Genomic DNA, 102,921 nt, shown 5'->3' with positions numbered 1-102,921 from the left:
CTGGCGGTCAAGCAGGAGCCCTATGTTGAAGCGGCGGTCGCGGTCGGCGTGCGCACGCCGACGATTATTTTACGCCACATCATTCCGAACATTGCAGCCCCCATCGTCGTGTTGATGACGCTCTGGGTCGCCTCCGCCATCCGTCTCGAAGCGTCGCTCAGCTTCCTTGGCATCGGCACTCGAGCGCCCAATCCGAGCTGGGGCAATATCATCCGCGATGGTCTCAACAATCTCTTCGGCTCGCCCTGGCCGATCATTGCCGCCGGCTTTGCCATCACCTGCGTGGTGCTGTCCTTCAACCTGATCGGCGATGCGGTCCGCGACATGCTGGATCCGGAGACGAGCCAATGACGTCCAAACCACCGACACCATTGCTCAAGGTTGAAGGCCTCGCCGTCGAATTCGGCCCGAAGGATTCTCCGATCCGCGTTGTGAACGGCGTCTCCTTCGAGATCGAGGCCGGCGGTTCGGTCGGCATCGTCGGCGAATCCGGTTCGGGCAAGTCGATCACGTCGCTCGCAATCATGGGGCTGATCCCCAATCCGCCCGGCCGTATTGCACAAGGCCGCATCGAGCTTGAAGGCGTCAACCTTCTCGATCTGCCGAAGACGAAGCTGCCCGAGATCCGCGGCCGCGACATCGCGATGATTTTTCAGGAGCCGATGAGCTCGCTGAACCCGGTCATGACCATCGGCGACCAGATCGGCGAGGCCATCAAGCTGCATGTGAAGATGAACCGCGGAGAGCGCCGCGCCCGCGTCATCGAACTCCTGAAGCTTGTCGGCATCCCCAATCCGGAGGGGCGGCTCGATGCCTATCCGCACCAATTTTCGGGTGGCATGCGCCAGCGGGTGATGATCGCGATGGCGGTTGCCTGCAATCCGAAACTTTTGATCGCCGACGAGCCGACGACGGCACTTGATGTGACCATCCAGGCACAGGTGCTCGACCTCATGGTGAAGGTGCGCAAGACGCTGAACACGGCCGTGCTGCTGATTTCGCACGATCTCGGCGTCATTGCGGAAGTCTGCGATCGTGTCATCGTCATGTATGCCGGCCACGTGGTCGAAGATGCGGATGTCCGCTCGATCTTCAGCAATCCAAGCCATCCCTATACGCAGGGTCTGCTCAAATCGATTCCGCGGCTCGATGACGATCAGAAGCGGCTCTACCAGATCCCCGGTTCGGTTCCGACCGCGGGCTCGGTCAAGCAGGGCTGTCCCTTCTACGCCCGCTGCGCCAACCGGACCGACAGATGCGCGGTGGAAATGCCGCCCATGTTCACCGTTTCAGAACGCCACAAGGCGGCCTGCTGGGTCACCGCCGGAGCAACAGCATGACAGAGATGATCAGCGTCGACGACCTGTTGACCGTCCGAAACCTCGGCAAGACCTTTTCCGATGGAGGCGGGCTTTTCATGAGCTCTTCCTCGGGCGGCGTGCGTGCCGTGGATGGCGCTTCCTTCTCGGTCAAGCGCGGCGAGACACTGGCGCTGGTTGGTGAATCCGGCTGTGGCAAGTCCACGCTCGGACGGCTGCTGTTGCGGCTGATCCAGCCAACCGATGGGGAGGTGCTGTTCGAAGGGCGCGATATCACGGCTCTCAGCGCTGCCGAGATGCGCATGATGCGGGCCAGAATGCAGATGGTTTTTCAGGATCCGTACGGCTCGCTCAGCCCGCGTCGTTCGGTTGCTCAGATCATCTCAGAACCGCTCGAAGTCTTCGGACTGGTCAAGTCTGCAAGAGATCGGCGCGAGCGGGTGGCTGAACTGCTGACACAGGTCGGTCTGTCGCCGAGCTTCATGGATCGCTATCCGCGCCAGTTCTCCGGCGGCCAGCGCCAACGTATCGGTATTGCCCGCGCCATATCCGTCAATCCGCAGTTCATCGTTGCCGACGAGCCGGTTTCAGCTCTTGATGTCTCGGTGCAGGCACAGATCGTCAACCTGCTGCAGGACCTGCAGGCTGAGCGGAAGTTCTCCTATCTGTTCATCGCTCATGATCTCGCGGTCGTCCGGCATATCGCAGACCGTGTGGCGGTGATGTATCTCGGCAGGATCGTCGAGATCGGACCGAAAAAGTCCGTCTATTCCATGCCGCAGCATCCCTATACGCAGGCGCTGCTGTCGGCAGCACCCGAGCCCGATCCCGATCGCAAGGCAAACCGCATCGTACTGCAGAGCGACGTTCCAAGCCCCTCCCGCGTCCCGCCGGGCTGCAGCTTCCATACGCGCTGTCCGATTGCAAAAGACATCTGCAAGGTCGATCGGCCGGTGCTGCGCGAAGTCTCGCCGAACCAGTTTTCAGCCTGCCATTTCGCCGCGCCCAATCCGCTGTCGCAGGCCGGCTGAAGCTATCGACTTTCAGTGCACCAGGCCTGCCGGTGCATCTTCGATCGTTCCCTCGACGGGCAGATTTATGCCGCTCTCGGTGAGATCCTGCAACAGCGCGCCAAGCGCGAGATCGAGGCAATAGACGGAGAACTCTGCATTGAGTTCCCGGGCGTTCTGACGGGCGTAGGAAACGAGCCGCGCGAGCGAGGCGATATCGCGCAGTCGTTGATCCTTCTCGGCGGTCCCGAGTTCGATGATGTCTTCCGTTGCCATTCTCACTGAGCTCCCCAGACGTGTTGGAAGGAGTTCTAGCGGATGCGGTCGAGGAAAGCGCGTGACACGGGCGTGACACCAGTTTGGATGGCGTATCAGGAGGCGGCAACTCAGTTGAGCTAGGCCGACGGAGCTAGAAGCCTGCCTTTCGCAGAGCCTCGCGATATTGTTCCTTCTGCCACGCCTCCTTGAAGGGCACGAGCGTCAGCCATCTATCGACGTCGAAATCGGGATTGGTTTCGCGTGCCTTGCGCATGTAGAGGCGGGCATTTTTCGCGTCGCCGAGCATCGCCCAGCAGGCGGCTGCAAGCCGGTCGGCCGGCGTGCGATCATCCATTCTGCTGATCGCATCCAGCGCTTCCCTATAGCGGAAGAGGGCAAAATTCGCGCCGGCCTCGGTCCAGAGATAATCGGCGGGGCTCAGCGGATTGAGCGAGATCGCTCGCTCGATCTTGGCGAGCCCATCTGCCGGGCGCGAGGCATGCACCAGTGTATCGGCGTAGCTTGCGATGCCGTCGGCATAATGTGGGCTGAGTTCTTCCGCAACCTTCAGCGCCACCACGCTTTCATCGAGGTCGTTCAGATAGAGCTTGGCGACACCGAGCTGGCGGAAGCCGGAAGCCAGCGACGGATCGGCGACGATCGCCCGGTTTGCATAGTCTTCCGCAAGCCGGATCAGCTCTCCATCGCCACGAGCCGTCAGCAGCCATTCCACCAGGAAGGTGTGCGCAAGGCCGGCGAGCGCCGGTGAGAAGTGCGCGCTGTGCTGGACGGCGTCGCGGAACGCCTTCCGGGCGCGCCGGATGTCCGGCAGGGAAAGCCGCTTCATGTCCCGGAAACCCAGGAGATAGCTGTGATAGGCGGCCGGATTGTTTTCGAAAGCTCCGCGCACGCTCTCGTTCTGGCGGATCTGACTGGAGAGCTCCTTGGCAATCCGTCGCGCGATCTCCCGCCGGTCGGTGATCAGGTCGTATTTTTCGAGGCTGAAGCGCTCGGCCCAGATGACCTCGTCATTGGCGGCATAGACGAGCTGAACGAACAGCGACGGCGTGGCGCCGCCGGCTGTCAACCGCGTGTCGAGCACGTAGGAGATCGAATGGCGTAGGATCATGCCCGACCGATCGGCATGGCGTGCGATCTGTGCGGCGGTATGGGGTGCAACGACCGAGACGCTATTCAAGGCGCAAAGGCCGATGGTCACGTCCTCGATCAGCGCCTCCGAAAGTATCGGCGCGGGACCGGCCTCACCGGCTTCGACCGGCGGCAACAGGACGAGGCGGGGCAAAGGCGCAGCTTTCAGAATGATACCGCTTTCCATCGCCGGCGCGGCGGGCAAGGCCGGCACCCTGCTGGCATCGAAAATCTTGCGCACTTCCTTCAGGGCCTGCAGATCGAGGCCGATATCCAGCGAGTGCTGGAGATCGCGGCTGCGGCTCTCGAAAAGCTGCCTGGCGTTTTCCAGATGCCCTTCGGCCTCATAGGCTTGCAGCAGGATATGTCGGATGTTTTCGTCATCGGGGGCATCGCGGAAGATCCTGAGCGCAGCCTCCTTGATGAGGCCGATATCGGCCCGCGAGTGCGCTTCCGGCAGCGCTCGCTTCAGCGCGTCGACGAGGATTGCCATATGCCGGTTGTGCTCGCCGGATACCCATTCTCGGATGCTGGCGCTTTGATCTGCGAGTTCGGCGAGGAAATCCGGTTGCAACAGGGATACGAGCCTTCGCAGCACGTCGAGAGGATCGGCCGAGGACAGGGTATCAAGTTCAGAGCGGTCAGCGACGAAGGCCTCCCGTCTGATCCGTACACCCGTCGCAGTAAAGACCAGCAGTTCCACGCCGAGTTCTGCCTGCCGCGCCTGGACACGCGAGATCATTTTGCGCAGATTCGCCATGATATCGGGATTGTCAGCGCTGTCCCACAGGAAGCGGGCGAGTGTGCCGCGCGAACATTCGCTGTCAGGCCTGTCGAGCAGATAGCAAAGCGTCAACAAACCCTTTTCAGGGAAGGATACAGGCTCTCCCGCCGCGTTCAGCAGCCGCAATGTACCGAATGACTCGAGCCTGAGGGACATGGGACGGTATCGTCCGCTTTTACTCTGTGCGGGATTCCGGCTCGTCCATTCTTAGCGCGTTCAGCGGAATGTCGCTGCTTTCGGCCTGCGCCATCGCCTTGACGAGTGAGATGATCGTCTCGCGAATGCGCCGGTCCTCGATCTTCACGAAGGCCCTGTTGAGGACGAGACCTTCCTTCGATCGCAGAAATTCTGTGACCGGATCGGCGGGGGCAGACAATTCGAGGCCAGCAAGGCTCGGCGCTTCCAAATCGTCCTGCTCGAAAAAGAAGGCCGGCGAGGTGCGTAGCACTTCGGCGATCTTCTGCAGGCGGCTTGCGCCGATGCGGTTGATGCCCTTTTCGTATTTCTGCACTTGCTGGAAGGTAACGCCGATCTGTTCGGCAAGCCGCTCCTGGCTCATGCCGAGAAGCTGTCTGCGCCTGCGCATACGCATGCCGACATAGGTATCAATCGCGTTCGGTGCCTTGACGTTCATGGCCTACCTTCTGTCTCTTTCGCATTTCAGTCCATTGACTTGTAGACGGCATCGCGCCGCTTTTCTACGATTTGTTTTTGATATCATATGAAGGCTGATCTTGACCGGCTCTGCTTTCTCCGACCCTTCGGTGATCGGGCTGTCTTGCTGTCTATTCCGGTTTTGCCACGCCCATCCTGGAATGCGATGGTGGGGCGTTCTTTTGGAGATTAATTTTCATCTAAATCGGTAGAAAATTGGTATTCCATTCCGCGCTCGGATCACTGGAAACCGCTATCACCTCTCCTGAACAACTCGAATGTCAAATGAGGGAACGCAATGCTTTCGAAATCCTTCGCCGGTCTCTTTGCCGGCGCGATCCTCGCCGCCTTCGTGGGCGCACCGGCACAGGCCGATGCGGTAAAGATCGGCAGCAAGAATTTCACCGAACAGTTCGTTGTCGCCGAGATCTACGCGCAGGCGCTTGAAAAGGCCGGCGTCGAAGTCGAGCGCCACCTCAACCTCGGTGCCACGCTCGTCGCCCATACGGCGCTGACGAACGGCGATATCGATCTCTACCCGGAATATACCGGCACGGCGCTTGCCGCCGTCGTCAAGGGTGACCTGTCGGGCTCTGCCGACAAGATCTATTCCGACGTCAAGGATTACTACGAGAAGAACCTCAAGCTGACGCTTCTGCAGCCGACGCAGATCAACAACGGCTATGCGATCATCACGCTTCCGGAAACCGCCGAGAAGTACAAGCTCAAGACGCTGAGCGACCTCGGTCCAGTCTCCAAGAACTTGACCTTTGGCGCTGAGGGCGGCTTTGGCGAGCGCAAGGATGGCTTGCCGGGGCTGAAGCAGACCTACGGCATCGAGTTCAAGGAATTCAAGATCTTCGCCAAGCTCGGCATCCGCTATAGTGCGCTGACGAGCAAGGATCTCGACGTTTCCTACGGCTTTGCGACCGACTGGCAGATCTCCGACAACAAGCTGGTCGTGCTCGACGACGACAAGCATCTCTTCCCGCCCTATTACCTCGTGCCGGTCGTGCGCCAGGATGCGCTCGCCAAGAACCCGAAAATCACCGAGGTTCTGAACAAGATCAGCCCACTCCTCAACAACGAGACCATGCGCGAGCTGAATGCCAAGGTCGATCGCGATAAGGAAGAGCCGGCAGACGTCGCCGCGGAATTCCTGAAAGCCAAGGGCATCTGATCGAGAGCGACGCGCAAGTTTCGCTTTCCTTGAAGAAAAAATGCGGCGAAGCTTGCAGCTTCGCCGCTTTGTCGTGATCGTGCAGACAGGATTTCTCGCGTTTGAACTGGGCACCCAAGCATATTCCGGAAATCGCGCTTGCCGTCTGGCAGCATCTGGTGCTGTCGATTTCGTCCGTGCTCATCGGCCTTGCGATCGCGCTCGTGCTCGGCATCGTCTGCGCCCGCCGGCCGAGGCTCTATGCCTTCGCGCTGACGGTGACGAACATCATCTTCGTCATTCCGAGCCTGGCGCTCTTTGCGCTGCTGATCCCCTTCGTCGGCCTCGGTATGAAGCCGGCGTTGATCGGGCTTTCCTCCTATTGCCTGCTGATCCTGCTGCGCAACGTCGTTACCGGTATCCGCGGCGTTCCGGCCGATGTGCTCGACGCCGCCGACGGCATGGGCTACGGCCCGTGGCAGCGGCTCTTCCGCATCGAACTGCCGCTCGCCCTGCCGCTGATCGTCTCCGGCGCCCGCATCGCGCTCGTCACCGTCATCGGTATTGCGACGGTCGCTGCCTTTATCGATGGCGGGGGGCTCGGCACGATCATCCTGATCGGCATCGATCAGGAATATGCCGAGAAGATCCTGGTCGGCGGCATTCTGACGGCACTGCTGGCCATCATCTTCGATTTCATTCTCACCCGGGCCGAGCAGGCCCTGGTGCGCTGGCAGTGAGGGCGCGGCGATGCTGAGCACTGCCTTCTTTTGGATCGTCGATCACCAGGACGAATTCTTCCGCGCCCTCGGCCGCCATCTCCTGATGTCCGGCGTGTCACTGGCGATCGCACTCGTCATTGCGCTGCCATTGGCGATCCTGATCGTCAATCACGGCCGTTTCGCCTTCGGCGTTATCAACATCGTCAATGGCCTCAGGACCATTCCGAGCCTTGCGATCCTGGCAATCATGCTGCCGCTTCTCGGCATCGGCATCCTGCCGTCGATCGTGGCGCTGACGGTGCTTGCACTGCCGCCGATCTTGCTCAATGCCTATGTCGGGTTGCGCGATGTCGATGCCGATGCGGTGGAGGCGGCGATCGGCATGGGCATGAGCAGAAGCCAGGTTCTACGCAAGATCCGCATTCCGCTGGCAGCTCCCGCCATGTTTGCCGGCGCCCGCACGGCGGCCGTCCAGGTACTGGCCGGAGCGACGCTCGCGCCCTTCATCGGCGGCGGCGGGCTCGGCGATTTCATCGCCACGGGCATCGGCATGATGGATATGTCGCGGCTCATCGTCGGCGCCGTGCCGATCGCGATCCTGGCGCTCGCCACCGAATTCATCCTCGGCCGCGCCGAGAAGCATCTGTTTGCAGAAAGAACCGCCGCATGATCCGCATGGAGAACGTCACCAAGCGCTATGGCGAAAGTGCCGCGCCTTCGGTGGATAACCTGACGCTTGATGTGCCCGAGGGCTCGACGGTCGCGCTGATCGGCCCGTCTGGCTGCGGCAAGACGACGACGATGCGCATGATCAATCGGCTGATAGAACCGACAGAGGGGCGCATCTTCGTCAATGGCGAGGACGTGACCAGGGCCGATCCGGTCAAGCTTCGCCGCCATATCGGTTACGTCATTCAGAATGTCGGCCTCTTTCCGCACATGACGATTGCCGAAAACATCGCCGCCGTGCCGAACCTGCTCGGCTGGGACCAGCCACGGATCGCAAAGCGCACCGAGCAATTGCTTGATCTTGTCGGCCTCGATCCGAAGGAAATGTTGAAGCGCTATCCGCGCCAGCTTTCCGGCGGCCAGCGCCAGCGCATCGGCGTGGCGCGTGCCCTTGCCGCCGATCCCTCGGTGCTGCTGATGGACGAGCCCTTCGGTGCCATCGACCCGATCGCTAGAACGCGCCTGCAGGACGAGTTCAGGCAGATCCTCAAGCGCGTGCGCAAGACGGTGGTTCTGGTCACCCACGATCTCGACGAGGCGATCCGCCTCGGCGACCGGATCGCCATCATGCGCGCCGGCAAGATCGTGCAATATGATGCGCCGGATGCGATCCTCTCCCATCCGGCCGACGATTTCGTCGCCAATTTCGTCGGTATAGACCGGGCGATCAAGCGGCTCAGCCTGTTTTCGGTTGCCGATGCGATGCGGCCCGGTGCCCCCTCGTCACCCGTCGCCAGTGTCACTGCAAACGTCAATCTGCGCGATGCGCTGTCGCTGATGGTCGCCGCCAACAGCGATGTGCTCTCGGTGGTCGATGGCGGTGGCATTGTTACCGGGCAGCTGACGCGTGACGCGATCTTCTCGATCTGAGTGCAGGAGTTTCTGATGCATCTCGGCTTTTCCCTCACACCTTTTGGCCATCACCTCTCCGCCTGGCGCAATGCCGTAAGGCCTGAACATCTCGGTTTCGATGCGCTGCTTTCTCAGGTTGCAAAGGCAGAAGAGGTGGGTTTCGATTTCGTCCTGCTTTCGGATCGGCTCGGTGTCCGGCCGATCGATGATCTCTCGCCCATTGCTACGCCCTTCGAGCCGACGACATTGGTCGCAGCTTTTGCGACGAAGGTGCGCCGGATCGGCTTGCTGGCTGCTGCCGCAACCAGTCAGCACGAGCCCTATAATCTCGCCCGGCGCTTTGCCTCGCTCGACCAGATCAGCGGCGGCCGAACGGGCTGGGTAGCCCTTCCCGGAACCGGTGAATTCGCACGCGACCTGGAATATCTCGGCCTTGTGAGCGGGCTCTGGGACAGCTTCGAGGATGACGCCTTCATCTACGACAAGGCTGAGGGCCGTTTCTTCGAGCCGCACAAGATGCATGTCCTCAACCATAGGGGTGAGCATTTTACGGTGCGCGGTCCGCTCAACGTCAATCGCTCGCCGCAGGGCAAACCGGTTATCGCCCAGTTTATGAGCGGTGAAAGCAAAGCATTGGCAGCGCACAGTGCTGAAGTCGTCCTGCTTCAAGATCGGACACCGGAAAGTGCGAACGAGACGGCCGCCGATTTCGTGCGCCTGCTCGAAGCGGCTGGCCGCCGACGGCAGGACGTTCGGATCCTGGCAAATATAGTGCCGATCATCGCAGAGACGTCCGAAGCGGCGCAGGCGGCAAGCGATGCGCTCCGATTTGGTGAGGCCGACCGGGCGAGCCAACCACTGTCTGCTTCACGTCTCGTCGGCACACCCGCTGAAATCGCCGATGCCCTGCAGGGATGGCTTGGCCTCGGCCAGGTCGACGGTTTCACGATCCTGCCGCCGACGGTCGCGATTGGACATCTGTTCTTCACGGAGGTGGTTCCGGAATTGCGCCGCATCGGGCTGATCAACGCGATGGCCGGCGGGACATTGCGTGATCGTCTTGGTCTTGCCCGTCCGGCTCATCCGGCGGCAATGTTGGAGCATGCGTCATGAGTGGCGATCGCAAGATGAGACTTGGCGCCTTCCTGATGGCGGGCGGCCATCACATCGCGGCCTGGCGGCATCCTGACGCCCATGCCCCGGCCGGCGTCGATATCGACCATTTCATCGAGCTTGCCCGCATCGCCGAGCGCGGCAAATTCGACATGCTCTTCGTGGAGGACGCCGCCGCCATCCGCGAGCGCAATCCCGAGATGGCAAGCCAGGCGGCGCGCTCGACGGCTTTCGAGCCGTTGAGCCTGCTTGCCGCCCTTGCCGTCAACACCACGCATATTGGCCTCGTGGCGACCGCATCAACGACCTATAACGAGCCCTACGGCCTTGCTCGCACCTTCGCCTCGCTCGATCAGTTGAGCGGCGGCAGGGCAGGGTGGAACCTCGTCACTTCGGCAAGCGAGCTCGAGGCGGAGAATTTCGCAAGCAGCGGGCTTCGGCCGCACTCCGAGCGCTATGAGCGGGCCGAGGAATTCGCCGATGCAGCGCTTGCGCTCTGGGACGGTGTGGAGGAGCGGGCCTATCTGCCGCAGGGCGGAGCGGCCTTTGCCGATCGCGCCAGACTTCATCCGGTGCATCATCGCGGCAAGCATTTCACCGTCGAGGGCGTCCTGGAAAGCCCACGCTCGGCGCAGGGACGGCCGATCATGGTGCAGGCGGGCGCCTCCGATGTCGGCAAGGAACTTGCTGCCCGCACGGCGGATGTCGTTTTCGCCGCCTCGCAGACGCTTGCCGAAGCGCAGGCCTATTATACGGATGTGAAGTCGCGCCTTGCCAAATACGGGCGCAAGCGCGACGACATCAAGATCATGCCTGGCATATCGCCGATCGTCGGCGCGACGGAAGCCGAGGCGAAGGCAAAATACCGCGCGTTGCAGGAACTCATCCCGGACGCCGTCGGCGTCGCCCTGCTTGCAAGCTATCTCAGCATTCAGGACCTCTCGGCCTATCCGCTCGACGGGCCGCTGCCTGACATGCCGCAGACCAACCTCATCCAGAGCCGCCAGCAGCTGATCATCGATCTCGGCAGGCGCGAGAACCTCTCAATCCGCGAGCTCGCGCGCCATTTCGCCGGCGCACGCGGCCACTGGCAGGTTGCCGGCACGCCGGCGCAGATCGCCGATGCGATGGAGGAACGCTTTGCCGAAGGTGCTGCCGACGGCTTCAACGTCATGGCGCCGCTCTTTCCCTCGGGGCTCGAGGATTTTGTCACCCACGTGTTGCCGGAACTGCGTCGCCGCGGCCTCTTCCGGCAAGACTATGAGGGCCGCACGCTTCGCCAGAACCTCGGCCTCAGTGCGCCCATCAAACGATAAAACGAGATGACAATGGATCCGATCTATATCGACTATCTGAATGCCTTCGACATCGAGGCGCTCGACCTGACCAACGATGAAATCCTGGCGGCGATCGAAACCTCGCTAGCCGCCCAGGGCAGGGGGCAGACGGTGATCGAGCCGCGCGTCCATCTCGAGCCGGATGCGAGCTTTCACGGCCATTTCAACGTGTTGCGCGGCTATGTGGCGCCGCTTGGCTTGGCCGGTGTGAAGGTCGTCGGCGACTATGTCGACAACTACAAGCTCGGCTATCCCTCCGAATTCGGCGTGCTCAACCTCTTCGATCCGCGCACCGGCGTCCCGAAGGCGATCCTTGATGCAACCGTTATCACCGACATGCGCACCGGCGCCGTCACCGCGCTCGGCGCTCGGCATCTCGCCCGCAAGGGCTCGAAGGTGCTCGGCCATATCGGCGCGCGCGGCACCGCGTATTGGAACGTCCGCCTGCTCGATCATCTCTTTGATTTCGACGAGATCCGCGTGCATTCGCGCCGGCCGGAAAGCCGCGACGCCTTTGGCGCCAAGCTGGAGGCCGACCTCGGCAAGAAGATCACCGTGGTCGACAACTGGCGCGATTGCGTGGAGGGGGCCGATATCGTCGTCGAGGCATCACGGCTATCGCAACCCGAGCCGCTTCTGAAGACGGAGTGGATCAAGAAGGGCTCCTTCGTCGTGCCCTACGGCACGATGAGTGCCGTCGAACTATCGTTGACCGACATCATGGCCAAACTCGTCGTCGACGACTGGGGTCAGTGCAAGACCGGCAAATTCGGCTCGCTGCGCGCCCATGTCGAGACCGGCAGGCTTTCCGAGAAGACGCTGCATGCCGAACTCGGCCAGGTCGTCGCCGGCCTGAAGCCGGGCCGTGAGAGTGACGACGAGACCATCCTGCTCTGGCACCGTGGCCTGTCGCTCAGCGACATCGCACTTGGCCACGCGCTGCTTTCCAAGGCGCGCTCGGCCGGTATCGGCCAGAGGCTGCGCTTCGCATGACGGAAATCCTGCTGACCGGCTCCGGCATCACCATTGCCGACATCGTAGCGATCGCCCGTGGCGATGCCACCGTCGAGGCTTCCGATGAGGTTCGTGAGCGGCTGATTGCCGCGCGACGCATCCTGGAAGGTGCCGCAGCGGCTGGCCAGCAGATCTACGGCATGAACACCGGGCTCGGCGCCAATCTGAAGACAGCGGTGACTGGCGATTTCGAAGCCTTTCAACTGCAACTGATCCGCGGCCGTGGCATGGCGGTCGGTGAAGCGCTGCCGCGCGATGCGACGCGTGCGGTCATCGCCGCCAGGCTCTCGATGCTGGCCGTTGGCGGATCCGGCATTTCGCTGCCCGTCTTCGAGGCGCTGCTTGCCATGCTGAATGCCGGCGTTCATCCGGTGATGCCGTCAATCGGCTCGATCGGTGCGGGTGACCTCGTGCTGCTGTCTGCAATGGCCCGCGCCCTGGTCGGCGAGGGAAAGGCCGAATATCGCGGCATCGTCTATCCGGCGAATGAAGCTCTTGAGCTTGCGGGCCTGGCGCCGGCGAGCCTTCAGCCAAAGGACGGGATTTCGCTTCTCAATGCATCGGCCGTCTCCGTTGGTCGGGGCGCTCTCGTATTGCACGACGCCAAACGACTGCTTGATGCCCAGCGCCGGGCGGCTGCTTTGAGCTTCGAAGGCCTTGCCGGCAATCCACTCATCCTCTCGCCGGCCATCCAACGCGCCCGGCCAGCGGTGGGCCAGGCAGACGAAGCCAGCCGGCTACTGCGGATGCTTGAGGGCTCGACGCTCTTCGAGACGAGCGCCGCCATCCAGGATCCGCTCAGCCTGCGCTGTCTTGCACCCATCCATGGGGCGCTTGCCGATGCGCTGTTGAAGGCGATCGAAGCCGTCGAGATCGAGCTGAATGCCGCGGCCGACAATCCCGTTGTTCTCCTGGAAGAGCAACAGGTGTTGTCATCAGGCAACTTCCAGACGCCGGCGCTTTCGCTTGCCTTCGAGACATTGGGGCTCGCTGTCGCTCAGGCAGCTGCGGCATCCGCCGCACGTTTCATTCAGCTGACGGGCTCGGGTCGCAACGGCCTGCCGCGCTATCTCTCCCCGTTCGGCGGTCCATCGGCGGGCTTCGTGCCGATGCAGAAGACAGTTGCGGCGCTGATGGCCGATATCAGGCACAAGGCCAATCCCGTCATGCTCGACTTTCTTGCGGTGTCGGAAGGGGTCGAGGATCATGCAACGCAATCGTCCCTTACCGTGCGCAAGCTCGGCGAGATGCTGGAGCTGTGGCGCCTGGTCATCGCCTGCGAAATGCTGGCGGCTGCCCAGGCTGTCGACCAGCGTCCCGGACACCGCTGTGGACAGGAGACGAGAAAGACCCATGCCTTCGTTCGAGGCCTCGCGCCGGTCATGACCGAGGATCGTTCGCTCGGCGAAGACGTGGCCGTCCTTGCCTCGCACCTGCTCGACGAACAGTACGGCGAGTGAAGAGCATGCATCTTGCCAGCCTTGCAATGTATGTCACGCCGCAACCGCTTGCGGAGGCCACCACCGAACTCTGGTCGTTCCTTCGGCACTATCTTGCGCAGGCCGGGCTTTCGGATCTGCCAGAGAGCCTCGACACCACGATTCCTTATGACGAGGCCTGGCTACGCGAGGACCTGCTGTTTTCCCAGACCTGCGGCTATCCCTATGTGAAGCGATTGCGTGGCAAGGTGCGCCTCGTTGCCACGCCTGTCTACGGTCATCCCGGCTGCAACGGTCCCCTGATGCGCAGCTTCATCGTCGTGCGCCGCGCTTCGACCTTCGCTTCGCTGCCAGACTTGCGCGGCGCGATAGCCGCCATCAATAGTCCTGACAGCAATTCCGGGGCAAATCTGCTTCGAGCGGCGGTCGCTCCGCTTGCCCGCAATGGCCGCTTCTTCGGTAGCACGGTCGAGACCGGCAGCCATGGCGGCAGCATCGATGCCGTGTCGAGCGGGCAGGCGGATTGCGCAGCAATCGACTGCATCACCTTTGCCAATCTCCTGCGCTTTGATCCAGATCGTGTGGAAGGCGTCCGCATCCTTGCAGAGACACCCGCAACACCGGGTCTGCCCTTCATTACCGGAGGAAAGGTTTCGGATGCGGATGTGGCATTGATGCGCGAGGCACTTGTCGCAGCGATCACCGCACCATCGCTTTCCGGTGCGCGCGATATTCTCGGCCTCGCCGATATAGCGATGCTTACGGATGCCGACTACGAACCAGTTCTGTCGCTTGCCCGAGGCGCGCTTGAGACAGGTTACAGCGACTGGATCGATTGAAGCCTCCAAGGACGCCAACTCGTAAGACCGGTTATCCGCCCATCACGGCTGAACGTTCAGGTGACCAGAAAAACATCAACAAATTTGTGATATTGTGATTTATACTTGTTCCAATTTTGTGATTATGCGATCCTTTCTGGCACCGAAGCCAACGATTTCGACGTGTCTCACGTGTGAGGGGAGAGTGTTCAATGGCGCGCATCACGCTCAGGCAGTTGCTGGATCACGCGGCGGAGGAGGGCTACGGCGTTCCCGCCTTCAATATCAATAACATGGAACAGGCGCTCGCCATCATGGAAGCCGCGGATGCGGCCCGCGCGCCCGTCATCATGCAGGCATCGCGCGGCGCGCGCGCCTATGCACATGACATCATGCTCAAGCACATGATGGACGCGGTCGTCGAAATCTACCCGCATATCCCGGTTTGCGTGCATCTTGACCACGGCAACGATCCGGCCAGCTGCATGACCGCTATCCAGGCGGGCTTTACCTCCGTGATGATGGATGGCTCGCTTAAAGCGGATGCGAAGACACCCGCCGACTGGGACTACAATGTCGGCGTGACGAAGAGAGTGACCGAGATGGCGCATCTCGGCGGCATTTCCGTTGAAGGCGAGCTCGGTGTACTTGGCTCTCTGGAGACGGGCATGGGAGAGGCCGAAGACGGGCACGGCGCCGAAGGCAAACTGTCTCACGATCAGCTGCTGACGAACCCGGACGAGGCGGCGAAATTCGTGCGCGAAACACGGGTCGATGCACTGGCGATCGCCATGGGCACCTCGCACGGCGCTTACAAATTCACGCGCAAGCCTGATGGTTCGGTGCTGGCGATGAATGTCATCGAAGAGATCCACCGTAAGCTGCCAAACACGCATCTCGTCATGCACGGCTCGTCGTCAGTTCCAATCGAGCTGCAGGATATCATCAACAAATATGGCGGTCGGATGGAGCCGACATGGGGCGTGCCCATCGAGGAAATTCAGCGCGGCATCAAGAATGGCGTTCGCAAGGTGAATATCGACACTGACGGCCGGATGGCCATGACCGGGCAGATCCGCCGGATATTGCAGGAAGATCCGAGCGAATTCGATCCCCGCAAATATCTGAAGCCGGCAATGGCCGCGCTGACCAAGCTTTGCAAGGAGCGCTTCGAGCAGTTCGGCACTGCCGGTATGGCGGAGCGGATTACGCCCCTTCCTGTTTCGGCGATGGCAAAGCGCTATGCGTCCGGTGCGCTCGATCCGGTCTTTTCCTAAAGCGTGTCGCGCATGTCGCTATCGCAAAACCGCTGCACAGTTTTGCGCGACATGCTTTAGATCTCATCGGCTGACGGGGCGGGCACTTTTTCCCGGTTGGATGTCCGGAGTGCCGGCTGCCAGCGTCTGGCCGTGAAACGCCTTGAGCAGGGAGACGACATCGTTGATCTCATGTTCGACACGCGGAGCGTCCCAGCCGAACGCTTTCGCAGCGATGCCTGCAATATCGACCAAACCTTCGTAGGTCAGCTGGCCCTCGATCGCGATCGTCGTGCGCCGCAAAACGATATCCGAGAGATGGACCACAAGCTCATTGCGCGCGATCCAGTCTATTTCCCGAAAGCTGTAATGTGCGGCTCCCGACAGGCGCCGCTCGTCGGAATGCTCGGAGGAGAATGTCGCCACCGCCTCGACCGTCGTTCCGTAGCGGTTCAGAAGCTGTTCTGCGCGCGCGGCCGTCATGCCTGCAGCCTTCGCGATCCTGTCAACGAAGACCCGTCTTGCCTGCGCGTCGGCCGGAAATGCCTTTCCGCCACCGATCGCAAGGTAGCGGGTCGACTGCTTGCGCGAACGCTCCAGCCGGGAAAGAACACTGTCGGCAACCTCCTCGGCAAAACCACGAAACGTCGTCCACTTGCCGCCGACCAGCGACATGATGGCAAAAGGCCGCTTGCCATCCGCTTCGATGACCGGCGCTGAATGGTCGCGGCTGATCAGGCCGGGCGCTGTTCCATCGGAGGCGGGAAGCGGCCGAATGCCGCTATAGGTGTAGACGATCTGGTCGCGATCGAAGCGCAATGTCGGCAGCAGTGATCTGAGGCTCTGCAGGAAGTAATCGATTTCGGGTTCCTCGCAGCGCACAGTGTCGGGATCCCGGCTCGGGATATCCGTGGAGCCGACGAGCGCAAGCCCGAGATAGCCGTACACCAGGCAGATGCGGCCGTCATCGGCTTCAAAATAGATCATGTGGCCGTTGAGGCTGCGTACCAGTTCGGGATGATCGATCAGGATATGCGAACCCTTCGTGCCGCCGATCAGGTGCGAGGGCGCGCCGAGCGCTTCGTTGACATGATCGATCCACGGGCCTGCCGCGTTCACGACGAGCCTCGGACGCACCGAGAATTCCGCGCCATCCTCCCGTTGGAAGTTCAGACGGCCTTCCGAGCAGGCGGTCAGCGTGACGAAATTTGCCGCGGCACAATGCGGGTTCGCCTCCAGCCCATCCTTAACGAGTTCATAGACGAGGCGTTCCGGCCGGCTGATTTTTGCGTCGTAGTAGATGCCCCCGGCGACAATCGCCTGAGTCACATGCGGCATTTCCCGCCTGGCCTTCTTTTTCAGGATCAGCCGGTGGCGCGGCATTACGCGGTCGCGCGAACCGAAGAAGTCGTAAAGGGAAAGACCGATCTTGATGAGAACGGCGCCGCGACTGCGGGGCGCCGTCTTGGAGCCGAACAATGTCTGCAGTGCCGCCCAGATGCCGCGTGTCCACGAAAAGATCGGAATGAATGTCGGCAACGCTTCGACGCAATGCGGCGCGTTTTTCAAGAGCAGATTACGCTCCAGAGTGGATTGGGCAACCAAGCCGAATTCTCCGGTTTCCAGATATTTCAATCCACCGTGAATGAGGCGAGACGGCGCAGCACTTGTCCCGGAACCAAAGTCCGATTTGTCGACGATCATGCAGCTGACGCCCTGATCCGCGAGGTCGCGAAACAGTCCGGCGCCATTGATGCCTGCTCCAAGGATCACGACGTCGACATCGTGCTCGCGGATATCCGGGCTGCGCCCAAGCGTGTCGGGGGTCATGGTGTTGTTGTCCTAAACTGCGGCCTCTGCCGCGCTGTCCTTCGCAAGGCCGGCGATCTTCGGCCAAAGCGGCGTCATTGTTTCTGCAATTTCGAGGAAGAGGCGGTAGCGCTTTTCGTAATCGGCGCTGCGGGCAGCGTCCGGGTTGCAGGTCTTGCCCTGCTTGTCCTTTGTTGGAGCGCTTTGTGGGTCCGGGTAAACACCGGCGCCAGCGCCAGCGCAAATGGCAGCCCCCCAAGCCGCCGCCTCGTCGGTGCCGGTTACCGTCACCGGCATTGCAAGCACATCGGCAAATAGCTGCGCGACTGCGGGGTTGCGTGACACGCCGCCGGCAAGGCGCGCCTCCTTGACTGCAAAGCCGTTACGCAGGGCATCGACATGGATGCGATGGTTGAACGCGATGCCTTCCATGACGGCCCTCAGCATGTCGCCGCGGTCATGCCAGCCGCCGAGCCCGAAGAAGCTTGCGCTTGCCGATGCGCCGTAAGGAGAGCCGAAGAGATAGGGGTGGAAAAGCACCGATGACGGGCGGTCAAAAGCTGCCTCGATCTCCGATGCCAGCAAAGCGTGAATGGACGTGCCCTTGGCTTCGCAGTCCGTCCATTCGCGGCCACATAGTTTTTCGATGAACCATTCGTAGTTCGCGCTCGATGCGGGCGAAATCGACATGCTGTTCCAGACGCCTGGCGCAATTCCATTGCGGCAGAACCAGCGTCGATCGACGCGCGGTTCGAAAGACAGCGTCTCATTGATCGAATAGGTTCCAGCGATGACGGCGACGATGCCGTCGGCATAACCACCCGCGCCGAGCGCCGAAGCGGTCACGTCATGCAATCCGGCAGCCACGGGCGTGCCCTCAAGGAGGCCCGTCAACCGCGCTGCATCGGCCGTTATTCGTCCAACGATCTCATCCGAACGCGAGGCCGGAGGCAGAGCTCTGGCAAGCGCCTGCAAGCCGAACAGGCGCAGGGCGTCCTCACTATAGTCTTGTGTTCTGACATCGGTGAAGGAGGTGCTCGCTTCGGTGCGATCGGTACCGACGGTGCCGGTCAGGCAAAATCGCAGCCAGTCCTTGCAGCTCATGATGTGGCCGATACGTTTAAACCGTTCCGGCTCATGATCCCGGATCCAGGCCAGCAGCGCCGACGGGGCGGAGACATGGGGCACCTGACCTGTGAGCGCGATCGCCTCGTCGGCGACCTTGTTGTCAGTCCATTGATCGACGATATCACCCGCCCGGCTGTCCAGGGATACGATACCATTGCCAAGTGGCTCCTGCGCCTGATCCAGCACATAAATGCCATCGCCATGCGCCGTTGCCGCCACGGCCTGGATATCGCTTGCCGGCCGGCCACTGAGGACGACCGCCTCGCGGATCGCCTCAGCCGTCGCGGTCCATAATTCGCGCATGTCTCGTTCCACGAAACGCGGCCTCGGGATGAGCTGGCTAACGCGCCGCCGGGCGACGGCGATCGGCGTGCCGTCGATGTCGAAAATGACGGCCTTCGTGACAGTCAGGCCACTATCAATCCCGAGCAGACTCGGCATGCGCATTCACCTTTCTATCGCGACCGAGCGGGCCGCTCACATGCGCCCGTTGCCGGTCCTGGCAACGACGACGTTGATATCCCTGGAGCGCATCCGGTCGATGTGCACGGGCAGGGTCTTGTCGTCGACGATGACGACGTCGAATTCATCGAGCGCCGCGAAGCTGTGAAGCGCGCGCCGTTCGAATTTGGTGTGGTCGGCAAGCAGGATGCGTTTGACGGAACAGTCGAACATGGCGCGCTTCGTATCGACAGTCTCGGGCGACTGATGCAGCACGATGCCGTCGTTAATGGCCGACATAGAAATAAACGCGATATCCGCCCGCAATCCCCTGATCTCGTTGATCGTCATGCGTCCCATGAAAGCATTGCACCAGTTGTAATACTGGCCGCCGAGCGCGAGCAGGGTGACGTCGTGCATGCCGGTCAACGCGTTCATCAGCGTCAGCGAATTGGTGATGGCAGTGATCGGCACCTTCGAGGAGAGATGCGATGCCATCTGCAGGACAGTCGTGGAATCGTCGAAAAAGATGGCCTGTCCCGGTTCGACGAACTGCATGGCAGCCTCGGCGATCACTTTCTTTTCCGCTGACTGCCGGCTCGAGCGGTAGACATCGCTGGATTCGATAAGGTTGGTGGCAGCCGCCGTAACGATGCCGCGTGTCTTCCGGAAGATCCCGCGGCTCACGAGCTCATCCACATCGCGATGCGCCGTCATGAGGCTGATGCCGAAACGATCGGTCAGATCCTCGATCCGCATCGAACCTTCGCTCATGACGGCCTCCGCGATCATCCGCCGGCGCGCGACCTGGCGTGTCTGACGGCTGTCGCTGGTCAGCTGATCCAACAGCTCATCGCCCTGATTGGTCTTCTGTGTCACGGGTCACCCTTGTCGCTGAATTCCATATCCCAGCTTCGTATAGTGATTGCCATGCCAAGGCAAAGAAGGCGAAGGCGGCTTGATGCGGTCGAAAAGGTCAAGGAGGGCGCCCGGTCGAGCGCCCTCTTTCTCATTAATGTGACAGAACGAACGGGCCGGTATACTTGTCGATATTGTCCTTGGTGATCAGGAGGCAATCAAACAGCTGCTTTTCGCTCTTGGCGCCGGTGCTGCCCGTCTTGATGACGTTGTCAGCCTGCTTGACGGCTTCCTCGGAGAAGACGGCGACGGGCTGCAGGACGGTATATTGCAGTTCGCCCGCCTTGATCGCGGCGACCGCATCCGGCGAACCGTCGAAGCCGCCGACCTTGATGTTGGCGAGCTTGCCGGCTTCCTTCAGTGCGGCGATGGCGCCGAGCGCCATTTCGTCATTGCCGGAGATTACGCCGATAATGTCGGGATTGGCCTGCAGCATGGACTGCATCTTGTTGTGACCCTGGGTGCGGTCCCAGTTGGCAACTTCCTTGGCGACCTTCTGGAGATCGGGGTACTGGGTCAGAACGGTCTCATAGCCGTTCGAGCGCGTGGCGGCATTGTTGTCCGACGGGGCACCGAGGAGCTCGGCATACTTGCCCTTGTCACCGACCGCTTCGACCCACTGCTGCGCACCGATTGCGGCACCCTGGGCGTTGTTCGAAACGAGCTGAGCCTTGGCGAGGCCTTCCTGGTTGATCTCGGCATTGACGAGGATGACCGGGATACCTGCGGCAACTGCCTTCTTGACCGCGCCGATGGAACCGTCGGCATTTGCCGGGTCAAGAATGATCGCGACCGACTTGTTGGTGATGGCGGTATCGATCATGTTGCTTTCGGTGTTGGTGTCGCCCTTATGCGCACTGACCGAGGCGGTGTAGCCGAGCTTTTCGGCTGTCGCCTTGGCGACATTGCCCTCCGTCAGCCAGTAGGGGTTGGACGGATCATTGACGATGATCGTCATCTGGCCTGCCGCCCAGGCGGAGCTGACGAGGATCGGGGCGACAGCCGCGGCTGCCAGAAGAATGCGCATGCCTTTCTTAAACATAGTCTCTCTCCCATTTGTGAGTTCAGGTGCTGCCGGAAACCGGCGGTGCTTTCCGCGATCGGCTTTCTGGAAATCCAGTTGCCTTCGCGGATAAGTTCTGCTGCGGACGTCAGGATGATTTTGCCCGGCGCCCGTATTGGATGCTGTTCATGAGGACAGCGAGGACGATGACCGCGCCGGTGAAGACTGTCTGCCAGTAGGCCGAGACGCCGATAATGACGAGGCCGTCCGACAGGAAGCCGATCACAAAGGCGCCGAGCATCGTGCCGCGCACCGTGCCACGACCGCCAGTCAGCGCCGCGCCGCCGATGACCACAGCTGCGATCGCCGTCAATTCGTAGGTCGTGCCGGCCGTTGGACCGGCGGAGGTCAGCTGCGACGACAGGACCAGACCGGCAATTGCCGCGCAGACCCCCGAGAGGACATAGACGATGATCTTGACGCGCTTGACCGGCACGCCCGAGAGATCGGCCGCACGCTCGTTGCCGCCGGAGGCATAGAGCCAGCGACCAAAGGCCGTGCGGCTCAAGACGATGCCGCAGATGATCGCGAGCACGGCGAGCACGATGACGCCGATCGGAATGCCCGCGAGGCGGTTGAAGCCGAGCCAGTCGAAGCCGGTATTGCCAAGCTCCGGGCGGCCGCCGAGATTGTTGTAGGTCAGGCCATTGGTCATCAGCAGCGCAATGCCGCGGGCGACATAGAGCACGCCAAGCGAGGCGACGAAGGCCGGAACCTTCAAGTAAGCGACCAGCACGCCATTGACCGCGCCGACGACAGCGCCGAGAACGCAGGTAATGATCACCACGGCCCAGACCGGCGGATAAAGAATGACGCCGAAAGCACTCAGCGTCACGCCCTGCATGAGGAAGCCGGCAATGCAGCCGGCAAGCCCGAGCGTCGAGCCGACCGAAAGATCGATGCCACCATTCAGGATCACCAGCAGCATGCCGATCGCCAGGATGCCGAAGATGGCAACATGCGAGGCCATGGTCAGGAAGTTACTGAGGCTGAAGTAATAGGGTGACAGGAACGAGAAGACCGCGATGATGACGATGAGCGCGAAGAAGGCGCGGCCTTCCAGGATAAGGCGCACGAGGTTGGTGTTGCGCTTCTGCCCATGCGACACTGACTTCTTTTCGGTGATGTTCGTGACTGACATAATCAGTGCTCCATAATTCCGGGCTAGTGCGCGACCACAGCTTCGCCTGAGGCGGCCATGATTTTTTCCTTGGTGACGTCAGCACCGAATTCAGCCGAGATCCGGCCGCGATGCATGACGATGATGCGGTGCGCGATGCTCAGGCATTCGTTGACCTCGGAAGTCGAGTAGACGACAGCGAGACCCTGCCGGGCACGTTCGGCCAGCAGCTTGAAGACTTCCGCTTTGGCGCCGATGTCGATGCCGCGGCTCGGCTCGTCGAGAAGAATGACCTTCGGGTCTGTCGCCAGCATCTTGCCGATAACCACCTTCTGCTGGTTGCCGCCAGACAGCGAGCCGATGRCGGCCTCTCCTCCATCGGTCTTGACGCGGACTTTGCGAATGGAGGCATCGACAAGCTCGCGCTCGCGACGGCCGGATGTGAACAGTCCCTTGGTAAAGGCGCCGATGCTGGCGAGCGACAGGTTGGAACCGACCGTCATCGTCTGGACGAGGCCGTCGCGCTGGCGATCCTCGGGCACCAGCACGAGGCCGCTTGCGATGCGTCCGGCGATGCTCAAATGCCCGACATCGTGGCCCTCAAGCCGAATGGCGCCGCTGCTTGCGCGCAACCGTCCGGCCACGCATTCCAGAAGCTCGGTGCGTCCGGCGCCCATCAGGCCGTAGATGCAGACGACCTCCCCGGCGCGCACGTCCAGCGAGAGACGGTCGACGGAATTGAAGGCCGATCCGGAAGGGCCAGGAACCGTCAGATTGTCGATCGACAGCGCAGCCTTGCCGAATTCGTAGCCTTCGGGCGGATTGCCGAGATCGAAATTGTCGCCCACCATGTTGCGGACGATCCATTCGAGATCGATGTCCTTGCGTTGCGCATAGGCCGTCATGGTGCCATCACGCAAGACGACGGCGTGATTGGTAATCTGCAGCGCTTCCTCAAGGTGATGTGAGATGTAGACGATCGACACGCCGCGATTCGTCAGATCGTGGATGACCTTGAAAAGCACTTCGACTTCGGCGGCGCTGAGCGCCGAGGTCGGCTCATCCATGATCAGGATACGCGAATTGACGGATAGCGCCCGGGCAATTTCGACAATCTGTTGCTGGCCGAGACGCAGATCTTCCACCTTGGTCAGTGGATCGATCTCCTCTTCCAGTTCTTCCATCAAAATGCGCGTCTGGCGCTCTTCTTCCGCGAAATCGACCACGCCGCCCTTGATGATCTCGCGGCCCATGAAGATGTTGTCCCGCACGCTGAGATTAGGCGCGAGGCTGAGCTCTTGGTGAATGATCGAGATGCCGCATTCGCGGGCATGGGTCGAAGAGTTGAAGCTGATCGGCGCGCCGTCGAGAATGATTTCGCCCGACGTCGGCTGGACAACGCCCGAAAGGATCTTCATCAACGTCGATTTGCCCGCCCCATTCTCACCGAACAACGTGGTGATCTGGCCGCGATGGATATCGAAATTGACGCCCTTGAGGGCATGCACGCTGCCATAGGATTTGGCGATATTGCGGGCAGCCAGGACGACCTCGCCAAGGACTTCAGGTGTGGAAATCGGCTGGCTCATTTGACGTCGACCTTGACCGGGGTTACGAGCCAGTTTTTCTGGTTGATGAGTTTGAAGACGCCGACGACAGTTGCCGTCTTGCCATCGAGCTGGTCCGGGTCAAGGCCAGCGAATACGGCTTTCTTCATCTCGTTATTGATTGCCGAGCCGGCATCCTGATACTGTATCTGATTAGTGAACTGACCGAATTCGATCGTGCCTGTGGCATCGCGGAGGTCCGTGCCATTGACCGCAGGGCCGGTCTGGACACGGACCACCGTCTCGGGAGGTAAGCCGTCGATCTTCATTTCATTGGTATTGGATTTGCGCGCGCCGAAGGTGCCGTTCAGCGTCACCGGGATGACCGGACCGGTGCTCGTAGCAACGCCGTATTTCTCGCCGGCAGCCTTCTTGTCCGCCACGATCGCCGTCGCCAGCTCAGACGCAGCCACGGCCCTCTTTTCGACATCCGCCTGGATCTTCGGAAACTGCTCAGCGCCGAAGGTTTCCGGAGAAAAGGCCTGCTGCCGCACATCGCTCTCCGAGCCGATCTTGACGACCTTGGTGTCGAGCGCGATTGCGCCGATGACCACGATTGCCGCAATGGCACTGACGATGATCTTCAAGTTGCCTTTGCCTGGCGCGGATGCTGCATGAGCGGGCTGAGTATTCATTGCTGACGACCTTTGCGGCTGGTCGGATCTATGTCGGAAGAGGATGAATCTGGCGAAAGCCTTGCGGCTGCGTCATCGAAGACGGGGCGCTTCGAAAACCGCATTGAGGTGCGGAAACCTGCCGAGCCTGGCAGCGTGATGATGAGCGGGAAAAATGCACATCTGAACCTCCTCCATGTCGGACCGGCGCTTGTCTCCTCCAACCGCCTGGGCCGCAATTCCTCTCAGCAGCGATGCCTGCGTGATAGGAAAATGGTGTTTATGCCAAAAATCATGTTATCAAATTGTCCGTCTGTCAACAGGCGTTTTGTTAATTTGCGCTCACAACATAACATTCTAAGTGTGCATGACGCGACGAGAAGAGGCCTGGTCTTAAACGTGTGCGCCGGCTGGGAAGGTGTCCATTCACCGAGGTGCACGGAAATATATACTTGATTTTAAAAGGGAAATTAACCTGGAGTAAGCTTTCATGGCATGCAGCCGTCGCCGCAAATCGCTGAGGCTGTCACCAATGCTCGTCGCGTTGGTTGGTTCTATTTTATCTGAAAAAAATTTCATTGCGAGAAAAATCTTACTGGAACAATGATATCTTTGTGTTATCTTTTTGATGAGGCTTATGGGAGGTTTTGAAAAGATCGGGTCTCAAGCTCTCGGACCGCGATCTGTGCACCAGCTGACTTGCCCGTGAATTAGAAGTGTGGTCGCCTGCGCCCTTTGCTGGCGGTGCCGACCGGGAGGATATGAGACATGAAATCGACGCGCGTTTTGCCCCTCGTGACGCTCGACGTGATTGCCGGATAATCCGCGATGGATGTCAGCCAGCAGATCATCATCGGTATCGATGCGGGAACATCGGTCATCAAGGCGGTTGCCTTCGACCTTTTCGGCCGTCAGATCGCGGCCGCATCCGTTCGCAACAAATATTCAAGCGGCAGCGATGGTTCGGCCACGCAATCGCTCGCGCAGACCTGGGAGGATTGTGTCGGTGCGCTTCGCGGCCTTGGCGGGAAGGTCGAGGATCTTGCATCGCGCACCGCGGCGATCGCGGTGACGGGGCAGGGGGATGGAACATGGTTGGTGGGTTCCGGAAATCAGCCTGTCGCCGATGCCTGGCTCTGGCTCGACGCGCGTGCCGCGCCGACCGTGGTGTCACTTGCGGGCCAAGAAACAGACAGGGCGCGTTTCGAGCAGACGGGCACGGGACTGAATACCTGCCAGCAGGGCGCGCAACTCGCTCACATGGATCGGGTGGCGCCGGAGCTTCTGGACCGGGCGGAAACGGCGCTGCACTGCAAGGACTGGCTCTACCTCAATTTTACCGGTGTGCGGGCGACCGACCCTTCGGAGGCAAGCTTCACCTTCGGTGATTTCAGGACGCGGCGATATTCGCCCGTTGCCATCGACGCGCTCGGGTTGACGCATCGCCGCGCGCTTCTGCCCGATATTGTCGACGGAACAGAAATCAGCCATCCGCTGACGGCGGAAGCGGCGCGGGCCTGCGGCCTGCTGGCCGGCACGCCGGTCAGCCTCGGTTATGTCGACATGGTGATGACGGCGCTCGGCGCCGGTGTTCGCAGCGGTGGGCGCAACGCGGCCTGTTCGACGATCGGTTCGACCGGCGTGCATCTGCGTGCAAAGTCGGTGGCCGACGTTCAACTCAACCTTGAGGGCACGGGCTACGTCATTGCCCTGCCGCTCCCGGGCACCGTTACCCAGGTGCAGACCAATATGGGTGCGACGATCAATATCGACTGGCTGCTGGAGATGGCCGCCTATCTGATGGCGGAGGTCGGGAAGCCTGCCACCCACCCCGAGCTCGTTGCCAGGATCGACCGCTGGTTTTTCGAAAGCCGGCCCGGATCGGTTGTCTATCATCCCTATATTTCCGAGGCTGGAGAACGTGGCCCCTTCGTCAATGCGCAGGCCCGGGCAGGCTTTTCTGGTCTTTCGGTTCGTCACGGGTTTCCGGACCTCGTTCGCGCGGTTGTCGAAGGTCTGGCGCTGGCGACGCGCGATTGTTACGCCGCCATGGGCGATATGCCGGAAGAGCTGCGCGTCACCGGCGGCGCCGTGCGCTCGAGCGCGCTGCGCCGCTCCCTGACCGCCTCCCTCAAGGCGCCGATCCGCCTGTCCCGCCGTGAAGAAACCGGAGCGGCTGGCGCCGCGATGATGGCTGCTGTGGCGATCGGTGCCTACAAGACAATGGACGAGTGCATCGCCGACTGGGTCACGCCGCTGCTCGGCGAAGCCGAGGAGCCGATCGGTGAGGAGGCGGCCCGTTTCGATCTGCTTTTTTCCGCTTATGCCGATATCCGAAGGGCCATGCCCGCTGCCTGGGAAACACTGGCCCGAGCCGCGGCGATGCCGCCCGCAGAATGAATCGCTGATGCAAAAGGCATCCGAGGGAGCATGACATGACCGAACCCGAAATCCTGGATCTTTTCGTCATCGGCGGCGGTATCAACGGCGCGGGAATTGCGCGCGACGCCGCCGGGCGCGGCTTGAAAGTCGCCTTATGCGAAAAGGACGACCTGGCGCAGGGCACCTCCTCCCGCTCGGGCAAGCTCGTGCATGGCGGCCTGCGCTATCTGGAATATTACGAATTCCGCCTGGTGCGGGAGGCGCTGATCGAACGCGAGGTGCTGCTCAACGCGGCCCCGCATATCATCTGGCCGATGCGTTTCGTGCTGCCGCACAGTCCCGAGGATCGCCCCGCCTGGCTCGTCCGGCTCGGCCTCTTCCTTTACGATCATCTCGGCGGTCGCAAAAAGTTGCCTGGCACCCGCACGCTCAATCTGCTGCGTGATCCCGAAGGCACGCCCATACTCGATCAATATACCCGCGGTTTCGAATATTCGGATTGCTGGGTGGACGACGCGCGCCTCGTCACCTTGAATGCGGTGAGCGCGGCCGAGAAGGGCGCCCTGGTGCTCACCCGCTCGCCGGCGGTGTCGGCGCGCCAGGAAAACGGCCACTGGACGATCACGACGAAAAGCAGCACGAGCAGCGAGACGCGGACCTTCCGCGCCAAATGTCTCGTCAATTGCGCCGGCCCGTGGGTCACCGACATCATCAACCGGGTCGCCGGCTCTAATTCCAGCCGCAATGTGCGTCTCGTCAAGGGCAGCCACATCATCGTGCCGAAATTCTGGGCCGGCTCCAACGCTTACCTAGTTCAAAACCACGACAAACGCGTCATCTTCATCAACCCTTATGAGGGCGACAAGGCGCTGATCGGCACGACCGACATCGCCTATGAGGGCCGGGCTGAGGATGTGGCGGCCGATGAGGCGGAAATCGACTATCTGCTGAAGGCGGTGAACCGCTATTTCAAGGAGAAGCTGCGCCGTCAGGATGTGCTGCACAGCTTCTCCGGCGTGCGCCCGCTGTTTGACGACGGCAAGGGCAATCCTTCGGCGGTGACTCGCGACTACGTGTTCGATCTTGACGAGACCGGGGGGGCGCCGCTTCTCAATGTCTTCGGCGGCAAGATCACGACATTCAGAGAGCTTGCCGAACGTGGCATGCAGCGCCTCAAACACGTTTTCCCGAACATGGGTGGCGATTGGACGGAAAAGGCGCCGCTGCCGGGTGGAGAGATGCCCAATGCCGACTACGAGACCTTCGCCAACAGCCTGCGTGACACCTATCCATGGATGCCGCGAAAACTCGTCCATCACTATGGCCGTCTTTATGGCACGCGCACGAAGAACCTGGTTGCCGGGGCAACGGACCTGCAGGGGCTCGGGCGCCATTTCGGCGGGCAGCTTTACGAGGCGGAAGCCCGTTATCTCGCCGCTAGCGAATGGGCGGAGACGGCCGAGGACATCCTCTATCGCCGCACCAAGCATTACCTGCATCTGAGCGAGGCAGAGCGGGCAGCCTTTGCCGACTGGTTTGCTTCATCCCATCTTGCCGCCGCCTGAGGAGGCCTTGATGCCGCTTTCGCTTTCGCTGAATACCAATCCGCTGGTGAACCGTTTTGCCGACCCGGACGACCTGATCGAGACGGTGGCGCGAGACCTGCGCATCCGCGACCTCCAGCTGACGCATGAATTCATCAATCCGAGTTGGCAGGCCCCGGTCATCCGCCGCCTGACCCGCCAGATGAAAGCAGCATTGGAGCGTACCGGCGTTCGCGTTACCTCGGGCATGACCGGACCTTATGGACGGTTGAACCACTTCGGGCATCCGGATGCCGAGGTCCGCCGCTRTTACGTGGATTGGTTCAAGACCTTCGCCGACATTACCGCCGACCTCGGCGGACATTCCGTCGGCACGCAATTTGCGATCTTCACCTACAAGGACTTCGACGATGCAAGCCGGCGCGAGGAACTGATCAAGATCGCTATCGACTGCTGGTGCGAAGTCGCAGAGCATGCCAGGGCCGCCGGACTTTCCTATCTCTTCTGGGAGCCAATGAGCATCGGCCGCGAATTCGGCGACACGATCGAATCCTGCCTTGCGTTGCAGGCACGACTGACTGCCGCCGATATGGCGGTGCCGATGTGGATGATGGCGGATATCGACCATGGCGACGTCACCTCCGCCAATCCCGACGACTACGACCCCTATGCCTGGGCGCGGGCCGTACCGAAGCTGTCGCCGATCATCCATATCAAGCAGAGCCTGATGGACAAGGGCGGCCACCGGCCGTTCACAGCGGAATTCAATGCCAAGGGCCGAATCCAACCCGCTCCGCTGTTGGAAGCTTTCGCGGCAGGCGGCGCTGATGAGAATGAGATCTGCCTCGAACTTTCCTTCAAGGAACGTGAGCCGAACGATCGCGAGGTTATCGCGCAGATTGCCGAAAGCGTCGCCTTCTGGGCGCCGCATATCGACACCGGCGCCGCAGACTTGAAGATATGATCCGGCGATTTACAAAGGCTGGTTGTTGTCAGGCGGTATAGCCGTCGAAGAAATGGGAAGGATGCGGCGATGACGGATGCCGATGATACGCTTGCCGTGCGGGCCGCCTGGCTTCATTACGCCGGCGGACTGACGCAGTCTGATGTTGCCCGGCGCCTCGGCATTCCCTCGGTCAAGGCGCATCGACTGATTGCGCGGGCCGTCGCCGATGGCGTCGTCAAAGTCACGATCGACGGCGATATCGTTGAATGCGTCGAACTGGAGACGCGGCTCGCCGAGCGCTTCGGATTGCAATATTGCGAGGTCGCGCCCGATCTTGGTGAAGAGGGTCTGCCGCTACGCGCGCTCGGTCATGCGGGAGCTGGTTATCTGAAGCGTGAGATCGAACACGGTGAGCACGCAGTCATTGGTCTTGGCCACGGCCGCACGCTTTCGGCTGCCGTTCAATATATGCCGCGGACGAATGCCAAGCATATGCGCTTCGTTTCCCTGCTTGGCGGTCTCACGCGAAACTACGGCGCCAATCCCTATGATGTCATGCACCGTATCGCGGAAAAGACCGGGACACATGCCTATGTCATGCCGGTTCCCTTCTTCGCCAACACTGCCGAGGACCGGGAGGTGCTCAGGGCGCAACGCGGCGTCAAGGAGGTGTTTGATCTCGCCAATGACGCCGACCTGAAGCTCGTTGGCTTGGGGACAGTAGACGCCGAGGCCCAGCTGGTACTCTCCGGCCTGGTCGAGCCGGGTGAGATTGAGGACATCGCCGCCGCTGGTGGTGTCGGCGAAATCCTCGGCCACTTTTTCAATGCGGATGGCCAGATCCTCGATACGGCTCTGACCGGTCGCACGCTTTCGGCGTCCTTTCCGACGACGAAGAAGGAGCGCCTCGTGGCCCTGGCGGGCGGACAGTCAAAAGTGGCCGCCATACGGGCGATCCTGCGCAGCCGCCGTCTTCACGGGCTCATAACTGATGAACGGACCGCGCGCTCGCTCTTGGATTGATGATTTCTGCCACATGTTTTGAGCGCATAATCACACTTCTTCATGTTGAAATTCACATTTTCAATGTTATATTGTTATTGAACTGGGATTGAGATGTATGAAACGGGAAGAGCGCCAGCAGCTGATCGTCAATCTGCTCGTTGAGGACAAGACCGTTGAAGTGGACGATCTTGCTGAACGGTTTTCCGTCTCCAAGATGACCATTCACCGCGATCTCGATGACCTCGAACAGGCGGGTGTCCTGCGTAAGGTACGCGGTGGAGCGACGATCGATGCCGGAACGCAATTCGAGAGCGATTTTCGCATTCGTGAACGTCAGGGCGGCGAAGCCAAGGTTGCGATGGCGCAGGAAGCGCTGGCCCAGGTCGAGCCTGGCATGACGGTCATGGTCAATGACGGCTCGATGGCCGCGGTACTCGGCGAGATGCTGCTGCGTAAGCGGCCGCTGACGGTGATTACCAACAACGCAGCGATCATGGAGCGGTTGAAGGGTGAAAACGGCATAACCCTGATTGCGCTCGGAGGCATCTATTCCGCGAAATTCAACGCCTATCTCGGCGTCGTGACAGAAGAAGCGCTGTCACGCCTGAGGGCGGATATCGCTTTCATTTCGACTCCGGCGGTCAGCGGCAGGCTCGCCTATCACATGGACGACAATGTCGTTCGCGCCAAGCGGGCGATGATCTCGTCTTCGGCCAGAAGCTGCCTCCTGGTCAACCACCAGCGCATCGGCCACACGGCGTTGCATGTCATGGCGGATCTGGCTGATTTCGACACTATTATCACCGATAGCGCGCCAACGGCCGCTGTTCTCAACGAATTCGATCGGGTGGGCATCAAGCTCACCATCGCTCCAGCACAGGATCAGGCATGACGGAGAAACCGCGCTTCTGGATTGGCACCAGCTGGAAGATGAACAAGACGCTCGCGGAGGCCGAGCATTTCGCCCGCGGCCTCGAGGCGGCTGACGCTGCGTGCGATCCCATCATCCAGCGCTTCGTGATCCCGCCGTTTACCGCCGTGCGGGAGGTCAAGCGCATGCTTGCAAAGACTTCCGTCAAGGTCGGTGCGCAGAACATGCATTGGGCGGATCAGGGCGCCTGGACGGGCGAAATCTCCCCCTTGATGCTGAAGGATTGCGGTCTCGACATCGTCGAACTCGGGCATTCCGAGCGGCGCGAGTTTTTCGGCGAAACGGACGAGACAGTCGGGCTGAAGACGGAGGCGGCGGTTCGCCATGGCCTGATCCCGCTCATCTGCATCGGCGAAACCCTTGCCGACCGGGAGAGCGGAAAAGCTGCTGAAATCCTTGCAGTCCAGGTGCGCGGGGCGCTTTCGAAGCTTTCCGGCGAACAGAAATCGGCGCAAATCCTCCTTGCTTACGAGCCCGTATGGGCGATCGGCGAAAAAGGCATTCCGGCGACGGCGGATTATGCCGATGCGCGCCAGGCCGAGATCATCGCGGTCGCCGAAGCAGCACTCGGGCGGAAAATCCCCTGCCTGTACGGCGGGTCGGTCAATCCACAGAACTGCGAGGAACTGATTTCGAGCCCGCATATCGACGGGCTCTTCATCGGCCGTTCCGCCTGGAACGTCGAGGGCTATCTCGACATCCTTTCGAAATGCGCCGCCAAACTCCAAGGAGAAAGACAATGAAGCTTGCAATTGCTGGAGACAGCGCCGGCGAAGGTCTCGCCAAGGTGCTCGCCGAACACCTCAAGGATCGGTTCGACGTCCATGAGGTGTCACGCATCAACGACGGGCTCGACCCGTTCTACGCCAACCTTTCGGATCGCGTTGCCTCGGGTGTGATCGATGGCACCTATGACAAGGCAATCCTGGTTTGCGGCACCGGCATCGGCGTCTGCATCTCGGCGAATAAAGTGCCTGGCATCCGTGCTGCCCTGACGCACGACACCTATTCGGCCGAGCGTGCAGCTCTTTCCAACAACGCGCAGATCATTACGATGGGCGCGCGCGTCATTGGACCTGAGCTCGCAAAGTCGATCGCCGACGCATTTCTCGCTCAGACATTCGACCAGAACGGCCGTTCGGCCGGCAATGTCTCCGCGATCGATGAGCTCGACGCAAAATACAACGCTCATTGAGAGCGTCACGCAAGCGGCCGGTTGTCCGCCGGCCGCTGCGAGCGCGCCAGCGTCGTCATCACCATCAACCTGAGCTTCCAGGCCCACTGAGTCCTTTCGCCGTTGGAATCTCCCCTGCGGAGGAGATCTCTCGCCGGTCTCTGCGGTGTCACGCCCGACCAAAAGTCGCCCCTGATGTGTTGAGAGGCCTAGACCGGTTTCTCATGGACGACGGCGTTTCTAAACGTCTCGCAAATTACACGATGACCGGCATCGTTGGGGTGAGTGAGATCGGGCGAGGCCAGTGCGCCGTCGTCATATGCTTTCATCCGCTCGTAGACAGGCGCGTAGAAGATGCGAAAACGTTGCGCCAGTTCTCGTACGGCTTGGACATAGACTTCAAAGCCCTGGCGTGTCTGCCCGGTGAAGCCGGTGCTTCCAACTGAAAAACCTCGATCGGGAATATAGGGCGGACTACCAATCGCAAGCCTTTCCGCATGGCCTGCCTCGATCAGTTTCTCCAGCATATTCGCATAGTCACGACGGAAGCTCTTCGCGTTCATGCTCTCCGGCGCGGCCGTATAGCGGGCGTCGTTATAGCCGTAAAGGATGAGGATCGCGTCGCGATGCGGGGCGTCGAGCAGTGCTCCGGCAAACCGGCTGATGCCGTTGTCTGCTCGCGCTTTGCCGTCGGCAAGCCGCGATGCTTGCAGCACCGTCCCTGGGATTGCGTGATTGTGAAGCGGCAAGGCGTCGAGCTCAGCTGCGAACAGCGCCGGCCAGGCCAGATGCGGCTGACTGGCGTTGAACCCGGCGGTGATGCTGTCGCCGAAGACGCGGAATCCGGAAATCCCCAGCGATTTCAAATGCTCTGCGAATGTCATCGATCGTCACACATTTTCCCGCTTGACAGCAACTCGGCAAATCCCGTTTATACGTATTAGCTGCTAATACGCATTAGCAGTCAAGAGGAGATCCGGAGGATGCGACGTGGCAGGCACTAAGCGTTTGACTCAGCACGATATTGCGAAACTGGCCGGCGTCAGTCAGGCAACCGTCTCGCTTGTGCTGAACGGTGCCCCGACGGCTTTGGCGCGTATTCCCAAGGAAACCCGCGAGCGCGTCCAGCATGTCATCCGCACGACGGGATATGTGGCCGATCCGATCGCCCGGCGGATGGCCAAGGGTCTTAATCGCATTCTCGGCGTTTTCACCTACGAGCCGGCTTTTCCGAGCGAGCAGGCGGATTTCTTTACGCCCTTCCTGCTCGGCATCGAAGAAGAGGCGCAGGCGCAGAATTATGACCTCTTGCTTCTGACTGGCGCCGGTTTCGGCCGGGAGCGCAAGATTTTTGCCGACGGCAACAGGCTGCGGATCGCCGATGGCTGTCTMGTCCTCGGCCGCGAATTCGATCGGGTCGAGCTCAAGCGACTGGTTTCAGGTGATTATCCCTTCGTGGCGATCGGACGACGTGAGGACGCTGGCGGGCCCGTTCCTTACGTCGGCGGCGATTACGCGAGTGGCACGCGGGCGCTGGTCGAGAAAGCGCGGGCACTCGGTCATGACCGGCTGGCCTTCATCGGCCCAAGCGGCTCGGCTGAATCCGTCGTCGACCGCTGGCGCGGATTTTCAGGCGCGATCATTGGAAGTGCTGAACTCGTTTTGCATGTGGATGAGGTCGGTCGAGGCGCTGCCGATACGCTAGACGCGATTGTAGCCAGCGGCGCGACGGCGGTCTTCTTCGTCGAACTGGCCGATGCGGTGCGTGTCGAAGCAGCCGCGCGCGAGCGCAGTCTGTCCATTCCGGGCGACTTTTCGGCTGTGGTGCTCGGCAGTCATGTGCGGGCCGAGCGCAGCCATGTGCAATTCACCTCCTTCAATATTCCGCGCGAGGAAATGGGGCGGCAGGCGACCGCGATGCTGGTGCGTCGCATCGAAGATGCTGCGCCTATCGAACAAATTCTTCTGACCTGCGACCCGGTCGAGGGCCAAACCCTCGGACGAGCAAAGAAACGGACCTGAGAACGTGACAGACATGGCGGCAAAAGAGATGCGTGCGGATATTCTGGTGGTGGGCGGCGGCCTCGGTGGCGTCGCGGCGGCGCTTAGCGCCTGCCGGGCCGGCAAGAGCGTTATCATGACCGAGGAATTCGAATGGATCGGTGGCCAGTCGACGAGCCAGGGTGTGCCTTCCGACGAACATAGCTGGGTCGAGCAATTCGGCATCACGCGCTCCTATCGCAGGCTGCGCAATGGCGTGCGGCAATATTATCGTGACAACTATCCGCTGACCGAGGGCGCTCGCGCCTGGGGGGATCTCAATCCCGGCGGCGGCTGGGTGAGCCGCATCTGCGCCGAGCCGCGCGTCAGCCTGGCGGTCATGGAGGCGATGCTGATGCCCTATCGAGGCGCCGGCCGGCTTAGGGTGCTGCAGCCCTATCGTCCCGTCGCTGCTGATGTCGACGGCGACACCGTGCGCTCCGTCACCGTCCGCCATCGCGATACGGACCGTGAGGTCGTCATCTCGGCCGACTATATCCTTGACGCTACCGAGCTTGGCGACCTGCTGCCGATGACCGGCACGGATTATGTCAAAGGCTTCGAGGCGCAATCCGATACCGGCGAACCGAGCGCACCTTCCGAAGCGCAGCCCGACAATGTCCAGGCAGTCTCGATCTGCTTTGCGGTCGATTGCGTCGATGGCGATCAGACGATCGACAAGCCTGAGAATTACGACTACTGGCGCAAGTACCAGCCGCATTTCTGGGGAGGCCCACTGCTCGGCTTCACCGCGCCCCACCCGCGCACGCTGGAATCCACGACGCGCAGCTTCACGCCCAATGTCGAAGACAACCCATTGCTCGTCGATGCCGATCAGCGCAAGGGCGGTGGTGACGAGAATCTCTGGCTCTTCCGCCGCATTGCGGCACGGCGCAATTTTGAGCCCGGTTTCTACCAGTCGGACATTTGCTTCGTGAACTGGCCGATGATCGACTACATGGACGGAACGATCATCGATGTCTCCGAGGAGGACAAGGCCCGACATCTGAAGGCGGCCGCCGATCTTTCCTATTCGGTCTTTTACTGGCTGCAGACCGAGGCCCCACGCATCGGTGGCGGCCAGGGTTACCGGGGCTTGAGGCTTCGCGGCGACATCACCGGCACCGAACACGGCCTCGCCATGGCGCCCTATATCCGGGAAAGCCGCCGCATCAAGCCTGTCACCCGCATCACCGAGCAGGATCTCTCCTATGCTGTGCGTGGAGACAAGGGTGCGGTCAACTATCGCGACAGCGTCGGCATCGGTATGTACCGCATTGACCTGCACCCTTCGACCGGCGGCGACAATTATATCGACGTGCCGTCCTGCCCCTTCGAGATCCCGCTCGGCGCCTTGCTGCCGCAGCGCATGACGAACCTCATTGCCGCCGGCAAGAATATCGGCACCACCCATATCACCAATGGCTGCTACCGCCTGCATCCGGTCGAATGGAATATCGGCGAAGCGGCCGGCATGCTTGCTGCCCACTGCCTCGACAAGGGGCTGAAGCCTCACCAGGTCCAGGAAAACGATGCGCATCTCCACGACTTCCAGCAGGAACTCGTTCGAGAAGGCATCGAAATCCGCTGGCCAGTCATCGCGGCCTACTGAGCAGCCATTCAGCAACCCATCTTTGGAGGAGGAACGGGAATGAACAGGAACAGGACACTGAAAACGGCAATTGCGGCGCTTGCCATGGCGATGCCGCTCGCCTGGAGCGGCATCGCCATGGCTGAGGACGCCGTCAAGCTGCGAATGACCATCTGGAGTGCGGCAGAAGCGCATCTGAAGCTGTTCAATGAGATCGCTGCCGGCTTCAAGAAGGATCACCCCAACGTTACCGTGACCTTCGAGTCGCTGCCGTTCGACACCTATACGACGGCGCTGACCACCCAGATTGCCGGCGGCAATGCGCCTGATATGGCCTGGATCTTCGAGACGGCTGCCTATGACTTCGTCAATTCCGGTGCGCTCTATCCGCTCACCGATACGCTGAAGGCGACGCCGGGCTACAATCTCGACGAGGTGAGCGCGACTGCCACGGAGCGCTGGCAGAAGGACGGCACGCTCTATGCCTATCCTTTCTCCACCTCACCCTTTGCGGTGTTCGTCAACAACGACCTGATCAAGGCGGCCGGGGCAAAGACACCTGCCGAGTTGATCGCGGCTGGCCAATGGACCTGGGACAATGCGATCGCCACCGCTTCGGCCGTCAGCCAGAAGGGCAAGGGCGGCCTGATCGTGCGTGATTTCAACTATCAGATCTGGCAGAATCTCACTTCGATCTGGAACGGCTTTGGTGCGGCTCCCTGGAGCGCCGACGGCAAGACCTGCACGATGGCCGAAAAGCCGATGATCGATGCGCTCACCTTCGTCCATGACGCGATCTTCAAGCAGAAGGCGATCCCCGGTCCTGGTGAAAATGTCGATTTCTTCGCCGGCAATGCGGCGATGACCATCACTCAGATCAGCCGCGCCTCGCTGCTGCCGAAGGACAAGCCCTTCTCCTGGGATCTCGTGCCGCTGCCGAAGGGACCGGCAGGAGACTACGCGCTGATCGGCCAGGCCGGCATCGGCGTCATGCAGTCGGGCAAGAACGCCAAGGCCGCCGCTGAATTCATCGCCTATATGACGAACGCAGAAAACTCGGCCAAGCTCAGCCAGTTCTTCCCCTCGGCCCGCAAGTCGCTGCTCAACGCTGAGGTGCTGAAGAAGACCAATCCGCTGCTCAGCCAGGAACAGATCGACAAGGTCGTCATCGCGGGCATCGCGACCGGCAAGGTCATTCCCGGCCATACGGGTTTTGCGCAGATCCAGCAAACAGTTCGCTCCGGCCTCGATGCTGTCTGGCGTCCGGATGCTGATGTCGCTGGCACGCTCCAGACGATCTGCGGCCAGATCGGCCCGCTGCTCAAGCGCTGAGGAGACAAGAGATGGCTGTCGCGCAGGACAACGCAATACCGAAAGGCCGCGCCTCGTCGCCGTTCTGGACGGTTGCGCGGCGCGACGGCCTCGCCGGATTCCTGTTCATTGCCCCGCAGTTGATCGGCATCATCGTCTTCGTGCTGATCCCGCTCGGTCTCGTCTTCTGGTATTCGCTGCACGAATGGAACGTGCTTGCCAATACCTTCACCTATACGGCCACGCAGAACTACCAGATGCTGATTGAGGATCCGAACCTGCTGCAGGTGCTCGGTTCGACCGCCATCTTCTCCGCCGGGCTTGTGGTTCTCAACCTGTCGCTGGCCTTGCTGCTGGCGGTGCTGTTGAACCAGAAACTCGCGGGCATCACAATCTTCCGGACGCTGTTCTTTTCACCGGTCGTCGTGTCGCTGGTGGCCTGGACGATCGTCTGGGGGTTTCTGTTGCAGAAGAACGGGGGCATCAACGGCATGCTGCTGCTGTTCGGCATCGAGGGTCCGAACTGGCTGCGGGGCGAAACTACCGCGATGATCTCGGTCATCGTCGTTCAAGTGTTCAAGAATGTCGGCCTCAATATGATCCTGTTCCTTGCGGCCCTTCAGGGCGTGCCGAACGAGCTCTATGAGGCGGCCCGCATCGATGGCGCCCCGCGCTTCAAGCAGTTCCGCCGCATTACCCTGCCGCTGATCAGCCCGACCATCCTTCTGACTTCGATCATCACCATCGTCGGATCTCTGCAGGTCTTCTCACAGATCGCGGTGCTGACGCAGGGCGGTCCGGGTCTCTCGACGACGGTGCTCGTCTATTACCTCTACCAGCAAGCCTTTCAGTTTCACTTCTTCGGCTACGGTTCGACGCTTTCGATCCTGCTCTTCCTGATCGTGGCCATTCTGACATTCGCCCAGTGGCAATTGCGCAAGAGGATCGTATTCTATGAAAGCTGAGATCTCGCCGAAGATGAGGGTTATTCTCTACGGGTTGATGTGCGTGCTGCTTATCCCCTTCGTCTTCCCGACTTGGTGGATGGTCACGTCTTCGGTGAAGCCGATCAGCGATATCTTCGCCTTTCCGCCGCAACTTTTCCCGCAGAGCTATGATTGGACGACCTATGGCAAGGTCTTCGAGCTGCAGCCTTTCGTGAGGCAATACTGGAACTCGGCCTATATCGCCGCCCTGGTGACGATCGGCACGATGATCGTTTCGTCAACGGCCGGCTACGCTTTCGCACGCATCAGGTTTCCCTTCGCCAACACGATCTTCATGGTCGTGCTGCTCGGCCTTTTGATCCCGTCGGAAGTCACGATCGTGCCGCTTTTCCAGATGTTTTTGAAGGCGGGCATGGTCAACACCCATTGGCCGCTGATCCTTGTGCCGATCTTCGGTGCGCCGAGTGTTTTTGCCACCTTCGTCATGCGGCAGTTTTTCGTGACGCTGCCAGTTGAGTTGGAAGAGGCAGCGCGCGTCGATGGTCTCGGACGTTTCAAGATCTTCCGCAAGATCGCCCTGCCGCTTGCCAGGCCGGCACTGGCCTCCGTTGCGATCTTCACCTTCCTGCATTCCTGGAATCTCTATCTCGAACCGATCGTGTTCCTGTCGAGCGCGGAGAAGTTCACTTTACCCCAGGCGCTCACCCAATATACCGACGCCTATGGCGGGCCTATGTGGAATATCCAGCTCGCCGCGGCAACACTCACAGCATTGCCCGTTCTCGTCGTCTTCATCATCGCGCAGAAGCAATTCGTCGAAGGGCTCGCGCATACCGGCCTCAAGGGCTGAAGAACCGGATTTTCCTCATGGCTGACGTTACCCTTTCCCGTGTCCGCAAGAGTTTTGGTGCGCTCGACATCATTCATGGCGCCGATCTCGGCATCCGCGACGGCGAATTCGTCGTGCTGGTCGGGCCATCGGGCTGCGGCAAGTCCACTTTGCTCAGGATGATCGCCGGGCTCGAGACGATTACCGGCGGGGATATAAGGATCGGCGGGCGGGTGGTCAACGATCTCGACCCAAAGGATCGCGACATCGCCATGGTCTTCCAGAACTACGCGCTCTATCCGCATATGACGGTCGCGACCAATATGGGCTTCTCGCTGGAGCATCGCGGCACCAGCAAGGCGCAGATCGCCGAGCGGGTGAAATGGGCGGCCGATATTCTCGGCCTGTCTCAGCTTCTCGATCGCTATCCGCGCCAGCTCTCCGGCGGTCAGCGCCAACGCGTCGCCATGGGCCGGGCGATCGTTCGCAATCCGCAAGTCTTTCTGTTCGACGAACCTTTGTCGAATCTCGACGCCAAACTGCGCGTCGTCATGCGCGGCGAAATCAAGAGCCTGCACCAGAGGCTCAAGACCACGACCATCTATGTCACCCATGACCAGGTGGAAGCCATGACCATGGCCGACAAGATCGTGGTGTTGAACGCTGGCAGAGTGGAGCAGATCGGTGCGCCGCTCGACCTCTACGACCGCCCGGCCAACCAGTTCGTGGCCGGTTTCATCGGATCGCCGTCCATGAATTTCCTGAACGGTACAATCACCGACAAGGGGTTTGCAGCACCCGGCATTGTCTTGCCACTGCCACAAGCTGCACCTGAATTGAGCGACCGCGAGGCTGTTTACGGCATTCGGCCCGAACATTTCTCGCTCGACGACGCTGGCGTGCCGGCCGAGATCATCCTGGTCGAGCCGATGGGTTCGGAAACCCAGGTGACAATGAAGCTCGGCGAGACGCAGGTCACCGGCGTCTTTCGTGAGCGCGTATCGATGTCTCCGGGCGTGACGATCGGTGTCCGGCCGGAGCTCTCCAATATCCACCTCTTCGCGGCCGATGGTGGCCAGCGTCTGAACTGAGGCCGTCACATGCCGACCTATCCGGAAACCAGGCTCACAACGGCACTGTGCGAGGGCGAATTCCCAGTCATCGTCTCGCTCGCGCGTCATGATCTCGACCTTGCAAAGGCTGCCATTGAGGCGGGCGCGTTCGCGATCAAGGTGCATCTCAATGCCTATCATCGCGCCACAGGCACGACCTTCGGCAGGTTTGCCGACGAGCGACCGTTTTTCGAGGATCTTGCAACGCTCGGCGTGCCGCTTCTTGTCATGGCCGGGCAGGAAAGGGTTCCGAGCCCGCAAGAGATGGACGCGCTCGCTGATCTAGGCTTCGAGGGTTTCAACATCTATGTCAGCGACATGCAGCCGCATCTGCTGCAATCGAAGCTACGGCCCATTCCTGCGCTTGGCGAGGCGAGTACGGACGAGGACTTGACGAGGATTCTCGACATTCCCGGTGCGATGATGGAAGCCTCGGTTGCTTCCTTTGCAGACTATGGAAAGCCGCTCGACGGGACCGATCTTGATCGCTACCGGACCATCGCGAGCAAGGCGGGTATTCCGGTCATCGCGCCAAGCCAGAAGAAGTTTGTGCCTGATGATATGCCGAAGCTGAGGGACGCGGGTATCGCGGCCCCTCTGCTTGGCGTTATCGTGACCGGCACGACGCGGGAGAGCATGAGAGCGGCGGTCAAGCCGATCGTCGCTGCAGCGCGACGATGAATCTCAGCGCCGATGGCCGCGGTCTTACTCCGCGGCCAGCTTCGCCTGGCCGTTGGCCTCGACAATCGACTGCAGGACGGAAAGCTCCTCGGCAGTCAGATCCGTGAGCGGCGCGCGCACAGCACCCGGATCTCGGCCGATGACTTTCAGCCCCGCCTTGATAATGGAGACCGCATAGCCCTTCTTGCGGTTGCGCAGCGCGACGAGGGGGAAGAAAAAATCCTTCAAGATCTGGTCGACGGTCTTCTGGTCACCGGCTCTGAGTGCCTTGTAGAACCGTTGCGAAAGAGCCGGCACAAAGTTGAAGACGGCCGAGGAGTAGGTGGTAACGCCGGCGGCGAAATAGGCCTGAGCGTAGACTTCGTGGGTCGGCATACCACCGACATAGACAAGCCGGTCGCCAATCTTGGTGGTGATCTCGATGACCCGATCGACGTCGCCGACACCGTCCTTGAACCCGACGAGATTGGGGCACTCATCGCAAAGCTGAGCGATGCTGTCGGCCGACAGGATCGCATTGTCCCTGTTATAGACGATCACGCCGATCCCGACCGACTGGCAGACAGCCTTCACATGAGCGACAAGCCCGGCCTGCTCGGCAAACATCAGATAGGGCGGAAGAAGAAGCAGGCCATCGGCGCCGGCCTTTTCCGCAGCGCGCGCAATATCGATGGCAAGCGACGTGCCATAGCCCGTTCCGGAGATGATCGGCGTTTTGCCTGCAGCAGCCTTGGCTGCGCGTATGACGGTGGGGATTTCGGCTGGATTGAGGGAGAAGAATTCGCCCGTGCCGCCAGCCGCAAAAAGTGCGCTTGCATCATAACCGGCGAGCCAGTTCACATGGTCGCGGTATGCGGCTTCGTTGAACTTGTTCTCGCTGTCGAAATGCGTCACCGGGAAGGAGAGGAGGCCGTCGCCCACGGCTTTCTTGATGGCGTTGGGATCCATGTTGAATTCCTTGTATAATTGCTGATTGAAGGTGAGCGCCTCGCTCACATATGACCGGCTTCCATCGCCTCGAGCACAGCGGCGATGTAACCGTAGCAGAAGCTGAAGGCGACGCCCGCCGCGTCGCGGCCGCTGATGCGCGGCACGTGGTCCGGCATGACCATATATTTGTAGCCGACCTCACGGTAGACCTTCAGCGACCGCACCATGTCCATGTCGCCTTCATCGGGAAAGGTTTCCATGAAGGAGAGTTTGCCGCCGCTTATGTTGCGGAAGTGCAGGTTGAAGATCTTTCCACGCGTGCCGAACCAGCGGATGATGTCGTCGATCTCCTCGCGCGGATTGTCGAGCATCTCGCCGATCGAGCCCTGGCAGAAATTCAGGCCATGATAGGGGCTTTCGCGCATTTGAACGAATTTCTTCAGTCCATCCACAGTGCCAAGGACCCGGGTGACGCCGCGATAGCCCGGCGGCGTATAGGGATCGTGCGGATGGCAGGCAAGGCGCACCCTGTTGCTTTCGGCAACGGGAACCACGCGCTCGAGAAAGTAGTCGATGCGCTCCCAGTTCTCGTCTTCTGAGAGGACGCCGGCAAGACCGGGTGCGGCCTGCTGATCGGCCTTGTCCCAGCGAAAGGCCTCGTTCAGAGAGCCGCCACGGCCTCTTTCAAGGTCCGTACGCGGAATGCCGATGAGATTGAGATTGTATTTCGTGGCAGGAATCCCGGCCTTTGCGCAATTCTCGATCATCCGGCAGACAGCATCGATCTGCCGGTCACGTTCCGGACCTCCGAGCAGGATATCGGGATAGGACGCGCTTTCGATCGGCTTGGAGGGGAGGGGAAGCTGGATCATGTCCAGAACGAGGCCGAAGCTCTCCATATGATCACGATGACGCTCGAGATCCTCCAGCGTCCAGCTCGACGGCGCACCCGGCGGGTCAGCGGAAATATGCTTTACGCCCAGTTGGGCAAAAACGCGAAAATCATCGTCGTCCCGCGCGGCGACCTGGGTTCCCAAATACACGATTAACCTCCCGATCATTCAAGTAATGTCATATGACATAATATGAATTTTGGAGGTTGTCGAGCCTCATTGCTGTTCTGCAAGCATCCGGTATCGTCGCTGGCTCGCCATCATATGTGCGCGCATGGCCTGTCTCGCGCGGTCAGGATCCTGCTCGGCGATAGCCGCCAGGATCTCACCATGCTCAGCATGGACTTTTTCGAGATAGGCGCGGTCATTGGCCTCCGGCAAGGTCGGGAATTGACCGCGCGGGATCGCGCGCGGTCCGAAATGACGCAGGGCGTCGATGTAGAATCTGTTGTTCGAGGCGTTGGCTATGGCGGTATGGAATTCATAATCGGCCTCGACCGTGGGCTCGCCGCTCTCGATGAGTTGCGCCATTTTCCGGTTGGCGAGCCGAATTGCCGCCTCCTGTTCGGCCGTTCTGCGATAGGCCGCAATAGCGGCAGCTTCCCCTTCGACCGCCATGCGAAACTCCAGCAATTCCAGTGTTTCCGGAATGCTCTTGACCTCGACCGGCGTCAGGATCAGCCGGCCATCCGCCTTGGGATCGGATACGAAGACGCCCTTGCCTTGAACGGGCCGGACGAATCCGGCCGCGCGCAGGTCGGCTATCGCCTCCCGCACGACCGTGCGGCTGACGCCGAAGGTTGCCTCAAGCTGGGGTTCGGTTGGAAGCTGATCTCCCTCGCGAAGCTTTCCCGTCTCGATCTGCATGCGCAACTGGTCGATCACCTGCTGCGCCAAGCGCTGCCTGCCACGCGTGCCCGCCACCATTTCGTCGTTCCCCAATTTATTCACCTCTGTCCGCATGACGCTTGCAAAGCGCATCGAAAAATCATAATACGACATACGGACGACATATTATGTCTTGTATAGTAACTCAGGGAGGAGTTGCAATGAAGCATTTTTCCAGAAGCCTGTTTGTTGGTGTCGCATTCTGCGCGCTGACCTTGGCGGCGCCTGCGCTGCGGGCGGCCACGCCTGCTGATCAGCTGGTGATCGGCACTTCGCTCGCTCAGGTTCTTTCGCTGGACCCGCAGCAGGCGACGGAAGCCAAGGCTAACGAAATCATGTCGAACCTCTACGACCGCTTGGTTGCCTCGACGCCTGACGGCAAGATCGTGCCGCAGCTTGCCGAAAGCTGGCAGGCGGACGACAAGGGGATCACCTTCAAGCTGCGCGATGCGACCTTCGCCTCCGGAAATCCTGTGACGTCCAAGGACGTCGTCTATTCGCTCGGCCGTTTGCTGAAGCTCGATCAGGCCGCAGCCGCCAACCTGAAGCGTGTCGGCTATACGAAGGACAATATCGATCAACTGGTCAAAGCCGTCGACGACAAGACGGTGCGCATCGATCTTTCGGGCGAGGTGACGTCGGAGCTTCTGTTTTACCGTCTGGCCATGGTCATTGCGAGTGTCGTCGACAGCGTTGAGGTCCAGAAGCATGTCGCCAACGACGACTATGGCAACGCTTGGCTGAGGACCCATTCGGCCGGCTCAGGACCGTTCATGTTGAACCGCTGGGCGCCCAATGAACTTGTCATTCTTGACGCCAACAAGAACTATGTTGCGGGTGCTCCGAAGATGCGCCGCGTCATCGTTCGCCATGTTCCCGAAAGCCAGGTGGAGCGCCTGATGCTGGAACGCGGCGACATCGACATAGCAAGCGCAATGACCGCGTCGGATCTCGCCACCTTCAACAACAAGAAGGGTTTCGAGATCCAGCGTGTGCCCACAGGCGGCTTCTACGTGCTGTCGATGAATGCCGGTAACAAATACCTGTCCAACCCGAAAGTGCGCGAAGCGATCGCCTACGGTATCGACTATAAGGGGATCGAGAAGACCATCATGGGTCCTTACGGGCGTGCGCGTACCGTGCCGGTCCCCGAAAACTTCGAATATGCAATCCCGAGCCCTGACTGGCACCTCGATGTCGCCAAGGCGAAGGCACTTCTTGCCGAAGCCGGCTTCAAGGACGGCTTTACGCTCAGTCTGAAGACCATCGCGCAGACGCCCCGCATCGATCTTGCCACCGCAATCCAGGCTTCGCTCGATCAGATCGGCATCAAGATCGACATCCAGCAGGGCAACGGATCCGACATCATCGCGGCCCACCGTGCGCGGAATTTCGATCTCCTCATTCCGCAGACCGGTGCCTACATGCCGAACGTGCTCGGGGCGATGGAGCAGTTCGCCTCCAATCCCGACAATTCTCTCGAGGCAAACAATGCAGGTAACTTCGTCTGGCGCTCGGCATGGGACATTCCCGAACTGACGGCGCTGACGGCGAAGGCGTCGCTCGAGGCAGACCCGAAGAAACGCGGCGAGCTCTACGTCGAGATGCAAAAGATGTTCGTGGATCAGAAGCCGGCTGTCCTACCGATGTTCGAGCGCTTCGAGCCCATCGTGCTAAATAGTGACGTCCATGGCTATGTCGGCCATCCGAACCAGACGACGCGCCTTGAGGGCGTCACGAAAGCCGAGACCGACTAAGCAAGGTCGCCGATCATGAAGGAACTCTCCGTCAAGGAACTGGCGCGCCGGGTAGCACACCTGGCCGTCAGCCTGTTCATCCTGCTGTGCGTTACTTTCGTGATCGGCCGTATTCTTCCCGCCGATCCGGTCGGAGCGATCGTCGGCGAGCTGGCAGACCCAACCGCCTATGCCGCCATGCGCCAGAAACTTGGTCTGGACCTGCCGATCTACCAGCAGTTCCTGATCTACCTGAATGGTCTCGCGCATGGCGATTTCGGAACGGCGGTGCTGACAGGCAATCCGGTCTCTTCGGATCTTGCCCAGGCATTCCCCGCGACCTTCGAACTCGCCACCCTGGCGATCCTGATCTCGACCTTCGTCGGCGTTCCGCTTGGGCTGATGGCAGCACTCTTTCGAGACACGTTTATCGACAAGATCGCCCGGATCGTGGCGCTCGTCGGTCATTCGATCCCGGTCTTCTGGTTCGGGATCGTCGGTCTGGTGATCTTCTATGCTGGACTGAACTGGGTTGGAGGTCCCGGGCGTGTCGATGTCTTCTACGAGGGCATGGTGACACCGCAAACGGGACTGCTGCTTGTCGACAGCCTGCTGCAGGGAGAGACGGAGATCTTCTGGAATGCGACTGGTCACATCATCCTGCCGGCTGTCATCCTGGCCTATGCCGCCATGGCCTATATCACCCGCATGACCCGCAGCTTCACTCTTGAGCAATTGAGCCAGGATTATGTGATTGCCGCGCGTGCAAAGGGTGTCGGCCCGGCCCGTACCGTCATCGGTCACGTCCTGCCGAATATCGCCGTCCAGTTGATCACCATCCTGGCTATTTCCTATGGCGGCCTCCTGGAAGGCGCCGTCGTGACGGAAATCGTCTTTTCCTGGCCGGGTATCGGTCAATATATGACGAACGCACTGATGATCGGCGACATGAATGCCGTCGTTGCCGCCACCATCATCATCGGCTTTATCTTCATGTTCCTCAATTTCCTGGCGGACATCGCCTATGCGATATTCGATCCGCGGACACGGGAGGCTGCGCAATGAGCGATGCAATCCAAACCGACCTCACTGTGCGCCCACCGAGCCTGCCTGCACGGATCTCTGGCTCGACGATGCGGATCGTCTCAAGGCTGGGGCAGGAACCGCTCGGCATGGCAGGTTTTGTTATCCTGGCTGTCCTCTGCGTCGTCGCGATCCTTGCGCCTTTGCTCGCGCCCTATGATCCCAACATCCAGGTCCTGTCCGACGCGCTGCAGCCGCCAAGTGCCGCGCATTGGGCAGGCACCGACGAGTTCGGCCGGGATATTCTGAGCCGCCTGATCTACGGAACGCGGATCACCGTCCAGACCGTCCTTTCAATCTCCCTGATCGTTGGCCCGATCGGTCTGCTGATCGGTGTCGTCGCCGGCTTCTTCGGAGGTCGCACGGACGCGCTCTTGATGCGGGCGACGGATATCGTCCTGTCCTTTCCCTCGCTGATCCTGGCGCTGGCATTTGCTGCAGCACTCGGGGCCGGGCTGACGACGGCGATCATCGCCATTTCACTCACAGCATGGCCACCTATCGCGCGTCTGGCGCGCGCCGAGGCGCTGGTCGTAAGGAATGCCGACTATGTTGCTGCGGCCCGCCTCTATGGCGCCTCGCCCCTGCGCATCCTGTTCGTCTACATCGCCCCCATGTGCATTCCGTCGGTGATCGTGCGCCTGACCCTGAACATGGCAGGCATCATTCTGACAGCTGCCTCACTCGGCTTCCTCGGATTGGGTGCGCAGCCGCCGGCGCCCGAATGGGGCGCGATGATATCGAGCGGGCGCAAGTTCATGCTCGACTATTGGTGGGTTGCGGTGATGCCGGGTGTTGCCATTCTCGTCACCAGCCTCGCCTTCAACGTCGCAGGCGACGCGCTTCGAGACATTCTGGATCCCCGTCATGCAAGGTCCTGATATGAAGCCAGTTCTCTCCATTGAAGACCTCAATGTCAGCTTCGGCAGGAACGCAGTGCCTGCCGTTTCCCATGTCAGTTTCGAAGTCGGGCGCGAGCGCGTCGGCATCGTCGGCGAGTCCGGCTCTGGAAAATCGACGACCGGTCGCGCGATCATGCGCCTTCTGTCGGCAGGCGCCACCGTCTCGGCAAGGCGTCTCGAACTCGATGGCAGTCCGCTTCTATTGCTGTCCGAGAGGCAGATGGGAAAGATACGCGGCAAGGATATTGCGCTTATCATGCAGGACCCCCGCTATTCGCTCAATCCGGTGCTCACCGTCGGCAAGCAGATCGCCGAAGCGGCTCGGCTGCATCTCAATCTGCGTGGCGCAGCGGCGACCGCTGCCGCCAAAGCAATGCTCGAGCGTGTTCGCATCAGGGACGCGGAGCGCGTGATGGCGCAGTATCCACATCAGATATCCGGTGGCATGGGCCAGCGTGTCATGATTGCAATGATGCTGCTTGCCAAGCCGAAGCTCGTCATCGCCGACGAACCGACCTCGGCGCTCGATGTCAGCGTACGCAAGGATGTGTTGACGCTTCTGGACGAACTGGTCCGGGAGAACGATTCCGGCCTGCTGCTGATCAGTCACGATATCCGGATGGTCTCCGCCTTCTGTGAGCGGATCATCGTCATGTATTCTGGACGCATCGTCGAGACGCTGACGCGGCTGGAAGATGCAAGCCATCCCTATACGAAGGGGCTGATCGCCGCGATGCCGGATCCACGACATCCCGTCCGGCGGCTTGCGGTCCTCGATCGCTCGAAGATCGACCTGGAGAGAGCATGATGATCGACGTCCGCGACCTCAACGTCACATTCTCGTCCGGCAAAGGGCAAAACCATGTCGTCAAGGATATCAGCTTCAGCGTCGCTCGTGGGGAAACGCTGGGCATCGTCGGCGAGTCCGGCTGCGGCAAGTCTACTGTCTTGCGATGCCTGTCAGGCATGGAAAAAGGCTGGTCGGGCGAAATCGCGCTCGCCGGTCGCACCGTCGGCAAGTCGAGAAGTCTCGACGACCTCAAATGCGCTCAAATGGTGTTTCAGGATCCTTATGGCTCGCTGCATCCGCGCCACCGGATCGGCACGGCACTTGCCGAGCCTTTGCGGGCCATGGGCAGACAAGAGATCTGGCAAAGCGTTGAGCGTTCTCTGCGCCAGGTCGGCCTGCCGTCCGCATTTGCAAACCGTTTCCCTCACGAACTTTCCGGCGGCCAGCGCCAGCGCGTCGCAATCGCACGAGCGCTGATTCTCTCCCCGCCGATCCTGCTTCTCGACGAGCCGACTTCGGCGCTCGATGTGTCGATACAGGCGGAAATCCTGAACCTGCTGGCGGACCAGCGCGACGAGATGGGGCTGACCTACGTGCTTGTCAGTCACGATCTGGCAGTGATTGCCCATATGTGCGATCGCGTGCTGATCATGAAGGATGGCCGGTTCGTCGACGAACTCTCGAAACGGGATTTGCAGGATGGAAAAACGCACGACGAATATGCGCGTGAGCTATTCGAAGCGACTTTCATCTGATGCTTCTATTTTGCGACGACCCGACCATGGGCGCTGGGGCGTCTCGCGCGCCTCGGCATGATGCCGACCGGCCAGAAATCAATCCTGGGCTTCGGGCGCATAGATCGACCGAGGCTGATCGCTGTTGCAGCGACGTGCGGCGCGCCTCGCAGATCCTGGCGGATAACTCAGTAACCGATCAGTGAATAGGGAACATCATTCGAACCGAAGCGAGGCTGGACGCCGAGCAGCGGGGCTGCTCGACCAATGATTTCCTTCACCATCGGAGCAGCGGTCGACGCTGCAGTTCGCCCGCCATGCTCGCCGGTTTTCGGGGCATCGATAATCGAGAGAACCATGTATTTCGGCTTATCCATCGGAAAGGCCGCGACGAAGGCGTTGAAATTCAGGTCGCTAGCATAGCGTCCATTGACGACCTTATCGGCAGTGCCGGTCTTGCCGCCGACGTTGAAGCCCTCGACCTGGGCGCCGCGGCCGGAGCCCTTAAGCCCGTTCCAGGTGAAGAGGTAGCGCATATCCGCGCTCGTGCTTTGCTTGATGACGTTTCGCGACAGTGTTGCGACCTGTTCCGGCGACCGTGGTAGGAAGGTCGGCGAAATGAGATTGCCGCCATTGATGAGAGATGCAGCCGCAGACGCTGTTTGCAGCGGGGTCGTCGCGACGCCGTGGCCGAAGGAGATCGTGACAGAGTTGATCTTCTTCCAGGTGCGTGGCTGTGTCGGCGTTGCGACACCCGGCATCTCCGTCTCCATCTTGGAGAGAAGGCCGAGCTTGGTCAGGAACTGTTGATGACCTTCAATGCCGACCATATCCGCGACGGCGGCAGTGCCGATGTTCGACGAATACTGAAAGACTTCCGGGATCGACAGTGGCCTGTGCTTGCCTTTGAAGTCCTTAATCGTGAAGCCGCCCATGCGGATCGGGCGGGATGCATCGACGACGGAGTTTAGAGTGATCTTTTCCGCGTCGAGGCCCATTGCCAGGGTGAAGCTCTTGAAGGTCGAGCCCATTTCGAATGTCGCATTGCTGATCCGGTTGAACCAGCCTTTCTCGTAGTCCTTGTCCGGTCTGCCGTCCGCCAATGTGCGCGACGGCTCGTTAGGGTCGTAGTCCGGCACCGAGGCCATAGCCAGGACCTCGCCCGTCTCGACGTCGAGAACGAGTGCGCCGGCGGCTTCTGCCTGATAGGCGTTCATCGCCTTGGCTGCGACCTCTCGGGCGATGTTCTGGACGCGAATGTCGATCGACAGCCTGACGGGCTCAAGTGGAACCCCGGACGTCAGTCCCACAGCCCTCAGATCGGCCAGGCCCTGCTGGTCGAGATACCGCTCCATGCCGGCCAGTCCTTGATTGTCGACATTGACGTGGCCGAGAACATGCGACGCGGCGCGCCCGCCGGGATAGAAGCGACGTTTTTCCGGTCTGAAGCCTATGCCGGGAAGGCCAAGGGCCAGGATGTCAGCTTGCTGCCTCGGCGTGAGTTGGCGCCGCAACCACTGGAAGCCGCTGTCCATCTTGAGTTTCTTGTGGGTCTCCCTCCAATCGAGGCTCGGGATGACGGCTGCGAGTTTCTCCACCACTTCGTCGGCGTCGACGATGCGACGGGGGTCTGCATAGAGGGAGACCATGTTCAGGTCGGTAGCCAGGAGCTGGCCGTTGCGATCGATGATGTCGGGCCGGGAGGCGACGCTGTTGGGATTGCCAAGCGAGCTGGCGGCAAACGGCTCAGCCAGCCCATACTGGAGGAGGCGACCTCCGATCAGTAGGAAGCCGAATACGAAGCCGGCGATCAAGATTCCCAGGCGCCGCCTTGCCTGGCCGCTCCGCTTCTTTCTCGTGCCCGGGATCTTGTCATGAATGCCGATCCTCTGACGTTCGACGAGGATGTGGGAACGGCTCTTGATCTTTAAAATTCGCGAGATGATACTCATTGCGCTAATCCAGAACAGGCGGCGGAAATCGAAGAAGCACCTCCGAAAACGCGGCGCGTTTTCAGGCCTGTTTCTCCTGGGGCAACTGGTGACGAGATTTGCGTCGAATAATCTAAGAATTTGTTAACCGTCGCTTCTAGAAGTGCCACCGGGCACCGTGCTCGACGCCACGTCAAGCCATCCGCGGAGCGTTGTCTGGAGATCCAGATGGCGGCCAGCAATATCAGCCGCATCGTCGGGGTGATGAAGGACGCCGGCCTCTGCGGCATGCGATAAACTCCAGATCGCCTGAAACGAGCGATAGAGGCGCGGATTGGTCACCATTGTACCAACGGCTGCCACTCCCGAACAAACCGCAGCCCCTCACGGCGAAACGTCATGACGTCAATATTTTCCGCGCCGTTCTCGGGACCAGTTGGTTCGCTGGCGAGTTCCTACACGTCGATCAATCGTTGAGCGGTAAACTTATCCGTTACCAGCATGTCGATGACGCCAACGCGAAGGGCTCCTGAGATCGCTGCCGTCTTCTTCGCGCCGCCAGCCAACGCGATGACCCGATCCACCCGCGCAAGGTCCTCGAGTGGAAGGCCTATGACCCGGTCATCTAGCGGCGTTTTCACCGGTTTGCCATCCTTGTCGAAGAAACGCAGTGAAATGTCACCGACGGCGCCGGCCTCGGCGAGATCGGCGAGTTCCCGCGACGAAAAGATGTTGCCGGAACGGGCAAGCAATTCGGACGGCTCAACCGCGCCGATGCCGACGATGGCGAGCGTGATGCTGCCGAAGAGATCCATGGTCTCACGGACGAAGGGATCCGACTGCATCAGGAGCCTGGCTTCCCTCGAAGTCGTCACGCCCTGTACGGGGAGCAATTTGGGTTCGGCCCCGGTGAGGCGAGCAAGGCGCGTGGTGAGCTGCGTTGCATGCGTCTGCACCGAGGGGTCGCCCATGCCGCCGAGGGTTTGGACGACGTATTTTACCTGGGCGCTTTTCTGCGGATGGATGTTTTCGACCATCTTGAAGATGGTCTGGCTCCAGCTCGACACCCCGACGATCTCGCCAGGCGAAAGTGTGATTTCCAGAAGATGGGCTGCGGCTTCACCGATCCGGGCCATGATGGCGCCGTCCCGGTCCTCGCTGCACTCGACGACAATTGCTTCGGGAAGGTCGAACTTTTGTCGCAGCGCCCCCTCGAGCTCGCTGTAGGTGCCGACCGGCGGGATGACGCTGGTGCGAACGATATCCTCGGCCTCGGCCCTTTTCAGCATTCGCGAGACCGTCGCCTGGGAAAGCCGCAGATGCTGTGCGATCTCCGCCTGCCGCCGCCCTTCGATGTGGTACATCTGGGCAACCCTGGAAATCAGGCGGAGTTCGTTGAGGCGGGACATGGGCTATACCAGCTTGAATTATTATTCACATTTAGCCGGTGTCGGTCGCGACGTCGAGCGGGCCAGCGCATCATTCCATGTATTGAGAAGGCCGATGCGGTCGATCGCTTCGGGGCGGATCACTTCGGTGCTTCGGGGCAATGCCTCGATCACATCGAGATCCTTCCACAGGCCGAGCGAAAGCCCGGCGAGATAGGCGGCACCGAGAGCGGAAGCCTCCGGTGCCTCGCACTGGATGACGGCATGCTCGATCAGGTTCGACACGCATTGCATCAGGAAACGGTTCTGGCTCGGGCCGCCGTCGACATAGAGAGCGCCGAGTTTACCGCCGCTCTGGGCGCGCATTGCGGCGATCACGTCATGCACCTGGCAGGCGATCGAATCCGTCACCGAGCGGGCCATCTGGGCGCGGGTCGTGGAAAAGGTGATCTGAGCGAAGAGCGCGCGGGCGTCGGAGCTCCAATAGGGCGCGCCAAGGCCGACGAAGGCGGGCACGAATCCTGGTCCCCCAGTTTCAGCCGTCGCCGCAAGGTCGACGAGGGCGGCCACATCGGCAAGCCCCAGAATGCCGGCCATCCAGGGAAGGCTTGCGGCCGAAACGAGGATGTTGCCTTCGAATGCGAAGGTCGGCACGCCGGCGATCCGCCAGGCGACCGTCGTGGTGATGCCGTTTTGCGGCGCGATGAAACACGGCAATGTCGTCATGACGGAGGAGCCGGTTCCAAACGTCACTTTGCCGTCGCCGGGCTTGAAGGCGCCGTGACCGAAGAGCGCCGCATGGCTGTCGCCGATGGCGGAGCGGATCGGCGTGCCGTCCGGGATGCCTGGAAGGCCGCGCGTCGTGCCGAAATCGGCAGAGCTGTCGAGTACTTCGGGCAACAGAGCGATATCGACGCCGAAAATTTGGCCGAGTTCTTCGCTCCAGACCTGGCCATTGAGGTCGAACAGCTGGCTGCGGGCGGCATTGGAGGCGTCGCAGACATGGCGGCGTCCACCCGTCAGGCAATGGATTAACCAGCTGTCGATCGTGCCGAGACGCACGCGGCGGGCGGCGGGCACGCGATCGAGCAGCCAGCGGAATTTCGATCCGGGAAACATCGGGTCGAGGGGCAGGCCGGTCAGCGCCTGTATGCGGTCGAGATGACCTTCGGCGATGAGGCGCTCGCAGTCAGGCGCGGTACGGCGGCATTGCCAGCTGAGCACGGGACCGACCGCTTCGCCGGTGTCAGCATCCCACAACGTGACAGATTCGCGCTGGTTAGACACCGCCACTGCCTCGACGGTCGCACCGGAGGCATTTTTCAGGCAGGCCTCGATCGCTTCGCAGACGGAGGCAAAGATCCGGCGGGGATCCTGCTCGACCCAGCCCGGTTGCGGATAGGAGATGCCGACGGCGGCCGAGCCTCTGGCAAGCACCTCTCCTGTTTCGGAAACCAGAACTGCCTTCGAATTGGTGGTGCCCTGGTCGATTGCCAGAATAGCCCGCATCATCTTCTCCTCAGACAATGGCCGGGGCGGATGCACGCCCCGGCTCAATAGACCTGCTATCAGATTATTTGCGCTTGATCAGCGCCTCTGCCGCTTCGGCGATCGCCGTCGGCGCCATGCCGAATTCGTCGAGGAGGAATTCGGCCGAACCCGTCGGCGCATAGATGCCGGGAACGCCAAGACGCTTCATCGGCACGGGCGCGTTGTCGACGACCACTTCGGCGACGGCGGAACCGAGGCCGCCGAAGATCGAATGTTCTTCCGCCGTCACGATCGCACCGGTCTCGTTGGCGGCCGCGATGATGGCGGCCTCGTCGATCGGACGAACAGTTGCCATGTTGAGCACGCGCGCCTTGATGCCGCGCTCTGCCAGGATTTCGGCGGCCCTCACCATGCGGTGGGTCAGCGTGCCGTTGGCAATCAGGGTGACATCGGAGCCTTCGCGCAGCAGGTTCGCCTTACCGACTTCGAACTTGTGGCCTTCGGGCAGCAAATCCGGAACGCCGACGCGCGACAGGCGCAGGAAGCAGGGACCATTATAGCTTGCGGCCCATTCTACGGCGGCGGCAGTCTCGATCCGGTCGCATGGCGCGATGACGGGCAGGTTCGGCAGCACGCGAGTCCAGGCGAAGTCCTCGATCGAATGATGGGTTGGGCCAAGTTCGCCGTAAGCCATGCCCGAGGAAATGCCGACGAGCTTAACGTTGGCATTGGAGTAGGAAATGTCGGCCTTGATCTGCTCGAGCGACCGGCCGGTCAGAAACGGCGAAGCGCCGCAGACATAGGGCAGGCGTCCGCCATTGGCGAGACCGGCGCCGACGCCGACCATGTTCTGTTCGGCAATGCCGACATTGACGAGGCGATCAGGAAATTTCGACTTGAAGCCGCCGAGCTTGGAGGAGCCGACCGAGTCGTTGCAGACGGCAACGATGGTTTCGTTCTCGGTCGCCAGCCGTTCGAGCGTCGCGGCAAAGGCATCGCGGCAATCATAGAGCTTCGGTGGGTTTACGGGCGCGTTCATTAGAGTGCCTCCGACAGTTCTGCCAATGCGGTTTCATACTGTTCCTTGCTCGGAACCTTGTGATGCCAGTCGACGCGATCCTGCATGAACGAGATGCCATGGCCCTTGTTGGTATGCGCGACGATGCAATGCGGGCGGTCACTGCGATGCTCGAGAGCGGGCACGATCGCGTGCATGTCGTTGCCGTTGATTTCGCTGACCTCCCAGCCAAAGGCCTCGAGCTTGGGGCGAAGCGGCGCGAGATCGTTGGTGTCCGAGAGGGAGGCGCCCTGTTGGAACCTATTGTGGTCGATGACCAGCGTCAGGTTGTCCAGGCGGAACTGGTATCCTGCCATGATGGCTTCCCAGTTGGAGCCTTCCTGCATCTCGCCGTCACCGGTGATGACATAGGTGTGGTATTTAGCGCCCGAGAGTTTCGCCGCCTTTGCCATGCCGACAGCGACCGGCAGCCCGTGTCCCAGAGGCCCCGTATTGGTTTCGACACCCGGCACCTTGTTGCAGTTCGGGTGGCCGTTCAGCCGGGAATGCGGCTTCAGGAAAGTCGCGATTTCCTCTTCCGGAATGAAGCCCCGCTTGGCGAGCGTCACATAGAGCGCGCAGGCCGTATGGCCCTTCGACAGCACGAACCTGTCGCGATCGGGATGTTTGGGCTGATCAGGCCAGATGCGCAGCACACGGAAGTAAAGCGCGGTGAGGAGATCGATCACCGACATCTCGCCACCAATATGGCCGGCGCCTGCCTCGTATACGGCCTGGAGGTCGCGCAGACGTATCTGGCGAGCAACACGTTCAAGTTCGGAAGGCTCCATCGTTTCCTCTTGTGCATAAATATTCATGTAGTTATATTTTTGCATACAAGCGGCCTTAGTCAAGCCCCTTATTGGTCATTGTGCTTCGCCCTTCAGCCGAAAAGCTGGTTGACAGCATCTAAGCAAGTTGTTAATGAATTTTCCAGCAGACATGAATAAATATTCTTACTTGAAGAAATATTGCCCGCCGGCCTTAATCCCAGGGAGGAACGATGGTGGCGATCGACGTGAATGAACAGAGCCGTCCGTCCGGTACGTGGGTAAGCAAGCTCACGGGGGCAACCGGCCCGCTCATCGGGCTGCTTTTGCTCTGCCTGTTCCTGACCTTCAGCACTGATGCATTTCTCTCCGTCCGCAATGGTCTGAACATTCTCGACCAGATCACCGTGCTCGGGATCATGGCAGTGGGCATGACCTTCGTGATCCTGATCGGCGGCATCGACCTTTCAGTCGGTTCGGTCCTGGCTCTCGCGATGATGGTGATGGGCTGGACGGCGAATGTCGCCGGCCTGCCGCTCGGCATCGGCATCGTAGTGGCGCTCATTGCCTCGATGATCAGCGGCCTGATCGTCGGCATCATGGTCACCTGGTTCAGGGTGCCTGCCTTCATCGCGACACTGGCGATGATGTCGGCTGCGCGCGGCGTGGCGAACATGATCACCGACGGCCAGCAGATCGTCGGCTTCCCCGACTGGTTCATGATGCTGGCCATTGACCGCCATTTCGGCATTCTGACTGCAACCGTCTTCCTGATGTTGGCTGTCGTCGCCGCTGCTTGGGTTTTCCTGCACTTCCGCGCAGAAGGCCGCATGCTCTATGCGGTCGGCGGCAATCCCGAAGTTGCTCGTCTTGCCGGCATCAACGTCCAGCTTGTGACTATTCTTGTTTATGTGGCGAGTGCCGTCCTTGCAGGTCTTGCCGGTATCGTTCTTGCTGCCCGTCTGGACTCGGTTCAGCCGTCCAGCGGTTTTGGCTACGAGCTGGACACGATCGCGGCCGTCGTCATCGGCGGAACCTCTCTGTCGGGAGGCGCAGGCGGTATTGGCGGCACGCTGATCGGCGTCCTGATCATCGGCGTGCTGCGTAATGGCCTCAACCTTCTCAACGTCTCGCCCTTCCTGCAGCAGGTCATCATCGGCGTCGTCATCGTGCTTGCTGTCGGCGCGGAAACGATCCGGAAGCGACGGGCCGTCTGATCACTCGGCCCGCAGACGATGCGGGCCTGAAGAAATTCCTCTCCGAGAGGTTTGGAGCGGATCTATCGCCCGAGGGGGAGGATACCCGAGGGTTCACTAACAACGGAGGAACTGACATGAAATTTGCGCGCACTCTGCTCGCGTCTGCCGCCCTGCTTGGCCTCAGCCTCGGATCCGTCCAGGCGGCCGAAGTCAAGAAGCTCGGCCTTGCCGTCGCCAATTTGCAGGCAAACTTCTTCAACCAGATCAAGCAGTCCGTCGAAGCTGAAGCCAAGAAGCGTGGCATCGAGGTCCTCACCGTCGACGCCAAGGGCGATGGCCCGACCCAGGTCAACCAGATCCAGGACCTGCTGACCCAGGATATCGACGCACTGATCTACATCCCGGCAGGCGCTGCTGCAGCCAGTGTGCCAGTCAAGCTCGCAAAGCAGGCCGGCATTCCGGTCGTCAACGTCGACCGCAATGCTGAAGGCGCTCCGGGCGATACCTTTCTGGCGACCGATTCCGTCGCCTCCGCCAAGGCGGTTTGTGACTACATCCTCAAGGAAGCCGGCGGCAAGGGCAAGATGGTCATCATCCATGGCCAGAAGGGCACCACGCCTGAACTGGACCGCACCAAGGGGTGCCAGGAATCCCTGAAGGCCTATCCGGACGTGAGCGTCGTCGCCGAGCAATATTCCAACATGTGGAGCCAGGACGAGGGCTTCCAGATCATGCAGAACATGCTCCAGTCGAATTCGGATGTCTCGATCGTCTTTGCCCAGGCAGATGGACTGGCGCTCGGTGCGGCCCAGGCGATCAAGGTCGCTAATCCATCGCAAAAGATCGTGGTCGGCGGTTTTGATGGCGACACCGCTGCACTCGAGGCCCTCAGCAAGGGTGTGTTCGACGTGACCGCAACACAGCAGACGCAGAAGATGGGCCGGGATGCGGTGGAGAACGCGGTCAAGCTCGCTGCCAAGGAAAAGGTGCCGCCGGTCCAGCTGATGGATGCCACGCTGACGACCAAGGAAAACGTGGCAGGCTTCATCGCCAACCATCCGTAATCAGTCGAAATCTCGAGGAGGTGTACTGTGACCGAGCCGGTTCTTTCCCTGAGGGGCATATCCAAGCGCTACGGACCGCTCCAGGTTCTGAAAAATGTGGATCTGGACGTCTATCCCGGCGAGGTGGTGGCACTTCTCGGCGAAAACGGCGCCGGCAAGTCGACGCTGTCGAGCATCATTGCCGGATCACGCACACCGTCCGAGGGCACGATGACATGGCTGGGGCAGCCTTATGCCCCAGCCGCTCCACGCGAGGCGATCGACAAGGGCGTCGTGCTGATCCATCAGGAACTGCAGCTTCTGCCGCATCTTTCCATCGCTGAAAATGTCTTCATCGGACGATGGCCGATGAAGAACGGCGTGGTCGACCGCACCCAGATGGTCCGCCGCGCCCAGGAACAGCTCGCACGGCTGAACCTGCACATTCCCGCGACCCGAAAGGTCGCTGGTCTTTCGACCGCTAACCAGCAGCTGATCGAGATTGCCAAGGCGCTGGCGCTCAATGCAAAACTCCTGATCCTCGACGAGCCGACCGCAGCCCTTGGCGGGGCGGAGACGGAAGCCCTGTTCGAGCAGGTGCGCAAGCTCCGCGCCGAGGGCGTGGGCATCATCTACATCTCCCACCGCATGGAAGAGATCAAAAAGATCACCGATCGCATCGTCGTGCTTCGCGACGGAGAGCGCGTCCATGAATTTGCCGACAGTTCGACGCCGGTGCGCACGATCGTCGAAAGCATGGTCGGCCGCTCGCTCGATCGCATGTTTCCGACCCTTCCCGAGCCGACCAGCCGCCCCGTGCTCGAAGTGTACGGCCTGACGTCGCCGGATGATTCCTTCCGGGATGTAAGTTTCGAGGTTCACGCGGGCGAGATCCTCGGCATTGCCGGCCTCGTCGGTGCCGGCCGCACCGAGCTCGTGCGGGCGATTTCCGGTGCCGATCCAATCAGCGCCGGCTCGATCCGGCTGGAAGGCGAGGCGTTGAAGCTGCGCAGCCCTGCGGATGCGATCGCCAAGGGCATCGTTATGGTTCCGGAAGATCGCAAGGATCAAGGGCTCGTCGTTGCACACAAGATCAGCGAAAACATCATCTACGCCAATCTCGACAAGCTTGGCGGGCGCTGGCTCACCTCGAGCGTGAAGCGCGTTTTCGCCGAAAAGGCGGTGGCGAAATTCGGCGTCAAGGGGCGTGCGGAGCAGTTTGCCTCCGACCTCTCGGGTGGCAACCAGCAGAAGGTCGTCATCGCCAAATGGCTGATGCGCGATCCGAAGGTCGTGGTGCTGGACGAGCCGACGCGCGGCATCGATGTCGGAGCCCGCGCCGGCATCTACGATATCATCGTCAACCTGGCCAAGCAGGGTGTCGCGGTCATCGTCGTAAGCTCCGACCTCGAGGAGGTTCTCGGCGTATCGAACCGCATTCTCGTGCTGGCTCAGGGCAAGCAGGCAGGCATTTTGAAGCGTGACGAGGCGAACGACGTCTCGGTCATGGAACTGGCGACAATCTAGGCAAAGACAGAAAGGAAGAGCGGTGTCCGACATCTCTCTGAACGCACCGAAACTATTTGATCTCAGCGGCCAGGTCGCCATCGTGACCGGCGCCGGCAGCGGCATCGGGCAAAGGATCGCCATCGGTCTTGCCCAGTGCGGCGCTGACGTGGCGCTTCTCGACCGCCGCAGCGACGATGGTCTTGCCAATACCGCCAGCCATATCCGGACTGTCGGTCGCCGCTCGATCGAGATCGCCGCCGATGTGACCAGCAAGTCGTCCCTGGCGGATGCCGTCGCTCGCACCGAAGCCGATCTCGGCGCCCTGTCGCTTGCCGTCAATGCGGCCGGCATCGCCAACGCCAATCCCGCCGAGGAAATGGAAGAGGACCAGTATCAGACGCTGATGGACATCAACCTGAAGGGCGTCTTCCTTTCCTGCCAGGCCGAAGCGCGCGCCATGCTGAAGAACGGCCGCGGCTCCATCGTCAACATCGCCTCCATGTCCGGCGTCATCGTCAACCGCGGTCTTAGTCAGGCCCATTACAACGCCTCCAAGGCGGGCGTGATCCATATGTCGAAGTCGCTGGCGATGGAATGGGTCGGGCGCGGCATCCGCGTCAACACGATTTCGCCGGGCTATACCGCAACGCCGATGAATACCCGGCCGGAGATGGTGCATCAGACCAAGCTCTTCGAGGAACAGACGCCGATGCAGCGCATGGCTGGTGTCGACGAGATGGTCGGTCCGGCCGTCTTCCTCTTGTCGAATGCCGCAAGCTTCGTGACGGGCGTCGATCTGCTCGTCGACGGCGGCTTCTGCTGCTGGTGATGACATGCGTAAACTGATCGCAGGCAATTGGAAAATGAACGGTCTCGTCTCCTCCCAAGCTGAGATCGAGGCGCTGAAGGGGCTAACGGGCGGTGCGACGTGCGATATCGTCGTCTGCCCGCCCTTCACGCTGATCGACCGCGCCGTGGAGCGGGTCAAGGATACGGATCTCGCCATCGGCGCGCAGGATTGCCACGCGCAGTCGTCGGGTGCCCACACGGGCGAAATTTCCGCCGAAATGCTTGCAGATCTCGGTGCGCGCTATGTCATCCTCGGACATTCCGAACGCCGTGTCCTGAACGGCGAGGACGATGAGATTGTGCTGGGGAAGGCGCTTGCCGCGCATCGGGCAGGCTTGATTTCGATCGTCTGCGTCGGTGAGACACGCCATGAGCGCGACGAAGGCCGGGCAATCGAAGTGGTCGGCGAACAACTGCGGGGATCTGTCCCCGAGGGTGCTACCAGCCGAAATCTTGTCGTCGCCTATGAACCCGTCTGGGCAATCGGAACCGGACTGGTGCCGACCCACGAACAGATCGAGGAGGTCCATGCGGCGATCCGGCAGATGCTCGAAGAGCGGCTGGGCAGCGATGGCCATTCGGTCAAGATCCTCTATGGCGGCTCGGTCAAGGCATCCAATGCAGAGGCGATATTCGGGCTTCGCAATGTGGACGGAGCGCTGGTCGGCGGCGCTTCGCTGAAGGCGTCGGAATTCGCTGGGATTATTTCGGCGGCCGTTTGAACTCCGAGTGCGGAGACAAGTGTCGCCGGTGCAGATCGGCGCGCTCACGCCGGCACCGTTGAAAGGAAGAGAGAATGCAACGTTTTGAAAACAAGACCGTCGTCATTACCGGTGCAAGCCGCGGTATCGGTGCTGCGATCGCCAAACGCTTTGCGCGCGAAGGCGCCAATCTCGTCGTTTCGGCCAATGAAGACAGCGTGCATGGCGTGGCCGAACAGATCAAGGCCGATGGCGGCAAGGCTATTTCCTTCGTTGGCGACGTCACTGACAAGGCAAGCGTCAAGGCCCTTTACGACGCAGCCGAGCAGGCATTCGGCGCAGTCGATGTCTCCATCCAGAATGCCGGCGTCATCACCATCGCCCGCATCGAGGATATGACCGAGGGCGAGTGGGACAAGGTCATGGCCGTCAACACCAAAGGCGTGTTCCTCTGCGCCCAGGAAGCGATCGCCCGCATGCGCAAGCACGGCCGCGGCGGCCGTATCATTAACACGGCCTCCGGCCAGGCGCGCGACGGCTTCATCTATACGCCGCACTATGCCGCCTCGAAGATGGGTGTCGTCGGCATCACCCAGAGCCTCGCCAAGGAAGTCGCGACCGACGGCATCACCGTCAACGCCTTCTGCCCGGGCATCATCGAGACTGACATGTGGGCCTATAACGACCAGGCATGGGGCAAGCTGCTCGGCAATTACGGCCCCGGCGAACTGATGAAGGAATGGGTCGAAGGCATCCCGATGAAGCGCGCCGGTTCCGGCGAAGACGTCGCCGGCCTGGTCACCTTCCTTGCCAGCGACGATGCAGCCTACATTACCGGCCAGACCATCAATGTCGATGGCGGCCTCATCATGTCCTAGCTCTGTTCGGCAATAGGAAACGGTGCTTTCACCCCTGCGAGGCAATTCCCGCGACGAGATCTGTACCCAACCTCTTGCAGAACAAGGCCTTCATCATCTATCTAAGTAATGTTCTCAGGGCGGGGTGCAATTCCCCACCGGCGGTATCGAGGCAACTCGGAGCCCGCGAGCGCCTTCGTGGAAGCGAAGGGTCAGCAGATCCGGTGAGATGCCGGAGCCGACGGTCACAGTCCGGATGGAAGAGAGCAACGCAGAGGACACCGCTCGGCACGCGGTGTTTCATATGCTTGTTCGCCCAAGGGAAAATGGTGGCTTTTGACAGGCCATGTATGCCGCACGCTGCGGCTAACCCTTGAAAGGCAGAGAAGATGGCAATTTCCAAAATCGAAGATGCGATCGCCGCGATTGCGCGTGGTGAGATCGTGGTCGTCGTCGACGATCGTGATCGTGAAAACGAGGGCGACCTCGTCATCGCGTCCGAGGCGATCACCCCGCAGGCGATCGCCTTCATGATGAATTATGCCCGCGGCCTCATCTGTGTGGCCATGGAAGGCGAGCGGCTCGACGAACTGCAGATCCCGCAGATGGTCCCCAACAATACCGAACTTTTGAAGACCGCTTTCACCGTATCGGTTGACTATATTCCTGAAACGACGACCGGAATTTCGGCCGCTGACCGCGCCGCGACGGTTCGTGCGCTCATTGCCGAGAATTCCCGCCCCGAGGATTTTGCGCGGCCCGGCCATATCTTCCCGCTGCGGGCGCATCCGAACGGCGTGCTTTCTCGTCCCGGCCATACCGAGGCGGCTGTCGACCTCGCAAGGCTTGCAGGCCTGTCGCCGTCGGGTGTCATCTGCGAAGTGGCCAATGATGATGGCACGATGGCGCGCCTGCCCGAGCTTGAGCGGTTTGCCGAACGGCACGGCCTCCATCTGATCACAATCGAGGATCTCATTGCCTATCGGGGCGTGAGCGCGCCTGTTAAGGCCGCCTAGTAAGCGCGCCTTGGCCTGGCGTAGAAGAGCCACGGCGAACCAAGATCCGCGTGGGTGCCGCTTGTCTAGTCCGCAACGAGGCACCCGTGCTCTGGCACGGATAAGCAGCGTGAGCTGTTAGCTCGACGAAGGCCCGATCACGCGGGCCTTCGATATTTCACGATACCTTTAGACGACGAGTGCTAGCGCCGGCCCCTGATCGTCCGTCTTGCGTTCCTGGCCGGCCATGCCTTCCAGGCTCTCGGAGGCCAGCAGATTGAACTCCCGACGTTCTTTCTCCGATACGATCGCGAGGTCGATGACCTTCTGCAGGTTGGCGGCATGGCGGAAGGTGGGATCGTCCTGCTTTCCGGTCCTGACCGCTTCGGCAAAGCGCTGGTAGTTGGTTACCACTGCCGGCACCTCGATGTCCCGCCAGGTGGCGCTTTCAATATCGTCACCGAAGCAGCCGCGAAGATCCGAGCCGTCAGGACGATGGGTGACTTCGAGACTGCCTTTTTCGCCATAGATGCGCAGCTTCAGCTCGTTCAGATGACCGGTTGCCCAGCGTGTCGCATGGATGACGCCAAGCGCGCCGTTGGCGAAATCGACCGACATGGTGAAGCTGTCATTGGCATCGAGCATATATTCGCCGATCTGGCCGCCCGGCGCCTTGTTGAAGGTCTTGAGACGCGCAAAGACATGGTCGATATCGGTCGCAGCGCCATAGGCGGCAAAATCGAGAATATGAATGCCGACATCGCCGAGCACGCCGTTCGAACCGTGACCGGTGGAAAGACGCCACAGCCAGCGCGATTCCGTGCGCCAGTCGCCCCAGGCGCGAGACACCAGCCAGCTCTGCAGATAGGAGGCCTCGACATGGCGGATGGTGCCAAGTTCGCCTGCCAACACCATCTCGCGGGCGCGCTGCAGCGGTGCGACGTTGCGATAGGTGAGGTTCACCATGTTGATCACGCCGGCGGCCTCAGCTGCTTCCGTCATTTCGAGGGCGTGCGCATAGTTTTCCGCCAAGGGTTTTTCGCAGAAGACGTGCTTGCCGGCAGCGATCAAAGCCAGGCTGGTTGCGTGGTGGACACGGTCGGGCGTGACGTTTGTGGCCGCATCGAACCCACCCCAGACAATCGCCTCTTCGAGCGTGCTGAAGCGTTTTTCGATGTTGAAATGATCGGCGAATTCATCGAGCCGAGTCCGATCCGTGTCGACGGCACCGACCACTTCGACGCCATCGATGGCGAGGAAGTTGGCAACCTGGTTTTTGGCCATCATGCCCGTACCTAGAACGAGTAGACGCATTTGCTCGTCTCCTCAGCGGTAACCGGCTTCGCCGGCCTGGTGCAGTCTCGGGCCGCGCTCGACGATCGGCTCCAGTGCCTTCTCTACCGGCACATTGGGAGCATCGGTGATGCTCTTCAGGTCGCCCTGCGGGTTATAGGCCCACTTCACGCCGTTGATCAGCACCTTCTGCACGTTTGCATCGTGATAGGTCGGGTAGGTTTCGTGGCCGGGGCGGAAATAGAAGATATTGCCCGCACCACGGCGCCAGGTGAGGCCAGACCGGAAAACTTCGCCGCCCTGGAACCAGGAGATGAACACCGTTTCCAGCGGCTCCGGCACGGAAAACTGCTCGCCGTACATTTCTTCGTTTTCCAACTCGAAATGCTCACTGATGCCGGCGGCGATCGGATGGCGCTGATTGATCGTCCACAGGCGCTCGCGCTCACCCGCCTCGCGCCATTTGAGCGCACAGGGCGTGCCCATCAGCCGCTTGAAGATCTTCGAGAAATGGCCGGAATGCAGCACGAGCAGGCCCATGCCTTCCCACACCCGCTTGGCGACGCGCTCGACGACGACATCGGAGACCGCGCCATGGTCCTTGTGGCCCCACCAGGTCAGAACGTCGGTCTCGGCAAGCCGGGCTTCGCTGAGGCCGTGTTCGGGTTCCTGCAGCGTTGCCGTGGTCGCGGAAATAGCCGGATCGGTGTTCAACGCCTTGGCGATCGTGGTGTGCATGCCGTCCGGATAGATCTCCCGAACAATGGCATTGGTATTTTCGTGGATGTTCTCACCCCAGACGATGGTGCGAATAGACAAGTTTCTGCTCCTTCACAGCAAGTGGCGGACCGGAACCGATGGGAAGCGGTCGGATCCTGTTTGTTTGATTGGTGGTCAGGCTGCGCCCTTGAAAGGGACCTTTTCGAGGGCGCGTCCGGATTGGTCGAAACGGTGAATGCGATCCTTGACCGGCGACACGCCCAGTTGCTGGCCGGGCTGGTGGCTCGATACGCCGGTTTCTCGAACGGTGAGCGGTTCGGCTGAGCCGATGTCGAGATAGACGAAGCTGTCCGAGCCGAGGATTTCTGAGTGGATGACAGTGCCCGTCCAGGCAGGGTCCTGATCTCTAAACTCCATATGTTCGGCTCGCACCCCGATCGTGTGGGCATTATAGGGAGCCGCGAACGGTCCGGAGAGGAAGTTCATTTTCGGCGAGCCGATGAAGCCGGCGACGAAGATTGAGTTCGGGGTTTCGTAGAGTTCGATCGGAGTTCCGACCTGTTCGACGACGCCATCGCGAAGAACGCAGATGCGATCGGCAAGCGTCATGGCCTCGACCTGATCGTGAGTGACATAGATCATCGTCGTGTCATGCATGCCGCGGTGAAGCTTGGCGATCTCCAGCCTTGTGGCGACGCGCAACGCAGCATCAAGGTTCGACAATGGTTCGTCGAACAGGAAGACCTTCGGGTCGCGAACGATGGCGCGGCCAATGGCCACGCGCTGGCGTTGGCCGCCCGAAAGCTGGCGCGGCAGGCGCTCCAGATAGGGTGAGAGCTGCAGCATGCCGGCTGCCTGTTCGACGCGCGCCTTGCATTCTTCCCTGGTTCGGCCGGAGAGCTTCATGCCGAAGGCCATGTTTTCGTAGACCGTCATATGCGGATAGAGCGCGTAGGACTGGAAGACCATGGCGATTCCGCGCTTCGACGGGGAAAGACGATTGACTGGCTGACCATCGAAGGAAAGCGTGCCTGACGTTATGTCCTCCAGTCCCGAGATCAGTCGCAGCAAGGTGGACTTGCCGCAACCGGACGGGCCGACGAAGACCATGAATTCACCCTTGCGGATGTCCATGCTAACGCCCTTGATGACTTCGAATGCGCCGAAGCTCTTGCGGATATTGTCTAATCTAATTTGTGCCATATCTCGCTTTCCTCAGCCTTTGACGCCGCCGGCGGTCAGCCCGGAAATGATCCGGCGTTGAAAAATAAGAACAAGGATGACGACGGGCACGGTAACGATGACCGATGCCGCCATGATATTGCCCCAGGGGATTTCGAACTGACTGCCGCCCGAAAGGAGAGCGATCGCTACCGGCACCGTCCGTTGCGCATCCGACGAGGTGAAAGTCAGGGCGAACAGAAATTCATTCCAGGCCGTGATGAAGGCGAGCAGGCCGGTGGTGACCAGGGCCGGCCACATCAGCGGCATAAACACCTGCGTGATGATGACCCAGGGGGAGGCGCCATCGACGATGGCCGCTTCCTCGATCTCGATCGGCAGATCCCGCATGAAGGTCGTCAGCACCCACACCGTGAAAGGCAGGGTGAAGATCATATAGGAGAAGATCAGCGCGAAGGGAGTGTTGAAGATGCCGATCCAGCGAACGAGTTCGAATAGCCCTGCGAGCACAGCGATCTGTGGGAACATCGAGACCGAGAGGATGGTCAGCATCAAGAGTGCCCGGCCCCGGAAATGCACGCGGGCAAGCGCGTAGGATGCGGTCACGGCGAGCAGCAAAGAGGCGGCGACCACGAGGCAGGCAATGAGCAGCGAATTGCCGAGGCTGCGGATGAAGCTACCGGTCGTCAACACGCCGGTATAGTTTTCCAGCGAGATCGAGGTCGGCCAGTAGGTGACCTCGAAGAGCGCGGTGCCGGCTTTGAAGCTTGTTAGTATCGCGTAATAGAACGGGAAGACCGCGATGATGACGATGACCGCGACCAGCAGATAGAACAGTGTATTCTTCGTGGCTGTGAGCAGCATCAGCGTTCGTCTCCGCCGAGATTGACGCGGCCGAGCCAGATGTAGAGCACGGTAACGGACGCGATGATAAGAAAGAGAACAGTGGAGGCGGTTGCGCCATAGGCGAACTTGTCGAAATCGAAGAGGTTTTCGCGCGCCATCACCGACATGGTCTTGGTCTGGGCGTTGTTCGGTGTCAGCACGTAGATCAGGTCGAAGATGCGCATGGCATCGAGCATGCGGAAGATCACAGCGACCATGATTGCCGGGCGGATCAGCGGAAGGGTCAGACGCCAGAACACTTTGATGGGGTTGATGCCGTCGATCTTTGCGGCTTCGTAAATATCGGCCGGAACCATTTGCAGGGCGGCGAGGATCAGCAACGCCATGAAAGGCGTTGTCTTCCAGACGTCGACGATCAGAACGGCGATCATCGCTGTCTGAGGATCAGCGGTCCACGCGATCTTCTGGCTGATGAGCCCGAGGCTGAGAAACATGTCGTTGAGGATGCCGAACTGGTCGTTGAGCATCCATGCCCACATTTTGGCGGAGACGATGGTCGGGATCGCCCAGGGAATGAGGATAGCGGCGCGCACGATGCCGCGGCCAACGAATTGCGCGTTCAACACAAGGGCGACGATGAGGCCGAGCGCGGTTTCGATCGTCACCGACAACAGCGTGAATTTTGCCGTGTTCCAGACTGCGCCCCACCAGGCGGGATCGGCCAGCAGTCCTCTATAGATCGTGCGGCCGCTCTTCAGGGTGACCCAGGAGAGGTAATTGTCGAAGCCGACGAACTGGGCATCGCCGAGGTTCGTCAGCGACGCGTTGGTGAAGCTGAAATATATGGTGCGGAACAGCGGCCAGCCGGCAACGATGGCCAGGATCAGCAGGGTCGGAGCTAGGAAGATCCAGGCGGATCGGACACGTTCCGAGCGCAGATCCGAAGCGATTGCCTTCGTGCGCGCGCCTGTGCTCAGATTTTGGGAGACTGCAACTTCACTCATGGAATATCCGCTTCATGAGACAATCGACGACGGCGTTATCGGAAGCGGCAGCGACGAGATATCCGACGCTGCCGCCTTGATTTGTTACCAGCCGCTGCCTTGCAGCGTCGTCAGATCGGCTTCGAGAAGCTCTAGGTTTTCTTCGGCTGTACCGCTGCCGGAGAGCGTATTGTGCACGGCGGTCCAGAACTTGGCGGAAACCTCGTTATACTTGACCTTGGCAACAGCCGACGGCCGCGGCACCGCGTTTTCGAAGATCGGCTTCCAATTCGGCATGAACGGCTGCGCAGAAGCAATGTCCTTGTCGTCATAAAGCGCCGACAAGGTCGGCAGGTTGGAAAGCTCGATGGCGCGCTGCTTTTGGCTTTCCTTCGACGTCAGGAACTTGACGAGTTCGATCGCCGCATCCGGGTTCTTCGAATATTTCGAGACGGCGAGATACCAGCCGCCGAGCGTCGAGGAGGGTTTGTCGCCTTCTGCGGCAACGGGAAGTGTCGTCACGTCGAACTTGCCCTTGACCGGGCTGTCGGCGCCGTTGCCCAGCGCATAGGCGTAGGGCCAGTTACGCATGAAGACGGCGTTGCCGGTCTGCCAGACACCGCGGGATTCTTCCTCCTGATAGGCGAGCACACCGCTCGGTGAAATCGTGCCGATCCAGCCCTTGGCGCGATCGAGCGCTGCCGCAGCCTTCTCGTTATTGATCGAAATCGTTCCGTCGGTCTCGATGATCTGGCCACCGCCCGAGGACTTGACCCATTCCAGCGCATCGCAGGTCAGGCCTTCATAGGCATTGCCCTGGAAGACGTAACCCCAGAGATCCTTCTGGCCGGCGGCGCGTTCCTTCTCCTGGATTTCCTTGGCGGTTGCCTCCATCTCGTCCCAGGTCTTCGGCGCCTGCTTGCCGTATTTCTCAAGCAGATCCTTGCGGTAGAAGAGGGCCGGCGCGTCCGTATAAAGCGGCATTGCAACCAGGCGGCCGTTCACGGTCTGGGAGGCAACGATCGCCGAGAAAAAGTCGCCGACGACGTCCTTGGTGGCATCCTTCAGGTCGACGAACTGGTCTGCCAGCTGCGGGGCCCAGATAACATCCGTCTGGTAGACATCGACATCCGTGTTGCCGGCTGCGAGCCAGAGCCGATACTGCGAAAACTGTTCAGTGGATGAGGGCGGCATGGTTACGATCTTGACCGTATTGCCGGTGGCTTTCTCGAAGGCATCGAGCTGCCTGCGGAATAGATCGAGGTTCTTGCCGGTAGAGCTCGCTGAAATGCTGATCTCGGCGGCAAAGGACGGAACTGACGCGCCAATAAGCGCAGCCGCAAGGGCGGCCGCTGTGAAACGAAACTTCATTTTCTCCTCCCAAAGACCAAATTGAAATCGATTTGGTTGTGAAAAACTGTCAGAAGCTCGATACCGTGTCAAGGGAGGTTCTTGTCTGCGACCTATACTTGTTCATATATCCAAAATATCGTTGAAAATCAATGATAAACCCAAATGCCATGATTTCCTAATTCGCGCCGGTGTTTATCCGGCGGCGGATAAAATTGAAATCGATTTGAGAAAATATAATCGACGGCATAGAATGTGGAATTTGCGAGGCCGATGGTATAGATGCCCGGCAGCGCAGGCGATGAAAGTTATTTCGGTCAATGAAACTCAAAGAGTTCGCAAAACAACTTGGATTGTCTCCAACGACCGTCAGCCGTGCGCTCAGTGGCTACCCCGAGGTAAGCGAGGTGACGCGCGCCCGCGTCGTCCAAGAGGCCGTGCGGCTGGGCTACCGGCCGAACGTCAATGCGGTTAGGCTGAAAACCGGCCGGGTTGGCGCCATTGGCGTCGTCATGGGGCGCGCTGGCGAGTTCCATTTCGCGGAATTCATGGCCGGCATGGCGGAGCGTCTTATCACGGAAGACACTGATATCCTGGTCATTCCGATGGCCAATCCCGAGTATGATGCCGAGATGCAACTCTACAGGCGGCTGGCGGAAAGTCAGCGGGTGGATGCGATCATCGTGCATTCGCCTCGACCCAATGACCAGCGCATCGCGCTGCTGCATGAACTGGGAATGCCGTTTCTCGTTCATGGCCGTTCAGACATCGACGTGCCGCACCCCTGGCTCGATATCGATAATGAAGGGGCTGTGCGCCGCGCGACCTCGCATCTGATCGATCTCGGTCATACGAGGATTGCGATGATCAATGGCCGCGAGGGCGCGACTTATGCGCTGCATCGCGACATCGGTTACCGCAGCGCCCTGCAGAGCCACGGGATCGATGTCGATCCGCAACTGATCGCCAACGGCAATTTCACCGACGAACTCGGTTTCCGCTTTGCGCGGTCATTTCTCGAGCAGCCGAAGCGGCCGACCGCGTTTGTCGCGGGGTCGATGATGACAGCGCTCGGCATTTACCGTGCGGCGCGTTCGCTTGGGCTCCAGATCGGCAGCGATGTCTCGGTCATTGCTCACGATGACGTCTTTCCCTATCTGACGGCCGACAATATGGTCCCCTCGCTGTCGGCAACCCGGTCGTCGATGCGTGCGGCTGGTACGCGGTGCGCCGATCTCGTGCTGCAACTTTTGGCCGGGCGTTCGCCGACGGAGATTCACGAATTGTGGCCGGTTGAGCTCATCCTTCGCGAGTCCACCGGGCCAGTGCGGGCGCTCCGGACCTGAGCGATTGGGCGTTTGTGAAGCCTTGCTGATATCATCGCGCTGTCTTGCGTGATCGCCAGGAACTCGCGCGTCGACATCGGACACAGGGTCGAGTGGGGACCGGCATATTGGTCGCTCGCCAAGGCCAAGCGCATCGCTTGAGGCGAGGTTGTCGCCTCGCTGCCCGCTCGGTGCTGAAGGGTTACGACGTCTGTACTGCCAATGTTGGACAATCGGCAGAGGGAGAGCCCGCGCTCAATTCTCGCAGCCGCGATATTATCAGCGATTCACGAAGCTTTGGCCTCGAAAGTGGGTGCGAAATCACCCAGCGATTTCGCCTTCAGGATCGTGCCTTCGATATCCTGCTCCACGATCGCTTCGAGATCGGCAAAACTGTCGATGACGTAGTAGATCGGCTGGAGGATATCGATCCGGTAGGGCGTCCTGAGTACGCTTAGCAGATCGAACGGCCGAAATTCGCATGCCTTGCCTTCCATCGCCGCCTTCGCTTCGCTTGGCGATGAGACGATCCCTGCGCCGAAGCAGCGGCGGCCTTGCGGCGTGTTGATCAGGCCGAACTCAACGGTGAACCAGAAGATGCGGAACAGATGCCATGAATAGCCCTTGCCGAGGCGGACGGCTGTTTCTCCGAAATGCCGTACGAAATTGGCATAGCTCTGGTTGGTGAGCATCGGGCAGTGGCCGAAAACCTCGTGGAACAGGTCCGGTTCCTCGATATAGTCGATATGCTCGCGACGGCGCAGGAAGGTTGCGAGCGGGAATTTGCCTTGTGACAGAAGTTCATAAAAGCGCGAGGGCGGAATGAGCGCCGGCACGCCTTCTACGCCGAAGCCGGTGGTCTCGTTCAGGCGTCTGTTCACATCGAGAAGCTGAGGCACCTTGTCGGGCTTCAGCCCCAGCATTTTCACGCCATCAAGATATTCGCGGCAGGCCGTATCGGCGAGCAGCTTCATCTGACGCCGGTAGAGTTCGCCCCAAATCGCATCTTCCTCAGTTGTATAGGCATATAAACCGTCCGGGCCAGGCAGTTTGGTGGTATAGCTGCTTTCCTTGGTCATATTCCGATCCTCCCGGGATAGCGTTTCTGCCATTATCCCCCGGATTTGGAGGATTTTCTTTTCTTTCGTGCTGGCAATTGCCATAATGATGGCAAATATTCCCAAATATGGCGCAGAAAATGAAAGAACCTGGGAATTTTCGCCACAAGCTTCTGCAACTCATCCAGGCCGACGGCAGTCTTTCGCTGGCAGACCTGGCGGAAAAGGCCGGCATGTCGCAAAGTTCGGCTTGGCGGAAGATCCAGGAACTGGAAGCCGATGGCGTCATCCGCAAGCGTGTGACATTACTCGATCCCGGAAAACTCGATCTCAAGCTCTGCGTGATCGCGCATGTCACGCTGGAGGATCATCATGAAGAGGCGGTAGCCTCTTTCGCTTCGGTGGTGCTGGAGCGGCCGGAGATCATGGAGTGCTATGCCTTATCGGGCGCTTTCGACTACATGCTGAAGATAAGGGCGAGGGACGTGGAAAGCTACGAAGCCTTCATGACCCGCTACCTCATGCGCAATCCGCATGTCCGCACCGTCGTATCGAGCTTTGTGCTGCGGGAGCTGAAATTCTCGACCGAACTGCCGCTCTGACGCTTGTTGCCAGATCACCGCGTGCTGTCGCCATGCCAATGACCCGGCATGTGTATCGGAAAGCCTTCGAATGTCTTGAGCGTGTCGAGCACGATCGAGGTCTTTACGTGCTGCACCGACTCGTGGGGTAACAGAACGTCGTTGACGAATTTGGAGAGATCCGCGAGCCCGCGGGTTGCGACCTTCAAGTGATAGTCCATTTCACCGGTCAGCGCATAGGCTTCGAGAACTTCCGGCAGCCCATTGATCAACTGCGAAAATCTGCGGGCATTGTCTCTGTTGTGGGTGGCAAGCGTCACGGAAATGACCACCAGCATATCCAGGCCCAGCTTCTGTTGATCCAGATAGGCCCGGTAGCTGCGAATATATCCCTCAGCCTCCAGTCTCGTCCGCCGGCGCGAGCATTGCGAGGGTGAAAGCGCGATCCGCTCCCCCAGCTCGTTGTTCGTCAAACGGCCGTCTTTTTGAAGCTCCTGGAGCAGGCGCAAATCCAATTTGTCGAGCTGTTCATCCATTGCGTAAAATCTCCGAAATCCTCACGAACCGTGCATAATCTCTTCCTCTGGCGTGAAGAATGCAAGAACTTTGCATGCGTTTTGGGCCACACTTTGCATATCGAAGTCCAGTTCCCAGGAGGAAAAAATGGGCCCTTTTCCGCATGATGCACCGCCCTCGGAAATTACCGCCGACAACCCGGCCGGCACCGACGGATTCGAATTCGTTGAATTCGCCCATCCTGAGCCCGAGAAGCTGCGCGAGCTCTTCACGCGCATGGGCTACATCCCAGTCGCCAAGCACAAGACGAAAGACATCACCGTCTGGCGTCAGGGCGACATCAACTATGTCCTGAATGCGGAAGTCGGCAGCCATGCCGCTCGTTTCGTTGCAGAGCATGGTCCCTGCGCTCCGTCGATGGCATGGCGCGTTGTCGACGCGAAGTACGCGTTCGATCACGCGGTGTCGAAAGGCGCCGTTCCCTATGAAGGGAATGACAAGGCGCTCGATGTCCCGGCGATCGTCGGCATTGGCGGCTCACTGCTCTATTTCGTCGAGACCTATGGTGCAAAGGGATCGGTCTACGATGCCGAGTTCGATTGGCTCGGCGAGCCCAACCCGGATCCGCAGGGGATTGGTTTCTACTATCTGGACCATCTCACCCACAACGTCTTCCGCGGCAACATGGACAAGTGGTGGGACTTTTACCGCAACCTGTTCAATTTCAAGCAGATCCACTTCTTCGATATCGATGGGCGCATCACCGGTCTGGTGAGCCGCGCCATCACGTCGCCCTGCGGCAAGATCCGYATTCCGCTGAATGAATCGAAGGACGACACGAGCCAGATCGAGGAATATCTGAAGAAATACAGGGGCGAGGGCATTCAGCACATCGCCGTTGGAACGGAAGATATCTATGAGGCCACTGACAGGCTTGCCGACAATGATCTGCGCTTCATGCCGGGACCGCCGGAAACCTATTACGACATGTCCTATGAGCGCGTGAACGGCCATAGCGAACCTGTCGACCGCATGAAGAAGCACGGCATTCTCATCGATGGCGAAGGTGTGGTGAATGGCGGCATGACGAAAATTCTGCTCCAGATCTTCTCCAAGACCGTGATTGGACCCATCTTCTTCGAATTCATCCAGCGCAAGGGCGACGAGGGCTTCGGCGAAGGCAACTTCCGCGCTCTCTTCGAATCGATCGAGGCCGATCAGATCAAGCGTGGTGTCATCGGTACTGCGGCGGAGTAAACTCTCAGGGCCACCTCGCGCGTCTGAAAGACGCGCGTCGGCGCGGAGTTTCCGGGGAGGAGTTGAGCAATGGACCTGACATCAATCCAGACTTCCGAGGGCGAAGCCTCGACGGCAAGCAAGCTGAAATATATGCCGGGGTTCGGCAATGATTTCGAAACGGAGTCGCTTCCAGGCGCCTTGCCGCAGGGCCAGAACAGCCCGCAGAAATGTAACTACGGTCTTTATGCCGAGCAGCTTTCCGGCTCGCCGTTTACCGCGCCGCGCGGGACGAATGAAAGGTCCTGGCTTTATCGCATTCGCCCGAGCGTGCGTCACACAAGCCGCTTCTCGAACGCGTCCTATCCGCTCTGGAAAACCGCGCCTTGCCTGGACGAGCATTCGCTTGCCCTGGGGCAGCTTCGCTGGGATCCCGTCCCCACACCCGCCGAGAATCTGACCTTTCTTCAGGGCGTGCGGACAATGACGACGGCAGGCGATGTCACGACCCAGGTGGGCATGTCAGCACATGCTTACGTCTTCAATGAGGACATGGTGGATGATTACTTCTTCAACGCCGATGGTGAACTGCTGATCGTGCCGCAACTCGGCGCCATCCAAGTGTTCACCGAAATGGGCATCATGGACGTGGAGCCCCTGGAAATATGCCTCATCCCGCGCGGCATGATGTTCAAGGTTCTCCGTAATGGCGAGCAGGCGGTCTGGCGAGGATATATATGCGAGAATTACGGCGCGAAATTCACCCTGCCAGACCGCGGCCCCATTGGCGCCAACTGCCTGGCGAACCCGCGCGACTTCAAGACACCTGTCGCCGCTTTTGAGGACAAGGAGAAGCCTTGCCGCGTCCATGTGAAGTGGTGCGGGAAATTCTATGTCACTGATATCGGTCATTCGCCGCTTGATGTGGTCGCTTGGCACGGCAACTACGCCCCCTTCAAATACGATTTGCGGACATTTTCTCCTGTTGGCGCGATCCGCTTCGATCATCCCGATCCGTCGATTTTTTCGGTGCTGACCGCCCCGACCGAAGACGCAGGCACGGCGAATGTCGATTTCGTGATCTTTCCGCCGCGCTGGCTGGTGGCTCAGCACACTTTCCGTCCGCCTTGGTACCATCGCAACATCATGAGCGAATTCATGGGCCTGATCCATGGCCAGTATGACGCCAAGGAGGAGGGCTTCGTCCCCGGCGGCATGAGCCTGCACAACATGATGCTCGCCCACGGGCCGGATGCCCTCGCCTTCGAAAAGGCATCCAATGCCGAGCTCAACCCGGTGAAGCTGGATCACACCATGGCCTTCATGTTCGAGACCCGGTACCCGCAGCAATTGACGAAATACGCAGCCGAGCTTGAAACGCTGCAGGATAATTATCTGGAATGCTGGGACGGCCTGGAACGCAAGTTCGACGGAACCCCCGGTATCAAGTGATGGCATCAAGTGAGGATCGGTCAGGCATCCTCTGGCACGGGAATGGGATATGAAGCTTGCGACGTTGAAAGACTCCACGAGAGATGGCCGGCTCGTTGTCGTCTCCCGCGGCCTTACCCGCTATTCCGAAGTCGGTCACATTGCCCGCACTTTGCAGGCGGCTCTCGATGACTGGGAGCACGTGGCTCCAAGACTCGCGCAGATTGCCGAAGGTATCGAGACAGGAGCCCAGCCGACGATCCGGTTTCACGAACACGACGCCGCATCGCCCTTGCCGCGGGCCTACCAATGGGCCGACGGTTCGGCCTACCTCAACCATGTTGAATTGGTACGCAAGGCGCGGGGCGCCGAGATGCCGGCGAGCTTCTGGACCGATCCGCTGATGTATCAAGGTGGTTCGGACGGTTTCCTCGCGCCGCGAGATCCGATCATCGTGGCTGATGAGACTTATGGGATCGACATGGAGGGCGAGGTTGCCGTCATCGTCGGCGACGTTGCCATCGGTTCTGGTCCGGAAGCTGCGCGCGATGCCATCCGTCTGGTGATGCTCGTCAACGACGTGTCGCTGCGCGGTCTCATTCCGGACGAGCTTGCAAAGGGATTTGGCTTCTTCCAGTCCAAGCCGGCATCGGCATTTTCTCCGGTCGCGGTGACGCCGGACGAGCTCGGACAGTCGTGGGATGGCGGCAAGGTGTGTCAGCCGCTGCTTGTGAGCTTGAACGGCAAGGCATTCGGCAAGGCGAATGCCGGCATCGACATGACGTTTGATTTTGGCCAGCTCATCGCCCATGCCGCCAAAACCCGCAATCTGGTCGCCGGAACGATCATCGGCTCGGGAACGGTTTCCAATAAGCTGGATGGCGGAGCGGGCAAGCCCATCGAAGACGGAGGAGACGGCTACTCATGCATCGCCGAGATCAGGATGATTGAGACGATCGAGACCGGATCGCCGAAGACTCCATTTATGAAGTTTGGGGACCAGGTCCGCATCGAGATGAAGGATCATGCCGGCAATTCGATCTTCGGTGCGATCGAGCAGACGGTCGAAAGATGCAAGGGGTATGGCTGCAGTGAATAACGTCGTTCTTTACGATTACTGGAGGTCATCGGCGAGCTATCGCGTCCGTATTGCGCTCAATCTTTTGGCGATCGACTACAAAACAGTGTCCATCAACCTGTTGGAGGGAGCGCACAGGAAGCTGGAATATCTGGCGCTCAACCCGCAAGGGCTGGTGCCGACATTGGTGATCGACGGGAAGACGCTGACCCAGTCGCTGGCAATCATCGAGTATCTGGCCGAGGTTCGGCCGGAATGCGGATTGCTGCCAACGGATATTGCCGATCGTCAGAAAGTGCGCGCCTTCGCATACGCGGTCGCCATGGACATACATCCGATATGCAACACGCATGTCGTGGCGCATCTCATGACCGTAACGGACAAGACCGAGGCCCGCGAGGAATGGATGAAGCATTTCATCACGGACGGACTTCGTAAGCTGGAAGCGATGATCGACCCAGCCGATAAAGAATTCAGCTTTGGGGATACACCGACAATGGCGGACCTCTGTCTTGTTCCGCAGGTCTACAATGCCCGCCGCTGGGGAGTGGACATGACCGATTTCAAGCGCATCGTCGATATCGATGGCAAATGCGCCAAGCTGTCAGCCTTCCAGGCTGCCCATCCTGACTGCGCGAAACCTTAACGCAAAGGGCACGTTTGGAGTGCGCGGGAGCACGACCGATGAGGCGGCGCACGGCTATTGCGATCACCGCTTTTCCCGCCGATCTTCTCAACCGCATCCTGCTATGTTTCTCCGGTGCCCAGGCCAAGGGCTGAACCCTGCTGCATCACTTGAGTTAGGTCGAAATCACCGAATGGCTCGCGACGTCTCTCGTGGCGCTCGTCGCACCGACCGCCGGCTGAGCTTCCAAAGTCGACTTGGATACCGTGCTGATCACGCGGCATCAGCAGAAGAGGAGCGGACGATATCGGTGGCGTGGTGATATACTCATCCCAGGAGGAGGTCTCGCGCTGGCCGTCGAGCGGTTTGCGCGATGCCACAGGGCTTGGCCGCGGCATCCCGCCTCGGCCCAGGAAGGGAAGGAGACAACGCATGAACAATGTAGCGATCCACCCAATCGTGGATTCAGGATACCGGGCGACCGATGCGTCATTTGTCGGCGGCACGCTAGTATGCAATTGCGCGAGCAATCCGGTGAAAGTCCGCGTCAAGGGCGATATTGCCCACAACCATGCTTGCGGCTGCACGAAATGCTGGAAGCCGCAGGGTGCGGTCTTTTCCGTGGTTGCCGTCGCGCCGACGGCGAACGTCGAGGTTCTGGAGAACGGAAACAAGCTGGCGGTTGTCGACGCGTCCGCGCTGATCCAGCGCCATGCCTGCAAGGATTGCGGGGTTCACATGTACGGGCCTGTCGAGCGCGATCATGCCTTTCAGGGGCTGTCCTTCGTCCATCCCGAACGGTTCCAGGAAAGAGGCTGGGCAGCACCCGGCTTTGCCGCCTTCGTGTCGTCCATTATCGAAAGCGGATACGCCCCCGGGAAGATGGGCGCCGTACGCTCGCATCTCAAGGAAGTTGGGCTTGAACCTTACGATTGCCTGTCGCCCGGGCTGATGGACTTGATCGCCACGTGGACGGCGAAAAAGGCGGGGGTTCTCGCGGCCTGACATGTCGCGGAAATTCGCTTTCGGTACCGTCGCGATTCTCGCGGCGGTGCTGCAGGATAAAGGCACTCGACGCGCCTTCGCCCAGATGCGGGTCAGTCCTTGGCCGTCATGGCTGCCCGCAACGCGTCGTTGATACGCTCCTGCCAACCTGAGCCGCCAGCCTGGAAGTGGGCGAGAACCTCGCTGTCGAGCTTCAAGGTTACAAGTTCCTTCACATTCGGCAGAGTGGGCCGCTCGACGGCCGATGTCGCCGGTTTCTTGACAGGTTTGAACAGGGCCTCGGCCGCTTCATGCGGGTTAGCGGGGCGTCTCGGGGTGCGCATGCGCGTTTCTTCCTGTTTTTCGAGCCGGACCATTCGAGCTCGAGACCGGGTTTGTCAATAGGATCTGTCGTATCGTCAAGTGGAAACACCGGAGGCGATCTTCAAGAGTGGGAAAACTGCCGCCCACCTCAGGGCGAGCCCGCCTTCAAGCCCGCATGTCCCATGTCCCTAAGCAGCACATCCCTTCAGGAAGATATCCGCACACATTCTCGCCCTCGCAGCGATCTCTTCGATGTTGGGCGCCGGCAGCTGGCGCAGCATCGCGGCCCGTTGGGGTTCCATGATCATCATGCCGCGCAGCATGCCGCAGGCAGCGTGCGGGTCCTCGAGCTTGATCAGCCCGCGTTCCACCTGGCGGCGCAGCCAGTTTTCCATCGACGTGTTGGTGCGCACGATCGCCTTCTCGTAAAACGAGGTGGCGAGTTCGGGAAAGCGGTCGGATTCGCCGATGACGAGGCGGGTAATCGTGATCGTGTCCTGCGAAAGCGTCAGCATGCCATAGGCCATCAGCATGCGCTCCAGCCCCTGGCGGAGCTCGACCGTCGCCAGTGTGCCGGGGTCAAGCGCCAGCAGGAAGCGTCCGGTGCGATCCGAGACCATTTCGGAAAACAGATCTGCCTTCGTTGGAAACAGGCGATAGAGCGTCTTGGTTGAAACGCCGGCTTCCTGCGCGATCGCAGCGATGCTGACCGCGGCATAGCCACTCTCGTGGAACTGCCTGTTGGCGGCTTCGATGAGCACGCCGCGCGTATCTTCGTCACACCGTACCTGCGGCCTGCCGCGCGGCTTTTTCTCGATATTGTGATTTTCGACCATCGTGATTTTCCAAATTCTTGTTGACTTCTCCTTATTAACTCATATTTTGGAAAATATCAAGTTTCCTAAATTGGACTTGAGCCGAATTTCAAGGCCGCGGCCAAGACGACAGCGACCTTCCACAAGGAGAGAGACGATGTCCGTCACGAAGCTGCATGCTCTGAACAACAACGGCGTCCCGGCCGATATGCCGGCCACCGAAACCACCGCTGAAGCCACACCTGCAACGCTTGACGCCGGCAAGACGCCGCGTGTCACCGAGCCTGCCGTCGCGCCCGCTACAGAGGCACCGGTCCGCAAGCGCGGCGGTCGCTCGCTGCTGATCGGCGTTGCTGCTATCGCCATCATCGCCGCCGGTGCCTATTACGGCCATGATTACTGGACGGTCGGCCGCTTCGAGGTCTCGACCGATGATGCCTATGTCCAGGCCGACAGTACTACGGTTTCCCCGAAGGTTTCAGGCTATCTTATGGAGGTCCTCGTTGCCGACAATCAGGCGGTGAAGGCTGGCCAGCCGCTCGCCCGCATCGACGACCGAGATTTCCGCACTGCGCTCGATCAGGCAAAGGCCGATGTTGCCGCTGCCGAAGCAACCGTCAACGCCAAGCAGGCTTCGCTCGATATCCAGCAGTCGACCATCGCCGCCGCTCGCGCCACGCTCGACGTTGACCGGGCCAACGAGACCTTCGCGGAGCAGAACAACAAGCGCTATACGAACCTGGCCACCAACGGTTATGCGCCGGTTCAGACCGCCCAGCAGGCGGCTTCGGCAATCGCCGCCGCCCAGGCTACGATCGTGCGCGACAGCGCTGCCCTCGACGCCTCAACGAAGCAGGTCGAGCTACTGAATGCCGAGCTTGCCCAAGCAAGGGCGACACTTGCCCATGACCAGGCTGTCATGCATCAGGCTGAGCTCAACCTCTCCTATGCGACGATCGTTGCGCCCGTCGACGGTACGGTCGGCAACCGTACGCTGCGCGTCGGCCAGTATGTTCAGGCCGGCACCCAACTGATGGCAGTTGTGCCGACGACAGCTGCCTATATCGTTGCCAATTACAAGGAGACACAGCTGACCGATGTCCACTCCGGCCAGCCTGTCGCCATCGAGGTCGATATGTTCCCGGGCCGTACCTATCACGGCCATGTCGACAGCCTGTCGCCGGCAAGCGGCCAGGAATTCGCACTGCTGCCGCCTGACAACGCCACCGGCAACTTCACCAAGGTCGTCCAACGCATCCCGGTAAAGATCGTGCTTGATGGCGATGCCGCAGAAAAGGGCGATCTGCGCCCAGGCATGTCCGTCCAGCCGAGCATCGACACCAAAGTCGATGCTACCAGCAACTAAGCGAAGGGCAGGAGGTCGTGTCATGTCCAGTGTCGCAACAACGTCAGGCGCTATCCCGCAACCGCGCGCCAGCACCAAGGAATGGATCGCCGTTCTCGCCGGCATGATCGGCGCCTTCATGGCGATCCTCAATATCCAGATCACCAATGCTTCCCTCCTTGATATCGAGGGGGGCATTGGCACAGGCGTCGACAACGGCGCCTGGATCTCCACCTCCTACCTCATCGGCGAGATCGTCGTCATTCCGCTGACGGCCTATTTCAGCAATGTCTTCTCGTTCCGCCGCTATATCCTCGTCAATTCCATCCTCTTCCCGATCTTTTCGATGGCCTGTGCCTTCGCCCATGATCTCGGCACGATGATCCTGCTGCGCGGTCTGCAGGGCTTTGCCGGCGGCGTGCTTATCCCCATGGCCTTCACCATGGTGCTGACCAAGCTGCCGAAGAGCCAGCAGCCGCTCGGCCTTGCCGTCTTTGCTTTGTCGGTCACCTTCGCCCCGGCCATCGGCCCGACGATCGGTGGCTACCTGACCGAGAATTACGGCTGGCAGACGATCTTCTTCATCAACACCATCCCGAGCCTCATCATGGCGGCGGCTCTCGCTCTGACGCTTGAAAAGCAGCCGATGCAGCTTCACCTTCTGAAGGAGGGCGACTGGGCCGGCATCGTCACCATGGCGATCGGCCTTTCGGCGCTGCAGACCGTACTGGAAGAAGGCAACAAGGACGACTGGTTCTCCTCGCCCTTCATCGTCAAGCTCGGCATCTTGGCCTTTGTCTTCCTGGCCGCCTTCATCTGGATCGAGCTCACCGTCAAGAAGCCGCTGGTAAAGCTGCGCCTGCTCACACAGCGCAATTTCGGCATCGGCGTGCTGGTCAACGTGCTGGTCGGTGTGGCGCTCTTCGGCACGGTCTATATCCTGCCGCAATATCTCGGCCAGGTGCAGCGCTATAATGCCGAGCAGATCGGTAATGTGCTTGCCTGGACCGGCCTGCCACAGCTCTTGCTGATCCCGCTGGTGCCGGTTCTGATGAAGCGCTTCGATGCCCGCTATATTGGCTTCCTTGGCATCTCGATCTTCGCAATCAGCTGCTTCATGAACATCACGCTCTCGGCCAATAATGCCGGCGACCAGTTCTGGATCCCGAATATCGTGCGCGCCATAGGCCAGGCCCTGGTGCTGACCCCGATCACCGCGATCACCACCGCCGGCATTGCGCCCGCAGATGCCGCTGCTGCCTCGGGCCTCACCAACATGCTGCGTAATCTTGGTGGTGCGGTCGGCACGGCTTCGCTCGGCACCATCCTGACGAAGCGCGAGCAGTTCCACTCGAACATCATCGGTCAGTCGATCACATTGACCCGTGACGAGGTGCGCGACCGCCTGACCCAGCTCACAGGTTATTTCACCCAGCACGGTGTTACCGATCCGGCCGTCGCATCGCAGAAGGCGATCGTCGTGCTCGGCCAGATCATCAAGCGCCAGGCCCTCATCATGGGTTTCAGTGATACGTTTGCGGTCATCGGCGTGGTATTGGCGCTGGCAGCAATTGCCTTGCTTCTGACCAAGAAGCCGCAGGCCGGCGGGGGTGCGGGCGCCCATTGAGGTACCCGACCGAAATAGAAACAGGCCCGATGGGCCTGTTTTTTGCGTCTCGGGCAGCCCGATTAGCGATGATGGAGATATGCTTTTCAGGCGCCGTTATGCGGCCTTGAGCAAGGGCAGCAGTTGCGCGCCCTGCCGTTTGATCTCCGAAAGATAGGGCGTGTCGGAGAGCACGAAATGGCTGATGCCGAGCTCCTGGTATTTGCGCAGCGAGCGGGCGACATCTGCGGGGGAGCCGACCAGCCAGGTCGTGCCCGCGCCGCCGCCGCCGAATTTGCCGGGCGTGGTGTAAAGATTGTCGTCGAGCACTTCACCGCGCTGATGAAGGTCGAGCAGGCGCTGCTGCCCGACGGCGACGGCCCGCTGGTGGTCGTGCCAGCCGGAACCGCTATTTTCTGCCATTTCGGCGACCTTCGCCTCGGCATCGGCCCAAGCTTCTTCTGTCGTATCGCGAACCAGCGTCGTAATCCTCAGGCCGAATTGAAGCGGCGGCAGGTCGCGGTCGAGATCGCGGCTCAGCCGCTTCAAACGGTCGATCCGTTCCCGCACGCCATCAAGTGGTTCGCCCCAGAAGAGCTGGACGTCAGCTTCGGTGGCCGATACGCGCTCGGCCGCTTCCGATGCGCCGCCGAAATAGAGTTTCGGATGGCGGCGCTCGCCGCGAGCCTCGATGCGTGGAACGACGGTGGATTCGCTGACCCCGAAATGCTCGCCGGCAAAGGTGACGTTTTCCTCGGTCCATAATTTGCGCACCAGCCGCATGAATTCCTTGGTGCGGCCATAGCGATGCGCCTGATCGCCCTCGCTGTCGCCATAGGCGGCCAGATTGTCTTTGCCGGAGACGATGTTGACGCGCACACGTCTGCCGGTGAGATGATCGAGCGAGGCGGCCGCCGAGGCGAAATTCGCCGGTCGCCAGTAACCGGGACGGATCGCGATCAGCGGCTCGAAGGTTGTTGTCCGTGCCGCAAGTGCAGTTGCCAGAGTAAAGGTGTCCGGCCGGCCCCAGCCGGTGCCGATGAGCGCGCCCTTCCAGCCATGCTCTTCAAGTGCCTTGGCATGGCCCGTCAGCGTTTCCAGGCTGTTGTGATTTTCTGCTGCCGAATCGCCACGGTGGCCGGGTTTGACGGCATTGGGGATGTACCAGAGGAATTCCGGATTGCTGCTCATGCGATGCGCCTGCGGTTCTCTATGATTGGATCAACAAGGATAGGATAGCCCGGCTACCCCGTGTCTCTGCGGTGATGTATTATCCGGCCGCCCGGGCGGCTTCGCCCTGCTGCGCCTTGAGTGCCAGGCCGTTCGGCGGGCGGCGAAGGCCGAGATTCTCGCGCAGTGTCGTGCCCTCGTACTCTTCCCGGAAAAGACCGCGCTTGCGCAGGATCGGCACGACCTGATCGACGAAGTCAGTCAAACCTGTCGGCAGGACAGGCGGCATGATGTTGAAGGCGTCGGCGGCACCATTGTCGAACCATTCCTGCATCGCGTCCGCGACCTGTTCCGGCGTGCCGACCACCGTGCGGTGGCCGCGGGCAGTGGCGACCGCCAGATAGAATTCGCGCAGCGTCATATTGTTGCGGGAGACCAGATCGGTGACCAGCTTTAGGCGGCTCTTGTTGAGCTCGGTGTTGTCAGGAAGCGGCGGGGCCGGATCGTCGAGCGAATAACCGGAGAGATCGACGCCCTTGTAGTGGCGTGACAGGATGTTCCAGGCGACCGAAGGGTGAACGAGCGACTGGATATAGTCGTAATTTGCTTTGGCCTCAGCCTCCGTGCCGCCGAGCACCGGGAAGATGCCGGGGCTGATCAGCAACTCGTCCGGGCTGCGGCCGTAGCGGGCAAGACGTCCTTTGACGTCGGAGTAGAATTCCTGAGCGTCTTCCAGCGTCTGGTTGGCGGTAAAGATCATCTCGGCGGTGCGCGCTGCGAGCTCGCGTCCGGGCTCGGATGCGCCGGCCTGGACGATGACGGGGTAACCCTGAACTGGGCGTCCGACATTCAACGGCCCGCTGACACTGAAGAACTGGCCCTTGTGATTGAGCTGATGCACCTTGTCCGGATCGAGGTAGACGCCGCTTTCCTTATCGCGGATGAAGGCATCATCCTCGTAGGAATCCCATAAGCCCTTCACCAGGTCGACGAATTCCTCGGCCCGTGCGTAGCGGTCGGCATGGGCCGGGTGGCCAGGGATAGAGAAATTCTTGGAGACATCGGCGCCTGTGGTGACGACATTCCAGGCCGCACGCCCCTTGGAAATATAGTCGAGCGAGGCGAATTTACGGGCGAGCAGATAGGGGTCTTCGTAGGTGGTGGAGGCAGTCGCGACAAAGCCGATATTATTCGTCACCTGCGAAAGCGCCGCCCATAGGGTCACTGGCTCGAAATGAGCGCTCTGGGCCGTGCGGCGCAATGCTTCCGGATCCTTGGCGCGCTCCCAGCCGGCGGGGCTGTCGGCAACGAAAACCAGGTCGAACTTGCCGCGTTCGGCGGCCTGAGCCAGTTCGCGATAGTGATCGATATTCAAGCCGGCATCGGCCTGCGCGTCCGGGTGGCGCCAGGCAGCAATATGATGCCCCGTTGCCATGATGAATGCGCCAAGCCGTATCTGTCTTTTCTGACTGGCCATGATGACGATCTCCGTTGGTTTCAGGCGGCGCGGCGGCCGGGGGCATCAACGCCGAGCCGGCTCAGAAGACGGGTTCGGATTTGTGCGAAGCGCGGATCGCCGTGATCGCGCGGCGCCGGCAGGTCGATGCGCAGATCCTCCACGAAACGGCCCTCGTCGAGCACCAGGATCCGGTCGGCCAGCGAGATCGCCTCATCGACATCATGGGTGACGAGCAGAACGGCGGGGCGGTGTTTTGCACAAAGCTCCCGCAAGAGGTCATGCATCTTCAGCCGGGTCAGCGCATCGAGCGCGCCGAAGGGTTCGTCCGCCAGGAGCAGGGCCGGCTCGCGCACCAGTGAGCGGGCGAGCGCCACCCTCTGCTGCTCACCGCCGGAAAGCTGGTTCGGCCAGGCAGTTTCCCGTCCTTCGAGACCGACTTCGGCGAGCGCCTTGCGTCCGGCTTCCTGCCCGGTTTCACCCGGCAGGCCGAGCGTGACGTTCTGGATGACCGTGCGCCAGGGCAGCAGGCGGGCATCCTGAAAGACCACTGAGAGTTTTTCCGGCGTCTCGAGCGTACCCGTTCCCTCGACCTCGTGGTCGAGGCCGGCAAGGGCTTTGAGGAAAGTGCTCTTGCCTGATCCGCTTTTCCCGAGCAGGGCCACGAACTCGCCCTCGCCGATATCGAGATCCACGCCGTCGAGGATCGTCTTTGCAGCAAAACGCCGCACGAGATTTGCGACGTGGACGGCCGGCTTTAATTGGCCAGAGTGCGGCGCCATGAAAGAACCCTCCGTTCGAGCAGTCGGACGAGACCGTCCGAGATGAGGCCGAGCAGCACATAGACCACGAGGCCGACAAGAATGACGTCGGTCTGGCCATAGGTGCGGGCAAGATCGATCATGTAGCCGAGGCCGCTGGTGGAGTTGATCTGTTCGACCACTACGAGCGACACCCAGCAGAGCGTGACGGCGAAGCGCAGACCGAGAAGGAAACCGGGCAGGGCGCCGGGCAGTACGACCTGGAAGATAAAGTCCTTTTGGCTCATGCTCAGCGTCTCGGCGAGCTCGACGTAACGGCTGTCGATGCTACGCAGTGCATTGTGGGTGTGGATGTAGATGGGGATGATGACTGCAAGCACGATGGTCGTGACCTTCATGCCTTCACCAATCCCGAACCACAGGATAAAAAGCGGGATCAGCGCCAGCGTCGGGATGGCGCGCTTGATCTGGATCGGGCCATCGATCAGCGCCTCGCCGATGCGGGACAGACCGGCGATGACCGCGAGAGCCGTGCCGATGACAAGGCCGATGCTGAGACCCAGCAGCGCGCGCGTCGCAGACGTCACGAAGTTGTCCTGCAGGCGGCCCTCGGCGATCAGCCGTCCGAAGGCCTCGACGACCGTCCAGGGCGCCGAGAGAATGCGCGGATCGATCCACCCCAATGCCGATCCGGCAACCCAGGCCAGCACCAGCAGTGCCGGACCGATCTGCAGTCCGAAGGGTATCTCGCGTCCGGGGCCGAGCCTGCGGCGGGCTGCGGGTTTTGCCGAGGCGGTGACACCAGCGCTTCCGCGCGATGATATCCGTGATGTCTTGACGTTATCTGCATCCCAAGTGGTTGCCATGCTTGCGATCTCCTCTTTTCGCTACGGAACGGCACGCGCGATCACTGGCTTCTTGGCAGAGCGCCTGCAGCGATTTTTTCGAAGCGGTTGTCGAAGATCTGTTCGACGTCGAAGGGCTTGTAGCCAAGCTCGCTGGCCAACAGGTTGATGGTTTCCTGATGGCGCTTCTTCACGTCCGCCCAGCTATCGGGGATGACCTGGGTACCTGCGAGCTTGATAAGAAATTCGGCATCCTCGCGGCTCAGGCCCTGCTGGCCGATGTAATATTCCTTAATCCAGATCTCGGGATTCTGATCGACCCATTCGGTTGCGCGCGCCCAGAGGCGGACATATTCGGCAAGGGCGGCTGCTTTTGCGGGATCGTCCAGCACCCATTGCGGTGCATAGAGATGGGAGGGGTCATCACGCAGGCCGTGCTCGACGAGGCTTGCGCCATCGGAGCCATACTGGCTGATGTAGCGGCGGATATTGACACCGCCGAGCGGCGCGATATCGACCTGCTTGCTGGCAAGTGCCTTCGGATAGACATCGCCGGTACTCGGCAACTCGACCAGCGTGGCGTCTTTCTTCGTCAGGCCTGCGGCATGGAGCGCGCGAAGCACGAGCGTGCCCTGGGCCTGGCCGGGGCTGAAGGCGATGCGCTTGCCGCGGAAATCTGTGAGCGACTTGACGTCGACGCCAGGCGCGATGCCGAAACGGTAGATTGGATTGGCAATCGGGTCCTTGCGTTCGCGATAGGCGATGTTGCGGACGGGCAGGTTGTTCCATGTTGCGAAGATCGACGGGATTTCGGCCACAGAGCCGACATCGAGAGCGTGCGCGCGGAAGGCCTCGGAGGTCTGCGGGCCGCCGCTGAGATTGGCCCATTTGACCTCGAAGGTGAGTTCCTTGATGAGGCCGGAAACCTCAAGGGCCTTCTGCGTCACCGGATCGCCGATCGTCAGGACCGTTCCCGACGGCACCTTGTCGAGCAACGGCGCACTCGTCTCGGCCACCGCCACGTTGCTGAACATGCCGAGGGAGATGAGGCCGAGCACAGCCGTTCCCAATGTTTTTGCCAATGTCATCGTTGATGTTTCCCGTTTGAGGTTGCAATGTCAGGAAGCGATGACGGGAAGGGTGTCGAATTCTCTATAAAATCTATAGACTATTTATTTCTTTCGTTTGCCGGTTCATGAAAAATCCTACCAATTGTGCAGGCGTGACAGACGCGCGCGTTGCCTGTTGAGTGCGTGGCGATTTCCAGCTCAAGCGAGAAGACGCGGCCCTGCGTTGTGATGTGATCGGGGTCCGAGCAGTGAAGCCAATGCAATACCCAAGCCATTTCGTCGTGGAACATTACATCGGGATCCTCTGTTAACTTTCGAGAAACCTTGTCTTGCTTCAGAGTGTGTATGAAATGCGCGCACTGTGAGGCTTGGTTACATTCCTTTACGTTCCGCTGTTAAAGTCACATCCAAAAGATCTGCTGAAGCGACTTTACGGTTGGACTAATGATGCTTGGTGCTGAGATCCTTGCATTCCTGGAGACATGTCCGATGGCGGTGATCGTGCTCGACACCACCGGTCATGTCATCTTTGCCAATGCCGAAGCCGGGCATCTCCTCCATCTTGAAGACCGGCCTCACGGCGTGGGTATTACCGAACTCATGCCGGAATGGCCGTTGCTCTCGGGCGTCTCCACAGCCTTCATCGGCGATCATTCCGGTGATCGTCGGCTATGCCGTGTACAGGTCATGAGCTGGCCTACAGGCACGGAGACGGTCACGGCTGCTTTCCTCGAGCCGGTGGATGACGAGCGTCCTGCTGGTTATGCGGCGCGCGAGGCCAATCTGCGCCTGCGCTATGTCATCGAGATGCTGCCGGAGGCGGTCTGCGTGTTCGACGCCAACGACCGCTATGTTCTCTGGAACCAGAAATATGCCGAGCTTTACGCCGATATAGCCGAGCATCTCAGGCCCGGTGTCGCCTTTGAGGATATATTGAGGACCAGTCTCGCCGGCGACGGGATGCGCGAGCTCGTCGAAGACAAGGAGGCGTGGTTCACGGCCCGCATGCAGAAATTTCGTCAGCCGGTTTCGCAAGAAGAGCAGCAATTGCGGGATGGCCGGTGGCTGCGCCACGACGACCGGCGCACGCCCGACGGCGGCGCGATCGGCATGCGCATCGATATTACCGGCCTCAAGCAGCGGGAAGACTGGCTTCGCCAATTGTTCAACGCCAATCCCATGCCTATGCTTTTGTGCGATGGTGATAGCCTTACCATTCTGCAGGCCAACCAGGCAGCTGTTGATTTCTATGGCTTCCAACCTGCGACGCTACTGTCGAAGCGAGCCTGCGACATGCATGTCGACGGCGAACTCCAGGCATTCGAGAAAGTCCTCCTTCATCTCGACGGTGACTGTGATGCACGGACGATCTGGCGACAGACGACCCGGGACGGATCGGAGCGCCACGTGCTGATCTATGTTCGTCAGCTCCACGAAGGGGCCGAGCATCGGCTGCTGCTCACCGTGGCCGATGTCAGCGACAGAATTCTTGCCGAGACTGAAGCCAATCGTTTGGCGCATCACGACATTCTCACAGGCCTGCCAAACAGGATGCAATTCTACAAAGCTCTCGAAAAAGCCCTTGCATCGGAGGACCGGGAAAAGGTCATCATCTGCTGTCTGGATCTGGATGGGTTCAAGCCCGTCAATGACACGTTTGGCCATGCTGCAGGGGATGAAGTGCTGAAAAATGTTGCCAATCGGCTGCAGATGCATGCGCGAGGTCATCTGGTCGCCCGGCTCGGGGGCGATGAATTCGCAATCCTGATGACGGGAGAAAGAGCCGAAGCGATCGATCTCGCCGAGCGCTGCATCGGCGCCTTCGAGCAGCCTTTTACCATCAATGGTCTTGCCATCCGCCTCGGCATCAGTATCGGCATTGCTGCAGCTGACGGAGTGGACCACGAAGCGCTCATGCAGGAGGCGGACCGGGCGCTCTATCGCGCCAAGGCCGATGGTCGCAATATCTGGCGCATGACACTTCAGGATTTGCCTGTTCCGAAGCGGGCCAAAGGCTGATCAGTCCGTCAGGTCTCATCCTGCCTTGCTGCAAGCAGCCAATCGCGAAACGTTCTTGCCTCGCGCGAGAGGCCCTTTGCCTCGATGAGCCAGTAGGCCTTGTCCATATCAGAAGCCCTCTCGAAGAGGGAGACGAGCGAACCCGCCGCGATCTCCTCTGCGATCAGCGCGGTTGGGCAAAGTCCGATACCCTGGCCGCTGATCAACGAGCCGATCATGAGATTGAAGTCGGCAAAAACAGGTCCGGCCTTCGGCGCGGAATTGATGCCGGCGCCTGACAACCAGCGCGCCCAGGCATCGATCGTCTCGTCATGCAGGATTTCACAGGCAAGCAGGTCAGCTGGCTTGTGAAAGGGGCCATGCCGGGCGAGGAATTCCGCAGAACAGGTTGGTCTGGTTTCTGCATCCAGGAGCTTGATGGCGCCGGGGCCTGGTCGCACGCCGTGGCAGACCAGGAGATCGGCACCTGCCGCTTCGGGCGTCTTGGCATCGAGCGCATAGACGATGTTGATCCTGATATCAGGATAAGCAATTCTCAGTCTCGGCAGCTGCGGAATGAGCCATCGCACTGCCATCGAGGGAATGCACGCAACGCTGACCGGGCGGCTGTTTGCTTCCAGCCTCAACTGCCCAGCGGCGACTTCGATATGCGCCAACGCATGCGTGACGGCTGCGCCGAATTCCCTGCCCGCGGCTGTCAGTGTCACGCCCCGGCTATGCCGCAGAAACAAGGGGATGCGGAGCCAATTCTCCATCGTCCTCACGTGCTGGCTGATGCCGGCCGGTTTCAGGTTCAGTTCGGCAGCCGCCCTGACGAAGCTTTCGTGGCGTGCGGCGGCTTCGAATGCCCGCAGTGATGCGAGGGGAAGGTTTCTCATGTCAGGATGACTAAGCAAAACTTGCCCATAGGGCAAGAAACATCTCGGTTGCCCAATGGCGCAGCCTCGCTAAGAGTGCTCGGCGACTTATCGCGTGTCACCGGGCGCAGCGCCCGAGCACCGCAAGCGGAGCGGAACTAACCGGATGTCGAAGCAGTCGATAGTGCCAATTCCATCTGACGCAGCCGAGCGGCGGTCAGCACCGCCCGTGGTTGTCTATCCCGTCGAAACGCTGCCGGCTGCCGATCTCAGTCTGCTCGAGGCCGCCCGCCAAACGCTGACGAAGGTCAGCGAGGTGATCGTGCCACCGCGCGAGGCAGGCAGCTTCCACGTTCCGCAGGGGCATTTCTTTCGCATCGTCAGCATCGACGGTCCGCAGGTCGGTGACCTCAATCTGTGGAACGCTGCCGATCTCACCGAACGGTTTTTCAGCGGCAAGACACGGGCTCTGCACGCAACCCATGTCGGTGTCGGCGATCGTCTCTGGAGCACGTTGCCGTATCTACGCCCTATGGCGACGATCACCTATGACAGCCTCGGCTGGTATGGCTGGGATGACGACGGTGCCGGCATTCATGATGTCATCGGCACGCGCTGCGATCCCTATACGAACCGATTGCTGAAGGGCAGCGACTACCATCATTGCTGCCATTCGAACCTGACGCGGGCGCTCGCTGCCGATAGCGGCATGCCGCTCGAGCAGGCCGAGATGCATGTGCATGACGTGCTCAACGTCTTCATGTGCACCGGTTTCACTAGGGACACGCACCAGTATTTCATGAAGGCCAGCCCCGTCAGGCCCGGAGATTTCATCGAGTTCTTCGCCGAGATCGATCTTCTCGGCGCCTTGTCGGCCTGCCCAGGTGGCGATTGCGCCGCAAGCCATTCCAGCGATATGGCCGCATGCTATCCGTTGAAGGTCGAGATATGGAAGCCCGATCCCGCGACACTCGCCAACTGGACGCCGCCGGCGCGAAATCCCTATCCGAGGACGCATCGATAAATCGGTAAGTCGCACGGCTCTTTCATCGAAGAGTGGTCAGACGATCAGGATTGCTCTGAAATCATTCACGTTGGTGCCGGTCGGGCCGGTTTCGAAGAGGTCACCGATCGCCTTGAAACCGGAATAGCTGTCATTGCCGTCGAGCACGCGGCGCGGGTCAAAGCCGGCGGCGCGCAGCCGCTTGACGGTACCGCCGTCGGAAAATGCGCCGGCATTGTTTTCCGAGCCGTCGATACCGTCGGTGTCGGCGGCGAGCACGTGAATAGTGTTGTGCCCGTCGATTGCCAATGCGAGCGCCAGCGCGAATTCACCGTTGCGGCCGCCTTTTCCGCCCTTGGCACGCAGCGTCACCGTCGTCTCCCCGCCGGAGAGAATGACGGCCGGCTTCGTGAAAGGCCGGTCGCGGCCGGCGACCTCGCGAGCGATCGCCGCATGTACCAGCGCCACATCGCGTGATTCCCCTTCGACGGAATCCGACAGGATCGCCGGCGTGATTCCCTTCGAACGTGCAAGTTCGGCGGCCGCCTCCAGCGATACGCCGGCCGAGGCGATGATGTAGTGCTCATGCTGGGCAAAGGCCGGATCGTCCGGCCGTGGCGCATCGGCTTTGGGGGAGTTCAGATGATCGATAGCCGCCTGCGGCAGCTTTAGGCTGTATTGCTTGATGATCTGAAGCGCATCGTGCCGGGTCGAACCGTCGGGAACTGTGGGGCCTGAGGCGACATGGGCTGGGTTGTCGCCGGGAATGTCCGAGACGATCAGGCTGACGACGCGGGCCTTGGTCGCAGCAGCCAGCCGCCCGCCCTTGATGGTGGAGAGGTGTTTGCGCACGACGTTCATGGCCGAGATCGGTGCGCCGGAAGCAAGCAGCAACTCGTTCAAGAGGATCTCATCCTGCAGCGTCAGCCCTTCGGGTGGGGAAGGCAGAAGCGCCGAACCGCCGCCGCAGATCAGTGCGATGACGAGGTCGTCCTCACCCAGTCCGGCGACTGTCTCCATCAATCGTTTGGAGGCGGCAAGGCCGGCGGCATCGGGAACCGGATGAGCAGCTTCGATGATCTCGATATGATCGGTCTCACAACCGTAACCGTAGCGGGTGACGACAACGCCTTCGAGCGGTCCCTCCCACACACTTTCCAACGCGCGTGCCATCTGCGCGGCACCCTTGCCGGCACCGATTACGACTGTCCTGCCGTCAGGTTTCTCCGGCAAATGCGCGGTGATACCGGTCAGCGGATCGGCTGCGCGCACGGCGGCGGAAAATAGCGAAGTCAGGAAATCGCGAGGGGAGGGCATGGACATGATGATCTCTCTGGAGATACGTGCAGAAAGGATGGCTTCCACGCTCCTAGGCATGGCTGTCGACATATCGCTTGTCAATGCAGGAGCCGTCCCCATCCGTTCGGTGTGATTGATAATCGTCCGGAGGTGGCTATCTATTGGCGAGAAAAGCAACAATCATTTGGAGAATTTGCAATGGTCAACGAACAGCGGTTGATCTCGAAGATTACCTGGCGGCTCATGCCATTCCTCGGAATCCTTTACCTCATTGCCTATATCGATCGTCAGAATGTCAGTTTCGCCAAGCTGGAAATGGTCGGTGCGCTCGGCATGAGCGAATATGCCTATGGCCTTGGCGCCTCGCTCTTCTTTATCGGCTACTTCCTTTTTGAAGTGCCGAGCAATCTATTCCTCGACAGGTTCGGCGCGCGCGTCTGGTTCGCCCGCATTCTCGTATCCTGGGGCATCGTTACCATCCTGCTCTCCTATACGCAGAACGCGACAATGTTCTACATCCTGCGTTTCCTGCTCGGCGTCTGCGAGGCGGGTTTCTTTCCAGGCGTCCTCTATCTTTTGACGCTCTGGTTCCCCTCGGATTATCGCGGCCGCATGGTGGGTCTCTTCATGATCTTCAGCGCACTTGCCAATGCCGTCGGCGCGCCTGTTGGAGGCATGTTGCTCGATCTCGATGGCTTCCTCGGCCATGCCGGCTGGCAATGGGTTTTCCTGGCGACAGGCATTCCGGCCGTCATTGCTGGTGTCGTCACCTTCTTCTACCTCTATGATCGGCCCGAAAACGCGAATTTCCTCAGCAACGAGGAGAAGGGCTGGCTGGCAGACCGCCTCACGTCCGAAAATTCCGGCATGGACCACAATGCCGAGAACGGCTTCAAGGCACTCATCGACCCCCGTGTGCTATTGATGGCGCTCTGCTACATCGCCTTCCCGCTTGCCGCTTATGGTCTCAGCTACTGGCTGCCGACCATCGTGAAAGCCTTCGGTGTCAGCAACACTGTGAACGGCTTGCTCAACATCATCCCTTGGATACTGGTGGCGATTGCACTGTGGGCAGTGCCGACTGCCGCCGACAAGGCGAAGGCGAAGACGCCTTATATCGTCATTCCCGCCTTCATCGGTGCGGCCTGCCTGCTGCTCTCGGCGCTTGTTCCGAACAACACGCTGCAGTTCATCTTCCTCTGCATTGCCGCGGCCGGCATCTTCGCGCCGCAGCCGGTCTTCTGGAGCCTGCCGTCGCGCTTTCTCAAGGGCGCGGGTGCTGCGGCGGGCCTTGCAGCCATCAATTCTGTCGGCAATCTCGGCGGCTTCGTCGCTCAGAACGTCGTGCCTTGGATCAAGGACGAAACCGGCAGCACGATTGCACCGATGTTCTTCCTGGCTGTCTGCCTTGCGGTCGGCGCCCTGCTCGTCTTTGTCGTCGCTACGGTGATCGCGCGCAAGGAGCATGACGCCGTGCCACGCGGCGCCTGAGGCCTTAGAAATGTCGAAGCCCCGGCATCAAAGATACCGGGGCTTCTTTTCGCGAATGCTGCCGGACGGGGCATGAGTTAGGAGGAAATCTCCTCAAGCTTGCGTCCACCGGTCTCGATCATCTGCGTTGCGGCAAGCGCGCCGATAACGGCGACGATCCCGAACATGATGAAGACCGACTTGATGCCCTGTGCGCCGACCATGTAGCCGACCGTCGTCGGGCCGACGGCCGAGGCGATACGCAGCCATGATGTCGCAAGGCCCGTCCCGACCGCGCGAATGCGCGTCGGGTAGATTTCCGGCGTGTAGAGGTAGAGTACGGCGTTGACGGAGCCGATGACGCCATAGGCAAGCGTAGCCAGCAGAATGAGTGACCAGAGGCTGCTTGCACCGCCGGCGGCGAGTGCGGCCAAGAGAACGGCACCGACGAGGAAGGAGACGACGGCCCAGGTGCGTCGCCCGATACGGTCGATGCAGAAGGCGCAGGCGAGCAGGATGGCGACCTGTGCGACATTGGTCATCGAGGCTGCCCGCAGCGCACTGCCGAGTTCCAGCGAATAGACGGTGTGATAGAGCGTCGGCATCCAGTTGTTGAGGCTGTTGGCGACAAAGAACGAGCTTGCCCAGAGGATCCAGGCGACGATGGTGCGCATACGGAAGGTCGGAGATAACAGTTCCCGCCAGCGGCTGCGTGTCCGCGGTGCAGCGGCCTGGCTTTGACCGCCGAGCGCCAGCGTCGCTTCGTTATAGGAGCGATCGTCGAAGGAATAGCTGGGATCCTTGCGCCGCGCACTTTCCTCGGCCTGGCGGATCACTTTTTCGGCTTCGTCCAACCTGCCCTGGCCGATCAGCCAGCGCGGCGATTCCGGCAGCCGATAGAGCAGAGAGGCAATCAGCAGACCGGGAATCCCGCCAAGCAGGAACAGTGATTTCCAGCCGAAGGCCGGCACGATCAATGTGCCGACCTGGCCCGTCACCATCAGGCCGATCGGAAAGATCAGCTCGTAGAGCATGAAGTTGCGCCCGCGACCCTTGGCGCGCAAAAGCTCGCTGATATAGGTGGCCGCGACGGGCATTTCGCCGCCGACCCCGATACCCTGGATCAGTCGGCAAATGAACAGCATCTGGAAATCGCCGACCAATATGCAGGCGAGGCTCATGACCGACATCAGCGCGGTCGCGGATGCGGCCATGTGAACGCGGCCGAGCGTCTCCGAAAGGCGGCTGAAGAGGAGGGCGCCGACGAGCTGGCCGATATAGCTTGCCGCAATCATCCAGCCGATCTGAGCTGGCGTCAGCGCCCAGAGCTTGATCAGGATCGGCAGAACAAAGGCCAGCGAAAGAGCATCGAAGGCATCGAGGAATGTAGCGCTACCCATGATGATACGCGCGCGGCGGTGCCAGGGCGTAAAGGGGATCGCTTCGAAGCGTGCAGTCAAAACCGCGGCGCGGCCAGCCAATCGTGTCTGCTGCGGGTCGTCGTGCGAGACCTCGCCTGCAACCGGGCCGGCAACCAGTATGCTATTGTTATCGTGCATATCATCCTCCCAGATCAGCACGGTTCAACACGCCGGCGGCGCCCCCTGCCGCCAGCTTCGCCCTAGTGGGCGGCAGCTTCAATCATCTTGGCGATCGCCTCTGCGATGACATCGCTGCATTCAATTGGCGTCAGGTGCCGGGCGCCCGGCAGGATCGTCAGGGATGCTCCGGGGATTGCCTTTGCAAGCTGGCGCGCACTCTCGACCGGGGTCGCATAGTCTTCTTCGCCGACAATGACGGAGACCGGGAAATGAAAACCGGAAAGCGCACTGCGGAGATCGGCATCGCCGAGCATGATGCAGGTCGCTTCATAGGCATCGAGATCGTTGCGGACGAAGATCTCCATCATCTCCTGGATCTTGCGCGGATTCTCCGCCCTGAAGCGGTCGCCGAACCAGCGGGTTGCCTGGAAGGCGGCCATCGAGGCGAGGCCCTCGGCCCGCGCTTTCTGAGCCCGTGCTCGCCATTCCTGCGGTGCCTTTTCCCCATACCAGGCCGTCGTATCGATAAGGGTCATTGCCGCCACCCGTTTCGGGTGGCAGGCGGCAAAAGCCTGCGCGATGCAGCCGCCCATGGAACAGCCCGCAACGACCACCTTGTCCCAGCCGACCTTGTCCAGCACCTCGCCGACGTCATCGGCGTAGCGTTCGATTGCTTGGGAATGGGGCGCGCGGCTGCTCCAGCCATGCCCGCGGCAGTCGATGCAGATTATCTCGGCCTGCGCCTTCAGTCCGGAGACGACATCCGTCCAGATGCTGCCGTCAAGAGCGAGCGAATGGATCAGCAGCAGGCGTGGCTTTCCCGGCGTGCCGTATCGCCGAAAGGCGATAGTTGCCTCATCCGAGACGGTCACGAACTCGTAGTGACCGTCCATCATGCTGGTTTCTTGCTGCAACATTGCGCTGTTCCGATCAGCCGGCCATGGCCAGTTCGTTTTCGCCGACAAGCGGCACGTTCCAGGCGTCATAGCCGTAGAGCCATGTCGTATCCTCGTTGCCGCCCGACATCCATGTGTTGGCGCTGGAGATGGCCTGAATGCGAGACGTACGCGGCTTGCGGTTGGCCTCGTAGCGGCGGAAGGCACCTTCGATGTCGTCATTGTCGACAGCATCAAGGCAACGCGCCAGCACGGCGGCGTCCTCGATCGAGGTTGCCGCACCCTGCGCCATGTAGGGCGTCATTGGATGGCAGGCGTCTCCGAGAAGTGCAACGCGGCCATCGCTCCAGCGCGGCAGCGGTTCGCGTTCGAGAATTGCCCACTTGTGGCAATCCGGGCAGGCGTTGAGTACCATCTGCACTTCCGGATGGAAGCCCGCATAGGCAGCTCTCAACTCCTTGACGTCACCCTTTGCCGACCAGGATTCGGCCGTCATCCAGTCGGCCGACTCGGGAACGCTGGTGACGAAATACAGCGAGCTGCGATCTGCGGCCGTGTAATAGATCACGATGTGCCGGTCGACGCCCCACCATTTCGTTCTTGAAGGCGCAATCTTGCCCCCGTTCATCAGGCTGGCATCGAAGACTGCGCGATAGGCGATACGTCCCTTGTGCAGCGGCGCATCCGGGCCGACGATGATCTCGCGCACCAGCGAGTGAACGCCATCAGCGGCAATGACCGCATCGGCTTCCACCTTGGTGCCGTCGGCGAAGGAAAGGCTGACGCCGCCGTTCTTCTGATCGAGGCCGACGAGCTTCTTGCCGAGATGGACGATCTCAGGCGGAAGCACCGAGTAAAGCGCTTCATGCAGATCGGCACGATGCATGCAGAGGAACGGCGCACCGTAGAGGCTCTCCGGCATCGGCAGCTCGCGCTTGATCTCGCCGGTGTCCCAGACGCGGTTAAGATGGGAATAGGGTTCGAAGGCAATCTTCTTGAGGCGATCGAGCACGCCGATGCCGCGCAGCACATGTGACGAATTGGGCAGCATCTGGATGCCGGCGCCGACGCGCGCGAATTTCGGCGCCTGCTCGTAAACCTGGACGTCGATACCGACCTTGCGCAGTGTCGCCGCAGCGGCAAGTCCGCCCATGCCGGCGCCAATGATTGCGATCTTCGGTTTGCTCTTGGCCATGTCGTCTCCTCCGTGTCTCGGTCAAGTTGGGAAGAGCCTAGAGGCGTGACATCGGCATGTAAAATATTTATATTGTTCAACACTTAAACTCAGAAAGTTCTAGGTTATCCAATGGAACTCAGGCATCTCAGATATTTCGTGGCCGTCGCCGAGGAGGGGAGCCTCAATCGCGCTGCCGAGCGCCTGCATATCCAACAACCTCCCCTCGGCCAGCAGATCCGGGATCTCGAATATGAGCTTGGCGTCCAATTGTTCGACCGGTCTCCGCGCAGGGTCGCACTCAACAGTTCGGGCGAGCTGTTCCTTGAAGAGGCACGCGATATTCTGAGAAGGTCGCAATTGGCGGTCGACAATGTACGACGCTTCAGCCAGGGCGAAAGCGGCCGGCTGTCGGTCGGCTTTACAAGCTCGGCCTCTCTGCACGTGCTTGCGCCCCAGTTCCTCCAGCGGTTTCGCCGGGCCTTTCCGCTCGCCGAGATCGTGGTCGAGGAGAGCGAGACCTACGAGCTCATTCTGGCCCTTCAGCAACAGCGGGTCGATGTCGCGCTGTTGCACATCGACGCGAAGCGCTTTCCGGAACTGACGGCACGGGCCCTGTCCGAAGAGGACATGCTTGTCGCAGTCCCGCGCAGCCACCCCTATGCAGAGGCGGAAGATGAACCGCTGACGCTCGATATGCTCCACGGTGTCGATATGGTCGTCTACCGGCGCACGGACGGGCCTGGAATATTCGAACGGCTGATGGAAACCTTCCAGACTGCCGGCGTTGCACCGCGGATCGTCGATGAGGTCTCTCGAATCATCGCCGCCATCAATCTGGTGGCCGGCGGCCGTGGCCTGACGGTGGTGCCGGCGTCCATGCGCGTGCTTCATCGGGAGTCTGTGGTCTATCGGCCGCTATTGCCCGGCGAACTACCGCCCCTGCCGTTATACGTCGCCCACCGCGCCGATGCGCGGCTTGCCCTCATCCGCAATTTCGTCGATCTGACGGAGAAGATCGCATCAAGTTCATCCGCGATCAGCGAGGCTGGGCGAACAACCTAGTAGGTTTAGGTCAATTCATCCTGCAGAGAGCGGCTGACAAGCGTCAGGAGATCGTCTCTTACCCCAGGCGCTGCGGCGATGACCGGGCCGCCGGTCAAAAGTGTGCCCTTGCCGGGGAAGGCTTCGGTCCAGCCGCCGGCTTCACGGATCATCAAGAGCCCGGCCATGCAGTCCCAGGCGTTGATATGCGGTTCATAATAGCCAGCGAGCCGGCCGCAGGCGACCTGCGCCAGCATGAGCGCACCGGAGCCGTTGCGGATGAACATGCCGCCCGCCTCCAGCAGCAGGTGGATGAGGATCGACACCTGCTTCAGCGGAACGCGGAAATTGGCGCCGACACCGAGAAGCCCGGTGCCGATGCTGGTGGCCTTGTCGACGCTGATCGCCTTGCCGTTCAGAAAGGCACCTTCGCCTTTCCTCGCCACGAAAAGATCGCCCGATGTCGGCTGGCAGATGAGGCCAAGCACGGTCTCGTCGCCTTTCATGACGGCGATCGAGATGCACCACTGATCGATGCCGTGCACGAAGCAGCTCGTACCGTCGATGGGGTCGACGACCCAGAGGTAGCCCGAGGGACCTTCCGCCAGTCCTTCCTCCTCCCCGAGCACGCCATCATCGGGAAAGGCGGCGGTGATGCGGTCGCGGATCATCGCCTCCACGGCCTTGTCGGCCTGGCTCACCACATCCTGGCCGTTCAGTTTATGGCCGGTTTCCAGTGACGAAAGATCGGAGAAGTAGGAGAGCGCCTTTCCCGCCGCATCGAGGATCACGTCCTTGGCAAGTACGAAGCGGGCATCATCAGGAAATTCGCAATGCATAAGAATCTTTCGGTAGGGAATCAGGGTCTGAAGCTCTGGCGGATGACGAGCTCTGGGATGACGCGTTCATAGCCCGGCGGCAAGTCCGGATTTCCAAGGCGTCGCTCCATCAGTTCGACGGCGCGCATCGCCATGATGAGCGGGTCCTGGCGGAAGGTGGTCAGCTGATAGCTGAGCCAGGACGCTTCGGGAACGTCGTCGAAACCAATGATGGCAACATCCTCCGGAATCCGCAACTTCACCTCCTGCCGCACATAATCCATCAGGCCGAAGGCGATCTGGTCGTTGGCGCAATAGACGGCGTCGGGGCGTACAGAATTCGAAAACAGCGCCCGCCCCGCAGCGATGCCGCCCTCATAGTCGGAATCCGCGCCACGGCCGACGAAGACCTCAGCGCCGAGCCCTTCCGCCGTCGACAGAAAGGCGCTCTCGCGCTCGATAATGCTCGGCGTACCGGTGTTGGAACCGGCAACCGCCAGCCGGCGCCGTCCGGCCTCGAAGAACACCGTCGCCGCCTTGCGGGAGGCTTCCGAATTGCCGGCGCGCACATGGTCTGCATCCGGTTCGGAACGGCCGATGACGACGAGCGGCTGGCCATTGCGCTGGGCAAGTTCGAAGAAGCTGGCAGGCGGCGAGCCCGAAAGGATGATGATTGCCTCGGCGCGGTGGCCGATCAGCATCTTCTGGGCGGCCAGCAGTTCGTCCTCGGTCTGGCCGGTGTTGATGAGGATTGGAATGCTGCCGCGCTGGATCAGGAATTTGGCAAGAGCGGCGGCAAGATGGGCGCGGAAGCCGATTTCCGGTTTCGTGGCGACGATGCCGACGAGGCGGCTCTGATTGGCCAGCACGCCGCGCGCAAGATCGTTGACGTGGTAGCCGAGCTCCTGGGCCGCACGCAGCACCTTCTCGCGCGTCGCGGGCGCAACGCTTGCGCCCGGCGTAAAGGTGCGCGATACGGCCGAGCGGGAAACGCCGGCAAGCTGCGCCACCTGTTCGGCGCTCACGAAGCGCATTCGTTCCTTCTTCGGCGTCTTGCCGTCATTCACAGGACCATCCCTCATCGGTTTTCCCTCAATGCCCCGCGCGACAAAACATCTGCCTCCCAAAACCGCCCGGCATCAGCATTGAAAACTGGTGCTGGACGAGCCGCAGAAGGACGGGTGATGTGATCTGGCAGTCTCCGCCAGCACATGTATAGAGAAGCGATGGCAGCAAGTTGACATTGGTCCGCGCCGGAGGGGCTGGCCATGTTTTGCCGTTTCAGGAATCCGTCCCGGTCCATTTCTCTGCCCGTTGCACAGGTGCAATCATGTAGCACAGCCGTGCAATTGCCCGGGCCGACAACTAACGGCGGTTCTTTGCAGACGCATGACAGATGGAGGATTTTTCCGCCTGGGCGGACGGGTCACAACTGATGTCGCCGACAGCTTTCGTCAATTTCTGGGGAGCGTGGCCGAGATTACAACCGCAATCCCGGCCGGGGGCGAAAGGCAGCGGCGATGACCAAGGATCAGGTCAACGCCGCTTCAATGCGGTACGGTATTGGTTGTCGCGAAGCCGCTAGTCGCAGACCCGAACGGTTTCGGTATGATAGCCGCCGTCGTAACGGTTGCGAACGTCACGGTCCTCGTACCAGCATCTCGGCGGCGGTGGGCCTGCATCGTAATAGCGAGGGCCGTCGACATAGCGAGGACCGCTATTGACTATCGCGCCACCAATCAGGCCGCCAACGACACCTGCGGCAAGGCCGCCGGCAATGGCACGGCCGGTATTGTCGTGGTGATGATGATCGCGCGCCGCAGCAGGCTGAATAGCCGAGCCCACAAGGGCCGTCGCAATCAACAGACTGCTAATAATTCTCTTCATAACATTCTCCTTAGTCGCAAATCGCCCCTATAGAACATAAAATGCTCCACGGCCGCGTTTGTTCGTTCAAATCTTGCACCTTTTGAGGCAAGCCCGCCAAGAAACGGTGCGTCGGGCCTCAATTTATGTTTTGCACTGAAATCCTCAGGGCGAATTCCACCGAGTCAAACGCGTAATCGCAACTGTGGGCATCAGGTTGCCGATTCCGTCACCGTCTCTTCCAGCACATCCTCGGGAATATCGTCGAAGGAAGCGTAGTTGAGGTTATAGAGCTTCGAGTAAAGCTTGCCGTTTTTCATGAGCTGCTGGTGATTGCCGCTTTCGACGATTTCGCCATTCTGCAGCACGATGATGCGATCGGCTTCGCGGATCGTTGCCAGGCGGTGGGCGATGACGAGGCCGGTGCGGTTTTCGAGCAGCTTTACCAATGCCCTCTGGATCAGCATTTCGGTATAACTGTCGATATTGGCCGTCGCCTCGTCGAGCACGAGGATCTTGGCGTCCGCCACCAGCGCGCGGGCAAAGGAGAGAAGCTGGCGCTGGCCGAGCGAAAGATTGCCGCCGCGCTCGCCGAGCATGCTGTCATAGCCCAAGGGCAGGCGCATGATGAAGTCATGCGCGCCGACGGCCTTGGCGGCCTCGATCACCTGCTCGCGCGTAGCTTCCGCCTTGTGGTAGCGGATGTTTTCAAACACCGTGCCGGTGAAGAGGAAGGGCTCCTGCAGCACCATGGCGATCTGCTGGCCGAGCGAATCCTGTGTCAGGTCGCGAACGTCATGGCCGCCGACCACAACCTGCCCCTGCTGCACCTCGTAGAAGCGATGGATCAACGACATGCAGCTCGACTTGCCGGACCCCGTCGGGCCGACAAGGGCGACCGTCTCGCCGGGATTGACCCTGAAGCTCACATGCTTGAGCACCGGATGTTTGGGATTGTAGCCGAAGACCACGTCGCGGAATTCGACGGAGCCGTCCATATCAGGCGACAATACTTTCGCGTCAGGAGCGTCCTTGATGTCGATCGGCACATCGAGAACGTCGGTCAGACGCTGGCCGGAGGCCATGGCGCGCTGCATGACCGAATATTGCAGCGTTAGCGAGCGGATAGGATCGAAAAAACGCTGGATGTAGAAAAGGAAGGCGACAAGTACGCCGACGTCGAGCGCCTGATTGAGCACACGCGAACCGCCTACGACGATGACGAGCGCCATGGCGATACCCGTCAAGGAATCGACGATCGGCACCATGACCTGGGCGTAACGCGCTGCGGTCAGATGCGTCAGCAGGTTGGCATGCGCCTTGTCGTCGTAAAGCTGGAAATTGACGTCCTGCCGGTCCATGCTCTGGACGGCGCGAACGCCGTGGATCGCTTCGGCAAGTGCTCCGTTCGCCACCGAATTCGTCTCATGCGCGGCCATGAAGGATTTACGGGCCAGCGGCAGCCAGAACAGGCGCACGACGAAGAGCACCGGCAGCGCGGAAAGCGTCAGCAGGCCGAGCTTGAAGTCGAGATAGAGCATCACGAAGACGATGCCGAAAAGCAGGAAAATATCGCCGACAGAGAGAACGCAGGTTTCCAGGAATTCCTGCATCGAATTGACGTCGCCCTGCAGGCGCGACATCAGCCGGCCGACCTCGGTCTTGTCCATGAAGGAAAGCGAAACGCGCTGCAGATGCGAGAACATCGCCTTGCGCATATCGAAGAGCACGTTTTCGGCCACGCCGCCGACCAGCATTTCCTGCCAGTAGCTGGCTGCGTAG

The 102,921-nt window shown here is 60.5% G+C and carries 95 protein-coding genes and 1 riboswitch (1 of these 96 running past the window's edge); of the genes, 52 read left to right on the top strand and 43 right to left on the bottom strand.

All coding sequences use genetic code 11. The features are described 5' to 3' along the window. The 3 genes from AC1DM5_RS08610 to AC1DM5_RS08600 form a co-directional block, all read left to right on the top strand. Positions 1-351, top strand: a 351-nt coding sequence (locus AC1DM5_RS08610; RefSeq protein WP_477974854.1) for an ABC transporter permease, incomplete at its 5' end; no start/stop codon positions are given. After that, positions 348-1,340, top strand: a complete 993-nt coding sequence (locus AC1DM5_RS08605; protein WP_477818805.1) for an ABC transporter ATP-binding protein — start codon at positions 348-350, stop codon at positions 1,338-1,340. The genes AC1DM5_RS08610 and AC1DM5_RS08605, both read left to right, overlap by 4 nt. Beyond that, positions 1,337-2,350 (top strand): ABC transporter ATP-binding protein, encoded by a 1,014-nt coding sequence (locus AC1DM5_RS08600; protein WP_477818804.1) that lies wholly within the window; start codon positions 1,337-1,339, stop codon positions 2,348-2,350. The genes AC1DM5_RS08605 and AC1DM5_RS08600 overlap by 4 nt, the downstream gene beginning before the upstream one ends. A 12-nt stretch (positions 2,351-2,362) precedes the next feature. On the opposite strand, the gene AC1DM5_RS08595 is transcribed toward AC1DM5_RS08600, so the two are convergent. From AC1DM5_RS08595 to AC1DM5_RS08585, 3 genes are all read right to left on the bottom strand, one after another. Beyond that, the gene (locus AC1DM5_RS08595) at positions 2,363-2,605 is read right to left on the bottom strand and encodes a hypothetical protein (RefSeq protein ID WP_477818803.1); all 243 of its coding nucleotides are present in this window, start codon (positions 2,603-2,605) and stop codon (positions 2,363-2,365) included. A 133-nt stretch (positions 2,606-2,738) separates the two neighbouring features. Beyond that, positions 2,739-4,676: an SARP family transcriptional regulator gene (locus tag AC1DM5_RS08590; RefSeq protein WP_477818802.1), complete on the bottom strand. Its 1,938-nt coding sequence runs from the start codon at positions 4,674-4,676 to the stop codon at positions 2,739-2,741. A 19-nt stretch (positions 4,677-4,695) separates the two neighbouring features. Continuing rightward, a complete protein-coding gene (locus AC1DM5_RS08585; RefSeq protein WP_477818801.1) occupies positions 4,696-5,154 on the bottom strand; it encodes a helix-turn-helix domain-containing protein in 459 nt (152 codons plus the stop codon). 318 nt (positions 5,155-5,472) lie between these two features. Between AC1DM5_RS08585 and AC1DM5_RS08580 the strand changes: the two genes are divergently transcribed. The 10 genes from AC1DM5_RS08580 to fba all read left to right on the top strand — a co-directional run bounded on the left by AC1DM5_RS08580 (position 5,473) and on the right by fba (position 15,634). Beyond that, positions 5,473-6,354: a glycine betaine ABC transporter substrate-binding protein gene (locus tag AC1DM5_RS08580; RefSeq protein ID WP_310382324.1), complete on the top strand. Its 882-nt coding sequence runs from the start codon at positions 5,473-5,475 to the stop codon at positions 6,352-6,354. A gap of 101 nt (positions 6,355-6,455) precedes the next feature. Next, on the top strand, positions 6,456-7,073 hold the full coding sequence (locus AC1DM5_RS08575; protein WP_113183801.1) for an ABC transporter permease: 618 nt from the start codon (positions 6,456-6,458) through the stop codon (positions 7,071-7,073). A 10-nt stretch (positions 7,074-7,083) separates the two neighbouring features. After that, positions 7,084-7,725, top strand: coding sequence for an ABC transporter permease (locus AC1DM5_RS08570; protein WP_113183802.1), 642 nt, complete (start codon positions 7,084-7,086; stop codon positions 7,723-7,725). Next, positions 7,722-8,654: an ABC transporter ATP-binding protein gene (locus AC1DM5_RS08565; protein WP_477818800.1), complete on the top strand. Its 933-nt coding sequence runs from the start codon at positions 7,722-7,724 to the stop codon at positions 8,652-8,654. The genes AC1DM5_RS08570 and AC1DM5_RS08565 overlap by 4 nt, the downstream gene beginning before the upstream one ends. Before the next feature lie 15 nt (positions 8,655-8,669). Continuing rightward, positions 8,670-9,749: an LLM class flavin-dependent oxidoreductase gene (locus AC1DM5_RS08560; RefSeq protein ID WP_477818799.1), complete on the top strand. Its 1,080-nt coding sequence runs from the start codon at positions 8,670-8,672 to the stop codon at positions 9,747-9,749. Further along, a complete protein-coding gene (locus tag AC1DM5_RS08555) occupies positions 9,746-11,065 on the top strand; it encodes an LLM class flavin-dependent oxidoreductase (RefSeq protein WP_477974852.1) in 1,320 nt (439 codons plus the stop codon). The genes AC1DM5_RS08560 and AC1DM5_RS08555 overlap by 4 nt, the downstream gene beginning before the upstream one ends. A 12-nt stretch (positions 11,066-11,077) precedes the next feature. Beyond that, positions 11,078-12,079 (top strand): ornithine cyclodeaminase family protein, encoded by a 1,002-nt coding sequence (locus AC1DM5_RS08550; RefSeq protein ID WP_477818797.1) that lies wholly within the window; start codon positions 11,078-11,080, stop codon positions 12,077-12,079. Beyond that, positions 12,076-13,560: an HAL/PAL/TAL family ammonia-lyase gene (locus AC1DM5_RS08545; protein ID WP_477818796.1), complete on the top strand. Its 1,485-nt coding sequence runs from the start codon at positions 12,076-12,078 to the stop codon at positions 13,558-13,560. The genes AC1DM5_RS08550 and AC1DM5_RS08545 overlap by 4 nt, the downstream gene beginning before the upstream one ends. A 5-nt stretch (positions 13,561-13,565) precedes the next feature. Then, positions 13,566-14,378, top strand: a complete 813-nt coding sequence (locus AC1DM5_RS08540) for a phosphate/phosphite/phosphonate ABC transporter substrate-binding protein (RefSeq protein ID WP_477818795.1) — start codon at positions 13,566-13,568, stop codon at positions 14,376-14,378. Between the two features lie 191 nt (positions 14,379-14,569). After that, positions 14,570-15,634: a class II fructose-bisphosphate aldolase gene (fba, locus tag AC1DM5_RS08535; protein WP_477818794.1), complete on the top strand. Its 1,065-nt coding sequence runs from the start codon at positions 14,570-14,572 to the stop codon at positions 15,632-15,634. Positions 15,635-15,697: 63 nt separating this feature from the next. Here fba and AC1DM5_RS08530 read toward each other — a convergent pair whose 3' ends face one another. From AC1DM5_RS08530 to AC1DM5_RS08500, 7 genes are all read right to left on the bottom strand, one after another. Beyond that, positions 15,698-17,443: a glycerol-3-phosphate dehydrogenase/oxidase gene (locus AC1DM5_RS08530; RefSeq protein WP_477818793.1), complete on the bottom strand. Its 1,746-nt coding sequence runs from the start codon at positions 17,441-17,443 to the stop codon at positions 15,698-15,700. 12 nt (positions 17,444-17,455) lie between these two features. Next, on the bottom strand, positions 17,456-18,991 hold the full coding sequence (locus tag AC1DM5_RS08525; RefSeq protein ID WP_477818792.1) for an FGGY-family carbohydrate kinase: 1,536 nt from the start codon (positions 18,989-18,991) through the stop codon (positions 17,456-17,458). Between the two features lie 36 nt (positions 18,992-19,027). Continuing rightward, a complete protein-coding gene (locus AC1DM5_RS08520) occupies positions 19,028-19,870 on the bottom strand; it encodes a DeoR/GlpR family DNA-binding transcription regulator (protein WP_007817050.1) in 843 nt (280 codons plus the stop codon). 133 nt (positions 19,871-20,003) lie between these two features. Next, the gene (locus AC1DM5_RS08515; RefSeq protein WP_007817052.1) at positions 20,004-20,951 is read right to left on the bottom strand and encodes a D-ribose ABC transporter substrate-binding protein; all 948 of its coding nucleotides are present in this window, start codon (positions 20,949-20,951) and stop codon (positions 20,004-20,006) included. Between the two features lie 109 nt (positions 20,952-21,060). Next, positions 21,061-22,113: an ABC transporter permease gene (locus AC1DM5_RS08510; RefSeq protein WP_477818791.1), complete on the bottom strand. Its 1,053-nt coding sequence runs from the start codon at positions 22,111-22,113 to the stop codon at positions 21,061-21,063. A 23-nt stretch (positions 22,114-22,136) separates the two neighbouring features. After that, entirely contained in the window at positions 22,137-23,681 is a 1,545-nt protein-coding gene (locus AC1DM5_RS08505) for a sugar ABC transporter ATP-binding protein (protein ID WP_477974850.1), read from the bottom strand. Then, the gene (locus AC1DM5_RS08500) at positions 23,678-24,334 is read right to left on the bottom strand and encodes a DUF2291 family protein (RefSeq protein WP_477818789.1); all 657 of its coding nucleotides are present in this window, start codon (positions 24,332-24,334) and stop codon (positions 23,678-23,680) included. Before AC1DM5_RS08500 ends, AC1DM5_RS08505 begins: the two co-directional genes overlap by 4 nt. A gap of 807 nt (positions 24,335-25,141) precedes the next feature. On the opposite strand from AC1DM5_RS08500, the gene AC1DM5_RS08495 reads away from it, so the two are divergent. The 7 genes from AC1DM5_RS08495 (at position 25,142) to derI (ending at position 32,316) form a co-directional block, all read left to right on the top strand. After that, complete coding sequence (locus AC1DM5_RS08495; protein ID WP_477818788.1) at positions 25,142-26,713, top strand: FGGY family carbohydrate kinase; 1,572 nt, start codon at positions 25,142-25,144, stop codon at positions 26,711-26,713. A 35-nt stretch (positions 26,714-26,748) separates the two neighbouring features. Continuing rightward, positions 26,749-28,260, top strand: a complete 1,512-nt coding sequence (locus AC1DM5_RS08490; RefSeq protein ID WP_477818787.1) for a glycerol-3-phosphate dehydrogenase — start codon at positions 26,749-26,751, stop codon at positions 28,258-28,260. 10 nt (positions 28,261-28,270) lie between these two features. Then, entirely contained in the window at positions 28,271-29,203 is a 933-nt protein-coding gene (locus tag AC1DM5_RS08485; protein WP_477974848.1) for a sugar phosphate isomerase/epimerase family protein, read from the top strand. Between the two features lie 69 nt (positions 29,204-29,272). After that, positions 29,273-30,208, top strand: coding sequence for a sugar-binding transcriptional regulator (locus AC1DM5_RS08480; protein ID WP_477818785.1), 936 nt, complete (start codon positions 29,273-29,275; stop codon positions 30,206-30,208). A gap of 97 nt (positions 30,209-30,305) precedes the next feature. Next, entirely contained in the window at positions 30,306-31,082 is a 777-nt protein-coding gene (locus AC1DM5_RS08475; protein WP_477818784.1) for a DeoR/GlpR family DNA-binding transcription regulator, read from the top strand. Beyond that, positions 31,079-31,864: a triose-phosphate isomerase gene (locus AC1DM5_RS08470; RefSeq protein ID WP_477818783.1), complete on the top strand. Its 786-nt coding sequence runs from the start codon at positions 31,079-31,081 to the stop codon at positions 31,862-31,864. The genes AC1DM5_RS08475 and AC1DM5_RS08470 overlap by 4 nt, the downstream gene beginning before the upstream one ends. Further along, complete coding sequence (gene derI, locus AC1DM5_RS08465) at positions 31,861-32,316, top strand: D-erythrulose-4-phosphate isomerase (protein ID WP_025668846.1); 456 nt, start codon at positions 31,861-31,863, stop codon at positions 32,314-32,316. Before AC1DM5_RS08470 ends, derI begins: the two co-directional genes overlap by 4 nt. 188 nt (positions 32,317-32,504) lie before the next feature. Here derI and AC1DM5_RS08460 read toward each other — a convergent pair whose 3' ends face one another. Continuing rightward, on the bottom strand, positions 32,505-33,179 hold the full coding sequence (locus AC1DM5_RS08460; RefSeq protein WP_477818782.1) for an SGNH/GDSL hydrolase family protein: 675 nt from the start codon (positions 33,177-33,179) through the stop codon (positions 32,505-32,507). 106 nt (positions 33,180-33,285) lie between these two features. Here AC1DM5_RS08460 and AC1DM5_RS08455 point away from each other — a divergent pair, with 106 nt between their 5' ends. The 7 genes from AC1DM5_RS08455 to AC1DM5_RS08425 are packed head-to-tail and all read left to right on the top strand — an operon-like array spanning position 33,286 to position 40,806. After that, positions 33,286-34,317 (top strand): LacI family DNA-binding transcriptional regulator, encoded by a 1,032-nt coding sequence (locus tag AC1DM5_RS08455; RefSeq protein ID WP_477818781.1) that lies wholly within the window; start codon positions 33,286-33,288, stop codon positions 34,315-34,317. A gap of 28 nt (positions 34,318-34,345) precedes the next feature. Continuing rightward, positions 34,346-35,947, top strand: coding sequence for an FAD-dependent oxidoreductase (locus AC1DM5_RS08450; RefSeq protein ID WP_477818899.1), 1,602 nt, complete (start codon positions 34,346-34,348; stop codon positions 35,945-35,947). Between the two features lie 39 nt (positions 35,948-35,986). Further along, complete coding sequence (locus tag AC1DM5_RS08445) at positions 35,987-37,258, top strand: ABC transporter substrate-binding protein (protein WP_477818780.1); 1,272 nt, start codon at positions 35,987-35,989, stop codon at positions 37,256-37,258. Positions 37,259-37,269: 11 nt separating this feature from the next. Then, a complete protein-coding gene (locus tag AC1DM5_RS08440) occupies positions 37,270-38,202 on the top strand; it encodes a carbohydrate ABC transporter permease (RefSeq protein WP_477818779.1) in 933 nt (310 codons plus the stop codon). Continuing rightward, on the top strand, positions 38,192-39,034 hold the full coding sequence (locus AC1DM5_RS08435) for a carbohydrate ABC transporter permease (RefSeq protein WP_477818778.1): 843 nt from the start codon (positions 38,192-38,194) through the stop codon (positions 39,032-39,034). Before AC1DM5_RS08440 ends, AC1DM5_RS08435 begins: the two co-directional genes overlap by 11 nt. Before the next feature lie 17 nt (positions 39,035-39,051). Beyond that, positions 39,052-40,104 (top strand): ABC transporter ATP-binding protein, encoded by a 1,053-nt coding sequence (locus AC1DM5_RS08430; RefSeq protein WP_477818777.1) that lies wholly within the window; start codon positions 39,052-39,054, stop codon positions 40,102-40,104. 9 nt (positions 40,105-40,113) lie between these two features. Continuing rightward, a complete protein-coding gene (locus AC1DM5_RS08425) occupies positions 40,114-40,806 on the top strand; it encodes a hypothetical protein (RefSeq protein ID WP_477818776.1) in 693 nt (230 codons plus the stop codon). A gap of 24 nt (positions 40,807-40,830) precedes the next feature. Here AC1DM5_RS08425 and kdgD read toward each other — a convergent pair whose 3' ends face one another. The 3 genes from kdgD to AC1DM5_RS08410 all read right to left on the bottom strand — a co-directional run bounded on the left by kdgD (position 40,831) and on the right by AC1DM5_RS08410 (position 43,556). Next, entirely contained in the window at positions 40,831-41,754 is a 924-nt protein-coding gene (kdgD, locus tag AC1DM5_RS08420; protein ID WP_477818775.1) for a 5-dehydro-4-deoxyglucarate dehydratase, read from the bottom strand. 44 nt (positions 41,755-41,798) lie between these two features. Then, a complete protein-coding gene (locus AC1DM5_RS08415) occupies positions 41,799-42,779 on the bottom strand; it encodes a mannonate dehydratase (RefSeq protein ID WP_477818774.1) in 981 nt (326 codons plus the stop codon). A gap of 66 nt (positions 42,780-42,845) precedes the next feature. Beyond that, a complete protein-coding gene (locus AC1DM5_RS08410) occupies positions 42,846-43,556 on the bottom strand; it encodes a FadR/GntR family transcriptional regulator (RefSeq protein ID WP_477818898.1) in 711 nt (236 codons plus the stop codon). 122 nt (positions 43,557-43,678) lie between these two features. Between AC1DM5_RS08410 and AC1DM5_RS08405 the strand changes: the two genes are divergently transcribed. The 5 genes from AC1DM5_RS08405 to AC1DM5_RS08385 are packed head-to-tail and all read left to right on the top strand — an operon-like array spanning position 43,679 to position 48,783. Further along, a complete protein-coding gene (locus tag AC1DM5_RS08405; protein WP_477818773.1) occupies positions 43,679-45,274 on the top strand; it encodes an ABC transporter substrate-binding protein in 1,596 nt (531 codons plus the stop codon). 15 nt (positions 45,275-45,289) lie between these two features. Next, the gene (locus tag AC1DM5_RS08400; RefSeq protein ID WP_477818772.1) at positions 45,290-46,318 is read left to right on the top strand and encodes an ABC transporter permease; all 1,029 of its coding nucleotides are present in this window, start codon (positions 45,290-45,292) and stop codon (positions 46,316-46,318) included. Beyond that, positions 46,315-47,217, top strand: a complete 903-nt coding sequence (locus AC1DM5_RS08395; protein ID WP_477818771.1) for an ABC transporter permease — start codon at positions 46,315-46,317, stop codon at positions 47,215-47,217. Before AC1DM5_RS08400 ends, AC1DM5_RS08395 begins: the two co-directional genes overlap by 4 nt. Continuing rightward, entirely contained in the window at positions 47,204-48,046 is an 843-nt protein-coding gene (locus AC1DM5_RS08390) for an ABC transporter ATP-binding protein (protein WP_477974846.1), read from the top strand. Before AC1DM5_RS08395 ends, AC1DM5_RS08390 begins: the two co-directional genes overlap by 14 nt. Next, positions 48,046-48,783, top strand: a complete 738-nt coding sequence (locus AC1DM5_RS08385) for an ABC transporter ATP-binding protein (RefSeq protein WP_477818897.1) — start codon at positions 48,046-48,048, stop codon at positions 48,781-48,783. Before AC1DM5_RS08390 ends, AC1DM5_RS08385 begins: the two co-directional genes overlap by 1 nt. Before the next feature lie 167 nt (positions 48,784-48,950). Here AC1DM5_RS08385 and AC1DM5_RS08380 read toward each other — a convergent pair whose 3' ends face one another. The 5 genes from AC1DM5_RS08380 to AC1DM5_RS08360 all read right to left on the bottom strand — a co-directional run bounded on the left by AC1DM5_RS08380 (position 48,951) and on the right by AC1DM5_RS08360 (position 55,420). Then, on the bottom strand, positions 48,951-50,714 hold the full coding sequence (locus tag AC1DM5_RS08380; RefSeq protein WP_477818769.1) for a peptidoglycan D,D-transpeptidase FtsI family protein: 1,764 nt from the start codon (positions 50,712-50,714) through the stop codon (positions 48,951-48,953). Positions 50,715-51,148: 434 nt separating this feature from the next. Further along, entirely contained in the window at positions 51,149-52,102 is a 954-nt protein-coding gene (locus tag AC1DM5_RS08375; protein WP_310382358.1) for a sugar-binding transcriptional regulator, read from the bottom strand. 21 nt (positions 52,103-52,123) lie between these two features. After that, on the bottom strand, positions 52,124-53,590 hold the full coding sequence (locus tag AC1DM5_RS08370) for an FGGY family carbohydrate kinase (protein ID WP_477818768.1): 1,467 nt from the start codon (positions 53,588-53,590) through the stop codon (positions 52,124-52,126). Between the two features lie 64 nt (positions 53,591-53,654). Continuing rightward, positions 53,655-54,611, bottom strand: coding sequence for a transketolase family protein (locus AC1DM5_RS08365; RefSeq protein WP_477818767.1), 957 nt, complete (start codon positions 54,609-54,611; stop codon positions 53,655-53,657). Beyond that, a complete protein-coding gene (locus AC1DM5_RS08360; RefSeq protein WP_477818766.1) occupies positions 54,611-55,420 on the bottom strand; it encodes a transketolase in 810 nt (269 codons plus the stop codon). Before AC1DM5_RS08360 ends, AC1DM5_RS08365 begins: the two co-directional genes overlap by 1 nt. Positions 55,421-55,632: 212 nt before the next feature. Between AC1DM5_RS08360 and AC1DM5_RS08355 the strand changes: the two genes are divergently transcribed. The 7 genes from AC1DM5_RS08355 (at position 55,633) to ribB (ending at position 62,573) form a co-directional block, all read left to right on the top strand. Beyond that, entirely contained in the window at positions 55,633-56,616 is a 984-nt protein-coding gene (locus tag AC1DM5_RS08355; RefSeq protein WP_477818765.1) for an ABC transporter permease, read from the top strand. Positions 56,617-56,732: 116 nt separating this feature from the next. Further along, on the top strand, positions 56,733-57,662 hold the full coding sequence (locus AC1DM5_RS08350) for a substrate-binding domain-containing protein (RefSeq protein ID WP_477818764.1): 930 nt from the start codon (positions 56,733-56,735) through the stop codon (positions 57,660-57,662). 27 nt (positions 57,663-57,689) lie between these two features. Then, positions 57,690-59,168 (top strand): sugar ABC transporter ATP-binding protein, encoded by a 1,479-nt coding sequence (locus tag AC1DM5_RS08345; RefSeq protein ID WP_477818763.1) that lies wholly within the window; start codon positions 57,690-57,692, stop codon positions 59,166-59,168. Positions 59,169-59,190: 22 nt separating this feature from the next. Next, positions 59,191-59,979, top strand: a complete 789-nt coding sequence (locus tag AC1DM5_RS08340; RefSeq protein ID WP_477818762.1) for an SDR family oxidoreductase — start codon at positions 59,191-59,193, stop codon at positions 59,977-59,979. Positions 59,980-59,983: 4 nt separating this feature from the next. Continuing rightward, entirely contained in the window at positions 59,984-60,721 is a 738-nt protein-coding gene (gene tpiA, locus AC1DM5_RS08335) for a triose-phosphate isomerase (RefSeq protein WP_477818761.1), read from the top strand. A gap of 74 nt (positions 60,722-60,795) precedes the next feature. Beyond that, positions 60,796-61,578: a glucose 1-dehydrogenase gene (locus AC1DM5_RS08330; protein WP_477818760.1), complete on the top strand. Its 783-nt coding sequence runs from the start codon at positions 60,796-60,798 to the stop codon at positions 61,576-61,578. Positions 61,579-61,684: 106 nt separating this feature from the next. Continuing rightward, a riboswitch (FMN riboswitch) is annotated at positions 61,685-61,829 on the top strand. A gap of 117 nt (positions 61,830-61,946) precedes the next feature. Beyond that, positions 61,947-62,573, top strand: coding sequence for a 3,4-dihydroxy-2-butanone-4-phosphate synthase (gene ribB, locus AC1DM5_RS08325; protein ID WP_477818759.1), 627 nt, complete (start codon positions 61,947-61,949; stop codon positions 62,571-62,573). A gap of 168 nt (positions 62,574-62,741) precedes the next feature. Here the strand turns inward: ribB and AC1DM5_RS08320 are convergent, their stop codons facing one another. The 6 genes from AC1DM5_RS08320 to AC1DM5_RS08295 form a co-directional block, all read right to left on the bottom strand. Further along, complete coding sequence (locus tag AC1DM5_RS08320) at positions 62,742-63,866, bottom strand: Gfo/Idh/MocA family protein (protein WP_477818758.1); 1,125 nt, start codon at positions 63,864-63,866, stop codon at positions 62,742-62,744. 12 nt (positions 63,867-63,878) lie between these two features. Continuing rightward, positions 63,879-64,664: a ThuA domain-containing protein gene (locus AC1DM5_RS08315; RefSeq protein ID WP_477818757.1), complete on the bottom strand. Its 786-nt coding sequence runs from the start codon at positions 64,662-64,664 to the stop codon at positions 63,879-63,881. A gap of 75 nt (positions 64,665-64,739) precedes the next feature. After that, positions 64,740-65,768: an ABC transporter ATP-binding protein gene (locus tag AC1DM5_RS08310; RefSeq protein WP_477818756.1), complete on the bottom strand. Its 1,029-nt coding sequence runs from the start codon at positions 65,766-65,768 to the stop codon at positions 64,740-64,742. Between the two features lie 12 nt (positions 65,769-65,780). Continuing rightward, positions 65,781-66,611, bottom strand: coding sequence for a carbohydrate ABC transporter permease (locus AC1DM5_RS08305; RefSeq protein ID WP_477818755.1), 831 nt, complete (start codon positions 66,609-66,611; stop codon positions 65,781-65,783). Then, complete coding sequence (locus AC1DM5_RS08300) at positions 66,611-67,597, bottom strand: carbohydrate ABC transporter permease (RefSeq protein ID WP_477818754.1); 987 nt, start codon at positions 67,595-67,597, stop codon at positions 66,611-66,613. The genes AC1DM5_RS08305 and AC1DM5_RS08300 overlap by 1 nt, the downstream gene beginning before the upstream one ends. A gap of 84 nt (positions 67,598-67,681) precedes the next feature. After that, positions 67,682-68,947 (bottom strand): ABC transporter substrate-binding protein, encoded by a 1,266-nt coding sequence (locus AC1DM5_RS08295; RefSeq protein WP_477974844.1) that lies wholly within the window; start codon positions 68,945-68,947, stop codon positions 67,682-67,684. Positions 68,948-69,246: 299 nt separating this feature from the next. Here AC1DM5_RS08295 and AC1DM5_RS08290 point away from each other — a divergent pair, with 299 nt between their 5' ends. Further along, positions 69,247-70,272, top strand: a complete 1,026-nt coding sequence (locus tag AC1DM5_RS08290; RefSeq protein WP_477818752.1) for a substrate-binding domain-containing protein — start codon at positions 69,247-69,249, stop codon at positions 70,270-70,272. 266 nt (positions 70,273-70,538) lie between these two features. On the opposite strand, the gene AC1DM5_RS08285 is transcribed toward AC1DM5_RS08290, so the two are convergent. After that, positions 70,539-71,363, bottom strand: coding sequence for a phenylalanine 4-monooxygenase (locus AC1DM5_RS08285; RefSeq protein ID WP_477818751.1), 825 nt, complete (start codon positions 71,361-71,363; stop codon positions 70,539-70,541). Between the two features lie 86 nt (positions 71,364-71,449). Here AC1DM5_RS08285 and AC1DM5_RS08280 point away from each other — a divergent pair, with 86 nt between their 5' ends. Further along, positions 71,450-71,911, top strand: coding sequence for an Lrp/AsnC family transcriptional regulator (locus AC1DM5_RS08280; protein WP_037097333.1), 462 nt, complete (start codon positions 71,450-71,452; stop codon positions 71,909-71,911). A gap of 14 nt (positions 71,912-71,925) precedes the next feature. On the opposite strand, the gene AC1DM5_RS08275 is transcribed toward AC1DM5_RS08280, so the two are convergent. Continuing rightward, positions 71,926-72,426 carry an Lrp/AsnC family transcriptional regulator gene (locus AC1DM5_RS08275; RefSeq protein WP_007822559.1) on the bottom strand — a complete coding sequence of 167 codons (501 nt, stop codon included), beginning with the start codon at positions 72,424-72,426 and terminating at the stop codon, positions 71,926-71,928. A 127-nt stretch (positions 72,427-72,553) separates the two neighbouring features. Between AC1DM5_RS08275 and hppD the strand changes: the two genes are divergently transcribed. The 5 genes from hppD (at position 72,554) to gfa (ending at position 77,781) form a co-directional block, all read left to right on the top strand. Continuing rightward, the gene (hppD, locus tag AC1DM5_RS08270; RefSeq protein WP_477818750.1) at positions 72,554-73,663 is read left to right on the top strand and encodes a 4-hydroxyphenylpyruvate dioxygenase; all 1,110 of its coding nucleotides are present in this window, start codon (positions 72,554-72,556) and stop codon (positions 73,661-73,663) included. Positions 73,664-73,732: 69 nt separating this feature from the next. Next, the gene (hmgA, locus tag AC1DM5_RS08265; RefSeq protein ID WP_477974842.1) at positions 73,733-75,094 is read left to right on the top strand and encodes a homogentisate 1,2-dioxygenase; all 1,362 of its coding nucleotides are present in this window, start codon (positions 73,733-73,735) and stop codon (positions 75,092-75,094) included. A gap of 49 nt (positions 75,095-75,143) precedes the next feature. Then, positions 75,144-76,172, top strand: coding sequence for a fumarylacetoacetate hydrolase family protein (locus AC1DM5_RS08260; RefSeq protein WP_477818748.1), 1,029 nt, complete (start codon positions 75,144-75,146; stop codon positions 76,170-76,172). Further along, on the top strand, positions 76,165-76,797 hold the full coding sequence (gene maiA / locus AC1DM5_RS08255; protein WP_477974859.1) for a maleylacetoacetate isomerase: 633 nt from the start codon (positions 76,165-76,167) through the stop codon (positions 76,795-76,797). The genes AC1DM5_RS08260 and maiA overlap by 8 nt, the downstream gene beginning before the upstream one ends. 411 nt (positions 76,798-77,208) lie before the next feature. Then, on the top strand, positions 77,209-77,781 hold the full coding sequence (gfa, locus tag AC1DM5_RS08250) for an S-(hydroxymethyl)glutathione synthase (RefSeq protein ID WP_477818747.1): 573 nt from the start codon (positions 77,209-77,211) through the stop codon (positions 77,779-77,781). A gap of 92 nt (positions 77,782-77,873) precedes the next feature. Here the strand turns inward: gfa and AC1DM5_RS08245 are convergent, their stop codons facing one another. Further along, on the bottom strand, positions 77,874-78,104 hold the full coding sequence (locus AC1DM5_RS08245) for a BrnA antitoxin family protein (protein ID WP_477818746.1): 231 nt from the start codon (positions 78,102-78,104) through the stop codon (positions 77,874-77,876). A gap of 168 nt (positions 78,105-78,272) precedes the next feature. Further along, positions 78,273-78,920, bottom strand: a complete 648-nt coding sequence (locus AC1DM5_RS08240; RefSeq protein WP_477818745.1) for a TetR/AcrR family transcriptional regulator — start codon at positions 78,918-78,920, stop codon at positions 78,273-78,275. A 136-nt stretch (positions 78,921-79,056) separates the two neighbouring features. Here AC1DM5_RS08240 and AC1DM5_RS08235 point away from each other — a divergent pair, with 136 nt between their 5' ends. Together AC1DM5_RS08235 and AC1DM5_RS08230 are read left to right on the top strand one after the other, a co-directional pair. Next, positions 79,057-80,265 carry an HlyD family secretion protein gene (locus tag AC1DM5_RS08235; protein ID WP_477818744.1) on the top strand — a complete coding sequence of 403 codons (1,209 nt, stop codon included), beginning with the start codon at positions 79,057-79,059 and terminating at the stop codon, positions 80,263-80,265. Positions 80,266-80,287: 22 nt separating this feature from the next. Continuing rightward, on the top strand, positions 80,288-81,871 hold the full coding sequence (locus AC1DM5_RS08230; RefSeq protein WP_477818743.1) for a DHA2 family efflux MFS transporter permease subunit: 1,584 nt from the start codon (positions 80,288-80,290) through the stop codon (positions 81,869-81,871). A gap of 96 nt (positions 81,872-81,967) precedes the next feature. Here the strand turns inward: AC1DM5_RS08230 and AC1DM5_RS08225 are convergent, their stop codons facing one another. From AC1DM5_RS08225 to AC1DM5_RS08205, 5 genes are all read right to left on the bottom strand, one after another. Further along, positions 81,968-83,041 (bottom strand): LLM class flavin-dependent oxidoreductase, encoded by a 1,074-nt coding sequence (locus AC1DM5_RS08225; protein WP_477974840.1) that lies wholly within the window; start codon positions 83,039-83,041, stop codon positions 81,968-81,970. Positions 83,042-83,120: 79 nt separating this feature from the next. Further along, a complete protein-coding gene (locus AC1DM5_RS08220; protein WP_477818742.1) occupies positions 83,121-84,497 on the bottom strand; it encodes an LLM class flavin-dependent oxidoreductase in 1,377 nt (458 codons plus the stop codon). Between the two features lie 20 nt (positions 84,498-84,517). Then, positions 84,518-85,258: an ABC transporter ATP-binding protein gene (locus AC1DM5_RS08215; RefSeq protein WP_310382384.1), complete on the bottom strand. Its 741-nt coding sequence runs from the start codon at positions 85,256-85,258 to the stop codon at positions 84,518-84,520. After that, on the bottom strand, positions 85,234-86,103 hold the full coding sequence (locus AC1DM5_RS08210) for an ABC transporter permease (protein ID WP_477818741.1): 870 nt from the start codon (positions 86,101-86,103) through the stop codon (positions 85,234-85,236). The genes AC1DM5_RS08215 and AC1DM5_RS08210 overlap by 25 nt, the downstream gene beginning before the upstream one ends. A 41-nt stretch (positions 86,104-86,144) precedes the next feature. Next, positions 86,145-87,170: an ABC transporter substrate-binding protein gene (locus AC1DM5_RS08205; protein WP_477818740.1), complete on the bottom strand. Its 1,026-nt coding sequence runs from the start codon at positions 87,168-87,170 to the stop codon at positions 86,145-86,147. Positions 87,171-87,596: 426 nt separating this feature from the next. Between AC1DM5_RS08205 and AC1DM5_RS08200 the strand changes: the two genes are divergently transcribed. Further along, positions 87,597-89,171 (top strand): diguanylate cyclase domain-containing protein, encoded by a 1,575-nt coding sequence (locus AC1DM5_RS08200; RefSeq protein WP_477818739.1) that lies wholly within the window; start codon positions 87,597-87,599, stop codon positions 89,169-89,171. Between the two features lie 8 nt (positions 89,172-89,179). Here the strand turns inward: AC1DM5_RS08200 and AC1DM5_RS08195 are convergent, their stop codons facing one another. Next, positions 89,180-90,049 (bottom strand): LysR substrate-binding domain-containing protein, encoded by an 870-nt coding sequence (locus AC1DM5_RS08195; RefSeq protein WP_477818738.1) that lies wholly within the window; start codon positions 90,047-90,049, stop codon positions 89,180-89,182. A gap of 145 nt (positions 90,050-90,194) precedes the next feature. On the opposite strand from AC1DM5_RS08195, the gene AC1DM5_RS08190 reads away from it, so the two are divergent. Further along, on the top strand, positions 90,195-91,052 hold the full coding sequence (locus AC1DM5_RS08190) for an urea carboxylase-associated family protein (RefSeq protein WP_477974838.1): 858 nt from the start codon (positions 90,195-90,197) through the stop codon (positions 91,050-91,052). A gap of 36 nt (positions 91,053-91,088) precedes the next feature. Here AC1DM5_RS08190 and AC1DM5_RS08185 read toward each other — a convergent pair whose 3' ends face one another. Further along, positions 91,089-92,354: a glycerate kinase type-2 family protein gene (locus tag AC1DM5_RS08185; RefSeq protein WP_477818736.1), complete on the bottom strand. Its 1,266-nt coding sequence runs from the start codon at positions 92,352-92,354 to the stop codon at positions 91,089-91,091. A gap of 174 nt (positions 92,355-92,528) precedes the next feature. Between AC1DM5_RS08185 and AC1DM5_RS08180 the strand changes: the two genes are divergently transcribed. After that, on the top strand, positions 92,529-93,821 hold the full coding sequence (locus tag AC1DM5_RS08180; protein ID WP_477818735.1) for an MFS transporter: 1,293 nt from the start codon (positions 92,529-92,531) through the stop codon (positions 93,819-93,821). 77 nt (positions 93,822-93,898) lie between these two features. Here AC1DM5_RS08180 and AC1DM5_RS08175 read toward each other — a convergent pair whose 3' ends face one another. The 3 genes from AC1DM5_RS08175 to AC1DM5_RS08165 form a co-directional block, all read right to left on the bottom strand. Further along, entirely contained in the window at positions 93,899-95,359 is a 1,461-nt protein-coding gene (locus AC1DM5_RS08175) for an MFS transporter (protein ID WP_477818734.1), read from the bottom strand. 62 nt (positions 95,360-95,421) lie between these two features. Further along, positions 95,422-96,258: an alpha/beta fold hydrolase gene (locus AC1DM5_RS08170; protein ID WP_477818733.1), complete on the bottom strand. Its 837-nt coding sequence runs from the start codon at positions 96,256-96,258 to the stop codon at positions 95,422-95,424. A gap of 13 nt (positions 96,259-96,271) precedes the next feature. After that, a complete protein-coding gene (locus AC1DM5_RS08165) occupies positions 96,272-97,432 on the bottom strand; it encodes an FAD-dependent monooxygenase (RefSeq protein ID WP_477818732.1) in 1,161 nt (386 codons plus the stop codon). A gap of 111 nt (positions 97,433-97,543) precedes the next feature. On the opposite strand from AC1DM5_RS08165, the gene AC1DM5_RS08160 reads away from it, so the two are divergent. Beyond that, complete coding sequence (locus AC1DM5_RS08160) at positions 97,544-98,476, top strand: LysR family transcriptional regulator (RefSeq protein WP_477818731.1); 933 nt, start codon at positions 97,544-97,546, stop codon at positions 98,474-98,476. Positions 98,477-98,481: 5 nt separating this feature from the next. Here AC1DM5_RS08160 and AC1DM5_RS08155 read toward each other — a convergent pair whose 3' ends face one another. The 4 genes from AC1DM5_RS08155 to AC1DM5_RS08140 form a co-directional block, all read right to left on the bottom strand. After that, positions 98,482-99,294, bottom strand: coding sequence for an inositol monophosphatase family protein (locus tag AC1DM5_RS08155; protein WP_477818730.1), 813 nt, complete (start codon positions 99,292-99,294; stop codon positions 98,482-98,484). Between the two features lie 20 nt (positions 99,295-99,314). Then, entirely contained in the window at positions 99,315-100,355 is a 1,041-nt protein-coding gene (locus AC1DM5_RS08150; protein WP_477818729.1) for a LacI family DNA-binding transcriptional regulator, read from the bottom strand. Positions 100,356-100,854: 499 nt separating this feature from the next. Continuing rightward, positions 100,855-101,160, bottom strand: a complete 306-nt coding sequence (locus tag AC1DM5_RS08145) for a hypothetical protein (protein WP_477818728.1) — start codon at positions 101,158-101,160, stop codon at positions 100,855-100,857. Positions 101,161-101,351: 191 nt separating this feature from the next. Beyond that, positions 101,352-102,921 carry the 3' portion of an ABC transporter ATP-binding protein gene (locus AC1DM5_RS08140; protein WP_477818727.1) on the bottom strand. Its footprint extends 326 nt past the window's final position, so 1,570 of the gene's 1,896 nt are visible here — the last part of the coding sequence; its start codon lies beyond the right edge, outside the window; the stop codon is at positions 101,352-101,354.

This window comes from Rhizobium sp. 01T437, assembly GCF_056398505.1.
Note: the sequence above shows the minus strand (reverse complement) of the source record. Positions and strands in the feature narration are given on the sequence as shown.

Excerpts from the sequence above, each read along its gene's own strand:
- AC1DM5_RS08605 (WP_477818805.1), top strand. The coding sequence starts at position 348 with ATGACGTCCAAACCACCGACACCATTGCTCAAGGTTGAAGGCCTCGCC.
- AC1DM5_RS08600 (WP_477818804.1), top strand. The coding sequence starts at position 1,337 with ATGACAGAGATGATCAGCGTCGACGACCTGTTGACCGTCCGAAACCTC.
- AC1DM5_RS08595 (WP_477818803.1), bottom strand. The coding sequence starts at position 2,605 with ATGGCAACGGAAGACATCATCGAACTCGGGACCGCCGAGAAGGATCAA.
- AC1DM5_RS08590 (WP_477818802.1), bottom strand. The coding sequence starts at position 4,676 with ATGTCCCTCAGGCTCGAGTCATTCGGTACATTGCGGCTGCTGAACGCG.
- AC1DM5_RS08585 (WP_477818801.1), bottom strand. The coding sequence starts at position 5,154 with ATGAACGTCAAGGCACCGAACGCGATTGATACCTATGTCGGCATGCGT.
- AC1DM5_RS08580 (WP_310382324.1), top strand. The coding sequence starts at position 5,473 with ATGCTTTCGAAATCCTTCGCCGGTCTCTTTGCCGGCGCGATCCTCGCC.
- AC1DM5_RS08570 (WP_113183802.1), top strand. The coding sequence starts at position 7,084 with ATGCTGAGCACTGCCTTCTTTTGGATCGTCGATCACCAGGACGAATTC.
- AC1DM5_RS08565 (WP_477818800.1), top strand. The coding sequence starts at position 7,722 with ATGATCCGCATGGAGAACGTCACCAAGCGCTATGGCGAAAGTGCCGCG.
- AC1DM5_RS08560 (WP_477818799.1), top strand. The coding sequence starts at position 8,670 with ATGCATCTCGGCTTTTCCCTCACACCTTTTGGCCATCACCTCTCCGCC.
- AC1DM5_RS08555 (WP_477974852.1), top strand. The coding sequence starts at position 9,746 with ATGAGTGGCGATCGCAAGATGAGACTTGGCGCCTTCCTGATGGCGGGC.
- AC1DM5_RS08550 (WP_477818797.1), top strand. The coding sequence starts at position 11,078 with ATGGATCCGATCTATATCGACTATCTGAATGCCTTCGACATCGAGGCG.
- AC1DM5_RS08545 (WP_477818796.1), top strand. The coding sequence starts at position 12,076 with ATGACGGAAATCCTGCTGACCGGCTCCGGCATCACCATTGCCGACATC.
- AC1DM5_RS08540 (WP_477818795.1), top strand. The coding sequence starts at position 13,566 with ATGCATCTTGCCAGCCTTGCAATGTATGTCACGCCGCAACCGCTTGCG.
- fba (WP_477818794.1), top strand. The coding sequence starts at position 14,570 with ATGGCGCGCATCACGCTCAGGCAGTTGCTGGATCACGCGGCGGAGGAG.
- AC1DM5_RS08530 (WP_477818793.1), bottom strand. The coding sequence starts at position 17,443 with ATGACCCCCGACACGCTTGGGCGCAGCCCGGATATCCGCGAGCACGAT.
- AC1DM5_RS08525 (WP_477818792.1), bottom strand. The coding sequence starts at position 18,991 with ATGCCGAGTCTGCTCGGGATTGATAGTGGCCTGACTGTCACGAAGGCC.
- AC1DM5_RS08515 (WP_007817052.1), bottom strand. The coding sequence starts at position 20,951 with ATGTTTAAGAAAGGCATGCGCATTCTTCTGGCAGCCGCGGCTGTCGCC.
- AC1DM5_RS08510 (WP_477818791.1), bottom strand. The coding sequence starts at position 22,113 with ATGTCAGTCACGAACATCACCGAAAAGAAGTCAGTGTCGCATGGGCAG.
- AC1DM5_RS08500 (WP_477818789.1), bottom strand. The coding sequence starts at position 24,334 with ATGAATACTCAGCCCGCTCATGCAGCATCCGCGCCAGGCAAAGGCAAC.
- AC1DM5_RS08495 (WP_477818788.1), top strand. The coding sequence starts at position 25,142 with ATGGATGTCAGCCAGCAGATCATCATCGGTATCGATGCGGGAACATCG.
- AC1DM5_RS08490 (WP_477818787.1), top strand. The coding sequence starts at position 26,749 with ATGACCGAACCCGAAATCCTGGATCTTTTCGTCATCGGCGGCGGTATC.
- AC1DM5_RS08480 (WP_477818785.1), top strand. The coding sequence starts at position 29,273 with ATGACGGATGCCGATGATACGCTTGCCGTGCGGGCCGCCTGGCTTCAT.
- AC1DM5_RS08475 (WP_477818784.1), top strand. The coding sequence starts at position 30,306 with ATGAAACGGGAAGAGCGCCAGCAGCTGATCGTCAATCTGCTCGTTGAG.
- AC1DM5_RS08470 (WP_477818783.1), top strand. The coding sequence starts at position 31,079 with ATGACGGAGAAACCGCGCTTCTGGATTGGCACCAGCTGGAAGATGAAC.
- derI (WP_025668846.1), top strand. The coding sequence starts at position 31,861 with ATGAAGCTTGCAATTGCTGGAGACAGCGCCGGCGAAGGTCTCGCCAAG.
- AC1DM5_RS08460 (WP_477818782.1), bottom strand. The coding sequence starts at position 33,179 with ATGACATTCGCAGAGCATTTGAAATCGCTGGGGATTTCCGGATTCCGC.
- AC1DM5_RS08450 (WP_477818899.1), top strand. The coding sequence starts at position 34,346 with ATGCGTGCGGATATTCTGGTGGTGGGCGGCGGCCTCGGTGGCGTCGCG.
- AC1DM5_RS08445 (WP_477818780.1), top strand. The coding sequence starts at position 35,987 with ATGAACAGGAACAGGACACTGAAAACGGCAATTGCGGCGCTTGCCATG.
- AC1DM5_RS08440 (WP_477818779.1), top strand. The coding sequence starts at position 37,270 with ATGGCTGTCGCGCAGGACAACGCAATACCGAAAGGCCGCGCCTCGTCG.
- AC1DM5_RS08435 (WP_477818778.1), top strand. The coding sequence starts at position 38,192 with ATGAAAGCTGAGATCTCGCCGAAGATGAGGGTTATTCTCTACGGGTTG.
- AC1DM5_RS08430 (WP_477818777.1), top strand. The coding sequence starts at position 39,052 with ATGGCTGACGTTACCCTTTCCCGTGTCCGCAAGAGTTTTGGTGCGCTC.
- AC1DM5_RS08425 (WP_477818776.1), top strand. The coding sequence starts at position 40,114 with ATGCCGACCTATCCGGAAACCAGGCTCACAACGGCACTGTGCGAGGGC.
- kdgD (WP_477818775.1), bottom strand. The coding sequence starts at position 41,754 with ATGGATCCCAACGCCATCAAGAAAGCCGTGGGCGACGGCCTCCTCTCC.
- AC1DM5_RS08410 (WP_477818898.1), bottom strand. The coding sequence starts at position 43,556 with ATGGTGGCGGGCACGCGTGGCAGGCAGCGCTTGGCGCAGCAGGTGATC.
- AC1DM5_RS08405 (WP_477818773.1), top strand. The coding sequence starts at position 43,679 with ATGAAGCATTTTTCCAGAAGCCTGTTTGTTGGTGTCGCATTCTGCGCG.
- AC1DM5_RS08400 (WP_477818772.1), top strand. The coding sequence starts at position 45,290 with ATGAAGGAACTCTCCGTCAAGGAACTGGCGCGCCGGGTAGCACACCTG.
- AC1DM5_RS08395 (WP_477818771.1), top strand. The coding sequence starts at position 46,315 with ATGAGCGATGCAATCCAAACCGACCTCACTGTGCGCCCACCGAGCCTG.
- AC1DM5_RS08390 (WP_477974846.1), top strand. The coding sequence starts at position 47,204 with ATGCAAGGTCCTGATATGAAGCCAGTTCTCTCCATTGAAGACCTCAAT.
- AC1DM5_RS08385 (WP_477818897.1), top strand. The coding sequence starts at position 48,046 with ATGATCGACGTCCGCGACCTCAACGTCACATTCTCGTCCGGCAAAGGG.
- AC1DM5_RS08380 (WP_477818769.1), bottom strand. The coding sequence starts at position 50,714 with ATGAGTATCATCTCGCGAATTTTAAAGATCAAGAGCCGTTCCCACATC.
- AC1DM5_RS08375 (WP_310382358.1), bottom strand. The coding sequence starts at position 52,102 with ATGTCCCGCCTCAACGAACTCCGCCTGATTTCCAGGGTTGCCCAGATG.
- AC1DM5_RS08370 (WP_477818768.1), bottom strand. The coding sequence starts at position 53,590 with ATGCGGGCTATTCTGGCAATCGACCAGGGCACCACCAATTCGAAGGCA.
- AC1DM5_RS08365 (WP_477818767.1), bottom strand. The coding sequence starts at position 54,611 with ATGAACGCGCCCGTAAACCCACCGAAGCTCTATGATTGCCGCGATGCC.
- AC1DM5_RS08360 (WP_477818766.1), bottom strand. The coding sequence starts at position 55,420 with ATGGAGCCTTCCGAACTTGAACGTGTTGCTCGCCAGATACGTCTGCGC.
- AC1DM5_RS08355 (WP_477818765.1), top strand. The coding sequence starts at position 55,633 with ATGGTGGCGATCGACGTGAATGAACAGAGCCGTCCGTCCGGTACGTGG.
- AC1DM5_RS08350 (WP_477818764.1), top strand. The coding sequence starts at position 56,733 with ATGAAATTTGCGCGCACTCTGCTCGCGTCTGCCGCCCTGCTTGGCCTC.
- tpiA (WP_477818761.1), top strand. The coding sequence starts at position 59,984 with ATGCGTAAACTGATCGCAGGCAATTGGAAAATGAACGGTCTCGTCTCC.
- AC1DM5_RS08330 (WP_477818760.1), top strand. The coding sequence starts at position 60,796 with ATGCAACGTTTTGAAAACAAGACCGTCGTCATTACCGGTGCAAGCCGC.
- ribB (WP_477818759.1), top strand. The coding sequence starts at position 61,947 with ATGGCAATTTCCAAAATCGAAGATGCGATCGCCGCGATTGCGCGTGGT.
- AC1DM5_RS08320 (WP_477818758.1), bottom strand. The coding sequence starts at position 63,866 with ATGCGTCTACTCGTTCTAGGTACGGGCATGATGGCCAAAAACCAGGTT.
- AC1DM5_RS08310 (WP_477818756.1), bottom strand. The coding sequence starts at position 65,768 with ATGGCACAAATTAGATTAGACAATATCCGCAAGAGCTTCGGCGCATTC.
- AC1DM5_RS08305 (WP_477818755.1), bottom strand. The coding sequence starts at position 66,611 with ATGCTGCTCACAGCCACGAAGAATACACTGTTCTATCTGCTGGTCGCG.
- AC1DM5_RS08300 (WP_477818754.1), bottom strand. The coding sequence starts at position 67,597 with ATGAGTGAAGTTGCAGTCTCCCAAAATCTGAGCACAGGCGCGCGCACG.
- AC1DM5_RS08295 (WP_477974844.1), bottom strand. The coding sequence starts at position 68,947 with ATGAAGTTTCGTTTCACAGCGGCCGCCCTTGCGGCTGCGCTTATTGGC.
- AC1DM5_RS08290 (WP_477818752.1), top strand. The coding sequence starts at position 69,247 with ATGAAACTCAAAGAGTTCGCAAAACAACTTGGATTGTCTCCAACGACC.
- AC1DM5_RS08285 (WP_477818751.1), bottom strand. The coding sequence starts at position 71,363 with ATGGCAGAAACGCTATCCCGGGAGGATCGGAATATGACCAAGGAAAGC.
- AC1DM5_RS08280 (WP_037097333.1), top strand. The coding sequence starts at position 71,450 with ATGAAAGAACCTGGGAATTTTCGCCACAAGCTTCTGCAACTCATCCAG.
- AC1DM5_RS08275 (WP_007822559.1), bottom strand. The coding sequence starts at position 72,426 with ATGGATGAACAGCTCGACAAATTGGATTTGCGCCTGCTCCAGGAGCTT.
- hmgA (WP_477974842.1), top strand. The coding sequence starts at position 73,733 with ATGGACCTGACATCAATCCAGACTTCCGAGGGCGAAGCCTCGACGGCA.
- AC1DM5_RS08260 (WP_477818748.1), top strand. The coding sequence starts at position 75,144 with ATGAAGCTTGCGACGTTGAAAGACTCCACGAGAGATGGCCGGCTCGTT.
- gfa (WP_477818747.1), top strand. The coding sequence starts at position 77,209 with ATGAACAATGTAGCGATCCACCCAATCGTGGATTCAGGATACCGGGCG.
- AC1DM5_RS08245 (WP_477818746.1), bottom strand. The coding sequence starts at position 78,104 with ATGCGCACCCCGAGACGCCCCGCTAACCCGCATGAAGCGGCCGAGGCC.
- AC1DM5_RS08240 (WP_477818745.1), bottom strand. The coding sequence starts at position 78,920 with ATGGTCGAAAATCACAATATCGAGAAAAAGCCGCGCGGCAGGCCGCAG.
- AC1DM5_RS08235 (WP_477818744.1), top strand. The coding sequence starts at position 79,057 with ATGTCCGTCACGAAGCTGCATGCTCTGAACAACAACGGCGTCCCGGCC.
- AC1DM5_RS08230 (WP_477818743.1), top strand. The coding sequence starts at position 80,288 with ATGTCCAGTGTCGCAACAACGTCAGGCGCTATCCCGCAACCGCGCGCC.
- AC1DM5_RS08225 (WP_477974840.1), bottom strand. The coding sequence starts at position 83,041 with ATGAGCAGCAATCCGGAATTCCTCTGGTACATCCCCAATGCCGTCAAA.
- AC1DM5_RS08220 (WP_477818742.1), bottom strand. The coding sequence starts at position 84,497 with ATGGCCAGTCAGAAAAGACAGATACGGCTTGGCGCATTCATCATGGCA.
- AC1DM5_RS08215 (WP_310382384.1), bottom strand. The coding sequence starts at position 85,258 with ATGGCGCCGCACTCTGGCCAATTAAAGCCGGCCGTCCACGTCGCAAAT.
- AC1DM5_RS08210 (WP_477818741.1), bottom strand. The coding sequence starts at position 86,103 with ATGGCAACCACTTGGGATGCAGATAACGTCAAGACATCACGGATATCA.
- AC1DM5_RS08205 (WP_477818740.1), bottom strand. The coding sequence starts at position 87,170 with ATGACATTGGCAAAAACATTGGGAACGGCTGTGCTCGGCCTCATCTCC.
- AC1DM5_RS08200 (WP_477818739.1), top strand. The coding sequence starts at position 87,597 with ATGATGCTTGGTGCTGAGATCCTTGCATTCCTGGAGACATGTCCGATG.
- AC1DM5_RS08195 (WP_477818738.1), bottom strand. The coding sequence starts at position 90,049 with ATGAGAAACCTTCCCCTCGCATCACTGCGGGCATTCGAAGCCGCCGCA.
- AC1DM5_RS08190 (WP_477974838.1), top strand. The coding sequence starts at position 90,195 with ATGTCGAAGCAGTCGATAGTGCCAATTCCATCTGACGCAGCCGAGCGG.
- AC1DM5_RS08185 (WP_477818736.1), bottom strand. The coding sequence starts at position 92,354 with ATGTCCATGCCCTCCCCTCGCGATTTCCTGACTTCGCTATTTTCCGCC.
- AC1DM5_RS08180 (WP_477818735.1), top strand. The coding sequence starts at position 92,529 with ATGGTCAACGAACAGCGGTTGATCTCGAAGATTACCTGGCGGCTCATG.
- AC1DM5_RS08175 (WP_477818734.1), bottom strand. The coding sequence starts at position 95,359 with ATGCACGATAACAATAGCATACTGGTTGCCGGCCCGGTTGCAGGCGAG.
- AC1DM5_RS08170 (WP_477818733.1), bottom strand. The coding sequence starts at position 96,258 with ATGTTGCAGCAAGAAACCAGCATGATGGACGGTCACTACGAGTTCGTG.
- AC1DM5_RS08165 (WP_477818732.1), bottom strand. The coding sequence starts at position 97,432 with ATGGCCAAGAGCAAACCGAAGATCGCAATCATTGGCGCCGGCATGGGC.
- AC1DM5_RS08160 (WP_477818731.1), top strand. The coding sequence starts at position 97,544 with ATGGAACTCAGGCATCTCAGATATTTCGTGGCCGTCGCCGAGGAGGGG.
- AC1DM5_RS08155 (WP_477818730.1), bottom strand. The coding sequence starts at position 99,294 with ATGCATTGCGAATTTCCTGATGATGCCCGCTTCGTACTTGCCAAGGAC.
- AC1DM5_RS08150 (WP_477818729.1), bottom strand. The coding sequence starts at position 100,355 with ATGAGGGATGGTCCTGTGAATGACGGCAAGACGCCGAAGAAGGAACGA.
- AC1DM5_RS08145 (WP_477818728.1), bottom strand. The coding sequence starts at position 101,160 with ATGAAGAGAATTATTAGCAGTCTGTTGATTGCGACGGCCCTTGTGGGC.